Annotated in this window: 105 protein-coding genes, 1 tRNA gene and 4 pseudogenes (2 of these 110 only partly in view); 56 read left to right on the top strand and 54 right to left on the bottom strand. The window is 57.4% G+C overall.

The genetic code is table 11. The features are described from left to right. The 12 genes from ruvB to nadA all read left to right on the top strand — a co-directional run. On the top strand, positions 1-96 hold the 3' portion of the coding sequence (ruvB, locus tag VNV36_RS09120; protein ID WP_325717471.1) for a Holliday junction branch migration DNA helicase RuvB. 966 nt of this gene lie to the left of the window's left edge; 96 of the gene's 1,062 nt are visible here — the last part of the coding sequence; the start codon falls outside the window, past its left edge; its stop codon occupies positions 94-96. 127 nt (positions 97-223) lie between these two features. After that, positions 224-691, top strand: a complete 468-nt coding sequence (gene ybgC, locus VNV36_RS09115; RefSeq protein ID WP_325717470.1) for a tol-pal system-associated acyl-CoA thioesterase — start codon at positions 224-226, stop codon at positions 689-691. Continuing rightward, complete coding sequence (gene tolQ, locus VNV36_RS09110) at positions 681-1,376, top strand: protein TolQ (protein ID WP_008080223.1); 696 nt, start codon at positions 681-683, stop codon at positions 1,374-1,376. The genes ybgC and tolQ overlap by 11 nt, the downstream gene beginning before the upstream one ends. A gap of 23 nt (positions 1,377-1,399) precedes the next feature. After that, positions 1,400-1,852 carry a protein TolR gene (gene tolR, locus VNV36_RS09105; protein WP_160767866.1) on the top strand — a complete coding sequence of 151 codons (453 nt, stop codon included), beginning with the start codon at positions 1,400-1,402 and terminating at the stop codon, positions 1,850-1,852. Further along, positions 1,852-2,928 carry a cell envelope integrity protein TolA gene (gene tolA / locus VNV36_RS09100; RefSeq protein WP_325717469.1) on the top strand — a complete coding sequence of 359 codons (1,077 nt, stop codon included), beginning with the start codon at positions 1,852-1,854 and terminating at the stop codon, positions 2,926-2,928. The genes tolR and tolA overlap by 1 nt, the downstream gene beginning before the upstream one ends. Positions 2,929-2,945: 17 nt before the next feature. After that, positions 2,946-4,226 carry a Tol-Pal system beta propeller repeat protein TolB gene (gene tolB, locus VNV36_RS09095; protein ID WP_325717709.1) on the top strand — a complete coding sequence of 427 codons (1,281 nt, stop codon included), beginning with the start codon at positions 2,946-2,948 and terminating at the stop codon, positions 4,224-4,226. Positions 4,227-4,278: 52 nt separating this feature from the next. Then, positions 4,279-4,776 carry a peptidoglycan-associated lipoprotein Pal gene (gene pal, locus VNV36_RS09090; protein WP_003178634.1) on the top strand — a complete coding sequence of 166 codons (498 nt, stop codon included), beginning with the start codon at positions 4,279-4,281 and terminating at the stop codon, positions 4,774-4,776. Between the two features lie 6 nt (positions 4,777-4,782). Further along, the gene (gene ybgF / locus VNV36_RS09085) at positions 4,783-5,622 is read left to right on the top strand and encodes a tol-pal system protein YbgF (protein ID WP_325717468.1); all 840 of its coding nucleotides are present in this window, start codon (positions 4,783-4,785) and stop codon (positions 5,620-5,622) included. Positions 5,623-5,789: 167 nt separating this feature from the next. Continuing rightward, entirely contained in the window at positions 5,790-6,437 is a 648-nt protein-coding gene (gene queE, locus VNV36_RS09080) for a 7-carboxy-7-deazaguanine synthase QueE (protein ID WP_325717467.1), read from the top strand. A 1-nt stretch (position 6,438) separates the two neighbouring features. Continuing rightward, positions 6,439-7,131: a 7-cyano-7-deazaguanine synthase QueC gene (gene queC / locus VNV36_RS09075; protein ID WP_325717466.1), complete on the top strand. Its 693-nt coding sequence runs from the start codon at positions 6,439-6,441 to the stop codon at positions 7,129-7,131. 63 nt (positions 7,132-7,194) lie between these two features. Further along, positions 7,195-7,270 (top strand) — tRNA-Lys (locus VNV36_RS09070). Positions 7,271-7,542: 272 nt separating this feature from the next. Then, complete coding sequence (nadA, locus tag VNV36_RS09065) at positions 7,543-8,601, top strand: quinolinate synthase NadA (protein WP_212621210.1); 1,059 nt, start codon at positions 7,543-7,545, stop codon at positions 8,599-8,601. A 136-nt stretch (positions 8,602-8,737) separates the two neighbouring features. Here nadA and VNV36_RS09060 read toward each other — a convergent pair whose 3' ends face one another. The 12 genes from VNV36_RS09060 to arcD (VNV36_RS09005) all read right to left on the bottom strand — a co-directional run bounded on the left by VNV36_RS09060 (position 8,738) and on the right by arcD (VNV36_RS09005) (position 23,476). Next, on the bottom strand, positions 8,738-9,226 hold the full coding sequence (locus tag VNV36_RS09060) for an RDD family protein (RefSeq protein WP_325717465.1): 489 nt from the start codon (positions 9,224-9,226) through the stop codon (positions 8,738-8,740). Positions 9,227-9,323: 97 nt separating this feature from the next. Next, entirely contained in the window at positions 9,324-9,536 is a 213-nt protein-coding gene (locus VNV36_RS09055; RefSeq protein WP_003227496.1) for a cold-shock protein, read from the bottom strand. 403 nt (positions 9,537-9,939) lie between these two features. Further along, positions 9,940-11,064, bottom strand: coding sequence for a glycine cleavage system aminomethyltransferase GcvT (gene gcvT, locus VNV36_RS09050; protein ID WP_325717464.1), 1,125 nt, complete (start codon positions 11,062-11,064; stop codon positions 9,940-9,942). Between the two features lie 51 nt (positions 11,065-11,115). Next, positions 11,116-12,492, bottom strand: a complete 1,377-nt coding sequence (locus VNV36_RS09045; RefSeq protein WP_325717463.1) for an L-serine ammonia-lyase — start codon at positions 12,490-12,492, stop codon at positions 11,116-11,118. 205 nt (positions 12,493-12,697) lie between these two features. Beyond that, complete coding sequence (gene gcvP, locus VNV36_RS09040) at positions 12,698-15,550, bottom strand: aminomethyl-transferring glycine dehydrogenase (RefSeq protein WP_325717462.1); 2,853 nt, start codon at positions 15,548-15,550, stop codon at positions 12,698-12,700. 11 nt (positions 15,551-15,561) lie between these two features. Then, positions 15,562-15,945, bottom strand: a complete 384-nt coding sequence (gene gcvH / locus VNV36_RS09035) for a glycine cleavage system protein GcvH (RefSeq protein ID WP_325717461.1) — start codon at positions 15,943-15,945, stop codon at positions 15,562-15,564. A 436-nt stretch (positions 15,946-16,381) separates the two neighbouring features. Continuing rightward, entirely contained in the window at positions 16,382-17,890 is a 1,509-nt protein-coding gene (gene gcsR, locus VNV36_RS09030; RefSeq protein WP_325717460.1) for a transcriptional regulator GcsR, read from the bottom strand. A 154-nt stretch (positions 17,891-18,044) separates the two neighbouring features. Further along, on the bottom strand, positions 18,045-18,407 hold the full coding sequence (locus VNV36_RS09025; protein WP_325717459.1) for a DUF5064 family protein: 363 nt from the start codon (positions 18,405-18,407) through the stop codon (positions 18,045-18,047). Between the two features lie 62 nt (positions 18,408-18,469). Beyond that, a complete protein-coding gene (gene arcC / locus VNV36_RS09020; RefSeq protein ID WP_325717458.1) occupies positions 18,470-19,399 on the bottom strand; it encodes a carbamate kinase in 930 nt (309 codons plus the stop codon). Positions 19,400-19,550: 151 nt separating this feature from the next. After that, positions 19,551-20,561, bottom strand: coding sequence for an ornithine carbamoyltransferase (locus VNV36_RS09015; RefSeq protein WP_325717457.1), 1,011 nt, complete (start codon positions 20,559-20,561; stop codon positions 19,551-19,553). Positions 20,562-20,756: 195 nt separating this feature from the next. Further along, complete coding sequence (arcA, locus tag VNV36_RS09010; RefSeq protein ID WP_325717456.1) at positions 20,757-22,013, bottom strand: arginine deiminase; 1,257 nt, start codon at positions 22,011-22,013, stop codon at positions 20,757-20,759. 35 nt (positions 22,014-22,048) lie between these two features. Further along, complete coding sequence (gene arcD, locus VNV36_RS09005) at positions 22,049-23,476, bottom strand: arginine-ornithine antiporter (protein WP_325717455.1); 1,428 nt, start codon at positions 23,474-23,476, stop codon at positions 22,049-22,051. Positions 23,477-23,914: 438 nt separating this feature from the next. Here arcD (VNV36_RS09005) and arcD (VNV36_RS09000) point away from each other — a divergent pair, with 438 nt between their 5' ends. Then, positions 23,915-25,342 carry an arginine-ornithine antiporter gene (arcD, locus tag VNV36_RS09000; protein ID WP_325717454.1) on the top strand — a complete coding sequence of 476 codons (1,428 nt, stop codon included), beginning with the start codon at positions 23,915-23,917 and terminating at the stop codon, positions 25,340-25,342. 172 nt (positions 25,343-25,514) lie between these two features. Here arcD (VNV36_RS09000) and VNV36_RS25770 read toward each other — a convergent pair whose 3' ends face one another. From VNV36_RS25770 to gap, 8 genes and pseudogenes are all read right to left on the bottom strand, one after another. Beyond that, positions 25,515-26,270, bottom strand: a complete 756-nt coding sequence (locus tag VNV36_RS25770; RefSeq protein ID WP_514132618.1) for a methyl-accepting chemotaxis protein — start codon at positions 26,268-26,270, stop codon at positions 25,515-25,517. A gap of 102 nt (positions 26,271-26,372) precedes the next feature. Continuing rightward, a pseudogene (locus tag VNV36_RS25765) lies at positions 26,373-27,380 on the bottom strand (methyl-accepting chemotaxis protein); the annotation flags it as partial. 496 nt (positions 27,381-27,876) lie between these two features. Next, positions 27,877-28,266, bottom strand: a complete 390-nt coding sequence (locus VNV36_RS08990; protein ID WP_325717452.1) for a YbaN family protein — start codon at positions 28,264-28,266, stop codon at positions 27,877-27,879. Positions 28,267-28,421: 155 nt separating this feature from the next. Beyond that, positions 28,422-29,018 (bottom strand): biliverdin-producing heme oxygenase, encoded by a 597-nt coding sequence (locus VNV36_RS08985; protein WP_325717451.1) that lies wholly within the window; start codon positions 29,016-29,018, stop codon positions 28,422-28,424. Between the two features lie 110 nt (positions 29,019-29,128). Beyond that, positions 29,129-31,714, bottom strand: coding sequence for a TonB-dependent receptor (locus VNV36_RS08980; RefSeq protein ID WP_325717450.1), 2,586 nt, complete (start codon positions 31,712-31,714; stop codon positions 29,129-29,131). Between the two features lie 122 nt (positions 31,715-31,836). Then, a complete protein-coding gene (locus VNV36_RS08975) occupies positions 31,837-32,802 on the bottom strand; it encodes a FecR family protein (protein WP_325717449.1) in 966 nt (321 codons plus the stop codon). A 110-nt stretch (positions 32,803-32,912) separates the two neighbouring features. Further along, a complete protein-coding gene (locus VNV36_RS08970) occupies positions 32,913-33,440 on the bottom strand; it encodes an RNA polymerase sigma factor (protein ID WP_325717448.1) in 528 nt (175 codons plus the stop codon). A 215-nt stretch (positions 33,441-33,655) separates the two neighbouring features. Then, a complete protein-coding gene (gene gap, locus VNV36_RS08965; RefSeq protein WP_016773526.1) occupies positions 33,656-34,657 on the bottom strand; it encodes a type I glyceraldehyde-3-phosphate dehydrogenase in 1,002 nt (333 codons plus the stop codon). Between the two features lie 218 nt (positions 34,658-34,875). Between gap and edd the strand changes: the two genes are divergently transcribed. The 11 genes from edd to VNV36_RS08910 all read left to right on the top strand — a co-directional run bounded on the left by edd (position 34,876) and on the right by VNV36_RS08910 (position 48,522). Beyond that, on the top strand, positions 34,876-36,702 hold the full coding sequence (gene edd / locus VNV36_RS08960) for a phosphogluconate dehydratase (protein WP_325717447.1): 1,827 nt from the start codon (positions 34,876-34,878) through the stop codon (positions 36,700-36,702). Further along, a complete protein-coding gene (locus VNV36_RS08955) occupies positions 36,699-37,658 on the top strand; it encodes a glucokinase (protein ID WP_325717446.1) in 960 nt (319 codons plus the stop codon). Before edd ends, VNV36_RS08955 begins: the two co-directional genes overlap by 4 nt. 178 nt (positions 37,659-37,836) lie before the next feature. Then, positions 37,837-38,568 carry a response regulator gene (locus VNV36_RS08950; protein WP_039758123.1) on the top strand — a complete coding sequence of 244 codons (732 nt, stop codon included), beginning with the start codon at positions 37,837-37,839 and terminating at the stop codon, positions 38,566-38,568. Beyond that, complete coding sequence (locus VNV36_RS08945) at positions 38,558-40,027, top strand: ATP-binding protein (protein WP_325717445.1); 1,470 nt, start codon at positions 38,558-38,560, stop codon at positions 40,025-40,027. Before VNV36_RS08950 ends, VNV36_RS08945 begins: the two co-directional genes overlap by 11 nt. Positions 40,028-40,225: 198 nt before the next feature. Then, positions 40,226-41,485 (top strand): D-mannose isomerase, encoded by a 1,260-nt coding sequence (locus VNV36_RS08940; protein ID WP_325717444.1) that lies wholly within the window; start codon positions 40,226-40,228, stop codon positions 41,483-41,485. 118 nt (positions 41,486-41,603) lie between these two features. After that, a complete protein-coding gene (locus VNV36_RS08935) occupies positions 41,604-42,905 on the top strand; it encodes an ABC transporter substrate-binding protein (RefSeq protein ID WP_325717443.1) in 1,302 nt (433 codons plus the stop codon). A 145-nt stretch (positions 42,906-43,050) separates the two neighbouring features. After that, a complete protein-coding gene (locus VNV36_RS08930) occupies positions 43,051-43,959 on the top strand; it encodes a carbohydrate ABC transporter permease (RefSeq protein WP_016773533.1) in 909 nt (302 codons plus the stop codon). Next, a complete protein-coding gene (locus VNV36_RS08925) occupies positions 43,952-44,797 on the top strand; it encodes a carbohydrate ABC transporter permease (RefSeq protein ID WP_042607262.1) in 846 nt (281 codons plus the stop codon). Before VNV36_RS08930 ends, VNV36_RS08925 begins: the two co-directional genes overlap by 8 nt. 2 nt (positions 44,798-44,799) lie before the next feature. Further along, a complete protein-coding gene (locus tag VNV36_RS08920) occupies positions 44,800-45,960 on the top strand; it encodes an ABC transporter ATP-binding protein (protein WP_325717442.1) in 1,161 nt (386 codons plus the stop codon). 193 nt (positions 45,961-46,153) lie between these two features. Then, complete coding sequence (locus tag VNV36_RS08915; protein ID WP_325717441.1) at positions 46,154-47,503, top strand: carbohydrate porin; 1,350 nt, start codon at positions 46,154-46,156, stop codon at positions 47,501-47,503. A gap of 164 nt (positions 47,504-47,667) precedes the next feature. Next, positions 47,668-48,522 carry a D-hexose-6-phosphate mutarotase gene (locus tag VNV36_RS08910; protein ID WP_325717440.1) on the top strand — a complete coding sequence of 285 codons (855 nt, stop codon included), beginning with the start codon at positions 47,668-47,670 and terminating at the stop codon, positions 48,520-48,522. Between the two features lie 91 nt (positions 48,523-48,613). Here VNV36_RS08910 and VNV36_RS08905 read toward each other — a convergent pair whose 3' ends face one another. Continuing rightward, a complete protein-coding gene (locus tag VNV36_RS08905; protein WP_169842436.1) occupies positions 48,614-49,474 on the bottom strand; it encodes a MurR/RpiR family transcriptional regulator in 861 nt (286 codons plus the stop codon). Positions 49,475-49,700: 226 nt separating this feature from the next. Between VNV36_RS08905 and zwf the strand changes: the two genes are divergently transcribed. From zwf to VNV36_RS08885, 4 genes are all read left to right on the top strand, one after another. Beyond that, entirely contained in the window at positions 49,701-51,167 is a 1,467-nt protein-coding gene (zwf, locus tag VNV36_RS08900) for a glucose-6-phosphate dehydrogenase (protein WP_325717439.1), read from the top strand. Continuing rightward, the gene (pgl, locus tag VNV36_RS08895; RefSeq protein ID WP_325717438.1) at positions 51,154-51,867 is read left to right on the top strand and encodes a 6-phosphogluconolactonase; all 714 of its coding nucleotides are present in this window, start codon (positions 51,154-51,156) and stop codon (positions 51,865-51,867) included. The genes zwf and pgl overlap by 14 nt, the downstream gene beginning before the upstream one ends. 17 nt (positions 51,868-51,884) lie before the next feature. Further along, positions 51,885-52,550, top strand: coding sequence for a bifunctional 4-hydroxy-2-oxoglutarate aldolase/2-dehydro-3-deoxy-phosphogluconate aldolase (locus VNV36_RS08890; protein ID WP_325717437.1), 666 nt, complete (start codon positions 51,885-51,887; stop codon positions 52,548-52,550). A 171-nt stretch (positions 52,551-52,721) separates the two neighbouring features. Next, the gene (locus VNV36_RS08885) at positions 52,722-53,288 is read left to right on the top strand and encodes a peptidase associated/transthyretin-like domain-containing protein (protein WP_325717436.1); all 567 of its coding nucleotides are present in this window, start codon (positions 52,722-52,724) and stop codon (positions 53,286-53,288) included. Here VNV36_RS08885 and VNV36_RS08880 read toward each other — a convergent pair. Together VNV36_RS08880 and VNV36_RS08875 are read right to left on the bottom strand one after the other, a co-directional pair. Further along, complete coding sequence (locus tag VNV36_RS08880; RefSeq protein WP_325717435.1) at positions 53,285-54,466, bottom strand: aminotransferase class V-fold PLP-dependent enzyme; 1,182 nt, start codon at positions 54,464-54,466, stop codon at positions 53,285-53,287. The two genes, VNV36_RS08885 and VNV36_RS08880, sit on opposite strands and share 4 nt — an antisense overlap. A gap of 30 nt (positions 54,467-54,496) precedes the next feature. After that, positions 54,497-54,733 carry a DUF3820 family protein gene (locus tag VNV36_RS08875; RefSeq protein ID WP_003227425.1) on the bottom strand — a complete coding sequence of 79 codons (237 nt, stop codon included), beginning with the start codon at positions 54,731-54,733 and terminating at the stop codon, positions 54,497-54,499. Between the two features lie 205 nt (positions 54,734-54,938). Between VNV36_RS08875 and VNV36_RS08870 the strand changes: the two genes are divergently transcribed. Further along, positions 54,939-55,406, top strand: a complete 468-nt coding sequence (locus VNV36_RS08870) for a ferritin-like domain-containing protein (protein ID WP_325717434.1) — start codon at positions 54,939-54,941, stop codon at positions 55,404-55,406. 123 nt (positions 55,407-55,529) lie between these two features. Here VNV36_RS08870 and VNV36_RS08865 read toward each other — a convergent pair whose 3' ends face one another. Together VNV36_RS08865 and VNV36_RS08860 are read right to left on the bottom strand one after the other, a co-directional pair. After that, entirely contained in the window at positions 55,530-56,000 is a 471-nt protein-coding gene (locus tag VNV36_RS08865) for a MaoC family dehydratase (protein ID WP_003227420.1), read from the bottom strand. A 41-nt stretch (positions 56,001-56,041) separates the two neighbouring features. Then, positions 56,042-56,986, bottom strand: coding sequence for an alpha/beta hydrolase (locus VNV36_RS08860; RefSeq protein ID WP_325717433.1), 945 nt, complete (start codon positions 56,984-56,986; stop codon positions 56,042-56,044). A 225-nt stretch (positions 56,987-57,211) separates the two neighbouring features. Between VNV36_RS08860 and fadD2 the strand changes: the two genes are divergently transcribed. Together fadD2 and fadD1 are read left to right on the top strand one after the other, a co-directional pair. Further along, positions 57,212-58,900: a long-chain-fatty-acid--CoA ligase FadD2 gene (gene fadD2 / locus VNV36_RS08855; protein ID WP_325717432.1), complete on the top strand. Its 1,689-nt coding sequence runs from the start codon at positions 57,212-57,214 to the stop codon at positions 58,898-58,900. 348 nt (positions 58,901-59,248) lie between these two features. Then, a complete protein-coding gene (gene fadD1 / locus VNV36_RS08850) occupies positions 59,249-60,946 on the top strand; it encodes a long-chain-fatty-acid--CoA ligase FadD1 (protein ID WP_325717431.1) in 1,698 nt (565 codons plus the stop codon). Positions 60,947-61,151: 205 nt separating this feature from the next. On the opposite strand, the gene VNV36_RS08845 is transcribed toward fadD1, so the two are convergent. Next, positions 61,152-61,529 carry a hypothetical protein gene (locus VNV36_RS08845; protein WP_325717430.1) on the bottom strand — a complete coding sequence of 126 codons (378 nt, stop codon included), beginning with the start codon at positions 61,527-61,529 and terminating at the stop codon, positions 61,152-61,154. Positions 61,530-61,723: 194 nt separating this feature from the next. Between VNV36_RS08845 and VNV36_RS08840 the strand changes: the two genes are divergently transcribed. From VNV36_RS08840 to def, 3 genes are all read left to right on the top strand, one after another. Further along, positions 61,724-61,915 (top strand): CsbD family protein, encoded by a 192-nt coding sequence (locus VNV36_RS08840; protein WP_325717708.1) that lies wholly within the window; start codon positions 61,724-61,726, stop codon positions 61,913-61,915. Positions 61,916-62,078: 163 nt separating this feature from the next. After that, a complete protein-coding gene (locus VNV36_RS08835) occupies positions 62,079-63,035 on the top strand; it encodes a YihY/virulence factor BrkB family protein (protein WP_137213982.1) in 957 nt (318 codons plus the stop codon). Further along, positions 63,032-63,571: a peptide deformylase gene (def, locus tag VNV36_RS08830; protein ID WP_325717429.1), complete on the top strand. Its 540-nt coding sequence runs from the start codon at positions 63,032-63,034 to the stop codon at positions 63,569-63,571. Before VNV36_RS08835 ends, def begins: the two co-directional genes overlap by 4 nt. Positions 63,572-63,652: 81 nt before the next feature. Here def and VNV36_RS08825 read toward each other — a convergent pair whose 3' ends face one another. Continuing rightward, positions 63,653-64,060: a GNAT family N-acetyltransferase gene (locus tag VNV36_RS08825; protein ID WP_325717428.1), complete on the bottom strand. Its 408-nt coding sequence runs from the start codon at positions 64,058-64,060 to the stop codon at positions 63,653-63,655. Between the two features lie 323 nt (positions 64,061-64,383). On the opposite strand from VNV36_RS08825, the gene VNV36_RS08820 reads away from it, so the two are divergent. The 6 genes and pseudogenes from VNV36_RS08820 (at position 64,384) to VNV36_RS25755 (ending at position 69,873) form a co-directional block, all read left to right on the top strand. Then, positions 64,384-65,325 carry a fatty acid desaturase gene (locus VNV36_RS08820; protein WP_325717427.1) on the top strand — a complete coding sequence of 314 codons (942 nt, stop codon included), beginning with the start codon at positions 64,384-64,386 and terminating at the stop codon, positions 65,323-65,325. A 139-nt stretch (positions 65,326-65,464) separates the two neighbouring features. After that, positions 65,465-66,256 carry a phosphate/phosphite/phosphonate ABC transporter substrate-binding protein gene (locus VNV36_RS08815; protein WP_325717426.1) on the top strand — a complete coding sequence of 264 codons (792 nt, stop codon included), beginning with the start codon at positions 65,465-65,467 and terminating at the stop codon, positions 66,254-66,256. 195 nt (positions 66,257-66,451) lie between these two features. Continuing rightward, positions 66,452-66,979, top strand: a complete 528-nt coding sequence (locus tag VNV36_RS08810; protein ID WP_325717425.1) for a sigma-70 family RNA polymerase sigma factor — start codon at positions 66,452-66,454, stop codon at positions 66,977-66,979. Continuing rightward, entirely contained in the window at positions 66,976-67,989 is a 1,014-nt protein-coding gene (locus VNV36_RS08805) for an ABC transporter substrate-binding protein (protein ID WP_325717424.1), read from the top strand. The genes VNV36_RS08810 and VNV36_RS08805 overlap by 4 nt, the downstream gene beginning before the upstream one ends. Positions 67,990-68,553: 564 nt before the next feature. Next, a pseudogene (locus VNV36_RS25760) lies at positions 68,554-69,324 on the top strand (PAS domain-containing protein); the annotation flags it as partial. A 9-nt stretch (positions 69,325-69,333) separates the two neighbouring features. Then, a complete protein-coding gene (locus tag VNV36_RS25755; RefSeq protein ID WP_414705505.1) occupies positions 69,334-69,873 on the top strand; it encodes a methyl-accepting chemotaxis protein in 540 nt (179 codons plus the stop codon). A 95-nt stretch (positions 69,874-69,968) separates the two neighbouring features. On the opposite strand, the gene VNV36_RS08795 is transcribed toward VNV36_RS25755, so the two are convergent. Together VNV36_RS08795 and VNV36_RS08790 are read right to left on the bottom strand one after the other, a co-directional pair. Then, entirely contained in the window at positions 69,969-70,358 is a 390-nt protein-coding gene (locus tag VNV36_RS08795) for a hypothetical protein (protein WP_325717422.1), read from the bottom strand. Positions 70,359-70,546: 188 nt separating this feature from the next. Further along, entirely contained in the window at positions 70,547-70,984 is a 438-nt protein-coding gene (locus VNV36_RS08790) for a PACE efflux transporter (RefSeq protein WP_325717421.1), read from the bottom strand. A 121-nt stretch (positions 70,985-71,105) separates the two neighbouring features. Here VNV36_RS08790 and VNV36_RS08785 point away from each other — a divergent pair, with 121 nt between their 5' ends. Next, positions 71,106-71,978 (top strand): LysR family transcriptional regulator, encoded by an 873-nt coding sequence (locus tag VNV36_RS08785; protein ID WP_325717420.1) that lies wholly within the window; start codon positions 71,106-71,108, stop codon positions 71,976-71,978. Positions 71,979-72,138: 160 nt separating this feature from the next. Here VNV36_RS08785 and gntR read toward each other — a convergent pair whose 3' ends face one another. After that, the gene (gene gntR, locus VNV36_RS08780; RefSeq protein WP_325717419.1) at positions 72,139-73,170 is read right to left on the bottom strand and encodes an HTH-type transcriptional regulator GntR; all 1,032 of its coding nucleotides are present in this window, start codon (positions 73,168-73,170) and stop codon (positions 72,139-72,141) included. Between the two features lie 216 nt (positions 73,171-73,386). Between gntR and VNV36_RS08775 the strand changes: the two genes are divergently transcribed. Both VNV36_RS08775 and VNV36_RS08770 read left to right on the top strand, forming a co-directional pair. Next, positions 73,387-73,920, top strand: a complete 534-nt coding sequence (locus VNV36_RS08775; RefSeq protein ID WP_325717418.1) for a gluconokinase — start codon at positions 73,387-73,389, stop codon at positions 73,918-73,920. Between the two features lie 82 nt (positions 73,921-74,002). Further along, positions 74,003-75,355 carry a GntP family permease gene (locus VNV36_RS08770; RefSeq protein ID WP_325717417.1) on the top strand — a complete coding sequence of 451 codons (1,353 nt, stop codon included), beginning with the start codon at positions 74,003-74,005 and terminating at the stop codon, positions 75,353-75,355. Between the two features lie 179 nt (positions 75,356-75,534). Here the strand turns inward: VNV36_RS08770 and alaC are convergent, their stop codons facing one another. Further along, positions 75,535-76,743, bottom strand: coding sequence for an alanine transaminase (gene alaC / locus VNV36_RS08765; RefSeq protein WP_325717416.1), 1,209 nt, complete (start codon positions 76,741-76,743; stop codon positions 75,535-75,537). A 138-nt stretch (positions 76,744-76,881) separates the two neighbouring features. Here alaC and VNV36_RS08760 point away from each other — a divergent pair, with 138 nt between their 5' ends. Then, entirely contained in the window at positions 76,882-77,544 is a 663-nt protein-coding gene (locus VNV36_RS08760) for a LysE family translocator (protein ID WP_123418899.1), read from the top strand. Between the two features lie 101 nt (positions 77,545-77,645). Then, positions 77,646-78,134 carry a GNAT family N-acetyltransferase gene (locus VNV36_RS08755; RefSeq protein ID WP_325717415.1) on the top strand — a complete coding sequence of 163 codons (489 nt, stop codon included), beginning with the start codon at positions 77,646-77,648 and terminating at the stop codon, positions 78,132-78,134. A 217-nt stretch (positions 78,135-78,351) separates the two neighbouring features. Here the strand turns inward: VNV36_RS08755 and VNV36_RS08750 are convergent, their stop codons facing one another. The 8 genes from VNV36_RS08750 to VNV36_RS08715 form a co-directional block, all read right to left on the bottom strand. Continuing rightward, entirely contained in the window at positions 78,352-79,038 is a 687-nt protein-coding gene (locus tag VNV36_RS08750; protein ID WP_325717414.1) for a dTMP kinase, read from the bottom strand. Then, the gene (locus tag VNV36_RS08745; protein ID WP_325717413.1) at positions 79,035-80,171 is read right to left on the bottom strand and encodes a radical SAM protein; all 1,137 of its coding nucleotides are present in this window, start codon (positions 80,169-80,171) and stop codon (positions 79,035-79,037) included. Before VNV36_RS08745 ends, VNV36_RS08750 begins: the two co-directional genes overlap by 4 nt. A 22-nt stretch (positions 80,172-80,193) precedes the next feature. Further along, entirely contained in the window at positions 80,194-81,030 is an 837-nt protein-coding gene (locus tag VNV36_RS08740) for an inositol monophosphatase family protein (protein WP_325717412.1), read from the bottom strand. Next, positions 81,027-82,085, bottom strand: a complete 1,059-nt coding sequence (locus tag VNV36_RS08735) for a hypothetical protein (RefSeq protein WP_325717411.1) — start codon at positions 82,083-82,085, stop codon at positions 81,027-81,029. Before VNV36_RS08735 ends, VNV36_RS08740 begins: the two co-directional genes overlap by 4 nt. A 32-nt stretch (positions 82,086-82,117) precedes the next feature. Beyond that, positions 82,118-83,449 carry an MATE family efflux transporter gene (locus VNV36_RS08730; RefSeq protein WP_325717410.1) on the bottom strand — a complete coding sequence of 444 codons (1,332 nt, stop codon included), beginning with the start codon at positions 83,447-83,449 and terminating at the stop codon, positions 82,118-82,120. A gap of 32 nt (positions 83,450-83,481) precedes the next feature. After that, positions 83,482-84,543 (bottom strand): hypothetical protein, encoded by a 1,062-nt coding sequence (locus tag VNV36_RS08725; protein ID WP_325717409.1) that lies wholly within the window; start codon positions 84,541-84,543, stop codon positions 83,482-83,484. Positions 84,544-84,811: 268 nt separating this feature from the next. Beyond that, the gene (locus tag VNV36_RS08720) at positions 84,812-85,417 is read right to left on the bottom strand and encodes a pyridoxamine 5'-phosphate oxidase family protein (protein ID WP_325717408.1); all 606 of its coding nucleotides are present in this window, start codon (positions 85,415-85,417) and stop codon (positions 84,812-84,814) included. An 18-nt stretch (positions 85,418-85,435) separates the two neighbouring features. After that, complete coding sequence (locus tag VNV36_RS08715; protein WP_325717407.1) at positions 85,436-85,921, bottom strand: GNAT family N-acetyltransferase; 486 nt, start codon at positions 85,919-85,921, stop codon at positions 85,436-85,438. Between the two features lie 142 nt (positions 85,922-86,063). Here VNV36_RS08715 and VNV36_RS08710 point away from each other — a divergent pair, with 142 nt between their 5' ends. The 3 genes from VNV36_RS08710 to VNV36_RS08700 are packed head-to-tail and all read left to right on the top strand — an operon-like array spanning position 86,064 to position 88,096. Continuing rightward, a complete protein-coding gene (locus VNV36_RS08710; protein ID WP_325717406.1) occupies positions 86,064-86,489 on the top strand; it encodes a YybH family protein in 426 nt (141 codons plus the stop codon). Positions 86,490-86,529: 40 nt separating this feature from the next. Further along, positions 86,530-86,874 carry a YciI family protein gene (locus VNV36_RS08705; RefSeq protein WP_325717405.1) on the top strand — a complete coding sequence of 115 codons (345 nt, stop codon included), beginning with the start codon at positions 86,530-86,532 and terminating at the stop codon, positions 86,872-86,874. Then, positions 86,867-88,096: an RNA polymerase sigma factor gene (locus VNV36_RS08700; RefSeq protein ID WP_325717404.1), complete on the top strand. Its 1,230-nt coding sequence runs from the start codon at positions 86,867-86,869 to the stop codon at positions 88,094-88,096. The genes VNV36_RS08705 and VNV36_RS08700 overlap by 8 nt, the downstream gene beginning before the upstream one ends. Before the next feature lie 107 nt (positions 88,097-88,203). On the opposite strand, the gene VNV36_RS08695 is transcribed toward VNV36_RS08700, so the two are convergent. After that, entirely contained in the window at positions 88,204-89,058 is an 855-nt protein-coding gene (locus VNV36_RS08695) for a LysR family transcriptional regulator (protein ID WP_325717403.1), read from the bottom strand. A gap of 89 nt (positions 89,059-89,147) precedes the next feature. Here VNV36_RS08695 and VNV36_RS08690 point away from each other — a divergent pair, with 89 nt between their 5' ends. After that, complete coding sequence (locus VNV36_RS08690; protein ID WP_325717402.1) at positions 89,148-89,585, top strand: multidrug/biocide efflux PACE transporter; 438 nt, start codon at positions 89,148-89,150, stop codon at positions 89,583-89,585. Between the two features lie 112 nt (positions 89,586-89,697). Here VNV36_RS08690 and VNV36_RS08685 read toward each other — a convergent pair whose 3' ends face one another. Then, positions 89,698-90,456, bottom strand: coding sequence for an SDR family NAD(P)-dependent oxidoreductase (locus VNV36_RS08685; RefSeq protein WP_325717401.1), 759 nt, complete (start codon positions 90,454-90,456; stop codon positions 89,698-89,700). Between the two features lie 122 nt (positions 90,457-90,578). On the opposite strand from VNV36_RS08685, the gene VNV36_RS08680 reads away from it, so the two are divergent. Beyond that, on the top strand, positions 90,579-91,475 hold the full coding sequence (locus VNV36_RS08680; protein WP_325717400.1) for a LysR family transcriptional regulator: 897 nt from the start codon (positions 90,579-90,581) through the stop codon (positions 91,473-91,475). A 122-nt stretch (positions 91,476-91,597) separates the two neighbouring features. Here VNV36_RS08680 and VNV36_RS08675 read toward each other — a convergent pair whose 3' ends face one another. Together VNV36_RS08675 and VNV36_RS08670 are read right to left on the bottom strand one after the other, a co-directional pair. Next, the gene (locus VNV36_RS08675) at positions 91,598-93,211 is read right to left on the bottom strand and encodes an inorganic phosphate transporter (RefSeq protein ID WP_325717399.1); all 1,614 of its coding nucleotides are present in this window, start codon (positions 93,209-93,211) and stop codon (positions 91,598-91,600) included. Between the two features lie 202 nt (positions 93,212-93,413). Then, the gene (locus VNV36_RS08670; protein ID WP_325717398.1) at positions 93,414-94,436 is read right to left on the bottom strand and encodes a transporter; all 1,023 of its coding nucleotides are present in this window, start codon (positions 94,434-94,436) and stop codon (positions 93,414-93,416) included. 197 nt (positions 94,437-94,633) lie between these two features. On the opposite strand from VNV36_RS08670, the pseudogene VNV36_RS25750 reads away from it, so the two are divergent. Then, positions 94,634-95,449, top strand: a pseudogene (locus tag VNV36_RS25750) (methyl-accepting chemotaxis protein); the annotation flags it as partial. Positions 95,450-95,566: 117 nt separating this feature from the next. Continuing rightward, positions 95,567-96,334, top strand: a complete 768-nt coding sequence (locus VNV36_RS25745; protein WP_414705504.1) for a methyl-accepting chemotaxis protein — start codon at positions 95,567-95,569, stop codon at positions 96,332-96,334. A 187-nt stretch (positions 96,335-96,521) separates the two neighbouring features. Here the strand turns inward: VNV36_RS25745 and VNV36_RS08660 are convergent, their stop codons facing one another. Beyond that, positions 96,522-96,827: a PepSY domain-containing protein gene (locus VNV36_RS08660; RefSeq protein WP_007963131.1), complete on the bottom strand. Its 306-nt coding sequence runs from the start codon at positions 96,825-96,827 to the stop codon at positions 96,522-96,524. A gap of 155 nt (positions 96,828-96,982) precedes the next feature. Beyond that, positions 96,983-98,110: a glycerophosphodiester phosphodiesterase gene (locus VNV36_RS08655; protein ID WP_325717396.1), complete on the bottom strand. Its 1,128-nt coding sequence runs from the start codon at positions 98,108-98,110 to the stop codon at positions 96,983-96,985. Positions 98,111-98,330: 220 nt separating this feature from the next. Here VNV36_RS08655 and VNV36_RS08650 point away from each other — a divergent pair, with 220 nt between their 5' ends. After that, positions 98,331-98,657 (top strand): DUF2025 family protein, encoded by a 327-nt coding sequence (locus tag VNV36_RS08650; protein ID WP_325717395.1) that lies wholly within the window; start codon positions 98,331-98,333, stop codon positions 98,655-98,657. Between the two features lie 152 nt (positions 98,658-98,809). Here VNV36_RS08650 and VNV36_RS08645 read toward each other — a convergent pair whose 3' ends face one another. Together VNV36_RS08645 and VNV36_RS08640 are read right to left on the bottom strand one after the other, a co-directional pair. Next, positions 98,810-100,129 (bottom strand): methyl-accepting chemotaxis protein, encoded by a 1,320-nt coding sequence (locus VNV36_RS08645; protein ID WP_325717394.1) that lies wholly within the window; start codon positions 100,127-100,129, stop codon positions 98,810-98,812. Positions 100,130-100,371: 242 nt separating this feature from the next. Then, on the bottom strand, positions 100,372-100,980 hold the full coding sequence (locus tag VNV36_RS08640) for a TetR/AcrR family transcriptional regulator (protein ID WP_325717393.1): 609 nt from the start codon (positions 100,978-100,980) through the stop codon (positions 100,372-100,374). Between the two features lie 211 nt (positions 100,981-101,191). Here VNV36_RS08640 and VNV36_RS08635 point away from each other — a divergent pair, with 211 nt between their 5' ends. Beyond that, entirely contained in the window at positions 101,192-102,247 is a 1,056-nt protein-coding gene (locus tag VNV36_RS08635; RefSeq protein ID WP_325717392.1) for an MBL fold metallo-hydrolase, read from the top strand. 36 nt (positions 102,248-102,283) lie between these two features. Here the strand turns inward: VNV36_RS08635 and VNV36_RS08630 are convergent, their stop codons facing one another. The 3 genes and pseudogenes from VNV36_RS08630 to VNV36_RS08620 form a co-directional block, all read right to left on the bottom strand. Further along, positions 102,284-102,601, bottom strand: a complete 318-nt coding sequence (locus VNV36_RS08630) for a helix-turn-helix domain-containing protein (RefSeq protein WP_024014027.1) — start codon at positions 102,599-102,601, stop codon at positions 102,284-102,286. 99 nt (positions 102,602-102,700) lie between these two features. Continuing rightward, positions 102,701-102,959, bottom strand: a pseudogene (locus tag VNV36_RS08625) (helix-turn-helix domain-containing protein); the annotation flags it as partial. A 189-nt stretch (positions 102,960-103,148) separates the two neighbouring features. Further along, positions 103,149-104,135, bottom strand: a complete 987-nt coding sequence (locus tag VNV36_RS08620) for a hypothetical protein (RefSeq protein ID WP_325717391.1) — start codon at positions 104,133-104,135, stop codon at positions 103,149-103,151. 158 nt (positions 104,136-104,293) lie between these two features. On the opposite strand from VNV36_RS08620, the gene VNV36_RS08615 reads away from it, so the two are divergent. Then, a complete protein-coding gene (locus tag VNV36_RS08615; protein ID WP_325717390.1) occupies positions 104,294-106,072 on the top strand; it encodes a hypothetical protein in 1,779 nt (592 codons plus the stop codon). A 772-nt stretch (positions 106,073-106,844) separates the two neighbouring features. Here the strand turns inward: VNV36_RS08615 and VNV36_RS08610 are convergent. After that, entirely contained in the window at positions 106,845-107,285 is a 441-nt protein-coding gene (locus VNV36_RS08610; protein WP_325717389.1) for a very short patch repair endonuclease, read from the bottom strand. 28 nt (positions 107,286-107,313) lie between these two features. Here VNV36_RS08610 and VNV36_RS08605 point away from each other — a divergent pair, with 28 nt between their 5' ends. After that, positions 107,314-108,906 (top strand): DNA cytosine methyltransferase, encoded by a 1,593-nt coding sequence (locus tag VNV36_RS08605; RefSeq protein WP_325717388.1) that lies wholly within the window; start codon positions 107,314-107,316, stop codon positions 108,904-108,906. Positions 108,907-108,954: 48 nt separating this feature from the next. Here the strand turns inward: VNV36_RS08605 and VNV36_RS08600 are convergent, their stop codons facing one another. The 3 genes from VNV36_RS08600 to VNV36_RS08590 all read right to left on the bottom strand — a co-directional run. Beyond that, a complete protein-coding gene (locus tag VNV36_RS08600; protein WP_325717387.1) occupies positions 108,955-110,016 on the bottom strand; it encodes a histidine kinase in 1,062 nt (353 codons plus the stop codon). After that, complete coding sequence (locus tag VNV36_RS08595; RefSeq protein ID WP_325717386.1) at positions 110,009-112,195, bottom strand: ATP-binding protein; 2,187 nt, start codon at positions 112,193-112,195, stop codon at positions 110,009-110,011. The genes VNV36_RS08600 and VNV36_RS08595 overlap by 8 nt, the downstream gene beginning before the upstream one ends. A 194-nt stretch (positions 112,196-112,389) precedes the next feature. Next, positions 112,390-113,434: the 3' portion of a ribonucleotide-diphosphate reductase subunit beta gene (locus tag VNV36_RS08590; RefSeq protein WP_016773579.1), read on the bottom strand. 206 nt of this gene lie beyond the right edge of the window; the window shows 1,045 of its 1,251 coding nt (coding positions 207-1,251); its start codon lies off the right edge, out of view — the gene reads right to left on this strand; it ends in the stop codon at positions 112,390-112,392.

Genomic DNA, 113,434 nt, shown 5'->3' with positions numbered 1-113,434 from the left:
ACGCGGCATGCCTATCTGCATTTCGGTTTGAATGTTCCGTCACGCATGGGCGAGATGCCCGTGGCAGACGAGTTTCTCGACGCCGTCGACGATTGATACACATTTGTTGGTGATTTATTCAGGGTTTGTACTGTCAGACGACGGTACTTTTGCGTTAAAGCTTTGAAACCACGAAAAACAGTTGCCTGGGCGGATTGGCAACCTGAGGAGTAAGCACTAGAGTATGCGCGCGCAAAACGGGCTTGGGCCGTTCGCACATCGTTGTCGCGTTTATTACGAGGACACCGATGCGGGCGGCATCGTGTATTACGTTAATTACCTCAAGTTTATGGAACGGGCTCGAACCGAGCGGCTACGGGAACTGGGCTTTGCCCAATCTGCGCTTGCCGGAGAGGACCTGTTGTTCGTCGTGCATTCCAGCGAAGCGCGTTACCACGCGCCGGCGCGACTGGACGACGAACTGCTGGTAAGCGCTGATGTAATCGAATTGAACCGTGCCAGCCTGCGCTTCAGACAGCAGGTCAGGCGGGCCACGGATAATGTGCTGCTCTGCGAAGGGCAGTTTTTGGTGGCCTGCGTGCGCACCGCCAGTTTGAAACCCCGGGCCCTTCCCGAAGACCTGCGTGCGGCCTTCGCCGACGCGGTCGGTCCGGGTACACACTCAAAGCAGGAGATAAAGCGTGGAAGCTAACGTCGTCGACCATTCCTCCATGTGGAGCCTGGTCAGCAATGCCAGCATCGTGGTGCAGTTGGTAATGTTGACCCTGGTGGCCGCATCGGTGACCTCATGGATCATGATCTTTCAGCGCAGCAACTTGCTGCGTGCCGGTCGACGCGCCCTGGAGAGCTTCGAGGAGCGCTTCTGGTCGGGTATCGACCTGTCCAAACTGTACCGTCAGGCCGGCAGCAATCCTGATCCGGATTCGGGCGTGGAGCAGATCTTCCGTGCCGGTTTCAAGGAATTCTCCCGCCTGCGCCAGCAGCCGGGTGTCGATCCTGAAGCCGTGATGGAAGGTGTCGCTCGTGCCATGCGCGTGGCCATCTCCCGTGAAGAAGAGAAGCTCGAACAGAGCCTGCCGTTCCTCGCCACCGTCGGTTCGGTCAGCCCATATATCGGTCTGTTCGGTACTGTCTGGGGGATCATGAACTCCTTCCGCGGTCTGGCCAGCGCTCAGCAAGCCACTCTCGCCACCGTGGCTCCAGGCATCGCCGAGGCCCTGATCGCCACAGCGATCGGCCTGTTCGCTGCGATCCCGGCAGTCATCGCTTACAACCGTTTTGCTGCGCGCAGCGAAACCTTGCTGGGCCGCTACTACACCTTCGCCGATGAATTCCAGGCGATCCTGCACCGCAAAGTGCACACCAGCGAAGAATAAGCAGGTATTTCCCGATGGCTTTAATCGCTCGAGCCCGCAAAAAGCGCAAGCCGGTCGCCGAGATGAACGTGGTGCCCTACATCGACGTGATGTTGGTGTTGCTGGTCATCTTCATGGTGACCGCGCCGATGCTCAATCAGGGCGTGAAAGTTGATCTGCCCAAGGTTTCCAGCGAAGCCTTGCCGCAGGACAACAACACCCAGGTCCTGACCATTTCGATCAAGGCTGACAAGACCTATTACTGGAACCTTGGCAGCGAAGTCGACACCGAGAAGCAACAGGACAGGGCCATGACCCTGCCGCAAATGACCGACGCGGTGACCAAGATCATTCGCGCCGGCACCGAGGGCGGCAAACGCACCCAGGTGTTCATTCGTGGCGACAAGACTGTCGACTACGGCGCCGTCATGGGCGCCATGGGCGGGTTGCAGAAAGCCGGGGTCGGTAACGTTGGTCTGATTACCGAGGCCCCCTGATGCAGCAACAGCGAGAGCCGTCCGCCTCGGAAAGCTATTTCTGGCCTAGTGTTCTGGCGATTGTCCTGCACGTGCTGGTGTTCGGCATGCTGTTCGTCAGTTTTGCCTTCACGCCCGAGCTGCCGCCGGCCAAGCCGATCGTCCAGGCGACTCTGTACCAACTGAAATCGAAAAGTCAGGCGACCACCCAGACCAATCAGAAGATTGCGGGTGAGGCGAAGAAATCCGCCGCGCGCCAGACCGAAGTCGAACAGATGGAACAGAAAAAGATCGAGCAGGAAGCGGTGAAGGCGGCGGAACAAAAGAAAGAGGAAGCCGCTCAAAAGGCTGAAGAAGCCAAGAAGGCCGACGAGGCGAAAAAAGCGGACGAGGCGAAAAAGGCTGATGAAGCCAAGAAAGCCGATGACGCGAAAAAAGCCGAAGCGAAAAAGGCCGAAGAGAAACAATTGGCTGATATAGCCAAGAAGAAGGCCGAAGACGAAGCGAAAAAGGCTGCTGAAGAAGAGGCTAAGAAAGCCGCTGCTGAAGAAGCCAAGAAAAAGATCGTCGAAGACGCGAAGAAGAAAGCCGCCGAAGACGCCAAGAAGAAAGCTGAAGCTGAAGAGGCGAAGAAGAAAATCGCCGACGAAGCGAAGAAGAAAGCTGCTGCCGATGCTGCGAAGAAGAAAGCGCAGGAAGCGGCACGCAAATCCGCCGAAGACAAAAAGGCTCAGGCCCTGGCAGATCTGCTTTCCGACACGCCGCAGCGTCAGCAGGCCTTGGCCGATGAGCAGGGTGACGAAGTCGCTGGCAGTTTCGATGACCTGATTCGCGCTCGCGCTGCAGAAGGCTGGGCTCGTCCTCCTTCGGCGCGTAAGGGCATGACGGTCGTGCTGCAAATCGGCATGTTGCCGGACGGTACGGTGACTTCGGTCAGTGTGGCCAAGTCCAGCGGTGACGGTCCGTTCGATGCTTCGGCAGTGGCGGCAGTGAAGAATATTGGACGTTTGACAGAAATGCAGGGAATGAAGCCGAGCGATTTCGCTCCGTATCGTTCATTCAAGATGACATTCACACCTGAGGATCTAGCCTTGTGAGAAACCTTCTTCGAGGAATGCTGGTCGTGATCTGCTGCATGGCAGGGTTCGCGGCGGCAGATGAAAAGAACATTCTGGTTACCAGCGGCAGCGATCGGGCTACCCCGATCGCCGTCGTACCGTTCGGCATGCAGGGCGGCGCGGTGCTGCCTGACGACATGGCGGAAATCATTGGTAACGATTTGCGCAACTCGGGCTACTACTCGCCGATCCCCAAGCAAAACATGATCAGCCAGCCAAGCCAGCCGAGCGAAATCATCTTCCGCGACTGGAAGGCGGTGGGTGCCCAATACATGATGGTTGGCAGCATCGCCCCGTCGGGCGGCCGTCTGCAGGTGCAGTGGGCACTGTTCAACGTTGCCACCGAACAGAAAGTGGCTGACGGCAGTGTTTCCGGTACTACCGACCAGATTCGTGACATGGCGCACTTCATTTCCGATCAGTCGTTCCAGAAGCTGACCGGTATTGAAGGTGCGTTCTCGACACGTCTGCTGTATGTGACGGCCGAGCGCTTCTCGGAGAAGAACACGCGCTACACTCTGCAACGTTCCGACTATGACGGCGCCCGCGCGGTGACCCTGCTGCAATCGCGCGAGCCGATCCTGTCGCCACGTTTCGCACCGGACGGCAAGCGTATCGCCTACGTGTCGTTCGAGCAGAAGCGTCCGCGCATCTTCATGCAGAACATCGACACCGGTCGCCGTGAGCAGATCACCAACTTCGAAGGCCTCAACGGCGCGCCAGCCTGGTCGCCGGATGGCAATCGCCTGGCGTTCGTGCTGTCGAAAGACGGCAACCCGGACATCTACGTGATGAACCTCGGTTCGCGCCAGATCAGCCGTGTCACCAACGGCCAGGGCATCAATACCGAACCGTTCTGGGGCAAGGATGGCTCGACCATCTATTTCACCTCCGACCGTGGCGGCAAGCCGCAAATCTACAAAACCAGCGTCGGTGGCGGTGGTGCCGAGCGTGTGACGTTTGTGGGCAACTACAACGCCAACCCGAAACTTTCGGCTGATGAAAAGACTTTGGTGATGATTCATCGTCAGGATGGCTTCACCAATTTCAAGGTGGCAGCTCAGGATCTGCAGCGGGGTAGTGTAAAGATCCTCACTGATAGCACTCTGGACGAGTCACCTACTGTTGCGCCCAACGGCACCATGGTAATCTACGCCACCCGCCAACAGGGCCGGGGAGTCTTGATGCTCGTGTCCATTAATGGACGCGTGAGGCTCCCGCTTCCTACCGCTCAAGGCGAAGTCAGAGAACCGTCCTGGTCCCCTTACCTGAAGTGAGCGGGCGCTACACGTTTTACTTAACACACTGGGGTTCATTAGGAGTTTCACGATGGAAATGCTGAAGTTTGGTAAATTTGCTGCGCTGGCTCTGGCCATGGCTGTAGCTGTAGGTTGCTCGTCCAAAGGCGGCGACAACGCCGGTGAAGGCGCTGTTGATCCAAACGCTGGTTACGGCGCAAACACCGGTGCCGTTGACGGCTCCCTGAGCGAAGAAGCTGCTCTGCGCGCAATCACCACCTTCTACTTCGAATACGACAGCTCGGACCTGAAGCCAGAAGCCATGCGCGCTCTGGACGTTCACGCCAAAGACCTGAAAGCAAACGGCGCTCGCGTTGTTCTGGAAGGCAACACCGACGAACGTGGTACTCGTGAGTACAACATGGCACTGGGCGAGCGTCGTGCGAAAGCCGTTCAGCGCTACCTGGTACTGCAAGGTGTTTCCCCAGCTCAGCTGGAACTGGTTTCCTACGGCGAAGAGCGTCCAGTTGCTACCGGCAACGACGAGCAGTCCTGGGCCCAGAACCGTCGCGTCGAACTGCGTAAGTAATTCGATATGCGAACGTGCCGTCGTGCTGTAACTGTTCTGGCTCTCAGCCTCGCGCCGCTTGCGGCGTGGGCTGCGGTTCCTGTGGTCGATGACAACTCCGGTTATAACAATAGCGGGAGCAGTTATCCGCCTGCGGGTTACGGTACGAACGGCGCCTATGCCGGGGGAGCGGCTTCGGCCCCTGCCTCGGCACAAGGCATGCTGTTCAACCAATTGCAACAGATGCAGGATCAGATCTCGCGCCAGCAAGGCGTGATTGAAGAACTGCAGAATCAGGTTGCGCGCATGAAGCAGGAATCCCTGGAGCGATACCAGGATCTTGATCGGCGCATAGGATCCGGCGTTGCACCAGCCGCGAGTCCCGAGAATTCTTCTGCCGGTGGCGATGCAAGTGCTGCTGCCGGTGCCGCCGCAAGCGCGGGTCCCGCTACGGCAGCCCAAGCCCCTGCTGCGGGTAGCGAACCGGCTGATCCGGCCAAGGAAAAGCTGTATTACGATGCCGCTTTCGACCTGATCAAAGCCAAGGATTTCGACAAGGCCAGCCAGGCCTTCGCCGCTTTCCTGCGCAAATACCCCAACAGCCAGTATGCGGGCAACGCCCAGTACTGGTTAGGCGAAGTGAACCTGGCCAAGGGTGATCTGCAAGGCGCAGGTCAGGCTTTCGCCAAGGTTTCGCAGCTCTATCCCAAGCACAACAAGGTGCCGGATTCGCTGTACAAACTGGCTGACGTAGAACGCCGCCTCGGTCACACCGACAAGGTCAAAGGCATTCTGCAGCAGGTGGTGTCCCAATATCCGGGCACGTCCGCCGCGCAATTGGCTCAGCGTGATCTGCAGCGCATGTAAGCCTGTTTATCCGTGTTTTGAAGAAACCCGCGCTTGTCGCGGGTTTTTTCGTTAGAATTCACGCCCTTTTTCTGAAACACGCTTCTTGCGGTCTACGCGTTGGCGGGATTGCCTGAAGTGCCTGACGGAGGCGGACAGCCTGTTTAGCTGTTACGCCCGTGGCGACTATGCAAGACACATTGAGAATCACCGAAGTTTTCTACTCGTTGCAGGGGGAAACTCGGACTGCCGGGCTGCCCACGGTTTTCGTGCGCCTGACCGGTTGCCCGTTGCGTTGCCAATACTGCGACAGCGCTTATGCGTTCAGCGGCGGCACCGTCCGCACCGTTGATGACATCCTCGAGCAAGTGGCCGGATTTCGTCCGCGCTATGTCTGTGTCACCGGCGGTGAGCCGCTGGCCCAGCCGAACGCCATTCCTTTGCTTGAACGGTTGTGTGATGCCGGTTATGAGGTTTCGCTGGAAACCAGCGGCGCCCTCGACGTCTCGGCGGTCGATCCGCGCGTGAGTCGCGTGGTCGATCTGAAGACGCCAGGCTCGAAAGAAGCCCACCGCAACCGCTACGAAAATATCGAATTGCTGACGCGCAACGATCAGGTGAAATTTGTCATCTGTTCGCGGGAGGACTATGACTGGGCCGTCTCCAAGCTGATCCAGTACGGTCTCGACCAGCGTGCTGGCGAGGTGCTGTTTTCGCCCAGTCATCATGACCTGAACGCTCGGGAACTGGCGGACTGGGTGGTAGCGGACAATCTGCCGGTACGTCTGCAATTGCAGCTGCATAAATATCTTTGGAATGACGAGCCGGGGCGCTGAAATGACTGAACAACTGAACACCACCGAAAAACGTGCGGTCATTTTGCTGTCCGGCGGCCTCGATTCGGCCACCGTGGTGGCCATGGCCCGCGCTGAAGGCTATGCCTGCTACACCATGAGCTTCGATTACGGCCAGCGTTCGCACGCTGAATTGCACGCCGCCGCCCGCGTGGCTCGCGGGCTGGGTGTGGTTGAGCACAAGGTCATTGGGCTGAACCTCAATGGCATGGGCGGTTCAGCCCTGACCGATACCAGCATCGACATTCCAGAAGAGCTCGGCGAAGGCATTCCGGTCACTTACGTGCCGGCACGCAATACCGTGTTCCTGTCGCTGGCGCTGGGTTGGGCAGAGGTGCTCGGCGCTCGCGACATCTTCATCGGCGTGAATGCGGTGGATTATTCGGGCTACCCGGATTGCCGTCCCGAGTTCATCGAGTCGTTCGAGCGCATGGCCAATCTGGCAACCAAGGCCGGCGTGGAAGGCAACGGCTTCCGCATTCAGGCGCCGCTGCAGAACCTGAGCAAGGCGCAGATCATCCAGGCTGGCGTGAAGCTTGGCGTGGATTACGGCCTGACCGTTTCCTGCTACCAGGCAGACGACGATGGCCGTGCCTGCGGCAAATGCGACAGCTGCCGCCTGCGCGCAGAAGGCTTTGCGGCGGCGGGTGTGAGCGATCCAACCCCTTATTTTTGATCTTTTTCAAAAAAGGTGTTGAATAGTCCTTAAAAATCAGTATTATACGCGCCACCACACAGCGGGTCGTTAGCTCAGTTGGTAGAGCAGTTGGCTTTTAACCAATTGGTCGTAGGTTCGAATCCCACACGACCCACCATATTTGGCGGTTCAGAAAATCCGGAAGGCCCACGAAAGTGAGGATTTCCGGGTTTTTTTTTGCCTGCAATCCAGGGTTTCAATGTTTCAGCGCGGCCAGGCCTGACGCAGGTCAGAATCATCTTTTGTATCAACGGGATATTCTGTAGCCTTGCGCAGCTTCAACGCTGTCCCGTGCCTGATGAAACTCACTCTCCCGGCGGTACCCTCAAGCGGTCCGGAGCCGGGTGTATACTCGACTTTCGCGCGAATGCGCCTGCAGGTCTTGCGAACATGACGCAGATTTCCGAACGCCTTCTGGTTCAAGCCCACCTCGACGCCAAACAGCCCAAACCGCTGACGGCAGAAGAGGAGGCCTACTACCGTTCCGCCATCGCCGCCGAGCTCAAGGCTCAGGACGCGGTGCTGGTGGCTCACTTCTATTGCGATCCGGTGATTCAGGCCCTGGCCGAAGAAACCGGTGGCTGTGTTTCCGATTCCCTGGAAATGGCCCGCTTCGGCAATGCCCACCCGGCCAAGACCGTAGTGGTCGCCGGCGTGAAGTTCATGGGCGAGACGGCGAAAATTCTCAACCCGGAAAAGCGCGTGCTGATGCCGACCCTGGAGGCGACCTGCTCGCTGGATCTGGGTTGCCCGGTCGACGAGTTCTCGGCGTTCTGCGATCAGCACCCGGAGCGCACCGTAGTGGTTTACGCCAACACCTCTGCAGCGGTGAAGGCTCGGGCTGACTGGGTGGTGACTTCGAGTTGTGCATTGGAAATCGTCGAGAGCCTGATGGACAACGGCGAGACGATCATCTGGGGACCGGACAAGCATCTGGGCACCTACATTCAGCGCAAGACCGGCGCTGACATGCTGCTCTGGGACGGTGCCTGCATCGTTCACGAAGAGTTCAAGTCCAAACAGCTCGAAGACATGAAAGCGCTGTACCCGGACGCCGCGATTCTGGTGCACCCGGAATCGCCGACTTCGGTGATCGAGCTGGCCGACGCGGTCGGTTCCACCAGTCAGTTGATTGCCGCTGCGCAAAGCCTGCCGAACAAGACCCTGATCGTTGCGACCGACCGTGGCATCTTCTACAAGATGCAGCAACTGTGCCCGGACAAGGTCTTCATCGAGGCACCTACCGCCGGTAACGGCGCCGCATGCCGCAGTTGCGCACATTGCCCGTGGATGGCCATGAACACCCTTGAGCGCACGCTCAAGAGCCTGAAGGAAGGCAGCAACGAGATCTTTGTCGATCCGGCGCTGATTCCCCAGGCGATCCGCCCGTTGAAGCGCATGCTGGACTTCACCCAGGCAGCGCGGATGAAATTGGCGGGTAACGCTTAAGCTTTCTCGGAATCACTACAAAACCTGTGGGAGCGAGCCTGCTCGCGAAAGCGGTGTTTCAGTCGACTTGAACATTGACTCATACACCGCTTTCGCGAGCAGGCTCGCTCCCACAGGAGTATTCGGTGTCAGGCAGTTATTTGGTCTTCTTCGGAATCCGCACGACGCGGGTATCCGAATAGATGTCATGCCACGTGCGTTTCTGCTTGTCGAACAGCGACCAGAAGAAGCCCAGCCCGACGCACAGCCAAGATGCAATCGACACCATGAAACGCAGCAGCGCCTGCCACAGGCTGATCGCTGTGCCATCGGCGTTCTGCACGCGAATGCCCCACACCTGCATGCCCAGTGTCTGCCCGCCATGGGTCCAGAACTTGGCGAAGAAGGCAAACAACACCAACAGCAGCACCGTGGAGTACAGTGGATCGCCATCGAGCTGCCCGGCTTCAGTCATTGCCCGCAGACGTTGTTCGCCAATGATCGCGGCCTGAATCATCTTATAGACGAATCCGGTGACGATCAGCAGCGCGGTGCACAGGAGAAAATCGTAGAACATTGCGGCCAGACGACGGCCGAGGCCAACGGCAGGAAAGTCGCCCTGTGGCGTGAGCAAGGTTTTCGACATGGCAGCCTCTGGACGCAAAATGAAGCGCCATTTTACGGAGTCGCGCGCACAAAAAAGCCCCTGATATCAATATCAGGGGCTTTTTTGTATCAGAAAATCAGGCTTCTGCTTGTACTTCGTCAGCCTGCATGCCTTTCTGGCCCTGCACTGCAACGAAGGTCACTTTCTGGCCTTCTTTCAGGCTTTTGAAGCCGTTGCCCTGAATGGCGCGGAAATGCACGAACAGATCCGGACCGCTTTCTGGAGTGATAAAACCAAAACCTTTCTCGTCGTTAAACCACTTGACGGTACCGCTCTGACGTGTGGACATTTCTTATTTCCTTTGACGCAAAAATTGATGACAGTCTCTTTCTCATGAAAGAGTACTGGGGCTGGTTGCAGGAGAGTAAGAAGACGTCGAACGGGATGTAGCTAACTTGTAGGCTACTGCCCAGGTCACGATTCCAAGCTGACCCATGCAAACACAGTGGACAAACTCTACGCCAACTACGGGAGAAAAAACAAGCCCCGTGAAGGCCCCGGTTTTACTGCCCTTGATCAATGTCAGGCAGTTCGCTAGTGCAGCCTTAGACGATTGTCTTGTTCTGTTTTTTTCAAACGTTATAAGCAACGTTCATATTCGAATCGGGTGTTAAAAACGCACTGTTTTATGGCGATTGCGTTACACATTAGTGCACGCATAACGCAATCGCGTTACTTATAGAAACAGTCGATCAACCACGATAGTAGCGTTGTGGAACAAATGGCATTTTGCTTACAACCAACGGCACCTTTTTCCCACGAACAATTGCCCAGACAGGCGTATCGAGTGCGACGTAGGCACTGTCCAGATAACCCATGGCCAACGGCGCGCCAAGTGTCGGGCCGAAGCCGCCGCTGCAGACGCTGCCGATGACCTCGCCAGTCTCGTTGACGATCTCTGCACCTTCACGCACTGGCGTGCGCTCTTGTGGCAGCAGGCCGACGCGTTTACGTGCGACGCCGTTTTGTTGCTGCGCGAAGATCAGCTCTGCGCCCGGGAAACCTCCGGCCCGCGCACCATCAGCGCGGCGTGGTCTGGAGATGGCCCAGAGCAGGCTGGCTTCGATCGGCGTGGTCTCGGTGTTCATGTCGTGGCCGTACAGGCACAGGCCGGCTTCCAGACGCAGTGAATCGCGGGCGCCGAGGCCTATGGCCTGGACTTCCGGTTCGGTGAGCAGGGCGCGGGCGAGTTTTTCCGCGTCGGCCGCCGGCACGGAAATTTCGAAACCGTCTTCACCGGTGTAGCCCGAACGGCTGACAAAGCAATCCACGCCCAACAACGACACACGATTGAATTGCATGAAGGTCATCTTCGCCACGTCTGGTGCCAGGCGAGCGAGTACGGTAACCGCCGCCGGCCCTTGCAGAGCGAGCAGGGCGCGCTCTTCGAACAGCGCCGTAATGGTGCACTGATCGCCGATGTGTTGTTGCAGATGCGCCAGATCCTGATCCTTGCACGCGGCGTTGACCACCAGGAACAGTTCATTGTTGCCGAGGTTGGCAACCATCAGGTCGTCGAGAATGCCGCCGGTCTCGTTGGTAAACATCGCGTAACGCTGCATGCCCACGGGCAGGTCGATGATGTCCACCGGAACCAGGTTTTCCAGCGCCTTGGCAGCGCCAGCGCCGCTCAGGCGGATCTGGCCCATGTGCGAAACGTCAAACAAACCGGCGTGTTCGCGGGTGTGCTGGTGTTCCTTCATCACGCCGAGCGGGTATTGTACGGGCATGTCATAGCCGGCGAACGGCACCATGCGCGCGCCGAGTTCCAGATGCAGTGCGTGCAGCGGGGTTTTCAACAGTGGTTCGGTGGACATGCATAACTCCTTGATTCACGCCAACCCTCTCCCGGAGGCAGAGGGGGCTAATTAGCATTCGATAATGTTGACCGCCAGGCCGCCGCGGGCAGTCTCTTTGTATTTGCTTTTCATGTCGGCGCCGGTCTGGCGCATGGTGCGGATGACCTTGTCGAGGGAGACGAAATGCTGACCGTCGCCACGCATGGCCATGCGCACCGCGTTAATGGCTTTCACCGAGCCCATTGCATTGCGCTCGATGCATGGCACTTGCACCAGGCCGCCGATCGGGTCGCAGGTCAGGCCGAGGTTGTGTTCCATGCCGATTTCCGCGGCATTTTCGACTTGCTGCACGCTGCCGCCGAGCACTTCGCACAAAGCACCGGCCGCCATGGAGCAGGCCACGCCGACCTCGCCCTGGCAGCCGACTTCAGCCCCGGAGATCGAAGCGTTTTCCTTGTAGAGGATGCCGATGGCAGCGGCGGTCAGCAGAAAGCGCACCACGCCGTCATCGTTCGCGCCGGGGATAAAACGCATGTAGTAATGCAGTACCGCCGGGATGATCCCCGCTGCGCCATTGGTTGGCGCGGTGACCACGCGGCCGCCGTTGGCATTTTCTTCGTTGACCGCCAGTGCGTAGAGGTTGACCCAGTCGAGTACCGACAGCGGATCGCGCAATGCCGATTCCGGGTTTTTGCACAGTTGCCGATGCAGCGCTGCGGCGCGGCGCTTGACCTTCAAACCGCCGGGCAGGATGCCTTCGTTACGACACCCGGCGGCGACGCAATCCTGCATCACCTGCCAGATTTTCAGCAGGCCGGCGCGGGTTTCCGCCTCCGGACGCCAGGCACTTTCGTTGGTCAGCATCACCTGACTGATCGACAGGCCATAGGTGCTGCAATGGCCGAGCAAGTCCTTGGCACTTTTGAACGGGAAAGTCAGCGGTGTAGCGTCTTCGACAATGCGGTCGGCGCCGGCGGCATCTTCGTCGACGACAAAACCGCCACCGACCGAGTAGTACTCGCGGCTGCGAATCTGAATTCCGGCTGCGTCGAAGGCGCGGAAGATCATGCCGTTGGGATGGTAAGCCAACGGCTTGCGGATCATCGCCAAGTGTTCTTTCTCGTTGAACGCGATGCTGTGTTCGCCGAGCAGGTTCAACCGGCCATTGCCGCGAATTTCTTGCAGGCGCGCGGCGACGGTTTCGGTGTCGACGGTATCCGGGTGTTCGCCTTCGAGACCGAGCAGCACCGCTTTGTCACTGCCATGGCCTTTGCCGGTGGCGCCGAGCGAACCGTACAGCTCGACGCGTACGCTGGCGGTGGTAGTGAGCAGGTTTTCACGGCGCAGACCTTCGACGAACCGCGCAGCCGCGCGCATCGGGCCGACGGTGTGGGAGCTGGAGGGGCCGATGCCAATCTTGAACAGGTCGAACACGCTTAACGACATGAGTGGTTCTCCGGTTTCTTGTTATAGGAATTGGCGAAAGTCCGAAATCGGTAGCAGATCCCTTGTGGGAGCGAGCCTGCTCGCGAAAGCGCCGGGTCAGACAACCTTTCATTAACTGACACTGCGCTTTCGCGAGCAGGCTCGCTCCCACAGGGGGATCTAGGGTGTTGCTGAAATCGGGGCCGATATTCAGCCCCTCATTCCATTAAGCGTAGCTTTCGATCGACGGGCAGGCGCACACCAGGTTGCGGTCGCCGAACACGTTGTCGACCCGTCCGACCGGCGGCCAGTATTTGCCTTCGATCAACGAAGCCACCGGGTACACGGCTTGCTCGCGGCTATACGGGTGAGTCCACTCGCCGACCAGTTCAGCTGCGGTGTGCGGTGCGTTCTTCAGCGGGTTGTCCTGCTGGTCCAGCGTGCCGTTTTCCACTGCGTGGATTTCTTCGCGGATGCGGATCATGGCGTCGCAGAAGCGGTCGAGTTCTTCCTTCGATTCGCTCTCGGTCGGCTCGATCATCAGCGTGCCGGCGACCGGGAACGACATGGTCGGGGCGTGGAAGCCGAAGTCGATCAGGCGCTTGGCAACGTCATCGACGCTGATCCCGCTGCTGTCTTTCAACGGACGCAGATCCAGAATGCATTCGTGCGCCACCAGACCGTTGCTGCCCGAGTACAGCACCGGGTAGTGCTCTTCGAGGCGACGGGCGATGTAGTTGGCGTTGAGGATTGCCAGTTGCGAAGCCCGCTTCAGACCGGCACCGCCCATCATGCGGATATACATCCAGGTAATCGGCAGAATGCTTGCGCTGCCGAACGGCGCCGCGCAGACCGCGCCTTCTTTGCGTTGCATCTGGCCATGGCCCGGCAGGAACGGAGTCAGGTGCGACTTGACGCCAATCGGGCCGACGCCCGGGCCGCCACCGCCGTGGGGGATGCAGAAGGTTTTGTGCAGGTTCAGGTGCGAAACGTCGCCGCCGAATTTGCCCGGTGCGCAGAGACCGACCATGGCGTTCATGTTGGCGCCGTCGATGTACACCTGGCCGCCGTTGTCATGCACGATTGCGCAGATTTCGCGGATGCCTTCTTCGAACACGCCGTGGGTCGACGGGTAGGTGATCATCAGCGCTGCGAGGTGTTCGCGGTGCTCGATGGCCTTGGCACGCAAGTCTTCGATGTCGACGTTGCCACGGGCATCGCACGCGGTGACCACCACGCGCATGCCAGCCATTTGCGCGGTGGCCGGGTTGGTACCGTGGGCCGACGACGGGATCAGGCAGATGTCGCGGCGCTCATCGCCACGGCTCTGGTGGTAGGCGCGGATTGCCAGGAGACCTGCGTATTCACCCTGCGAACCGGCGTTCGGTTGCAGCGAGATCGAGTCGTAACCGGTGGCGGCGCAGAGCATCGCTTCCAGTTCATCGGTCAGTTGCTGGTAACCGGCGCTTTGTGCGGCCGGGGCGAACGGGTGCAGGGCACCGAATTCAGCCCAGGTCACCGGGATCATTTCGCTGGCGGCGTTGAGTTTCATGGTGCACGAGCCCAGCGGAATCATGGTGCGATCCAGTGCCAGGTCCTTGTCTGCCAGTTTGCGCAGGTAGCGCATCAGCTCGGTTTCCGAGTGATAACGGTTGAACACCGGATGGCTGAGGATCGGCGACTGGCGCACCAGCGCAGCAGGGATGGTGCTCTGCACCGAGGCGGCCAGCGCAGCGAAGTCTGGCAGGGTCTTGCCGTCGGCGAACAGGCCCCACAGGGTTTCGATGTCGGCTTGTGTGGTGGTTTCGTCGACCGACACGCCCAGACGTTCAGCATCGATCACACGCAAGTTGATCTGCGCTGCGTACGCCTTGTCGTGCAGCGCAGCGGTGTGCGCGCCGGTGGCTACGGTCAGGGTGTCGAAGAAGTGCGCCTGTTCGACTTTCGCGCCCAGCGCGGTCAGGCCCTTGGCCAGAATCGCGGTCAGGTGATGCACGCGGTTGGCGATCTGCGTCAGGCCCTTCGGGCCGTGGTAGACGGCGTACATGCTGGCGATGTTGGCCAGCAGCACCTGCGCGGTGCAGATGTTCGACGTGGCCTTCTCGCGGCGGATATGTTGCTCGCGGGTCTGCATCGCCAGACGCAGTGCCGGCTTGCCGAAGCGGTCGACCGAGACGCCGACCAGACGACCCGGCATGTCGCGCTTGAACGCATCTTTGGTGGAGAAGTAAGCAGCATGCGGGCCACCGAAGCCCAGCGGCACGCCGAAGCGTTGCGCCGAACCGATGGCGACGTCGGCGCCGAATTCGCCCGGCGCGGTCAGCAGGGTCAGGGCCAGCAAATCGGCTGCCACGGCGACCAGCGCGTTGGCGGCGTGGAAGCGTTCGGTCAGTTCGCGATAGTCGAACAGGTCACCGTTGCTCGCCGGGTATTGCAGCAGCGCGCCGAAGAATGGCGTCACGTCAGTCAGTTTGAGCTCATCACCGACTACAACTTCGATGCCCAACGGCTCGGCACGGGTGCGCAGCACGTCGAGGGTTTGCGGGTGGCTGTGGATCGAGGCGAAGAATTGGTGGCTGCCCTTGTTCTTGCTCAGGCGTTTGCAGAAGGTCATGGCTTCGGCGGCGGCGGTGGCTTCGTCGAGCAAAGAAGCGTTGGCGATCGGCAGGCCGGTGAGGTCGCTGATCAGGGTCTGGAAATTCAGCAGCGCTTCGAGACGACCCTGGGAAATTTCTGGCTGGTACGGGGTGTAAGCCGTGTACCAGGCCGGGTTTTCCAGGAGGTTGCGCAGGATCGGCGACGGCGTGTGGCAGTTGTAGTAGCCCTGGCCGATGTAAGTCTTGAACAGCTGATTCTTGCGGGCGATGGATTTGATCATTGCCAGGGCGTCGGCCTCGCTGAGGCCGTCGTCCATGCCGAGCACGCTGGTGCCCTTGATGCTTTCCGGGATGACGCTGGCGCTCAGGGCTTCGAGTGAATCGAAACCGAGGCTGTTGAGCATGGCTTGCTCGTCACCGGCGCGCGGGCCGATATGACGGGCAATGAATTCGTTGGCGGTACCGAGGTTGATTGCGGTCATGGCGTTACTCCTCAGGCTTCGGCTTGGGCTTTGATCAGACGGTCATACGCGTCCTGATCGAGCAGTTTGCCGACAGCGGCGGCGTCGCTTGGCTGGAAGCGGAAGAACCAGCCTTCGCCCAGCGGATCTTCGTTGACCAGTTCCGGGGCGTCTTGTAGCGCCGGGTTCACTTCCAGCACCTCACCGTCGAGAGGCATGTACACGCCGCTGGCGGCTTTTACCGATTCGACGGTGGCGGCTTCGGCGCCTTTTTCGTAAGTCTGCAGCTCAGGCAGTTGCACGAACACCACGTCGCCCAAGGCGTTCTGCGCAAAAGCAGTGATGCCGACAGTGACACGGCCGTCGGCTTCGGTGCGCAGCCATTCGTGGTCTTCAGTAAAACGCAACTCGCTCATGGAAACTCCTCAGGGCCAGACTCGTCTGGTGGACGCGATGGAAGGTTGGGGCGGGGAAAGCCCTTAATAGATGAGGAGATGGGTAGCAAGAATGCGGCCAAGGTCGGTTTATTCTTTTAAATCAATGACTTGGATGGTTTGTATGTGTCTTGGGATGTTGCTGTTGTAGCGAAATCGCTACAGCCCGGTGCGGGGTTGAAAGCTGAACAGGATCAAAGCCTTGCGCGGCGGTGATTATAGGAGAGTGTAGCGAAATCGTTCCGCTGTAGCGCTTTCGGTACAGGTGGAGGTCGTTTTCAGCGTGGCGATATCATTCCTGAATTGAAAACCCGGACCGTAGGAGCTGCCGAAGGCTGCGATCTTTTGATCTTGATCTTAAAAAACAAAATCAAAAGATCGCAGCCTTCGGCAGCTCCTACAGGGGATCGGTGGTGAATCAGGGTTTGTTGGGAATGCCGTACTTGCGCAGGCGATGGGCGATGGCGGTATGCGAGGTCTGCAAGCGACTCGCCAGTTGGCGGGTCGAAGGGTAGCTGACATAGAGTTTTTCCAGCAGCTCACGCTCGAACGCTTCGACGGCTTGTTCCAGGCTGTCGACGTCGGTGTCAGCCTGCCGTGCCACCGAGGTGCCGGCGATGTCGAGGTCACCTATATCGACGAGGCTGCTCTCACAAATCGCCGCCGCCCGAAAAATCACGTTCTGCAATTGCCGCACGTTGCCCGGCCAGCGGTTGCCGAGCAGCGCCGGATAGGTTCCCGGGGCGAGACGGCAGACCGGGCGCTGGATCTGCGCGCAGGCCTGCTGCATGAAATAACGCGCCAGCAACAGGATGTCCTGGCCGCGTTCGCGCAGTGGCGGCACTTCTACATTGAGTACGTTGAGGCGATAGAACAGGTCTTCGCGGAACAGGCCTTCGCTGACCATTTTTTCCAGGTCGCGATGGGTCGCGCTGAGAATGCGCACGTTGACCTTGACCTCGCGATCTCCGCCCACGCGGCGGAAGCTGCCGTCGTTGAGAAAGCGCAGCAGTTTGGCCTGCAAGTACGGCGACATTTCGCCGATCTCGTCAAGGAACACCGTGCCCTGGTTGGCCAGTTCCATCAGCCCCGGTTTACCGCCCCGCGCCGCGCCGGTGAACGCGCCGGGGGCGTAGCCGAACAGCTCGCTCTCGGCGAGATTTTCCGGCAGGGCCGCGCAATTGAGGGCGAGAAACGGTGCGCTGTGCCGCGCGCTGATGGCGTGACAGGCACGGGCCACCAGTTCTTTGCCGGTGCCGGTTTCGCCTTGAATCAACAACGGCGCATCGAGGGCTGCGACCCGTTGCGCACGGGCCTTGAGCGTGCGAATCGGCGGGGATTCGCCAAGCAGCGCGTCGAAGCCTTCGGCGTGGTCGTGATGCAGCGCCGAGAGCTGCTCGCCGATGCGGTTCGGTTGATACAGGGTCAGCAGGGCGCCAGCGTCGGTGATCGGCGTGGCATCGAGCAACAGGGTCTGGCCGTTGACAGTGATTTCGCGCAGCGGCAGACGAAAGCCGTGTTCGAGCAAGGTGTCGAGCAGGCCGGGATCGTTGAACAATTCAGAGACGCTTTCACCACCCGGTTCGCGACCGTACAACGCAATCAGCGCCGGGTTGGCCAGCAGCACCTTGCCTGCGCTGTCGAGGGCTAGCACCGGGTCGGTCATCGCCGCGAGCAAGGCGTCGAGCTGCAAGTGCCGACGCTGGCCAGGGAGAATGTCGACCACGGTTACCGCTTCTACGCCGCGTACCCGAAACAGCGCATCCTTGAGTTCTTCGAGCACTTGCGGGCTCAGGGTCGGCGCGTCGATGTAAACGTTCGGCGGGATCATCTCCACCGCATCCAGATTGAGATTGCGCCCACCGAGGATAGCCAGGACTTCCTGGGTGATGCCGACGCGGTCGATGAAGCTGACGTGGATACGCATGGGGGCGGATTTGAGTTCTGGATTGCGGAAGGGGGCAAGTATGCCTTGGGGCGGGGGATTGGTGAAATCAGATCAAAAGATCGCAGCCTTCGGCAGCTCCTGCAGTGGACCCATGCAGGAGCTGCCGAAGGCTGCGATCTTTTGGTCTTGAGGGTTATTCGAAATGCTCGGGATTGACCGGATCCCCCGAATGCATATTCAACTTCTGCCGAATGTCTTCAAACATCAGGTCGTAATGCTTGTGCACCGAGCCGATCTGGCTGTGGGTCTTGGGGATCCCGTACTTTTCGGCAATCCGGGTGACATCGCGGGCGAAGTTGTAGGCCTCTTCCTTGGGCAGGAAAAACGTTTCTTTAACGTCCTTGTCCTGCATGCTGCCATGCAGGGTGAACTGAATGCCTTTGCCTTTCTGCGGGTCGGTGAACACTTCATAGTCGAGGCAGACGTTGTAATTGACGTCATCGTCGGTCAACGCGTGCCGCTCGATGTGCAAATGACCAGGTTCGAATTGAGCCATTGAGCTACTCCTTTCAAGGCATGGGAGCAGGGCAGGCCCTTCGCCTGCCCCGGCGTTTGTTGTTATCGGTAGGTGATACCCGGTTTCGCCGTGCTGACCCGCGTACCTGCCGTACCCTGCACGATCGCTTCGATGTCCGCCAGCGAGCCGATCACTGCAACCTTGCCAGTATGGCGTGCGAACTCGCAGGCTGCCTGCACCTTCGGTCCCATGGAGCCGGCGGCGAAACCGAGGCGTTCGAGTTCGTCCGGGTGGGCTTCGCCGATGGCTTTTTGCGACGGCTTGCCGTAGTCGATGAACGCCGCGTTGACGTCGGTGGCGATCACCAGCAGGTCGGCTTCCAGTTGCTCGGCGAGCAGCGATGAGCACAGATCCTTGTCGATCACCGCCTCGATGCCCTTGAGATTTCGCTGCTCGTCATACAGGGTCGGAATGCCGCCGCCACCGGCGCAAATCACGATGCTGCCCTTGTCCAGCAGCCACTTGATCGGGCGGATTTCGAAGATGCGTTTTGGCCGTGGGCTGGCGACCACACGACGGAATTTGTCACCGTCGGCGGCAATCGCCCAGCCTTTTTCGACGGCGAGTTTTTCCGCTTCGGCCTTGTCGTAGACCGGACCGATCGGTTTGGTCGGATTCTTGAAGGCCGGGTCGTTGGCGTCGACTTCGACCTGGGTGAGCAGGGTGGCGAACGGCACTTCGAAGTCGAGCAGGTTGCCCAGCTCCTGTTCGATGATGTAGCCGATCATGCCTTCGGTTTCGGCGCCGAGCACGTCCAGCGGGTACGGAGTGACAGAAGTGTAGGCCGCCGCCTGCAACGACAGCAGGCCCACTTGCGGGCCATTGCCGTGGGCGATGACCAGTTGATTGCCGGGATGGATCTTGGCGATTTGCTCGGTGGCGATGCGGATGTTGGCGCGCTGATTGTCAGCGGTCATCGGCTCACCACGGCGGAGCAGGGCGTTACCGCCCAGGGCTACGACGATACGCATGGTGCAATCCTTTCAGAGTTCGATGTCCCTGTAGGAGCTGCCGAAGGCTGCGATCTGTTGATCTTGATCTTCATAAAGCAAAGTCAAAAGATCGCAGCCTTCGGCAGCTCCTACAGGTTATCGGGGTGATCAAGAAGATCCGGTCAGCCAGTTAGAGATCAGCCAGGGTCGAGACCAGAATCGCCTTGATCGTGTGCATGCGGTTTTCCGCTTGCTCGAAGGCGATGCAGGCCGGCGACTCGAACACGTCGTCGGTCACTTCGATGCCGTTTTTCAGGTGCGGGTACTGTTCGGCGATCTGTTTGCCGACCTTGGTGTCGCTGTTGTGGAACGCCGGCAGGCAGTGCATGAACTTGGTGCGCGGGTTGCCGGTGGCTTTCATCAGCTCGGCGTTGACCTGATACGGCAGCAGTTGCTGAATGCGCTCGGCCCAGGCTTCCACCGGTTCGCCCATCGAGACCCAGACGTCGGTGTGAATGAAGTCGACGCCTTTGACCGCCGCTTTCGGGTCTTCGGTGAGGGTGATGCGTGCGCCGCTTTCCTCGCCGTACTTTTTGCAGCGCTCGATCAGATCGTCCAGCGGCCACAGGGCTTTCGGTGCGCAGATGCGCACGTCCATGCCGAGTTTGGCGCCGATCAGCAACAGCGAGTTGCCCATGTTGTTGCGCGCATCGCCGAGGTAGGCGTAGCTGATTTCGTGGATTGGCTTGTCGGCGTGCTCACGCATGGTCAGTACGTCGGCGATCATCTGGGTCGGGTGATATTCATCGGTCAGGCCGTTGAACACCGGCACACCGGCGAACTTGGCCAGCTCTTCGACGATTTCCTGTTTGAAACCACGGTACTCGATGGCGTCGTACATGCGCCCGAGCACACGGGCGGTGTCCTTCATGCTTTCCTTGTGGCCGATCTGCGAAGAGTTCGGGTCGATGTAGGTGACATTGGCGCCCTGGTCGTAGGCCGCCACTTCGAAGGCGCAACGGGTGCGGGTTGAAGTTTTTTCGAAGATCAGGGCGATGTTGTTGCCCTTGAGATGTTGTTGCTCGGTGCCGGTGTATTTCGCGCGTTTGAGGTCGCGGGACAGGTCCAGCAGGTAACGCAGTTCGCGCGGGGTGTGGTGTTCCAGGCTGAGCAGATTACGGTTGTGGATGTTGAACGCCATGATGATTCTCCTTGCCCGACACTGTGAAAGCTACTGCAGGCTGTGCGCCTTCGGCGCTACGCACGAAATACTGCGTTAAAAACAGGCTCGGAATGCTCATTTACAACCAGTAAACTCCGCTTCCTCGCCTGTTTTTGCCTTGTCTTTCCTTCGCTCGCTACGCTTTCACAGCGCCGGGTCGTGTTAAGAAAAAAATTAGTAATCGATCGGGTCGCGGATGATCGGGCAGGTCATGCAGTGGCCGCCGCCACGGCCGCGACCTAGTTCGCCGGCGCTGATGGTGATGACTTCCACGCCGGCCTTGCGCAGCAGGGTGTTGGTGTAGGTGTTGCGGTCGTAGCCGATGACCACGCCCGGTTCCATCGCCACCACGTTGTTGCCGTCGTCCCATTGCTCGCGTTCGGCGGCGAAGCTGTTGCCGCCGGTTTCCACCACGCGCAGCTTGGGCAGGTTGAGTGCGGCGGCCACGGTGTCGAGGAAGTTGCCTTCTTCGCGGCGGATATCGATGCCACCCTGTTTGCTTTCGTCAGGGCGCAGGGTGAAGGCGACGATCTGGTTCACCACTTCCGGGAAGATCGTCACCAGGTCGCGGTCGCAGAAGCTGAACACGGTGTCCAGGTGCATCGCCGCGCGGGACTTCGGCAGGCCGGCGACGATGACTTTTTCCACGGCTTTGTTCTTGAACAGGTTCAGCGCCAGTTGGCCGATGGCCTGACGCGATGTGCGTTCGCCCATACCGATCAGCACCACGCCGTTGCCGATCGGCATGACGTCGCCGCCCTCGAGGGTGGAGTTGCCGTGATCCTGATCCGGATCGCCATACCAGATCTGGAATTCGGCGTTGGTGAATTGCGGATGGAATTTGTAGATGGCGGTGGTCAGCAGGGTTTCCTGACGGCGCGCCGGCCAGTACATCGGGTTCAGCGTCACGCCACCGTAGATCCAGCAAGTGGTGTCACGGGTGAACTGGGTGTTGGGCAGCGGCGGCAGGATGAAGCTGGAGTGGCCGAGGAAGTCGCGGAACATCTGGATGGTCTTGCCGCCGAAACTGTCCGGAAGATCATCGGCGGACACGCCGCCAATCAAAAATTCGGCGATGCGCCGCGGTTCCAGGCTGCTCAGCCAGGACTTCACTTCGCTGATCAGGCCCAGCCCCACCGAGTCGGCGGTGACCTTGCGCTCGAGAATCCAGTCCAGCGCCTCGGGAATGGCGACGATGTCGGTCAGCAGGTTGTGCATTTCCAGCACGTCGATGCCGCGCTCGCGCATTTTGGTGACGAAGTCGAAGTGGTCACGCTTGGCCTGCGCCACCCACAGTACGTCGTCGAACAGCAGCTCATCGCAGTTGTTCGGGGTCAGCCGCTGATGGGCCAGACCTGGAGAGCAAACCATGACTTTACGCAGTTTCCCGGCTTCGGAGTGGACGCCGTACTTCACTTTTTCCGTGGTCATTTCTGTGTTCCTCCAGATGACAGATCAATCAGGGGTTACAGCGTCAGGAAGCCATCGTAGAGACCGTAGGCCGCCACCACGGCGCCTATGATCACTGCGGCGAAAATCAGCTTCTCGACGTTGGTGAAAACCGGTTGTTTGAGTTCCAGCCTGGCCTTGGCGAACAGGATCGCGCCGGGCGCATAGAGCAGGGCCGACAACAGCAGGTACTTGACCCCGCCGGCGTACAACAACCACACCGCATAGATCAGGGCGATACCGCCGATGATCAGATCCTTGCGTCGCTCGGCGGCGAAGCCTTCGTAGCTCTCGCCGCGCACCGCCAGCAACAGGGCATAGGCCGCCGACCACAGGTAGGGCACCAGAATCATTGAAGTGGCGAGGTAGATCAGCGACAGGTAAGTGCTGGCCGAAAACAGGGTGATGATCAGGAAAATCTGGATCATCGCGTTGGTCAGCCACAGGGCGTTGACGGGTACGTGATTGGCGTTTTCCTTGCGCAGAAACGCCGGCATGGTGTGGTCTTTGGCGGCGGCGAACATGATCTCCGCACACAGCAGCACCCACGACAGCAGCGCCCCCAGCAACGAAATGATCAGGCCGACGCTGATCAGCACCGCGCCCCAGTGCCCGACCACATGCTCGAGCACGGCGGCCATCGACGGGTTCTGCAGTTTCGCCAGTTCCGGCTGGGTCATGATGCCCAGCGACAGCACGTTCACCAGCACCAGAAACAACAGCACGGTGATGAAGCCGATCACGGTGGCCTTGCCGACGTCCGAGCGCTTCTCGGCGCGGGCGGAGAAAATGCTCGCGCCCTCGATGCCGATGAACACCCAGACGGTGACCAGCATCATGTTGCGCACCTGATTCATCACACTGCCCAGGTCAGGGTTTTTCACTCCCCAGATGTCGGCGGTGAAGATGTCCAGTTTGAAGGCGAAGATCGCGATCAGCACGAACAGCAGCAGCGGCACGACCTTGGCTATCGTGGTGACGAGGTTGATGAACGCCGCTTCCTTGATCCCGCGCAGTACCAAAAAATGCACGCCCCACAGCAGCAACGACGCGCCGATCACCGCCGCAGGAGTGTTCCCCTCCCCAAATAGCGGGAAGAAATAGCCGAGGGTGCTGAACAAGAGTACGAAGTACCCCACGTTGCCCAGCCAGGCGCTGATCCAGTAGCCCCAGGCGGACGAAAAACCCATGTAATCGCCGAATCCGGCCTTGGCGTAGGCGTAGACACCGCCGTCCAGGTCAGGCTTGCGGTTGGCGAGTGTCTGAAAGACGAAAGCGAGGGTGAGCATGCCCACGGCAGTGATGGCCCAGCCGATCAGCACGGCACCGACATCGGCGCTGGCGGCCATGTTTTGTGGCAACGAAAATATCCCGCCACCAATCATTGAACCGACTACCAGTGCAACCAGTGCACCGAGTCTTAGTTTTCCGGGCGCTTCAGACATTTGCATGACTCCATTGCAGGAAAGGAGAGCTCACAGCCTAGTACCGTTGTCTGTTGAAACAGCTGATCTGGATCAGTGCATGGTCACATTCCATTGTTAATGAATGACTTATCCACCCGTTGCGGGCATAACGCTGTCGTCTGAAAGGCCCGTGCCAGAGGCCTTGAGCCAACGCAATTGTGAATAGCTATTAATGCTTTCGATCTATGACGCTAGTTGCTTTTCTCCTTTTGGCAAATGTCGGCCATCTGTTTTCAGTACAGAATTGATTAATCAGGATCAGCGCACAAAAGCGTCTTAACGTGCTACGCGTTATCGTCCTCGGCTATATATAAAGGTGCGGGACTTGGCATTACCTGATAAACGTCATCTACCCTTAAGCTTTTAGTCAGCTGTTGTTACAGATAGAACTTCAGTGACTCTTTCAAGGAGATTTGCATGTCGCAACCAACGCAAAAGCTGCGCCTTGGTGCGTTGATCGCGCTGGTGGTGGGGTCGATGATCGGCGGAGGGATTTTCTCCCTGCCGCAGAACATGGCGGCGCGCGCCGATGCCGGGGCAATCCTCATCGGTTGGGGCATCACTGCGATAGGCATGCTGACGCTGGCATTCGTGTTCCAGACCCTGGCCAATCGCAAGCCGGAGCTCGATTCAGGCGTCTATGCCTACGCCAAGGCCGGGTTTGGCGACTACATGGGCTTTTCATCGGCGTGGGGTTACTGGATCAGCGCTTGGCTGGGCAACGTTGGTTATTTCGTCTTGCTGTTCAGCACCCTCGGCTATTTCTTTCCGGTGTTTGGCCAGGGCAACACGCCGATCGCCATCGGCTGCGCCTCGGTGTTGTTGTGGGCGGTGCATTTTCTGGTGATGCGCGGGATCAAGGAGGCGGCGCTGATCAACCAGTTGACCACCGTGGCCAAGGTCGTCCCGCTGATCATGTTCATCGTCATCGCCGCCGTAGCGTTCAAGGCAGACATCTTCACCCGCGACATCTGGGGCCGCAGCAACCCGAACTTCGGCGGTGTGATGGATCAGGTGCGCAACATGATGCTGGTCACCGTGTTCGTGTTCATCGGCATCGAAGGCGCCAGCGTGTACTCGGCCCGCGCGGAGAAACGCAGCGACGTCGGCCGCGCCACGGTGATCGGTTTTCTCGGCGTGCTGGCGCTGCTGGTGCTGGTCAATGTGCTGTCGCTGGGCATCATGAGCCAGCCGGAACTGGCCAATCTGCAAAACCCTTCACTGGCGGCCGTGCTGGAGCACATTGTCGGGCCGTGGGGCGCGTTGCTGATCAGCATCGGGCTGGCGATTTCGTTGTTGGGAGCGTTGTTGTCGTGGGCGTTGCTGTGCGCGGAAATTCTGTTTGCCACCGCCAGGGACAAGACCATGCCTGCGTTCCTGAAGAAGGAAAACGAGAACCATGTGCCGGTCAACGCGCTGTGGCTGACCAACGTGATGATCCAGATTTTCCTGTTGATCACGCTGTTTTCGGCGGGGACTTACACCAGCCTGATCTATCTCGCGTCGTCGATGATTCTGGTGCCGTACCTGTGGTCGGCGGCTTACGCGGTGCTGCTCAGCGGGCGCGGCGAAACCTATGAACACGCCTCGGCCGAGCGCACCAAGGATCTGCTGATTGGCGGCATCGCGCTGGTCTACGCGATATGGCTGTTGTATGCCGGCGGGGTGAAATACCTGCTGCTGTCAGCGTTGTTGTATGCGCCGGGGGTGATTCTATTTGCCAAGGCCAAGCATGAACAGGGCCAACCGGTTTTCACTACGGTGGAGAAGGGGATTTTTGCCTGCGTGGTGATTGGCGCGGGGCTGGCGGCGTATGGGTTGTATAGCGGGGTGTTGAGTTTGTAGGCGGGTTTGCTCCGGCAGATCCGGCCCCTTCGCGAGCAGGGTACTGTCTCATGCACAAACCCATGTGGGAGCGAGCTTGCTCGCGAAGAGGCCAGCACATCCAACATCATCACTGACTGGACGACCGCTTTCGCGAGCAAGCTCGCTCCCACAGGGTGTCGAGGTGTGGCCGTTACACGCGAAATTGATCCATCAACTTCATCTGTTGACTGGCCAAGGCATTGAGCTGGCTGCTGATCGCCGCCGATTCCGTAGCTTGTCCGGTCAGGGTTTCGGTCACGGTACGAATGGCCGAGACGTTGCGGTTGACCTCTTCGGCCACCGCGCTCTGCTCTTCGGCGGCGCTGGCGATCTGCAGGTTCATGTCGCTGATCACCGTGACCGCGTCGCTGATCTTGCCCAGCGCATCCACTGCCTGACGGATCTGCCCGGCATTGTTGTGCGCCTGGGTCTGGCTCGAATGCATGGTCGCGACCACGCCACGGGTGCCGGTCTGGATGCGTTCGATGACGACGCGGATTTCCTCCACCGAATCCTGCGTGCGTTTGGCCAGGTTGCGCACTTCATCGGCGACCACGGCAAAACCGCGACCGCTCTCACCGGCGCGGGCGGCTTCGATGGCGGCGTTGAGGGCCAGCAGGTTGGTCTGTTCGGCGATGCTGCGGATCACTTCCAGCACCGAACCGATCTGCTCACTGTTGACCGCCAGTGCTTCGACTTCGGTCACTGCTTTGCTGACTTCATCGGCAAGTTGATTGATGTCGCGGGTGCTGCGCTCGATGATCGCCATGCCGTCCTTCGCCGATTGATCGGCCCCCTTGGCGGCGTTGGCGGCGTTCGAGGCGCTGTTGGCGACATCATGGGCGGTAGCGCTCATCTCGTTGGACGCGGTGGCGACCTGATCGATTTCACGGAACTGCACCTGCATGCCTTCGCTGGTCTGGCGGGCGATCTCGGACGACTGGTCGGCGGTGCCGCGCGCGTCGCTGATGCTCTGTTTGATCTGCGCGATGGTCGGTTGCAGCTTGTCGAGGAAGCGATTGAACCAGTTCACCAGTTCGCCCAGTTCGTCTTTCTTGCTGTAGTTCAGGCGCTGGGTCAGATCGCCCTCGCCACTGGCGATGTTCTTCAGCATTTCAGCCACGCTGTTGATCGGACGGGTGACGCCGGAGGCAGTGAGCCAGATCAGCAGCAGGCCGACAACCCCGGCCGCGATCGCCACCAGCAGGGCAGTGATCACGCCGGTTTCCTGCGCCTCGTCGAGCACTGCTTGCAGCTTGACCGAATCCGCCAGCAAGACTTGCTTGGGCAGGTCGATGACCACGCCCCAGGCACGCGAGTTGCCGATCGGATCGACCGGGTACACAGCGCGAATCAGTTCGCCCTGTTCAAGGATTTTCGCGGTGCCGCTGGCGACCAGTTGCAGAACGTCCTTGCCGTCGGCGCCGAGGGTATCGCTGATTTTTTTGCCGACCCGCGTCGCGTCGGCACTGTCGGCGGCAAGCACGCCGCTGCCCGAGACGATCAGCATGTGCCCGGCGTTGTTGAACAGATTGCGCTGCGAATCGACGGCGGCGGCCTGCAGGGCGTCGAGGGCGATGTCGACACCGACCACGCCGATCGCTTTGCCATCGACCAGCAGAGGTACGGAAATGGTGGTCATGAGCATTTCCTTGCCGCCGACGGTATCGGCATACGGGTCGAGCAGGCAGGTGCGCTTGTTGTCACGAGGGCAGGTGTACCAACTGTTGTACGGCGTGCCGCTGACGCTGAGGGTGGTCTTGGTCAGGTCGTCTTCGACCATGATCGTATTCAGCGCGGTGCCGCCGGCACGGCTCCAGTACGAGGCGAAGCGTCCGGCTTCGTTGGACTGACGCGCGGCATCGTTGGCGAACTCGCTGTCCTTGCCATCCAGAGCATCGGGTTCAAAGGCGAGCCAGATGCCCAGCACTTTATCGTTGCGCACGAACGCGGTTTTCAGACTCTGGTTCAACTCCTCACGCACGGCGCCGGCATCCAGCGAACGCTTGGCCGCCATCGTCCGCAGATCCTTGATCTGGTCGGCGAGGGCGGTGACCACCAACAGACTTTCACCAAAGGTTTTCTGCACCCGCACCGCTTGTTCGGCAGCCTTGGCCTGCAGCAGATTCTGCACGCTGGCGGTGAGCAACTGGTTGCTGGATTGACTGACCAGTTCGTCGTTCTGGTTGGTCTGGTAAATGTTCATGCTGACAATCAGCGCCACTACACCGAGCAGACACAGGCCGGAGAGCAGGACGATTTTCAGGCGAATGGAAAGAGAGTCGAACATGGGGCGATCTCGCGAATGGAATAAACAGTTGGCCTGGGCCTGGAGCCCGGTTTGCCAAATCCATTCAGCGCCATTCAATGCTCATCGGCGTCGGGCGAGCAGGCATGAGGCGCTTGCCGACGGACGGTCGGCGCTAAACGTTTGCGCGGGAGAAAAGGTAAAAATTTCCGGGATGTTTCAGTTCGGTCTTTCAGCTCGAATACCGATTTGTGGCGAGGGTGAACTAGACGGAGATGGATTCCGGGCGCGACCAGATCCACAGATTGCCCAGGCCCATGCCGACCATTGCCAGATAGATCGGCCAGCCGTGATCGAGTAGCACCAGCATCAACGTCGCACACAGCAGCATGCTCACGGTGGCGCTGACCTTGGCCTTGCGCGCGATGATCTTGCCGTTGCGCCAGTTGCTGAGGGTCGGTCCGAACAAACGATGATGTTCCAGCCAGGCACTCAGACGCGGCGAACTGCGGGTCGCGGCCCAGGCGGCGAGCAAGATGAACTCGGTGGTCGGCAGGCCGGGCACGACAATGGCGATCAGGCCAACGCCGAGGCTGACGTAGGCCAGCAAGCCGAACAGCAGACGGGCGAGTTTCGAGGAGGCGGGTACGGGCATGGGCTCAGCGGCGGCTTCTGAAGCGGAACGGAGATCTTACAGACTTTACGCGGTCCCCCTGTAGGAGCTGCCGAAGGCTGCGATCTTTTGATCTTCAAAGCAAAATCAAAAGATCGCAGCCTTCGGCAGCTCCTACACCGGGGATTTATGTCGCTTCAGGCCACTTCGGCTTCGGCGGCATAAGCCCGTTCCAGCAGTACAGTGAAGCGGTTGAACGCATCCAGCGCCCCTTGCTCCACTTCAGCTTCTTCCTCAGCCGTGAACTGCAATGCATCCAGGGTACGCACAAAGCTCTTCCAGCCCTCAGCACGGCCACCTTGCGGCTCAGCCAAATGACGCGCGCCAAACGTTTCGCTCAGCTCCAGCGCCACTGCACGCTTGATCAGAAACGCCGCGCCGAGCTTGGAACCTTCCGATACAAAGAGCCAACCCAGCGCCCGCGCCTTGCTCGGGTTTTTCACCGCGCCGGCCACGGGGGCCGGAACTTCTGTGTCGAGATCGGCGAGGTCAGCCCTGGCCGCCTCGGTGCGGCAGCGCGCCGGCAAGTCGGGGATGATCGCCGTCAGTTCAGCATCGTTGTACAGCTCGACCAGCTCCGACTGGAACAGGTACTGCGCAACGACGAAACGGGCAAAGCTGACGCGGCTTTCGAATGGCGCGTGGGCTTTGACCAGCGCATCGAGTCTGCTGTGCGGCTCATGGGTGATCTGGTTCAGGCGTTGCGAACGCAGGGCTTTTTCCGGGGCATTCATGGGGGTGTCCTTGATAAATGAGGCGCTTGATAACAAGACGTACGGGCAGGCGCCGGACAGTAAAAAAACCTCACTGCGCGGCGATAACACGCGCAGTGAGGCCGGGCTTATCAGATGTCCCAGATCAGATTGATCGCGAAGTTGCGTCCCGGTTGGGTCAGCCGATCGAGGTTGGCTGGCTGCGTCACCGAGGCTTCGCCGACGCTGTCATAACCGCGTACGTCATCCCACCGCCAGTATTTCTTGTCGGTCAGGTTGTAGACGCCGCCGCTGACGGTGATGTCGTTGGTGACTTTGTAATACCCGGCCAGATCGAGAATGCCGAAGCCTGGGGTCTTGAACTGGCTGCTGGCGCCGTCCGGCGACTTGAAGTTGCTGTCGTCGACACGGTCCTTTTTCTTCACCACGGTCCAGCTCAGCAGACCACCGTAATTGTCTTGGTCGTAACCGAGACCGAACACGCCGGTGAGCGGGTTGACGCTGTTGATCGGCTCGCCGTTGTCGTTGTTGCGACCGTAGGCGTAGGCGATCGAGCCTTGGGTGAACAGGCCTTGCGGCGCACCGAAGGCATCCAGGTTCAAGCGGCCTTTGACTTCCGCACCCTTGATGGTGGCGCGCTTGATGTTGTTGCTCTGGAAGGTCAGCTGATCGTCGCCCGGCTTCACCGCGTCCTCGTTGATGAAGTCGCGGTACTTGTTATAGAACACTGCCACGTCGAACGAGCCCTGCTCGAAGTTACCGCGCAGGCCGGTTTCGAAGCCTTTGCTCTTTTCCGGCTCCAGATCCGAATTCGGCGCGACGGTGTAGCCGGTGGTGTTGTTCTCAAAACGTCCGTACAACGCTTTCGCCGTCGGGGTGCGGAAGCCTTCGGCGTACTGGCCGTACCAGGTGTAGTGTTCCGTCAAGGCGTAGGTCAGGCCGAATTTGGGCGAGACTTTGTGCCAGGTCTTGTTCTTGTCGCTGACCGTGCCTTGGCCATCGGCGTTCACGGTGTTGAGGAATTCCTCGGTGATATGCGGCTTGAGCTGGGTGTAGTCGTAGCGCAGACCGGGAAGGAAGGTCCAGTCGTTCCAGCTGATCTGGTCCTGGGCGAACAGGCTGTAGGTGTTGATGGTCGGATCGGGGAAGTCGCTGGCCTTCGCCAGCACGTCCGCCGCGCTGGTCGCGCCTATCGCGGTGCAGCCGCGACCGACCGCCAGGCATTTGCCGTCGCCGCTGCGCGAACCGGTGACTTTCTGTTGCTTGATCGTGGTGCCGTAAGTCAGCAGGTGATCGGTGTCGCCGATGGCGAAGGCCTTGTCCAGTTGCGCGTCGAACACCCACTGCTTTTCCTCGTAGATCGTGTCGCGTGTACGCAGCACTTTACGAGTGATCGGGTAGTAGAACTCTTCGGTACTCTGGTCAGTTTTGGCGATCTGGTGGTTGAGGCTCCACTTGACGTTATCGACCAGCAGGCTGTCGAGGGCGAAGCGGTGTTCGAGGCCGAAACGCTCGCGGGTGATGGTGTCGTTGCCGGTGCGCCACTGGTACATGCCGCCGGGCAGTACGCTGTTGGGAATGGTCGGGGCGCCGTTGAAGTACGGGCCGCCGTAGGCACTTTTCTGATCGGTGTCGCGGTCGTCCTTGTACTTTTCGTAGGTCAGGCCCAGGCGCGAATCGTCGTTGTAGTTCCAGCCGAGCTTGGCCAGCACGTTGCTTGCGCGCACGTCTTCCGGGTTGGCGGCAGTGCGCGCAAGGCCGGTGCCGTTGTGGCTGCCGAAGGATTCGGTTTCGTGACCGTCGCGCTGACTGTAATGCAGCAAACCGTCGAACTCACCGCTGCGCCCGGCGACGGTGGCGGATTTCAGCCAGCTGTCGTCGGCGGAGCTGTAACCGCTTTTCAGACGCGCGCCGACATCCTTGCCCGGTTTGACGATGTCGTCGGTATCCAGCGTGTAGTAGCTGACCGCGCCGCCAATGGCGTTGCTGCCGTACAGCACCGAGGCCGGGCCACGGAGGATTTCCACGCGCTTGACGATTTCCGGGTCGACGTAGTTGCGCTGGCTCTTGGCGTACGGGCCGTTGAAGAAACCGTTGGGGATCTCCACACCATCGACTTGAGTCAGGATACGGTCACCGTCGATACCACGGATGTTGAAACCGCTGATGCCGCCACGCTGGCCGGCACCGCCGACGGAAACACCCGGCTCGTAGCGCACCAGATCCTTGATGTTATTGACGTTGTTGCGGTCGAGCTGGTCGCGGGTCTGTACGGTGACGGTGGCGGGCACGCTGCTGACCGATTGTTCCTGGCGGGTGGCGCTGATGGTCACCTGATCGAGATTCAGCGTGCCGCTGCTGTTGCGTTTTTCCAGCACGACATTGTTGTTGCTCAGCTTGCGGAAGCTCAGGTTGGTCCCCACCAACAGGCGCTCGAGGGCTTTCTCCGGCGGCAGCGAACCGCGCACACCCGGCGACGATACGCCCTGACCCAGCTCTGCCGGCAAACCGACCTGCCAACCGGTCACGGCGGTAAACGCATTGAGTGCCGAGACCAGTGGTTGCTGGCCGATGGCGAACGCGTAGCCGCCCATGCTGCGTGGCACTTGCTCGGGGGCCGCCAGCAGCGGCGCGGTGCCGGCCATGAGAATGGCCGCCGTCAGCAGCGGCAGTATGCGGGAAGGAGAAGCGGTCTGGCGGGTAAGGCGTGAGGACATCGATAGCGCTCCGTGTCGCACGAATCTTTATAGGTGCTGATCGGCATGGTTAGATGCGAATCAATTGCATTGGCTATAACGAGACGTACTAACGTTGGCTATCGAGTAAAAATAATTCTCATTTAGTTGAGGATCACTAACGCGGGGAATTCCTGCAGGCGCGCCGAAGTGATCTGCGCCAGGGAGCGAACTACGTCCAGTGGCTGGTCGAGACGGTAATTGCCGGTGACGGCGACATCGGCCAGTTGCTCGTTGGCGTTAATGATCCAGCCCGGATAGTAGCGGCGCAGCTCGGCCAGCACCTGATTCAGCGGGCAGTTCTCGAACACCAGACGGCCTTCAACCCAAGCCAGATCCGCACTGGCGTCGAGCCTGGCTGGGCGATCAAATCCGTTGGGGCCGATGCGGATGCTTTCCCCGGCACTCAGACGCACGCGCGCATCGTTGTGGGTCGCGCGCAGATCGACATCGCCACGCTGCACATTCACTTGGGCGACGCCGTCGAGATAACGCACGGCGAATGCGGTGTCGTGCACGCTGGCCGTTACCGGGCCGGCGTCGATCTCCAGCGGTTGACTGCGGCCGCTGGCAATCTCGAAAAACGCCTCACCCTGGAACAGTCGGGCCACGCGGTGCTGAGCGTCGATGGTGCTGGAAAACGCCGAGTTGGTGTTCAGCAGAACCTTCGAGCCGTCCTTCAGTTGCAGGCGCTGGCGCTCGCCGACCACGGTCAGATGATCGGCCTGCAGGCGCATCGGCAGGTTGCTGAAACTGAACAGACCGAGAATCAGCACCGCAGCGGTGGCCAGCGGTTTCCAGTGCGGACGTAGACGTTTCAGGAAAGTGACTTTCGCCGGTTTCGCCGCCAGGGCCTCGGCGCACAGCGCGACTTGCGGGCCGTCCCAGATGGCCTGGGCCTTGGCGAACGCCTCGGCATTCAACGGGTCAGCCGCCAGCCAGGCATGAAACTGCCGGGTCTGTTCCTCGTCCGGGCTGCCGAGCACGATGAGCCAGTCCAGCGCCTGGTCCATTGCAACTGCAGCGTCCCGCGCCGAATCGGGCGAGGGCGAGCGGTGGGTGTCCGTCACGGTGGTTCCTCAAGGCTTCTGGCGAGAAGCAGTTTCTAGCTTCAAGCTGCAAGCTGCAAGCCGGATGGGTTACTGCATTTCGTTTTTGCTTGCTGCTTGCCGCTTGCGGCTCAAAGCTTGCCGCTGCCGTTATGTCGTTCAGCGACGCCGATGCAGATCGACATAATCAGTTTCAGTTCTTTCTGCACGGTGCTCAGTGACACATGCAGTTGATCGGCGATTTCCTGATAGCTGTGCCCGTGCAGGCGGCTGAGGATGAAAATCCGTTGCTGGCGCGGGCTGAGTTGACTGAGGCTCACGTTCAAGCGCTCCAGTAATTGCTCGGCATGGGCGGCGTCTTCGGCGCTGCTGGCCGGCGCGGCGATGCTCTGCACGACCTCCTGGGGCACGTCGTCGACCATGGTTCGCGCGTGAATCCTGCGCGCACGCAAATGGTCCAGCGCCAGATTGCGCGCGGTCTGGAAAACAAAGGGTTCAAGGTGATCAATGGCCCGCTCGCCGAGCGCCCGGGTCACGCGCAGGTAGGTCTCCTGCAACAGGTCTTCAGCGGTGCTGTGATTGTTGACCATCCGTTCCAGCGTGCGCAGCAGGGAAGTGCGCTGGGCAAGGAACACGTGGTTGAAGCGCGATTGACTCACGGGAGAACCTGATCCATTTCGAGCGAATGATAATGCTTATCATCTCGCTGAATGGTCAAGCGTTGAATTGTCATTGAACGGTAAAGGCAAGGCTGAAACCGGAGCCCTGTAGGAGCTGTCGAAGGCTGCGATCTTTTGATTTTGCTTTCAAGATCAAAAGATCGCAGCCTTCGGCAGCTCCTACAGGTATTTGCATCAAATCAGGGCGCGCCGGGTTATTCGGCGTTACATAGCGCCAGGCAGTTATCCAGCATGCGGTTGGAGAAGCCCCATTCGTTGTCGTACCAGGCCAGAACCTTCAGCAATTTGCCGCTGACTTTGGTGTGGTTGGCGTCGAAAATCGACGACAGCGGGTTGTGGTTGAAGTCGCTGGAAACCAGCGGCAAGGTGTTGTAGCCGAGAATTTTCGAATGCTGGCTGGCCGCTTTCAGCAGGGCGTTAACTTCGTCGGCGCTGGCTTCTTTCTTCAACTGCACGGTGAGGTCGACCAGCGACACGTTGATCACCGGAACGCGCACGGCCATGCCGGTCAGTTTGCCTGCCAGCTCCGGCAGCACCAGGCCTACCGCTTCGGCAGCGCCGGTCTTGCTCGGGATCATGTTCTGCGTGGCCGAACGGGCGCGGTACGGGTCGCTGTGATAGACGTCGGTGAGGTTCTGGTCGTTGGTGTAGGCATGAATGGTGGTCATCAGACCGCTTTCGATGCCCAGCTCGCGATGCAGCACCTGCGCTACCGGCGCCAGGCAGTTGGTGGTGCACGAAGCGTTGGAAATGATCTGGTGCGACTGGCGCAGAATGTCGTGGTTGACACCGTAGACCACGGTGGCGTCGGCACCTTTGGCCGGGGCCGAGATGATCACCTTGCGCGCACCGGCGCTGATGTGCGCGGCGGCTTTGGCGCGGTCGGTAAACAGACCGGTGCATTCGAACACCACGTCGATCTTTTCTGCGGCCCATGGCAGGTCGGCCGGGTTGCGAATGGCGCTCACCGCAATGCGGTCGCCATTGACCGTCAGACTTTCGTTATCGTGGGCCACTTCGGCATCGAAAGTACCGTGGACGGTGTCGTATTTGAGCAGATGGGCATTGATCGAACTGTCGCCCAGATCGTTGATCGCGACGATCTGCAGGTCTTGACGATAGCCTTGGGTATACAGTGCGCGCAGGACATTACGGCCGATGCGGCCAAAACCATTGATTGCGATTCGAAGAGTCATGGAACAGCGCCGCCGTCGTTTTGTTGTTGGAATTACAAGATTATTCGCATAAAAATAGAAAACAAGCCTTTTTAGTGGCAATATTTTGTTTTATCTACAACGAGTGACCTGAATCAACTGGTCCGAATGGTCAAAAACCGTCTGTCATTCCAACAACAACGGCGTTTGACCAGCATAGACAATCAGGTCGCCACATCCGTTAGCCTGGAGTTCTACACATGCATCCCCGCGTTCTTGAGGTCACCGAACGGCTTATCGCCCGCAGCCGCGCCACGCGTCAGGCTTACCTTGCATTGATTCGCGGCGCCGCCACCGACGGCCCGATGCGCGGCAAGCTGCAGTGCGCCAACTTCGCCCACGGTGTGGCCGGTTGCGGCAGTGAAGACAAGCACAGCTTGCGGATGATGAACTCGGCGAACATCGCCATTGTTTCTTCGTATAACGACATGCTGTCGGCGCACCAGCCGTACGAAGTCTTTCCACAACAGATCAAGAACGCCCTGCGCGAAATCGGCTCGGTCGGCCAGTTCGCCGGCGGTACTCCGGCGATGTGCGATGGCGTGACCCAGGGCGAGCCGGGCATGGAACTGAGCCTGCCGAGCCGCGAAGTGATTGCCATGTCCACCGCTGTGGCGCTGTCGCACAACATGTTCGACGGCGCGCTGATGCTCGGCATCTGCGACAAGATCGTCCCGGGACTGATGATGGGCTCGCTGCGCTTCGGTCATCTGCCGACGATCTTCGTGCCGGGCGGGCCGATGGTTTCGGGGATCTCCAACAAGGAAAAAGCCGACGTCCGCCAGAAATACGCCGAAGGCAAGGCCACCCGCGAAGAGCTGCTGGAATCGGAGATGAAGTCCTACCACAGCCCGGGCACCTGTACCTTCTACGGCACCGCCAATACCAACCAGTTGCTGATGGAAGTCATGGGCCTGCATTTGCCGGGCGCGTCGTTCGTCAACCCGAACACGCCGTTGCGTGACGCGCTGACTCGCGAAGCCGCGCATCAGGTCACGCGCCTGACCAGGCAGAACGGCAACTTCATGCCGATCGGCGAAATCGTCGACGAGAAGGCGCTGGTCAACTCCATCGTTGCCCTGCACGCCACTGGCGGCTCGACCAACCACACCTTGCACATGCCGGCCATCGCCATGGCGGCGGGCATTCAACTGACCTGGCAAGACATGGCCGACCTCTCCGAAGTCGTGCCGACCCTGAGCCACGTCTACCCCAATGGTAAAGCCGACATCAATCACTTCCAGGCGGCGGGAGGCATGTCGTTTCTGATCCGCGAGCTGCTCGGTGCCGGTCTGCTCCACGAAGACGTCAACACCGTGCTCGGCCACGGCCTTAGCCAGTACACCAAGGAGCCGTTCCTCGATAACGGCCAACTGGTCTGGCGCGAAGGCCCGACCGACAGCCTCGACGAAAACATCCTGCGTCCGGTGTCCCGAGCGTTCTCGCAAGAGGGCGGCTTGCGGGTGATGGAAGGCAACCTGGGTCGCGGCGTGATGAAGGTTTCCGCGGTCGCGCTGGAAAACCAGATCGTCGAAGCACCGGCGATGGTGTTCCAGGATCAGCAAGACCTTGCCGATGCGTTCAAGGCCGGTCTGCTGGAGAAGGATTTCGTTGCGGTGATGCGCTTCCAGGGCCCGCGTTCCAACGGCATGCCGGAGCTGCACAAGATGACGCCATTCCTCGGCGTGTTGCAGGATCGCGGCTTCAAAGTGGCGCTGGTTACCGACGGGCGCATGTCCGGCGCTTCGGGAAAAATCCCTGCGGCGATTCACGTCAGCCCCGAAGCTTATGTCGGTGGTGCTTTGGCGCGGGTGCAAGAGGGCGATATCATCCGCGTCGATGGCGTCAAAGGCACTTTGGAACTGAAGGTCGACGCCGCCGAATTTGCAGCGCGCGAACCGGCCAAGGGCCTGTTGGGCAACAACATTGGCAGCGGTCGCGAGCTGTTTGGCTTCATGCGCATGGCCTTCAGCTCGGCGGAGCAGGGCGCCAGCGCCTTCACTTCTGCCCTGGAGACGCTTAATTGAAACTGGCTTTGGTCGGTGACATCGGAGGCACCAACGCGCGGTTCGCGTTGTGGCAAAACCAGCAACTGCACTCGGTTCAGGTGTTGGCCACGGCCGACTTCGCCACCCCGGAAGAGGCGATCGGCCTGTATCTGAGTGGGCTCGGTCTGGCGCCGGGTTCGATCGGTTCGGTGTGTCTGTCGGTGGCAGGGCCGGTCAGTGGCGATGAATTCAAGTTCACCAACAATCACTGGCGGCTCAGTCGCAGCGCGTTCTGCAAAACCTTGCAGGTCGAGCAATTGCTGCTGACCAACGACTTCTCGGCGATGGCGCTGGGCATGACCCGTTTGCAACCGGGCGAATTCCGCGTGGTTTGCGAAGGTACGCCGGAGCCGTTGCGCCCGGCGGTGGTCATCGGCCCGGGCACTGGCCTGGGCGTCGGCACGTTGCTCGATCTCGGCGAGGGCCGTTTCGCGGCGTTGCCGGGCGAGGGTGGCCACGTCGATCTGCCGCTGAGCAGCCCGCGTGAAACGCAACTGTGGCAGCACATCTACAACGAGATCGGCCATGTCAGCGCGGAAACCGCATTGAGCGGCGGCGGCCTGCCTCGGCTGTACCGGGCAATCTGTGCGGTGGATGGCCATGAGCCGACCCTCGACACGCCGGAAGCCATCACTGCCGCCGGCCTTGCCGGTGACCCGATCGCCCTGGAAGTGCTTGAGCAGTTCTGCTGCTGGCTCGGCCGTGTGGCCGGCAACAACGTGCTGACCACTGGCGCGCGTGGCGGGGTATTTATCGTGGGTGGGGTGATTCCGCGGTTCGCCGATTTCTTCCTCGAAAGCGGCTTCGCCCGCTGCTTCGCCGACAAGGGCTGCATGAGCGATTACTTCAAAGGCATCCCGGTGTGGCTGGTCACGGCACCGTATTCCGGCCTGGTTGGCGCTGGCGTGGCCTTGGACCAGGCAACCCGAACCTGAAATGCAATCACCCCTGTGGGAGCGAGCCTGCTCGCGAAAGCGGTGTATCAGTCAACAGATGTGTTGAAGGTAAAACCGATTCGCGAGCAGGTCGCTCCCACAGTGGTTTTGTGGTGTTTGTAAAATCAGCGCTTAAGGCATAATCCGCCCCAACTCCAACAACAAGGATGCCTTCGAAGTGAGCTCAGTCAACAAGTCGATATTGTTGGTCGATGACGACCAGGAAATACGCGAGTTGCTGGAAACCTACCTGACCCGCGCCGGGTTCCAGGTGCGGGCCACCGCCGATGGTGCCGGTTTTCGCCAGGCGCTCAACGAGGCGCCGAGCGATCTGGTGATCCTCGATGTCATGCTGCCCGACGAAGACGGTTTCAGTCTGTGTCGTTGGGTGCGCCAGCATCCGCGTCAGGCGCAGGTGCCGATCATCATGCTGACGGCCAGCTCCGACGAGGCCGACCGCGTGATCGGCCTGGAGCTCGGCGCCGATGATTACCTCGGCAAGCCGTTCAGCCCGCGCGAACTGCAAGCGCGGATCAAGGCCCTGCTGCGCCGCGCGCAATTCGCCCACGAACGCAGCGGCAGCGAAGTGCTGGCCTTTGACGACTGGCGGCTGGACACGGTCAGCCATCGGCTGTTCCACACTGACGGTGAAGAGGTGATTCTCTCTGGCGCCGATTTCGCCTTGCTGAAACTGTTCCTCGACCACCCGCAGCAAATTCTCGACCGCGACACCATCGGCAACGCCACCCGTGGTCGCGATCTGATGCCGCTCGATCGCATCGTCGACATGGCCGTCAGCCGTTTGCGCCAACGCCTGCGCGACACCGAAAAACCGCCACGGCTGATCCGCACTGTGCGCGGCAGCGGTTACCAGTTGGCAGCCAATGTGGTTGCCGGCAATGCTCACTGAGTCGCTGCGCAAATTCGCCAGCCGCGTTCCGGTGCCGCGTTCGCTGCTCGGACGGATGTTGCTGCTGACCCTGCTGGCGGTACTGTTTGCGCAGACGCTTTCAAGCGTGATCTGGGTCTCGCAACTGCGCGCCACCCAGCTCGAAGGTCTGGTCACCAGCGCCCGCAGCCTGGCGCATTCGATGACCGCCAGCGTCAGCTATTTCCGTTCCTTGCCGGTAGCCTATCGGCCCTTGGTGCTCGACCAATTGCGCAGCATGGGCGGCACCCGGTTTGTGGTGACCCTCAATGACAAACCGCTGGGCATGGACGTGCTGCCAGTCACGCCGCGCAAGGCGGCGGTGATGCAAGCGGTGGACGAAGTGCTGCGCCAGTCCCTGGGCCATGACACCGATATCTCGGTGACTTTCGTCAGCCCGGAAGATCTGCGCATTTTCAACGCCGGGCTGAAGCTCGATGAGTTGCCGCGTTCCTGGGCGCATTACGCGTTGACCCTGGAACCGGTGAATCCGCCGGTGCTGGTCACGCAAATTCAAATGGCTCCGGGTGAGTGGCTGTACATCGCCTCTTTGCTGCCCGAGCCCTACACCAGTCTGGAAGAGCAGGGCCTGCCGGCGCAGCAGGTGTGGTTCATTGTCCTCACCAGCGGCTTTCTGTTGTTGTTCATCGGCCTGCTGGTGCACTGGCAGAGCCGGCCGCTCAAGCGGCTGGCGCGGGCGGCGCGGGATTTGTCGCTGGGCGCCGATGTCGAGCCGGTTTCCGAGGGCGGTGGCAGTGAAGTGGTCGAAGTGGGTCGCGCGTTCAACACCATGCGCGAACGCATCAGCCGCTACCTGACCGAGCGCAGCCAGTTGTTCAGCGCGATTTCCCACGACCTGCGCACGCCGATCACGCGCCTGCGCTTGCGCGTTGAACTGCTCGAAGACGAAAAACTGCAAGCCAAGTTCGGCCGCGATCTGGATGAGCTGGAGCTGCTGGTCAAGGGCGCGCTGCAATGCGTGAAAGACACCGACATCCACGAGAATATCGAACCGGTGGATCTCAATCATGTGCTCGACTGCCTGGTCGAACCGTACCTGGCACCGAACGGCAATGGTCGCGTCACTCAGCATGGGCGCGCGTTGTCGGCGTATCCGGGCAAACCGCTGGCGCTCAAGCGCTGCATCGGCAACCTGATCGACAACGCTTTGAAATACGGGCAGAACGCGCATCTGCACATCGATGATGATGACAGCGCGTTTGTCCTGCATGTCGACGACGAAGGCCCGGGCGTTCCGCAGCAGCGCCTGGAGCAGGTGTTCGAGCCGCACTTCAGGCTGGCGGGGCAGCAGCAGGGCTACGGACTCGGTCTGGGTATTGCGCGCAACATTGCCCATAGCCACGGCGGCGAGGTGACGTTGCAGAACCTGCGTGAGGGCGGGTTGCGGGTGACCTTGCAGTTGCCACGTTCGGTTGATTGAAGATCAAAAGATCGCAGCCTTCGGCAGCTCCTACATTTGGAATGCGTTTCCATGTAGGAGCTGCCGAAGGCTGCGATCTTTTGACTTTGCTTTGCTAATGTCACAAGCCAGTGACAAACCCCGTCCCCTTCGTTACAAGCCAACCCCGGCCCGTTGTTTAGACTGCCCGCAGTCCTGACAACAAAAAAGGGTCACTCCATGGACACCTTTCACCCGGATTTCAGCAGTTGGCTGAATGCCCCTGCCCACCAGCAATGGCTCGCCGCCGAAGGCCTGCGTCTGCTGGATTTTGCCAAGGCTGCGAAGCTGCCCGAAGGTTTCGGCAACCTTGACGAGCGCGGCCGTCTGCCGGCGCACGCGCAAGCCGAGACCATGAACACCGCGCGCATGACCCACAGTTTCGCCATGGCCCACATTCAGGGCCTGCCGGGGTTTGCCGAACTGATCGATCACGGCATCGCCGCCCTGCGCGGGCCGTTGCGCGATGCGCTGCATGGCGGCTGGTTCGCGGTAGCCGGACATCGCGACCACAACACCGGCAAGAACGCCTACCTGCACGCCTTTGTCGCGCTCGCCGCCAGTTCCGCCGTGGTTGCGCAACGACCCGGTGCCCAGGCCTTGCTCGATGATGCGATCGACATCATCGACACCTGCTTCTGGAGCGAAGAAGAGGGCGCCATGCGCGAATTCTTCAATCGCGACTGGAGCGAAGAAGAAGCCTATCGCGGCGCCAATAGCAACATGCACGCGACCGAAGCCTTCCTCGCCCTGGCCGATGTCACGCAAGACCCGCGCTGGCTGGTACGCGCCCAGCGCATCGCCGAGCGGGTCATTCACGGTCACGCTGCGGCCAACGATTACATGGTCATCGAGCACTTCGATCGTGACTGGCAGCCGCTGCGCGAATACAACCATGACAATCCTGCTGACGGTTTCCGCCCTTACGGCACCACCCCCGGCCACGGTTTCGAGTGGGCGCGCTTGCTGCTGCACCTTGAGGCGGCGCGAGTCCAGGCCGGCATGCTCACGCCGGGCTGGCTGGCTACCGATGCGCAAAAACTGTTCGAAAACAATTGCCGTCACGGCTGGAATGTCGATGGTGCGCCGGGCATCGTCTACACCCTCGACTGGGACAACAAAGCCGTGGTTCGCCATCGCCTGCACTGGACACACGCCGAAGCCAGCGCCGCCGCCAGTGCCTTGCTAAAACGCACGGGTGAGGCGCAGTACGAAAGCTGGTACCGACTTTTCTGGGAGTTCTGTGAGACCCGTTTCATCGATCGTTGCAACGGCAGCTGGCACCACGAACTCGATCCGCAGAATGTGCCGAGTGCCGATATCTGGCCGGGCAAGCCCGATCTGTATCACGCCTGGCAGGCTGTGCTGATTCCGCGTTTGCCGCTGGCGCCGAGCATGGCTACGGCTTTGGCGCAGCTGTCCCGGCCTGTTCCTGTGTAACCATATCGTGACATTTACGCGTCCCTTCGTTACCTGCGAAGCGAAACGCTCTGTTTAAACTCCGTGCAGCGCAAGCACCAGACTTGCAATGCATAACAACAAGAAAGGTACATCTCGAATGAATGCGATTTCTCGCCTCGCTACTGTCATTTCTGTCGCCTCCCTGTTCCCGCTCGCAATCCTGCCGCTCAGTGTCTCCGCTGCCGAATCCAAAGGTTCGGTCGAAGTCGTGCACTGGTGGACCTCCGGTGGCGAAAAAGCCGCTGTCGATGTGCTCAAGGCCCAAGTCGAAAAAGACGGTTTCACCTGGAAAGACGGCGCTGTAGCCGGTGGTGGCGGTGCGACTGCCATGACTGTACTGAAAAGCCGTGCCGTCGCTGGCAATCCGCCGGGCGTCGCGCAAATCAAAGGCCCGGACATCCAGGAATGGGCGTCGACCGGTCTGCTCGACACCGACGTGCTGAAAGACGTTGCCAAGTCGGAGAAGTGGGACAGTCTGCTCGACAAGAAAGTCTCCGATACCGTGAAGTACGACGGTGATTACGTGGCCGTGCCGGTGAACATTCACCGTGTGAACTGGCTGTGGATCAACCCGGAAGTCTTCAAGAAAGCCGGCATCACCAAGAATCCGACCACCCTCGAAGAGTTCTACGCCGCCGGCGACAAACTCAAAGCCGCAGGCTTCATCCCGCTGGCCCACGGCGGTCAGCCTTGGCAGGACAGCACCGTGTTCGAAGCCGTGGTGCTTTCGGTCATGGGCGTGGATGGCTACAAGAAAGCCCTGGTCGACCTGGACAACAAGGCGCTGACTGGCCCGGAAATGATCAAGGCCCTGACCGAGCTGAAGAAAGTCGCGACCTACATGGACGCTGACGGCAAAGGCCAGGACTGGAACCTCGAAGCGGCCAAGGTCATCAACGGCAAGGCCGGCATGCAGATCATGGGTGACTGGGCCAAGTCCGAATGGACCGCCGCCAAGAAAGTCGCCGGCAAGGACTACGAGTGCGTGGCGTTCCCGGGCACCGACAAGGCGTTCACCTACAACATCGACTCGCTGGCCGTGTTCAAGCAGAAGGACGCAGGCACTGCGGCCGGTCAGCAGGACATCGCCAAAGTCGTGCTGGGCGAGAACTTCCAGAAAGTCTTCAGCATCAACAAAGGCTCGATCCCGGTGCGCAACGACATGTTGAACAACATGGACAAGCTGGGCTTCGACTCCTGCGCACAGACCGCTGCCAAGGACTTCCTCGCGGACGCCAAGTCCGGTGGCCTGCAACCGAGCATGGCGCACAACATGGCGACCACGCTGGCGGTACAGGGTGCGTTCTTTGATGTCGTGACCAACTACATCAACGACCCGAAAGCCGACCCGGCCGATGCCGCGAAGAAACTTGGCGCCGCGGTGCAGTCGGCTAAATAACCGAAAGCAGGTTCGACCCTGTAGGAGCGAGCCTGCTCGCGAAGGCGTCGTGTCAGTTGCTACATCCGTCGACTGACACAACGCTTTCGCGAGCAGGCTCGCTCCCACAAGGGAAGGTGTTTGTAATCTTATTGTGGATTTCCCCATGAGTTCTGTTGCTGTATTCAGCAAGGCCTCGCCGTTCGATGCATTGCAACGCTGGCTACCAAAACTGGTGCTGGCGCCGAGCATGTTCATCGTACTGGTGGGCTTCTATGGCTACATCCTGTGGACGTTCATTCTGTCGTTCACCACCTCGACGTTCCTGCCCAACTACAAGTGGGCGGGCCTGGCGCAATACGCGCGGCTGTTCGATAACGACCGATGGTGGGTGGCGAGCAAGAACCTCGCCGTGTTCGGCGGTATGTTCATCGGCATCACTCTGGTGATCGGCGTATTGCTGGCGGTGTTCCTCGACCAGCGCATCCGTCGCGAAGGCTTTATCCGCACCATTTACCTGTACCCGATGGCGCTGTCGATGATCGTCACCGGTACCGCATGGAAATGGCTGCTCAACCCGGGCATGGGCCTGGACAAATTGTTGCGTGACTGGGGCTGGGAAGGCTTCCGTCTGGATTGGCTGATCGACCCGGATCGCGTGGTTTATTGCCTGGTGATCGCCGCTGTGTGGCAAGCCTCGGGCTTCATCATGGCGATGTTCCTCGCCGGCCTGCGCGGTGTCGATCAGTCGATCATCCGTGCTGCACAGATCGACGGTGCAAGCATGCCGCGCATCTACTGGAAAGTCGTGCTGCCAAGCCTGCGGCCGGTGTTCTTCAGTGCAGTGATGATCCTTGCGCACATCGCGATCAAGAGCTTCGACCTGGTTGCGGCGATGACTGCCGGCGGCCCGGGTTATTCCTCCGACCTGCCCGCGATGTTCATGTATTCCTTCACCTTCAGTCGCGGCCAGATGGGCATGGGCTCGGCCAGTGCGATTCTGATGCTCGGTGCGATCCTCGCGATCATCGTGCCTTACCTGTACTCCGAGCTGAGGACCAAGCGTCATGACTAGTCTCGCTGCCAAACCTGCCATCAGCTTGAGCCGAATCGCGATCTACGCGGTGCTGATCTTCGCGGTGTTCCTCTATCTGGTGCCGCTGGTGGTCATGCTGCTGACCAGCTTCAAGACCCCGGAAGACATCAGCACCGGCAACCTGCTGAGCTGGCCGACCGTGGTCAGCGGCATCGGCTGGGTCAAAGCCTGGGCCACGGTTGACGGTTATTTCTGGAATTCGATCAAGATCACCGTACCGGCCGTGATCATCTCCACCGCCATCGGCGCGTTGAACGGTTACGTGCTGTCGATGTGGCGCTTCCGGGGTTCGCAGTTGTTCTTCGGTCTGCTGCTGTTCGGCTGCTTCCTGCCGTTCCAGACCGTGCTGCTGCCAGCCTCTTTCACCCTCGGCAAGATGGGCCTGGCGAGCACCACCACCGGCCTGGTGTTCGTGCATGTGGTCTACGGTCTGGCGTTCACCACACTGTTCTTTCGCAACTACTACGTGAGCATTCCCGATGCGCTGGTCAAGGCCGCGCGTCTGGACGGCGCCGGTTTCTTCACGATTTTCCGCCGCATCATCCTGCCGATGTCGACGCCGATCATCATGGTCTGCCTGATCTGGCAGTTCACCCAGATCTGGAACGACTTCCTGTTCGGGGTGGTGTTCTCCAGCGGTGATTCGCAACCGATCACCGTGGCGCTGAACAACCTGGTCAACACCAGCACCGGCGCCAAGGAATACAACGTGGATATGGCAGCGGCGATGATCGCCGGCCTGCCGACCCTGCTGGTCTATGTGGTCGCAGGCAAGTATTTCGTGCGCGGGCTGACGGCCGGCGCGGTCAAGGGGTAATCATGGCTACGCTTGAACTTCGCAACGTAAACAAGACCTACGGGGCCGGCCTGCCGGACACCCTGAAGAACATCGAACTGTCGATCAAGGACGGTGAATTCCTGATCCTCGTCGGCCCGTCGGGCTGCGGCAAATCGACCTTGATGAACTGCATCGCCGGCCTGGAAACCATCACCGGCGGCGCGATCATGATCGGCGATCAGGACGTCAGCGGCATGAGCCCCAAGGATCGTGACATCGCCATGGTGTTTCAGTCCTACGCGCTGTACCCGACCATGAGCGTGCGCGAGAACATCGAGTTCGGCCTGAAGATCCGCAAGATGCCGCAGTCAGCGATCGACGAAGAAGTCGCCCGCGTGGCCAAGCTGCTGCAGATCGAACACCTGCTCAACCGCAAACCGGGCCAGCTCTCCGGTGGTCAGCAACAGCGTGTGGCGATGGGCCGGGCCCTGGCGCGGCGGCCGAAGATCTACCTGTTCGACGAACCGCTGTCCAACCTCGACGCCAAACTGCGCGTCGAGATGCGCACCGAAATGAAACTGATGCACCAGCGCCTGAAAACCACCACGGTCTACGTGACCCACGACCAGATCGAAGCAATGACCCTGGGCGATAAAGTGGCGGTGATGAAGGACGGCATCATCCAGCAGTTCGGCACGCCGAAAGACATCTACAACGACCCGGCCAACCTGTTCGTGGCGAGCTTCATCGGTTCGCCGCCGATGAACTTCATCCCCCTGCGCTTGCAGCGCAAGGACGGCCGTCTGCTGGCGCTGCTCGACAGCGGTCAGGCTCGTTGCGAATTGCCGATGAGCATGCAGGACGCCGGTCTCGAAGACCGCGAAGTGATCCTCGGCCTGCGTCCGGAGCAGATCGTCCTGGCGAGCGGCGAGGGCAATGGCTTGCCAAGCATTCGTGCCGAAGTGCAGGTCACCGAACCTACCGGTCCGGACACCCTGGTGTTCGTCAACCTCAATGACACCAAGGTCTGCTGCCGACTGGCGCCGGACGTGGCACCGCAGGTGGGCGAGAGCCTGACGCTGCAGTTCGATCCAGCGAAAGTGTTGCTGTTCGATGCTAATACCGGCGAGCGTCTGGGCACTGCCGGCCAGCCACAGACCGATGCGCGGTCTGCGAACGTCGCCCAATTCAAAGGGCGCTGAGAAACAAATGTAGGAGCGAGCCTGCTCGCGAAAGCGGTCTGACATTCAACATCAATGTCGCCTGATACACCGCATTCGCGAGCAGGCTCGCTCCCACAAAGGAGCAAGCGCTGCCCGGCCTGTCGAGCATCGCACTTTATGTAAACCGCGTTAGATAAAAACAGTTAATAACAATAAAGACGAGGATGTAGGGATGAAAAAGAAACACGTCAATGCCCGGTTGATCTGCCAGGTTTCAGCGGCGGCTGCACTGGTGCTGGCCGGTAACGCAATGGCGGCGGATGCCTTCAGCTCCGACTCCAAATGGATGACCGGCGACTGGGGCGGTGAGCGCACCAGGCTGATCGAGCAGGGTATCGACATCAAGGCTGACTACGTTGGCGAGATGGGTGCCAACCTGCACGGCGGCTATGACGACGACAAGACCGGCCGCTACAGCGACCAGTTCGGCCTCGGCGTTGCCCTCGACCTGCAGAAGCTGTGGGGCTGGGACAACACGCAAGCGAAGATCCAGCTGACCAACCGTAACGGCTACAACATCTCCAATGACCGCGTTGGCGACCCGCGTGCCGGCACCCTCAGCTCCTCGCAGGAAGTCTACGGCCGTGGCCACATGGTGCGTCTGACCCAGTTGTGGATTCAGCACCAGTTCTTCGACAACAAGCTGGACGTCAAGGCCGGTTACTTCGGCGAAGGCGAAGACTTCAACACCTTCCCGTGCGACTTCCAGAACCTCGCGTTCTGCGGTTCGCAAGTGGGTAACTGGGCGACCAACATCTGGTACAACTGGCCAGTCAGCCAGGCCGCGATCCGCGTGAAGTACAACATCAACGACGAGCTCTACGCGCAGATCGGTGCGTACAACCAGAACCCGTCGCAGCTGGAACACGGCAACGGCTTCAAGCTCAGCGGCAGTGGCACCAAGGGTACCGTTCTGCCGGTTGAATTGGTCTGGTCGCCGAAGGTCAACAGCCTGCCGGGCGAATACCGCGTCGGTTACTACAAGAGCACGGCCGATGCCGACGACGTTCGCGAAGACGTCAACGGTCTCGATGCGGCAACCACCGGTGATGACTACAAGTCGCACAACAGCAAAAGCGGTTACTGGTTCGTTGCGCAACAGCAACTCACCAGCCACAACGGTGATGCGACTCGCGGTCTGAACATCGCTGCCAACGCGACTTTCCACGACAAGGACACCAACTTCATCGACAACTACCAGTCGGTGATGTTTGTCTACAAAGGCCCGTTCGATGCGCGTCCGAAGGATGACATCGGTATTGGCGCTGCGCGTATCCACGTCAACAAGGACGTCAAGCGCAACGCTGAACTGCTGAACGATGCCAACGGTGTGTCCGACTACGACAACGCCGCGTTCTCGCCGATTCGTGAGACCGAGTACAACTACGAACTCAACTACGGCATCCATGTCACCAACTGGCTGACCGTGCGTCCCAACCTGCAATACATCACCCATCCGGGCGGTGTGGATGAAGTCGATAACGCTTTGGTCGCTGGCCTGAAAATTCAGTCAACGTTCTGACGCGTCTGCGATAAGCTCCTCTCCATGTGCGCATATTTGCGGACAGCCCAGGCTGTCCGCTTTTTTTTGCGATAGCAATCCGATGACGTCTGTGGCGAGCAAGCTCCCTCGCCACAAATGCGATGTGGAATTTGAGTACTCGATGATTTTCAGGACCGTGGCAAATGCATGAGCATCCGCTGCAACGCTTCTTCAAGTCCCTGCGCGAGCGACCGGTGTTCGCCTGGGAGCGCTATCAGATGCGCGATGTGTTGGTGATCGATCATCCGCTCTGTCAGGCGGTGTTCAGTCGTCAGGGCGCGCAATTGCTGCACTTTCAACCGCGCGGGCAGAAACCCTGGTTGTGGTGTGCGGCGAAGTGGCCGCATGTCGGTGCGATTCGTGGTGGGGTGCCGGTGTGCTGGCCGTGGTATGGCCGTCATCCGAGCGAAAATGCCTGGCCGTCGCACGGCTGGGCACGCCTGCTCGACTGGAAACTGCTCGACAGCAGCAGCGCTGAGGACGGCGTGCGCCTGCACTGGCAATTGCAGCTGTGCGACTGGCAGGTCGACTTGCACGCGCACTTGGGCGAACGCATGGAATTACGCCTGAGTACCGAACATCAGGACGACATGCCCTGCCAGTTGAGCCAGGCTTTGCACGCTTACTGGCGTATTGGCGATGTCGGCGAGATAGCGCTGTCTGGCCTCGAAGGTGCGCAGGGTTATGACCAATTGAACCGTCAGGTTTGCCAGCAGCAAGGCGAATTGCGGGTTGATGGCGGCTGCCAGCGGGTGTTCCAGCATGACGGTGAATTGCAGCTCAAAGACCACGCCTGGCAGCGTGAGCTGTGCATCGATACCGGCGACAATGGCGACACCGTGGTGTGGCACCCGGGAGCGCGGCCGTTGCTTGGAGTGAGCTGGGACGAGGTATCGGAATTCGTTTGCGTCGAAGCCGCGGCGGGTGGCACGGACAGTCTGCACCTGGCACCGGGGGAGAAGGCGCATTTGAGTTTGCAGGCGTGGGCGGCGGCCTGAAAATCAAAAGATCGCAGCCTTCGGCAGCTCCTACCTTGGAATGCGTTCCTGTAGGAGCTGCCGAAGGCTGCGATCTTTTACGCAAAGCGTCCTAATTGAATTCATCACCCACCGGATACCGGCTGGCATTCAGGCTCTCTTTGATCTTGCGCAGATGCGGCTGGAAATCCACGCCACGGCGCAAGGTCATCCCGGTCGCCAGCACATCCAGCACCGTCAACTGAATGATCCGCGAGGTCATCGGCATATAGATGTCGGTGTCTTCCGGCAGCGGAATGTTCAGGCTCAGCGTGCTGGCCTTGGCCAGCGGCGAATTCTCCGCCGTCAGGCCCAGCACGGACGCACCGTTCTCCCGGGCAATCCGCGCCACTTCCACCAACTCGCGCGTACGGCCGGTGTAGGAAATGATCACGAACAGCTCACCGGTGTGCGCCACGGAAGCAATCATCCGCTGCATCAGCACATCGGCATGCGCGGTGACGGCCAGATTGAAGCGGAAGAATTTATGCTGCGCATCCAGCGCCACCGGAGCCGAAGCGCCGAGGCCGAAAAAGTGGATCTGCCGGGCCTGAATCAACAGGTCGACGGCGCGGCTGATCAGGTTCGGGTCCAGCGCTTGGCAGGCACTGTCCAGCGATGCGATGGCGCTGCCGAAAATCTTCTGCGTGTAAGCCTCGGGATTGTCATCGGCCTCGACCGCGCGGCTGACATACGCCGCGCCACTGGCCAGGCTCTGCGCCAATTGCAACTTGAGTTCGGGATAGCCGCTGACACCGAACGAGCGGCAGAAACGGTTGACCGTCGGTTCGCTCACCGAGGCGGCCTGGGCGAGGGCGGCGATGCTGAAGCGGGTGGCCTGCTGCGGGTTGAGCAGAATCACCTCGGCGACCTTACGTTCGGCCTTGTTCAGCTCTTCAAGGCGACTCTGGATCTGTTCCAGTAAATTTCGCACGCGGTCCATATGGAATTCCTGATTCACCGACGCGAAGGTGCGCCGGGCTATGCAAATTGGGCCTTTGATATGGCCCGTGACGGTGGCCTATCCTACTGATGCGTCCGAGCGACCACCACTCGGATTGTGTATTCTGCGAAAATGTTGTGGTTATTACTACATTTTCCCTTGAGTGATGCCTTGAAAAAAGGTATTTGTAGCTTAACTTGATAAAAGAACAAACATCATGCCCTCCATAACGGTTGAACCGTGCACCTTTGCCTTGTTCGGCGCGCTTGGCGATCTGGCCCTGCGCAAGCTGTTTCCTGCCCTTTATCACCTTGACGGTGCCGACCTGCTGCATGAGGACACGCGGATCATCGCGCTGGCCCGTGAGCCCGGCAGCGAGCAGCAGCACATGGCGTTCATCGCCGCCGAATTGCGCCGGTACGTCGGCAAAGAGCTGAACGAAACCGTGGCCGAGCGCTTTCTCGCGCGCCTGACCTACCTGCACGTCGACTTCCTCAAGGCTGAAGACTACGTGGCGCTGGCCGAACTGGCCGGCAGCAGCCAGCGCATGATCGCCTACTTCGCCACCCCGGCGGCGGTATACGGCGCGATCTGCGAGAACCTGGCGAAAGTCGGTCTGGCGGAAAACACCCGGGTGGTGCTGGAAAAACCGATCGGCTCGGATCTGGAGTCCTCGCGCAAGGTCAACGACGCGGTCGCGCAGTTCTTCCCGGAAAACCGCACCTACCGCATCGACCATTACTTGGGCAAAGAGACCGTTCAGAACCTGATCGCCCTGCGTTTCGCCAACAGCCTGTTCGAAACCCAGTGGAATCAGAATTACATCTCCCACGTGGAAATCACCGTGGCCGAGAAGGTTGGCATCGAAGGCCGCTGGGGTTACTTCGATAAGGCCGGCCAACTGCGCGACATGATCCAGAATCACCTGTTGCAGCTGCTCTGCCTGATTGCCATGGACCCGCCGGCCGATCTGTCCGCCGACAGCATCCGCGATGAAAAGGTAAAAGTGCTCAAGGCACTGGCACCGATCAGCCCGGAAGGCCTGACCACACAAGTGGTGCGCGGTCAGTACATCGCCGGCCACAGCGAAGGCAAATCGGTACCCGGTTACCTCGAAGAACCGAATTCCAATACGCAAAGCGACACCGAAACCTTCGTTGCCCTGCGTGCCGACATCCGCAACTGGCGCTGGGCCGGCGTGCCGTTCTACCTGCGTACCGGTAAACGCATGCCGCAGAAGCTGTCGCAGATCGTCATCCACTTCAAGGAACCGTCGCACTACATCTTCGCCCCGGAGCAGCGCCTGCAGATCAGCAACAAACTGATCATCCGCCTGCAACCGGACGAAGGCATTTCCTTGCGCGTGATGACCAAAGAGCAGGGCCTGGACAAAGGCATGCAACTGCGTAGCGGGCCGCTGCAACTGAATTTCTCCGACACCTGGCGTAGCGCGCGGATCCCCGATGCCTACGAGCGGTTGTTGCTGGAAGTGATGAACGGCAATCAGAACCTGTTTGTCCGTAAAGATGAAATCGAAGCCGCGTGGAAGTGGTGTGACCAGCTGATCGCCGGATGGAAAAAATCCGGCGACGCGCCCAAGCCGTATGCGGCCGGGTCGTGGGGGCCGATGAGCTCCATTGCATTGATTACGCGGGACGGGAGGTCGTGGTATGGCGATATCTGATGTGCAACTGCCGGCGGGCGTGACTGCCCACCCATTCAACAGCCCGGTGCTGCTCGCCGAAGGCCTGGCGCTGAATGTTGCCAAGCAACTGAGCGATGCCATTGCGGCGCGCGGCAACGCGGTGCTGGTGGTGTCTGGCGGGCGCAGCCCGGTGGCGTTTTTCCAGCACCTGGCCAAGCAGGAACTGGACTGGTCGAAAGTGGTGATCACCCTCGCCGACGAGCGCTGGGTGCCGGTCGAACACGCCGACAGCAATGCCGGTCTGCTCAAGCAATATCTGCTCAAAGGCCCGGCGGCCAAGGCTCAGTTCCTCAGCCTCTACAGCGCGGCGGCCAATGTCGAGCAGGCTGCCGAACAAGCCGACCGTCTGCTTGCCGAATTGCCACCGATCGACGTGCTGGTGCTGGGCATGGGCGATGACGGTCATACCGCGTCGCTGTTCCCGGACAGTCCGAACCTCGCTGAAGCATTGCAGCAGGACGGCACGCGCCGTTGCTGGCCGATGCTGGCACCCAGCGTACCGCGTCAGCGCCTGACCATGAGCCGCGCGCTGCTGGCTTCGGCCAGGCACAAGATCCTGTCGATTTCCGGTCAATCGAAACTGACCACCCTGAATGCCGCGCTGGCATCCGATGACGTTGCGGCCATGCCGGTGCGCGCGTTTCTGCAACCTACGTTAGAGATTTACTGGTGCCCATGAGCCAAGGAACAGCCGCTATGACAACCCCATCCCCGACCGTTTCCATGGCGGACAAAGTTGCCCTGATCGACAGTCTCTGCGCCAAGGCGCGGATTTTGCCGGTGATCACCATTGCGCGCGAACAGGACGTGCTGCCCCTGGCCGACGCCCTCGCCGCCGGTGGCCTGACCGCGCTGGAAGTGACCCTGCGATCGCAGTTCGGCCTCAAAGCGATTCAGATTCTGCGCGAACAGCGTCCGGAGCTGATGACCGGCGCCGGCACCGTGCTCGACCGCAACATGCTCGCGGCGGCCGAAGCGGCGGGTTCGCAATTCATCGTCACCCCGGGGATCACCCGTGACCTGCTCGAAGCCAGTGTCGACAGCCCGATTCCGCTGTTGCCGGGCATCAGCAACGCCTCGGGCATCATGGAAGGCTACGGTCTGGGCTATCGTCGCTTCAAGCTGTTCCCGGCGGAAGTCAGCGGCGGCGTGGCGGCAATCAAGGCCCTTGGCGGCCCGTTCGGCGAAGTGAAATTCTGCCCGACTGGCGGCGTCGGCCCGGCCAATATCAAGAGCTACATGGCGCTGAAAAACGTCATGTGCGTGGGCGGTAGCTGGATGCTCGATCCGGAGTGGATCAAGAACGGCGACTGGGCCCGCATTCAGGAATGCACCGCCCAAGCCCTGGCGCTGCTGGACTGATCGTTACCCGACACTTCGTTGTGTGTTCTACGGCTTTTCGGTGCGCTTGGTCGGCGCACCGTTTTTTTTGCGCCGAAAAAAGTGCCGATACACGCCCCGATACATAGTTACCGCACGCTGGCTTTTTCCCAGGGTTAACCTGCGTTCATCTTATGGAAGAGAGAACGCCTCATGGACGACCTTCAGTCTCTGACCCACACGCCACAATCCCCATTTCAACCGAAGCGGCCCGTTTTGGGCACAGCTGAACCCGAGGTGCGCAACATCAGCCGAGGCGTCGAAGGCCTGCCGCTGATCCTGCGTCTGGCGCTGGTCGATGCGATGACCGGCGAACCGGTCAGCGGCGCACTGGTGCGCATTCTACAGACCGTCGATAACGGCATCTGCCTGCGCGGCGGTCAATCGACCGACAGCCATGGCGTCGTCCGTTTTACCAGCGTCTATCCGGATCGCTCGGCCCCCGGCGCTGCGTGCCTCACCCTGAACATATCCATCCCGAGCGACGTCGCAGGCGTGCAGGCTCACCACGAGGCCTGGGCTGGAACCTTGCACCTGCCCGGCCGTTGCGGCTGTGCATCCGTCTCCGAGGATGCCTTGCGGTTGGTGCTGCGACCGATTGCCGGAGAGGATCTCGAGGATGGCGCCTTCGCTTGCCAGACGCTCGGAATCGACACCTTCGCCGTGTCGTCGCAGATCGGCCTCGAAGGCTACGAAAAAAGTTGCGGCGTGCCTTTCTAGCGCAACTGGTTCAGCGCACGCACCAGCAGCGCCATCTCGGCCGCCGTGGTGGTCAGCCCCGGCGTAATGCGAATGCACGGCCCGCACGTGGCGCCAGTGCGTACCACGGTGAACAGGTTGAACTCGCTGAGCAGGCGCTCGGCCATGAGCTGTTGATCGTCATGACGAGTAAAACGCATCGAGGTGATCCCGCAATACAGTTGCGGGTCATCCGGGGTCATCACCTCGATGCCCGGCAAGTGCCGCACGGCGCTGACCCACAGGTTGCGCAGGTATTTCAGGCGTGCGCTCTTGGCAGCGGCGCCGCCGAGCGCATTGTGCTCTTCGAACACCAGCGGCAAGGTCATCAGCGCCGGGATGTTCGGCGTGCTGTACGAAGTGCGGGCGCGAATATCGGACGCCGGATAATGCATCTCGCCCATGTCCGGATCGATATCGGCCAGACGCTGCGGGGCGATGTAAATGAAGCCGAGAGTGAGCGGCGCGCCGATCCATTTGTGCAGGTTGTAACCGGCGAAGGCGATGCCCAGTGCTTGCAGATCGAATTCGATCTGGCCGAGGGCGTGGGCACCATCAAGGATAATATCGACGCCGTGCTCGGTGGCCAGTGCGGCGATGGCTTGCACCGGCATGACCAGGCCGGTGCGATGGGTGACGTGGGTCAGAGCCATCAACTTGATTTTCGGATGGCGGATGAAGGCCTCGCGATAGCTTTCGAGCAAGCTATCGAGGCTGGCCGGGTGGGCGTGGGCAATTTCGATAATCTCGACGCCTCGGTGCCTGGCCAGCCAACGCATGGCGCCTTTGACCGTGTCGTATTCGAGGTCGCAGATCAGCACCTGATCGCCCGGTTGCAGGCGGTTGTAATTGCGGATCAGCGATTGCAGGCCTTCGGTGGCATTGCGCGTGAGGGCGACGCTTTGCGCACGCACGCCAATCAGTTCGGCCAGTTGCGCGCGGATGTCGAGGTTGTCGTGCTGCTCGAAGCGCTGGCGTACATAGACCGAGTTGCTGGTATTGATCAGCTCGATGTTGCGCTGATACTCCTCGATCACCGTGCGCGACATGCGCCCGAAGTAACCATTCTCCAGATTGACGGGGCCGGGCCGGGTATCGTAACGGTCAGCGAAGGTCTGCCAGAAGGCTTCGTCACGGGCGCGGCGGGTGTTGTCAGGCATGGTCGGCAAGGCTCGGTAGAGGAGGGCGCTTCAGTGGCGCGGGGCGGGTTTGCCATGTTTGGCACGCAGCGGTTCCAGCAGGTCCGACAGGCCGTTGTGGTCGATCTCCTGCATCAGCGCCAGCAAGCCGCCGAGTTCGCCGTGGGGAAAGCCTTCACGGGCGAACCAATTCAGATACGGCCCGGGCAAGTCAGCAATGATCCGCCCTTTGTACTTGCCGAAGGGCATCTCGCGAGTGATCAGCAGTTCGAGTTTTTCCGGATTCATCAGCACGCTTCATCGTTTTCAAAACAGTGGGGAAAATACAGGCATTCTGCATGCAGGCCAAATGACAGATCATGCAAAAAACCAGCATACAGATGGTTCAATCTTTTATAACCCATTGAAAAACAAGAATTTATTATCGAAAGCGAAGCTGGCACGCACGCTGCAATATCCCTTGCATCTTCAACCAACCGCAAGGAATTGGAAAATGACTGACGTAAACAAAGAATCCATCTCGGTACTTAATGACCTGATCGAAACCTGCAAGGACGGCCAGGAAGGGTTCAAGACTTGCGCCGAAGACATCAAGCACCCAGAACTGAAATCGCTTTTTGTGACTCGCTCCGCTGATTGCGCTAGCGCAGCTGCCGAACTGCAGGCTTTGGTGCGTTCGCTGGGTGGCGATCCGGAAACCTCTACCAGTGTTGCCGGTGATCTGCACCGTCGCTGGGTCGACGTGAAATCCATGTTCACCGGCAAAGATGAAGAGGCTGTGCTGAACGAAGCCGAGCGCGGTGAAGACCATGCGCTGAAGGCTTACAAGGAAGCGCTGGAAAAAATCAACAAGCACAACCTGGTCGGTATTCGTGATGTGGTTGAACGTCAGTATCACGGCGTACAACGCAACCACGACCAGGTGAAAGCCCTGCGTAACCAGGCTCGCGCTCGTTCGTAAGCGGCACTGAAACAACTGTGGGAGCGAGCCTGCTCGCGAATTCGGTGTGTCATGCAATGTTGCCTTTGCTGACACGACCACTTCGCGAGCAGGCTCGCTCCCACTTTTATTTTGTGCGACTGATCAACCAATACTGATCGCCGGCAAAGTCGGCAACGTCACCGTCTGCTGCTTGCGCGGCGCGAGAATCTCCGCCTCGCCATCCACTACCAACTCATCTCGCTGGTTGAACACGCGAGTAGCAATACGCACGCGAAATTTCGGCAGTTTCTCCAGAATTTCCAGACGCACCGTCAGTGTGTCGCCGATCTTCACCGGCTTCTGAAAACTCATCTGCTGACCGATATAAATAGTGCCCGGCCCGGGCAATTCGCAAGCCACCGCCGCGCTGATCAGCGCACCGCTGAACATGCCGTGGGCAATGCGCTCCTTGAACATGCTGGCGGCGGCAAACTCGGCGTCCAGGTGCACCGGGTTGTGGTCGCCCGACATCGCGGCGAACAACTGAATGTCACGCTCTTCGACGGTCTTGCTGTAGCTGGCGGTCTGGCCGACTTCAAGGGCTTCGTAAGGGATGTTGGTAACCTGGGTCATCGGTGTCGATTCCTGTGGCGGATTCAGTGAATCCGGAAAAATTATTCGCTGCGTTGCGGGCGCGGATGGCTCAGGGCCTGGTCGATCCAGGCCAGCACATCGGCGGTCACTTCGTCGCGATTGCTGTCGTTGAACAATTCGTGCCGGGCCTGCGGGTAGATCTTCAATTGCAGGTGCTGGCTGCCAGCCCTGCGCAGTGCATTGGCCAGATCTGTCAGACGCTTGCCCTCGCTCACCGGATCACATTCGCCGCCGATCACCAGCAGCGGCAGTCCCGGATCGATCTGCGCGAGATTGGACGCTTTGCTGATTTGCTGCAAGCCGCCGAGTAGGTCGATCCAGAACTGATTGGTACAGCGAAAGCCGCACAACGGGTCGGCGGCATACTTGTCGACTTCGGCCGGATCGCGGCTCAGCCAATCGAAACGCGTGCGCACCGGTTCGAATTTATTGTTGAATGAGCCGAACGACAGCCACTCGATCAGCGCACTGCGGCCCTTGCCGCCCTGGCGCAGTTTTTCCAGACGGGCGATTTGCCGGGCGGCGCGATACAGGGCCACCGGCTGGAAATTCGAGCCGCTGAGAATCGCCCCTTGCAGACTGGCGCTGTGGTGCAACAGATAGGCTTGCGCCAGGTAACTGCCCATGCTGTGCCCGAGCAGAATGATCGGCACGCCTGGATGTTGCTGGCCGATGTGCTGATTGAGGCTGGCCAGATCGCCGAGCACTTTGCACCAGCCATCGTCATCGGCGAAATGACCAAGGGTGCCGTTGTCGGCGGTGCGGCCATGACCACGCAGGTCCGGGGCGTACACGCCGTAGTTTTTGTCGCAAAAAATGTCGGCGAGTCGGGCGTAACGAGCGCTGTGTTCGGCCATGCCATGGGCCAGCAAAATGACCGCCTTCAACGGCGCGGCCGGCAGCCAGCGGTTGACGTACAGGCGGCTGCGGTCACTCGTGTCCAGCCAGAAGGTGTCGTGGTTCATGGCGATCCCTTTGCTCAGCAATGCCACAGTGTATAGCGCGTCTGATCAGCCCACGCCACGGCAGGAAGATTCACGCGATCAATGACGGCTTGGGCCATATTTGCCTCTATGGCTATAGCTGCTAGTGTCCGTGAAGCTCCGCTTTGTGCTTTTCGTCTTCAATGGACGAAGCAGAAACGACAGAAAGCGGCTCCCGGATCGGCTCAGGTAAAGAGGACAAGAACAATGCAACCTGATTTCTGGAATGACAAACGCCCGGCCGGCGTACCGCTGGACATCGACATGGGCGAGTTCAAGTCGGTGATCGAAGTGTTTGAGCGTTCCTGCAAGAAGTTCGCCGATCGTCCGGCGTTCAGCAGCATGGGTATCACCCTGACCTACGCCGAACTCGAGCGCCAGAGCGCCGCGTTCGCCGGTTACCTGCAAGCGCATACCGATCTGGCACCGGGGGATCGCATCGCGGTGCAGATGCCCAACGTCCTGCATTATCCGATTGCTGTGTTCGGCGCTTTGCGCGCCGGACTGATCGTGGTCAATACCAACCCGCTGTACACCCCGCGGGAAATGCGTCACCAGTTCAAGGATTCCGGAGCGCGCGCGCTGGTCTACCTGAACCTGTTCGGGCAGAAAGTCCAGGAAGTGCTGGCCGACACCGACATTCAATACTTGATCGAAGCGAAGATGGGCGACCTGATGCCCACCGCCAAGGGCTGGCTGGTCAACACCGTCGTCAGCAAAGTCAAAAAGCTGGTTCCCGAATATTCGCTGGCCCAGGCGATTTCTTTCAAAAGTGCGCTGCGCATGGGCCGGGGCCTGGGCATCAAGCCGCTGAAGGTCGGCCTCAATGACATCGCCGTGCTGCAATACACCGGCGGCACCACCGGCCTGGCCAAGGGCGCGATGCTCACCCACGGCAATCTGGTGGCGAACATGCAGCAGGTGCGCGCCTGTCTCGCCCAGCTTGGCCCGGACGGCCAGCCGCTGTTGCGCGAGGGCCAGGAAGTGATGATCGCGCCGCTGCCGCTGTACCACATCTATGCTTTCACCGCGAATTGCATGTGCATGATGGTCTCGGGCAACCACAACGTGCTGATCTCCAATCCGCGCGACATCGCCGGGTTCATCAAGGAACTGAAGAACTGGCGCTTCTCGGCGCTGCTGGGCTTGAACACTCTATTCGTCGCGTTGATGGACCATCCCGATTTCAAGACCCTGGATTTCTCCAGCCTGAAGTTGACCAACTCCGGCGGCACTGCGCTGGTCAAAGCCACCGCCGAGCGCTGGGAGCAGCTGACCGGTTGCCGCATCACCGAGGGTTACGGCCTGACCGAAACCTCGCCCGTGGCCTGCACCAACCCCTACGGCGACCAGTCGCGCCTGGGCACCGTCGGCCTGCCGGTGCCGGGCACGCTGCTCAAGATCATCAACGATGACGGCGTCGAACAGCCTCTGGGCGAGCGTGGCGAGCTGTGCATCAAAGGCCCGCAGATCATGAAAGGCTATTGGAACAAACCCGAGGCCACCGCCGAAGTGCTGGATGCCCAGGGCTGGTTCAAGTCCGGCGATATCGCGGTGATCGACCCCGACGGTTTCGTGCGCATTGTCGATCGCAAGAAGGACATGATCATCGTCTCCGGTTTCAACGTGTATCCCAACGAAATCGAAGACGTGGTCATGGCACACCCGAAAGTTGCCAACTGCGCGGTCATCGGTGTGCCGGACGAGCGTTCGGGGGAGGCGGTGAAGCTGTTTGTCGTGGCGCGGGAAACCGGGGTCAGCCTGGAAGAGCTGAAGGCCTACTGCAAAGAGAATTTCACCGCCTACAAAGTGCCAAAACACATCGTGCTGCGTGATTCGTTGCCGATGACGCCTGTGGGGAAAATTCTGCGGCGCGAGTTGCGGGATATCGCATAAAGGTTATAAGCGAAAAGATCGCAGCCTTCGGCAGCTCCTACAGGGAGCGCATTCCAAATGTAGGAGCTGCCGAAGGCTGCGATCTTTTGCTTTTAAACCCCATAACCACGGGGCTTTCGGTGATTTATAGGATTTTTGCTCTAAAATGACCGCTTGCAAGTCTTGAGTCATCAATATGACTGTAGGGCCCACGTTTGGCTCTGGTCGACCCTCGGCAAAGCTGCTACTCTCGGCGCGCTTTGTGACTTCTCGGCCTGTTGAACGCCGGATTCACCAATACAAAACACACACCAATAATAATCGCATCAAATGCGGTGAAGAATTCGCGTTGCTGAGGAGTGGGCTTCCATGATCGAAGACTTTTGGAAGGATAAGTACCCGGCTGGAATCGCAGCCGAGATCAATCCAGACGAGTATCCGAACATTCAGGCAGTGTTGAAGCAATCCTGCCAACGCTTCGCCAACAAACCGGCTTTCAGCAACCTGGGCAAGACAATCACCTACGGTGAACTGTACGAACTGTCCGGTGCCTTTGCCGCGTACCTGCAACAGCATACCGACTTGCAGCCCGGCGATCGAATCGCCGTGCAACTGCCCAACGTCCTGCAGTACCCGGTCGCAGTCTTCGGTGCCATCCGCGCCGGGCTGATCGTGGTCAACACCAACCCGCTGTACACCGCGCGGGAAATGGAGCACCAATTCAATGACTCCGGCGCCAAGGCACTGGTGTGCCTGGCGAACATGGCGCATCTGGCCGAGGCGGTGGTGCCGAAGACCGGCGTCAAACACGTCATCGTCACCGAAGTCGCCGACCTCCTGCCGCCGATCAAGCGCCTGCTGATCAACAGCGTCATCAAGTACGTGAAGAAGATGGTGCCGGCCTATCACTTGCCCAAAGCCATCAAGTTCAACGACGTCCTGAGCAAGGGCCACGGTCAGCCTGTGGCGGAAGCGAATCCGGACAGTGGCGATGTCGCGGTGCTGCAATACACCGGCGGCACCACCGGCGTGGCCAAGGGCGCGATGCTGACCCACCGCAACCTCGTCGCCAACATGCTGCAGTGCAAGGCGCTGATGGGCTCCAACCTCAACGAAGGCTGCGAGATCCTGATCACGCCGCTGCCGCTGTATCACATCTACGCGTTCACCTTTCACTGCATGGCGATGATGCTGATCGGCAACCACAATATCCTGATCAGCAACCCGCGCGACCTGCCGGCAATGGTCAAGGAACTGTCGAAGTGGAAGTTCAGCGGTTTTGTCGGTCTGAACACGCTGTTCGTCGCGCTGTGCAACAACGAAGGTTTCCGCAAGCTGGATTTCTCCGCGCTGAAAGTCACCCTGTCCGGCGGCATGGCCCTGCAACTGGCTGCGGCCGAGCGCTGGAAAGCCGTGACCGGTTGCCCCATCTGCGAAGGCTACGGCATGACCGAAACCAGCCCGGTGGCCACGGTCAACCCGATCCAGCACATCCAGATCGGCACGATCGGCATTCCGGTGCCGTCGACCCTGTGCAAAGTCATCGACGATGCCGGTGTCGAGCAGCCGCTGGGCGAAATCGGCGAGTTGTGCGTCAAAGGCCCGCAAGTCATGAAAGGCTACTGGCAGCGTCAGGAAGCCACCGATGAAATGCTCGACAGCGACGGCTGGCTGAAAACCGGCGACATCGCACTGATCCAGCCGGACGGCTACATGCGCATTGTCGATCGCAAGAAAGACATGATTCTGGTCTCCGGTTTCAACGTTTACCCGAACGAACTGGAAGACGTACTGGCGACTCTGCCGGGCGTGTTGCAGTGTGCGGCGATTGGCGTGCCGGACGAAAAGTCGGGCGAAGCGATCAAGATTTTCATCGTCGCCAAACCGGGTGTGACCCTGACCAAAGAGCAGGTCATGGATCATATGCGCGCCAACGTCACTGGCTACAAGGTGCCGCGTTCGGTGGAATTCCGCGACGCGCTGCCGACCACTAACGTCGGCAAGATCCTGCGCCGCGAATTGCGCGATGAAGAGCTGAAGAAACTCAAGGCGAAAAGCGCTGCTTAAACGAAAAGCCCCGCAGATGCGGGGCTTCTTTTTTTTTGCGCTGCCTTTGGGGCGAGGGAGCTTGCTCCCGTTCGGCTGCGCAGCAGTCGTAAAACCGCTTGGCGTGGTCTGTCTGAAATTTCCGGTTGGCATGTTTCAGGGCCGCTTCGCAGCCCACGGGAGCAAGCTCCCTCGCCACAGATATCAGACGCGCCGTGATAAACGGCTACTGACGAAACGGCGCAAAATTCACGTTGGTCCCCGCCGGCCGCATGTCCTGCAGATAGGAATCCTTGTCCGCACTCAATTCCAGGCTCAGCGCTGCCTTGCGTTTGCCTTCATTGCGAATCACCAGCCCTTCGAGCTTTTCACGCAGGAACACCGTCGGCACTTTCAGGTGCAGCAGTTCATCGGTGGCCGGGGTGTGCATCAACAAATGAATCCACTCGTACTGACCGATGGCCAGGCGCGACACCGGGAGGTCGAACCACCAGATGTTGCGGTTGCGGTTCAGTTCGGCAAAGTGGCAGTTATTGGTGCCGAGCACGGCGCCGCCCAGTTCCTGGTTGCGACGGGCGATGGCCTGGGTTTTATTGAGTTTCATGACATTCCTGCGAATCGGTGTGCGGGGCGCAAGGCCCATAGGCTGAGCATTCTCGGGGCAATGCCGGCAAACATAAAGCGCAACCTGCACGCAGCGACGAAATGTCGGCAAAAAAAATGAAACTTGGCGCAAACGACGCCAGTCAATCGTTACGTAATGACTTTTCTACCTTTTATGCTTTACGGAGAAAAACCATGAGTAGCACAGGCGATAAAGTTAAGGGCATGGCCAACGAAGCTGCTGGTAACGTCAAGCAAGGCGTCGGCAAGGCGACTGACAATGACAAGCTGCGCGCAGAAGGCAAAGTCCAAGAGAAAAAAGGCGAAGCCCAGCAAGCTGTCGGCAAAGCCAAGGATGCCGTGAAAAAAGGCGTCGACAAGGCCTGATCCAGCCTTGAATGAACACTTCAGCGGCCATCCACGGATGGCCGTTTTTGTATCGCAACCCTGCGGTGATCCGCCAAAGGGTCGCCAATTAGGCTACCGTGAGGTAAAAAACGGCCCCTGAGTCGCCACGACTTCCACCTTTTTGCGGCGCAAGGAGACGCGAATGATATTTCCGGACATGAAAGGTCTGCCCCTGCACCGGGTGATGGTGCGCACGGTCACTGAATTCGTCGACGACGAAATGTCGACCTACGCCTCGGCGCTGGCTTACCAGATGCTGTTTTCGCTGTTTCCGTTCATTCTGTTTCTGATTGCCTTGATCGGTTTTCTGCATTTGCCGGACTTCTTTTCCTGGCTGCGCCTGCAATCGGAACTGGTGCTGCCGCCGCAAGCGCTGGAACAGGTCAACCCGGTGATCGACCAGTTGCAGCAATCCAAGGGTGGCCTGCTTTCCATCGGTATTGTCATCGCCCTGTACACCGCGTCGGCCGGCGTGCGCCTGATGATGAGCGCGATGAACGCTGCGTATGACGTGGTCGAAGGCCGCCCGGTGTGGAAGCGTTTTCCCTTGTCGATCGTCTACACCGTCGGCATTGCCGGCATGTTGCTGATTGCTGCTGCTTTGATGGTGCTCGGGCCACAGGTGATGGGCTGGATTGCCGCACAAGTGGGGCTGGAAGACTTCATCGTCACGGTGTGGACCATCGCGCGCTGGCCGGTCATCGTGATTCTGATGATGGTCGCGGTGGCGCTGATCTATTACGTCATGCCTGACGTCAAACAGGATTTCCGTTTCATCACCCCCGGCTCGGTGCTCGCGGTAGTGGTGTGGATCCTCGCCTCGCTGGGCTTTGCCTTCTACGTAAAAACCTTCGCCAACTACAACGCGATGTACGGCAGCATCGGGGCGATCATCGTGCTCTTGCTGTATTTCTATATTTCCGCAGCGGTGCTGCTGCTCGGGGCGGAAATGAACGCGGTGATCGAGCACATGTCCGCCGAAGGCAAGGACAAGGGCGAGAAAGCCCCCGGCGAACCGGATGAATCCACCAAACAACACGTCTCTGGCCTGGGCCGCGATCATTCGCTCAAGCCGGACACAGATGAAGCCCGACCATGATTCGTGAAATCCTGAAAATGGGTGATGAGCGCCTGCTGCGCATTGCCCCGCCCGTACCGCCGGAGATGTTCGACAGCGCCGAGTTGTGGCAACTGATCGACGACATGTTCCAGACCATGGAAAGCGTTGGCGGGGTCGGCCTGGCCGCGCCGCAGATCGGTGTCGATCTGCAACTGGTGATCTTCGGTTTCGAGCACAGCGAGCGTTACCCGGACGCCGAAGCGGTGCCGCAGACCATCCTGATCAATCCGCTGATTACGCCATTGAATCCGCTGATGGAAGAGGGTTTCGAAGGCTGTCTGTCAGTGCCGGGCCTGCGCGGGGCGGTGGATCGCTATCAGCAGATTCGCTACGAAGGGTTTGATCCGAAGGGCGAGCCGATTGTGCGCGTGGCCTCGGGGTTTCATGCGCGGGTGGTGCAGCATGAATGCGATCACCTGATCGGCCGGCTGTATCCTTCGCGGATTACCGATTTCAGCAAGTTCGGCTTTACCGAAGTGCTGTTCCCTGATCTCGACCCCATGGCTGACGATTAACCAGAATCAAAAGATCGCAGCCTTCGGCAGCTCCTACAGGGATCGGTGTAGGAGCTGCCGAAGGCTGCGATCTTTTGATCTTTAAACTAGTCCCATCGCGATCATCGGCTTGCTCCGCGCATACCGGCTCAGCCGCTCGGCCATCGCCTGCGGCAGTGCCGGATCAAAGCTGAACCCGCGCCGCTCATAAAACCCGCGCAAATCCGGATGGCAGAACAGCCACACCGGCTCGTGCACCTCCCTGACCGCCGCAACGATAAGTTGCCCGGCAATTCCTTGTTCGCGCCACTGCGGATCAACAAAAAGCCCCGTCAGCCAGTGCCCGCCCGACACCGGCCGCAGGCACAGCGCCGCCACGATCTCGCCGCGTCGCGCGACCCACAACTGGGCCTCGCGCACGGCTTTCATCGAGGACTGGTGGCTGCGGTAGAACTTGTTCATCAGCGGCCACAACGATTCGTCGAGCTGGCTGTAATGGATGTCGGACATGAGTTCGGCTGTCGGTGCGAAAAGCGCCGATTATAAAAGAACGCGCACCTCGGGATAGGTGTATACCTGATCTCACATCCCCTGAGTGGAGTATTGATCATGTCCAAAGGTATGGATTCAAAGAAAGCCGCAAAGAAGAAACCCGCGAAGACTGCGGTTGAAAAACGCGCCGAAAAGAAAGCCAAGAAAGTCGACATTTTCGGCCATTGAACAAACCATTCGGAAGCCCGGTTCACGGGCTTCCACTTTGCCCGAAAAAATAATCTGCAAGATTGCCAGCCGTCGTTGCACACAAGGGAATGATCCCGGTTCCGAGCAACGCCATGGCCTTTTACTTCGATGCCGAGCATCGCCAGCAAATCGAAACCCTGCGCCGGCGCTTCACCGCCCGCAGCGAGTGGCCGACCTGGCTGTTGCTGTTCGCTGTGTACGCAGGCTGGTTCGCCATCATCCTTGGCAGCGATGCGCTCGGACGCGGCGGGAGCACGTTGTTGCTGATCCCGCTGCTGGTGCTGTGGTTGTCATTGCAGCATGAACTGCTCCATGGCCATCCGACCCGCTGGACCCTCGTCAATAAAGTGCTTGGCTACGCGCCGTTTGCCGTGTGGTATCCGTACACGCTGTATCGCGACAGCCACTTGCGCCATCACCGTGATGAAGATCTGACGGTGCCTGGCGTCGATCCGGAAAGCCGCTATCTGGCATCCGCCGACTGGCAGGGCGGATCTGTGTTCGAGCGCGGCCTGCATTGGCTGAACAAGACCGTGCTCGGCCGCTTTGTGATTGGCGCGCCGCTGGCGTTGATCGAGCTGGCGCGTGAGGAACTGCGGCGCTTGAAAAACGCCGATTACCAAGCCTGGCTGATGTGGCTGACCCACGGCTTCGTAACGCTGCTGATGCTCTGGTTCATTGCGCGGTACAGCGTCCTGCCGGTGTGGCATTACCTGTTGTTGATCAGCGTCCCTGCGCTGTCGATTGCCATGATCCGTTCGTTTCACGAGCATCGGCCCCATGCACAAGCCGAGCAGCGCACCGTGCTCAACGAGGCCGGCTGGCCGTGGCGCTGGCTGTTTCTCAATCTGAATTTCCATCTGGTGCATCACGACTTGCCGAGGCTGGCGTGGTACGACTTGCCGAAGGTTTACCGCATGCACCGTGAACGATGGATCGCCCGCAGCGGCGGGTTCGTGGTGCGGGGGTATGGGCAGCTGTGGCGACAACATGGTTTCAAACCGATTGATAGCCCGGAGCATCCGTTTCACTGACTATCAGGCCGCCCCAAAACCCTGTGGGAGCGAGCCTGCTCGCGAAAGCGGTTTATCAGTCAAACATGTTCTGAATGTGACGAAACCTTCGCGAGCAGGCTCGCTCCCACAGCGTATTACACCGAATGGAAAAGCTTCGATGAGCCAACACCACGCCGAACTGTTGATGTACCCAGCTCCCGAGCCCATCCGCGAGGCCAATGAACAATGGTTGACGCGCATCCTCGAACATCTGGGCCACAGCCGCCTCGATGCAGGAAATCTCTCCCTGCCCGAGCTGTGGTTATCACCGCATCTGCTGCTCACCCAAACCTGCGGCTACCCGCTGATGACCGCACTGCGTGGCCAAGTGCGCGTGGTCGGCCGGCCTCGTTACGAATTGCCCGACGCTAGCGCTGGCCAGCATTGCAGCCTGATCCTCAGCCGCTCGGATGACCCGCGCGACACGCTTTCGGACTTCCGCCGCAGCCGTGGGGTGATCAACAGCGAAGACTCCAACAGCGGCATGAACCTGCTGCGCCAGCGTCTGGCACCTTTGCAGGAAGACGGCGAGTTTTTTGCCAGCGTCGGCGCCAGTGGCGGGCATCGCGAGAGCCTGCGCTGGCTGCGGGAAAATCGCGCCGATCTGGCCGCCATCGACAGCGTCACGTTCGCTTATATCGCGCAGCATGCGCCTGAAGAAGTCAGCGGCTTGCGAGTTGTAGCGCGCAGTGCGTTGAGTCCGACCTTGCCGTTCATCACCGTCGGCAGCGCTGCGCAGGAACAAGTCGAGACGTTGCGGCAGGTGATGAACGAAACGCTGAGCGAGCTCCCTGAAGTCGCGCAGACGTTGGGATTGCCCGAGGTACTTGCGGCCAGCGAAAGCGATTATCAGATCCTGCTCGACTATCGGCGCGAGGCTGAAGAGTCGGGTTATGGCCGCCTACGCTAGAAGGTCGCAGCCTTCCGCAGCTCTGGGGTTGGATGCATACCGCTGTAGGAGCTGCCGAAGGCTGCGATCTTTTGCTCTTTATTCGTAAAATGCATATAAAAATGAAATTTAAATATTATTAAAGAATAAGGCGCCTTGCTACGATCGCGCCACCGGACGACCGGACATTCAGCGACCCCTAACCCAGGAACCCCTATGTCCGGTGCCGACGCAGCCCATCGCATTCATCTGGACGCTTTGTTCCGCGCTCACTACCAGTGGCTTTGCACGCACCTGCGCCGTCATCTGCATGACGCGGCGAGCGTGGAAGACATTGCCGCTGAAACCTTCGCGCAACTGCTCGAAGCCGCAGCGCTGACGGCCATTCGCGAGCCTCGCGCTCTGCTGACGACCATCGCTCAGCGTCAGCTTTATCAGCATTGGCGACGGGCGGATCTGCAACGCCGTCATCTTCAGCAGGCGGATGTCGATTACGCGGTCTCGCCAGAAGATCTGGTGCAGCTTGCGCAAACCCTCGATCGCCTCGACCACAGCCTGCATCGTTTGCCGGCCAAAGTCCGCTCGACCTTTCTGCTGGCGCGCATCGATGGCCTGACCTACCCGCAAATCGCTGCCGAACTGGGCATCTCGCAACGTTCGGTCAGTGTGTACATGGCCCGTTCCCAAGCGCTGTGCGACCGGCACAGCGCCAATCAATTCCTGGAAGAAAAGAGGTCCGCATGAGATCGATCAAAACCCTGCTGGGGCGCACGCTGCTGGCGCTGAGCCTGAGCGTCGGCGCTGTTTCAGCCGCCGATAAAACCGCGCCCATTCACTTCGGCGACATCACTTGGGAGAGCGGCAGTTTCATCACCGAAGTGCTGCGCCTGATTGTCGAAAAAGGCTACGGCTACCCGACCGATACGCTGCCCGGCAGCACCGTCAGCCTCGAGGCGGCACTGGCGAAAAACGATATTCAGGTGATCGGCGAAGAGTGGGCCGGGCGCAGTCCGGCGTGGGTCAAGGCTGCCGCCGAGGGCAAGGTATTCGGCCTCGGCGACACGGTCAAAGGCGCCACCGAAGGCTGGTGGGTGCCGGAATACGTGATCAAGGGCGATCCCGAGCGCGGCATCAAAGCGCTGGCGCCGGAGCTGAAATCGGTCGCCGACCTGCCGCGCTACAAGGACGTGTTCCGCGACCCGGAAGACCCGGGCCGTGGGCGCTTTCTCAACAGCCCGACCGGCTGGACTTCGGAAATCGTCAACAGCCAGAAGCTCAAGGCGTATGGGCTGAGCGACAGCTTCGTCAACTTCCGCACCGGCTCCGGCGCGGCGCTGGATGCCGAGGTGGCGTCGTCGATCAAACGCGGTAAACCGGTGCTGTTCTACTACTGGTCACCGACGCCTCTGCTCGGTCGCTTCAAACTGGTGAAACTGGAAGAACCGCCATTCGACGCCGAGGCATGGAAAACCCTGGCCGACGCCAACAACCCGAATCCACGAGGCACGCGGTCGATGCCGGCGAGTCTGGCGATTGGCGTGTCGGCGCCGTTCAAGGCGCAGTATCCGGAGTTGGTCGCGTTTTTTGAAAAAGTCGATCTGCCGATCGATCTGCTCAACCAGACCCTGGCCGGCATGAGTGAGAAACGCCTGCAACCGCGAGCCGTGGCCGAGACGTTCCTGCGTGATCAGCCGCAGGTCTGGACTGCCTGGGTGCCGGGGGAGGTGGCGGCCAAGGTGAATGGGGGGTTGTAGGTTTTTTCTGGTGTTTTTGTAGTGCTTCTCATGGCGCCTTCACGAGCAGGCTCGCTTCTACAGGGGAATGGATCCCCATGTGGGAGCGAGCCTGCTCGCGAATAGCGCCTGTCCTGGTGACCAATCTCCCCGCGCTGAACCGTTTCTTGTGCGAAAAGTGCCAGATACTGGCCGACTAGTGGCCTTGCGCCCCACGTTGTGCTGGCTATGCTTGCAACTAACTAACCATGTCGACCGTCATGCCATGCATGTCGCCTGTACAGGTTGGTCCGTGATTCATGCTGCCAGAGTGCGCAATTCAAGGCACCGACACTGAACCAACAAGGAGCGTCACCTACATGGAAGTTCTTCAACGCGTTAGGGCTGGCCCGCGTGCGGGCTATCAAGAAAAGGATGTCTTGATCAGGGCGTCGCTGCACGACGCATCCGATTGATCATCATTTATCACCTGACAACTTCCTCCTGTGGAGGAAGGCGTGTGCCTGTTCTGTGGAACGTAGTGGTGGATCTTGAAGCACCTGAACTTTCATCAAATCAAAAGAACGCGCGGAAGGTGATACAACCATGTTCAACCTACATCACAAGGCTGACCTGCGGGAAATCGAGCGCTTCAGCGGCGCGTTGACCGAGGCCAACGCGAAAATCGAGGCGATCAGCCGCTCGATGGCCATGATCGAGTTCACCCCGGAAGGCATCGTCCTCGACGCCAACGAGAATTTCTGCAAGACCATGGGTTACCGCGCCGAGGAAGTACGCGGCAAACACCACCGGATCTTCTGCGAAGAAAGCTTTTATCGCAGCGAGGAATACGCAAAGTTGTGGCGCGACCTCGCGCGGGGTGAACCACTCAGTGGGACTTTCCTGCGCTTGAACAAGAGTGGCCGGGAAATCTGGCTTGAAGCCAGTTACATGCCGGTGTTCGGTCCCGACAGACAAGTCAGAAGTGTCATCAAGGTTGCTGCGGACATCACCGCGCGCATCAACAAAGAGCATGAAGAAGAAGCCATGCTGGCGGCGATCAGTCGGTCCATGGCGGTGATCGAATTTACCCCGCAAGGCAATGTCATCAGCGCCAACGACAATTTTCTGCAAACCATGCAGTACTCGCTCAATGAAATCGTCGGCCAGCACCACAGCCTGTTCTGTCATCGCGCCGAAGCCGAATCGGCGCAGTACAAGGCGTTCTGGGCTTCGCTCAATCGCGGTGAATATCACTCGCACCGTTTCGAGCGTAAGAACAAGTCCGGGCAGATGGTGTATCTGGAAGCCTCTTACAACCCGCTGTTCGACACCAAGGGCCGCCTGTACAAAGTGGTCAAGTTCGCCAGCGACATCACTCGGCAAATGACCACCCTGCAGAGCGCCGCGGAATCGGCCCACAGCACCTCGGTACAAAACGATGCCTGTGCGCAAAAAGGCTCACAGGTCGTGCAGCAAACCGTGCAGATCATTCAGGACATTTCCCGCGACCTGAATGAGGCCGCGGTGAGCATCGATGCGGTGAGCAAACAGTCGGACATCATCGGCACCATCGTCCAGACCATTCGCGGCATCGCCGATCAGACCAACCTGCTGGCACTCAACGCTGCCATCGAAGCCGCGCGCGCCGGTGAGCATGGCCGGGGTTTTGCGGTGGTGGCCGATGAGGTGCGCAGCCTCGCGGCGCGGACCAGTCAGGCGACTGTGGAAATCGTCGACGTGGTGCGCAAGAACCATGACTTGTCGCTGAGCGCAGTATCGAGCATGCAGTCGAGTTTGAGCCGAACCGGGCTGGGTGTGGAACTGGCTAACGAGGCGGGCGAAGTAATTCTGGAGATTCAGCAGGGCTCGCGGCATGTGGTGGATGCGATCAGTCAGTTCAATGAGACGTTGCAGTTGAATTGATCTATCTGGGGCAACGCTCATTTCTAGCGACTAACGTCGCAAACAAATGAGCGTTGTTACATCAACGTCAAAACGTTTTATCGCCCATTCGTTGTTTATTTTTGGGGGATAACTTTAATGTCAAAGTTACTGTCGACGGTCCATTGCCTGCCAAACCTATCTGTCCACGTCGCCGTAAAGTTACCTTTATAAGTCCCCGCCAAGCTATCGATTTCGATATTTCCGGATGAGATCCCGGGAAAAATGGTCTCCGAGTTGATTGAATAAATGACACTTGTGTTATCGTCAGTCAGGACATGCGAGCCGCTGTCTAGACCATCGTTTTTGAAACTAAGGCCCAAGTGTCTATTCTCGTCATTATTAGATTGAATAACCTGGGTGAGAAGAGGCGGCGCGTTGGGTACGACATTTATTACGGTGGCGCTGTACGTTGGTACATCTGGGGCGCCAGGCGAAGTCATTTCAGCGGTGAAGGTGCTGGTCATGGGATATCTCCATATATCTGAATGAAAGCGGAAACCAATCGTTGCCGCTTGCGCATCATTCATCCGTCGTCCTTTCTCGTCTACTGTCAGAAATTACAGGTCGGCGCTGAAATGGACGTGATTCAGACAGACGGTCAGCATCACGATCAGCATACTGCTGGCGCTGGGCCCTGGGAGCTGGGTTACCGTTACGCTGTTGCAGAATTCGGCAGCGCCGAGCTCGGCAGGCCGAAGATCCGGTCGAACAGCCAGTTGAACGCGAATGTGTAGCACGGGATGAAAATGATCAGCGCCAGATCCAGGAGGAATGCCTGCACCAGACTGATGTTCATCCACCATGCAATCAACGGAATCAGGAACACGATCAACGTCAGTTGAAAGCCGACCGCGTGGGCGATGCGCCGTTTCACCGTGCGGGTGCGCGAGACCTGGCGACTTTCCCAGTGCTCGAACAATGAGGTGTAGATGAAATTCCAGGTCACGGCGATGGTGGTGATGATCACCGCCAGTGGTCCGGTGCTGCCCGGCGACGTGCCGGATAACAAAGCCAGGCCGAGGGCGGAGAAAGTCATGCCGATGACTTCGTAGAGCGACACGTAAACCAGTTTGCGTTTGACGCCTTGCATGGGGAATTGCCTCTTTCTTGCCGAGTGTTGGCCAGGGGGCTGGCGAAGGCGGCGAAAGATAGCTTCAATAGGGCTGACAGAAAAAGTTGGTAGCTTTCAGTTTTATTGATAGGCGGTGAAGGTGGTTTTCAGCAGCGACAGCATCGAAGTGTTTCTCGCCGTGATCGAGCGTGGCTCGTTTTCCGCTGCTGCGCGGCAGCTGGGCAAGGTGCCGTCAGCGGTGAGTATGGGCATTGCCAATCTTGAGGCCGAACTCGGTTATGCGTTGTTCGACCGCAGTCATCGCGAACCGCAACCCACCGCCATGGCGCAGTCACTGGTGCCGCACGCACGCTTGATCGCCGAGCAGCTCAAGCAATTGCAAGTGCATGCGGTGGAGTTATCGCTGGGCCTGGAAAGCAAGTTGTCGATTGGCGTGGTTGCGGACATTGATCGGCGGCGCCTGCTGGCGGCGATCAAAGTGATTGCCGAGCGTCACCCGCTGCTCGACATCGAAGTGCTGACCGCGCCGCAGGATGATGTGCTGGCCATGTTGCACAACGGTCGGGTCAGCGTGTGTCTGGCGTTCGCCGGGTTGAGCGTGAACGCTCTGGAACGATTTCAGTTCGTCGGCAGCGAACGGATGATTGCCACGCTGGCGGCGGACAGCCCGCTGTTGCAGGGGCGCGATGTGTTTCTGGAGGACCTGGTGCAAGTACGGCAGATCATCGTCGCCAGCCGCGACTTGCCGATCAGCGAGACGCGGCCGTTGGTGGCGCAGTCTTACTGGCGCACGGACACGCTCGAGACGGCGATGGAAATGGTCGAGGCCGGACTGGGCTGGGGCAATTTTCCGCTGTCGGTGGTGCAGCCGTGGCTGGACGCGGGAAGATTGAAACAGCTGAATTTTCGCAACATCGAAAATGGTCTGGTGCTGCCGGTGCACGCGGTGTGGCTCAAGAGCCAGCCATTGCAGAAGGGGGCGCAGGCTTTGGTGGATCTGCTCGGCCATTGAACATTGCGCAGATCCCAGTGTGGGAGCGAGCTTGCTCGCGAAAGCGGTGGATCAGCAAACAAAAGTGTCGGCTGAAATGACGCCTTCGCGAGCAAGCTCGCTCCCACAGGGAATGCGGTTAAATCTTGAGTTTGTGAGTACCACAAAAAACCGTGGGAGGTCAGGTACTCTCGCGAACCTTCAGCTCAAACCCCATGTCCTCCACCGGCCGTGCCACTTTGTTGCCCGCCATCAAGGTCAGCATCTGCTCCGCCGCGCGCCGGCCAATCGCTTCGCGCGGCGTGTTGATGCTGCTCAGGCGCGGCACCATGTGTTCAGACATCGGCAAATCATTGAAGCCGAGAATCGCCACCTGCTCGGGAATCCTGATGCCGTTGCGTAGCGCTTCGAGCAGTGCGCCTTGGGCCAGGTCATCGTTGCCAAAGAAAATTGCATCGACATCTGGATGCGCTGCCAGCAATTGCACAAACAACTCGCCGCCCAAGCCCACTGACGACGCACGTGGCGTCAGCACTTCCAGATCCGGGTCATAGCGGCCAGCCTTCTGCAGTGCCTTACGGAAACCCTCGCCGCGCAACAAGGTGCGCTGATCCAGCTGCGCGCCGATGTACGCCAGACGCTTGCGCCCGCGCGAGAGCAGATGTTCGGCGGCAGTTTCCCCGGCGCTTAGCTGCGAAAACCCCACGCAATTGACCCCGGCGGCGCTGTCGAGCTCCATCATGTAGACGCAGGGAATATTGCTCACCTCAATCATCCGCCGCGAACTTTCCGTGCGATCGAACCCGGTCAGCAGGAACCCGCGCGGCTGATAAGCCATGTAGTTGCGCAGCAGGTTTTCTTCTTCATCGCGCGAGTAGTGGAAGTTGCCAATCAGCACTTCAAAGCCTTTGGGCGTCAGCACCCGATGAATGGCTTCCAGCGTGTCGATGAACAGCAGGTTGGACAAAGACGGTACCAACACGACAACAGAATGGCTCTGCGCCGAGGCCAGCGCGCGGGCGGCAGGGTTGACCACGTAGTTGAGCTCCAGCGCGGCTTTCTGCACTTTTTCCACCAGTTCGGTGGCCACCGTGCTGACGCCGCGCAAGGCACGCGAGGCGGTAATCGGGCTGACACCGGCCAGGCGCGCTACTTCGTTGAGGGTCGGACGGCCGGTGGTGCGGGTATTTTTATCGTTCTTGGGGGAGGTCATCGGGCAGCTTGCCAAACAAAAATCAAGGCACTAAGGTAGCGCTGTCCTGATGCAGCTGCAAATGCGTGAGCGCGGTCCTGCCTGATCTGCGCTTTTTGGCGTCGGGAACAAACCTGCTGCAACCCAAAAAAACGACAAGAAGGCGTCGGCAACTTCTGCCTGTGCACTAGAGTCATAGCTAGCAAAGGTAGCGCTGTCTGCGCGCTGAGGTGTTATATGAGTCATCCCATCACCGCCCTGGTCATCATGGGCGTTGCCGGTTGCGGCAAGACGTGCGTCAGCCAGGCCCTGTGCCATTTGAGCGGCGCCACTGCCATTGAAGGCGATACTTTCCATCCGGCCGCGAACATCGAAAAGATGAGCGCGGGGATCCCCCTGAACGACGACGACCGCGCCGGCTGGCTCGACAGCCTGTGCGATGAGTTGCGTCGCGTCGATGCACAAGGCCAACGCCCGGTGCTGACCTGCTCGGCCCTCAAACACAGTTACCGCGAAGTCTTGCGCAGTGCCTTGCCGGGCCTGGGCTTCGTGTTTCTTGAATTGACTCCGGAAGTCGCCGCCGAGCGCGTGTCGCACCGCCCGGGCCACTTCATGCCGGCAACGTTGATCGAAAGCCAGTTCGCCACCCTCGAATCGCCCGTGGGCGAGCCGCTGACCCTGGCGCTCAATGCCTCTGTACACAGCGTTGAAGAGCTGGCCCTGCAGGCTCACGTCTGGTGGCAGGCCAACGGCCTGAAACAGGCGGTATGAGTATGTTGAAAGAGACAGCGCTGTCCTCCCGACTTCTGTTCAACCCGCTTTAATAACAACAACAATCCAGGAGACACCCCCCATGTTTGGCATGTCCCACGAGACGTTCCTGCTGCTCGATGCGGTGGTCACGGTAATCGGTCTGATTATCCTGATCACCAAATTCAAGATTCACCCTTTCATCGCCCTGACCATCGCCGCCGCATTCCTCGGCCTGACCTCGGGCATGCCGATCAACACCATCATCAAAGCGTTCCAGGACGGCTTCGGTGGCGTGCTCGGTTTCGTCGGCATCATCCTCGCCCTGGGCACCATGCTCGGCAAAATGATGGCCGAATCGGGCGGGGCCGATCAGATCGCCCAGACCCTGATCCGCGCCTTCGGCAAGGACAAGGTGCAGTGGGCGATGATGTTCGCCGCGTTCCTGGTGGGCATTCCGCTGTTCTTCGAAATCGGCTTCGTGCTGCTGATTCCGCTGGTGTTCATCGTCGCCCGTCGCACCGGCGTGTCGATCATCAAAATCGGTATCCCGCTGCTCGCCGGTCTGTCCGCCGTGCACGGTCTGGTGCCGCCGCACCCGGGGCCGCTGCTGGCCATCGGCGTGTTCGGCGCTGACATCGGCAAGACCATTTTGTACGGTCTGATCGTCGCACTGCCGACCGCCATCATTGCCGGTCCGATCTTTGGTACGTTCATCGCCAAGCACATTCCCGGTCACCCGAATCAGGAACTGGTCGATCAACTGGCGCGCGAAAACGATTCGGCCAACCTGCCGAGCTTTGGCATCACCCTGGTCACCGTGCTGCTGCCGGTGTTCCTGATGCTGCTGAAAACCTTCGCTGACGTGGCGTTGCCGGACGGCAATTTCTTCCGCCTCTGGATGGACATGATCGGTCACCCGATCTCCGCACTGCTGCTGGCCTTGCTGCTGTCGCTCTACACCTTCGGCTACAAGCAGGGCATCGGTTCCAACCAGATGCTCAAATGGCTGGACGCCAGTCTGGCGCCAACCGCTGCGATCATCCTGATCATCGGTGCCGGCGGCGGCTTCAAGCAGATGCTGGTCACCAGCGGCGTCGGTGATGTGATCGGCCACATGGCGGTCAGCGCGCAGATTTCGCCGATCCTGCTGGCATGGCTGGTGGCGGCGGTCATCCGTATCGCAACCGGTTCGGCCACTGTGGCGACCATCACTGGTGCCGGGATCGTCGTGCCGGTGGTGGGCATGATCCCGGGCGTCAACCGCGAGCTGCTGGTGCTGGCCACCGGTGCCGGTTCGCTGATTCTGTCCCACGTCAACGACGCCGGTTTCTGGCTGGTCAAGCAGTACTTCAACATGACCGTGGCCGAAACCTTCAAGACCTGGACCGCGATGGAAACCATTCTGTCGGTGGTGGGCCTGGGCTTTATCCTGCTGTTGTCGCTGTTCGTTTAAGCGGCAGTTTGCAGGCACAAAAAAACCGCAGTGATGCGGTTTTTTTGTGGGCGATGATCTTTGTAAACACGGCACCTGTAGGAACTGTCGAGTGAAACGAGGCAGCGATCTTTTGATTGTAAAAAAACAAGATCAAAAGATCGCAGCCTTCGGCAGCTCCTACAGGGGCTGTGTGTCAGTTATTTGGTAACTAAGCCATCCGCCCTGAACATCCCGCGAATCCCGCGCACGGCCTGGCGAATCCGGTCCTGGTTTTCGATCAGTGCAAAGCGCACGTGGTCGTCGCCATACTCGCCAAAGCCTACGCCAGGCGAAACGCAGACCTTGGCTTCGGCCAGCAGTTTCTTGGCAAACTCCAGCGAACCCAGATGCGCATACGCCTCAGGGATCTTCGCCCAGACATACATCGACGCCTTCGGATTCTCGACCATCCAGCCCAATTCATGCAGGCCTTTGACCAGCACGTTGCGCCGCTGGCGGTATTGCTCGGCGATGTCGCGCACGCACTGTTGATCGCCTTCCAGCGCGGCAATCGCGGCCACTTGCAACGGGGTGAAGGTGCCGTAGTCGTGGTAGCTCTTGATCCGCGCCAGCGCGTTGACCAGTTCCGGATTGCCGACCATGAAACCGATGCGCCAGCCGGCCATGTTGTAGCTCTTGGACAGGGTAAAAAATTCCACCGCGATGTCCTTGGCGCCGGGCACCTGCATGATCGACGGGGCTTTCCAGCCGTCGTAGACGATGTCGGCGTAAGCCAGATCGTGCACCACCAGGACGTCGTACTGCTTGGCGAGGGCGATCACCCGCTCGAAGAAATCCAGCTCCACGCACTGCGCGGTCGGGTTCGACGGGAAGCCGAGGATCATCATTTTCGGCTTGGGAATCGAGCCGCGAATGGCGCGCTCCAGCTCGTCAAAGAAATCCACACCGGGCACCAGCGGCACCGAACGCACCTGAGCGCCAGCGATCACCGCGCCGTAAATGTGAATCGGGTAGCTCGGGTTCGGTACCAGCACCGTGTCGCCCTGATCCAGAGTGGCCAGCATCAAATGCGCCAGGCCTTCCTTGGAGCCGATGGTGACGATGGCTTCGCTTTCCGGGTCGATGTCGACTTCGTAGCGCTGCTTGTACCAGTTGGAAATCGCCCGACGCAGGCGCGGAATGCCCTTGGACGTCGAGTAACCGTGCGTGTCTTCACGCTGGGCGACTTGTACGAGTTTTTCGACAATGTGCGGCGGCGTGGCGCCGTCGGGATTGCCCATGCTCAGGTCGATGATGTCTTCACCACGACGGCGAGCGGCCATCTTCAGCTCGGCGGTGATATTGAAAACGTAAGGGGGGAGTCGATCGATGCGCGCAAAGCGGCGCGGCGAACCTTGTTCGGCCATTGTTGCCTCGGATAACGTAAGCGCCCGGAACCGTCCGAGCGACGCTGGTCACTGCGGTGACCTGTTGGCGAAGATAAGGGCAGTGATGGCAGACTGTCCAGCGCGGTTGTAAACATTTTTTTCAAGGAAAATCGGTCAATGGAATTCACCAGCGGCTTCTTGCTGAGCCTTTCGCTGTGCCTGGACATCGGCGTGGCCAACATCGCCATGATTACGCTGGCGATGCAGCGCGGCTACTTTCAGGGCTTTGCTCTGGGCCTGGGCACCTGCGTGGGCGACCTGATTTACGCGGTGCTGGCCTTGGCCGGCATGACCGTTTTGCTGCAATACGAAAGCGTGCGCTGGGTGCTGTGGATCGGCGGTTCGGCGTTGCTGATCTACTTCGCCGCCAAGATGATTTATTCGGCGATCCACCACGAAGCGTTGCTGGCCGAGACGGCAGAGGTGGGGCAGAACTCCCATCGCAAGGAATTCTTTCGCGGCATATTTCTCGCCATGTCGTCGCCAAGCGCGATTCTCTGGTTTGCTGCGGTCGGCGGCACGTTGATTGCCCGATCCGGTGGCGGTGGTCCGTTGAGCTCGGCGCTGTTTCTCGGCGGTTTCCTCTGCGCCGGGCTGCTGTGGTCGGCCGGTTTGTGCTTCGCCGCCAGCCACGGTGGCAAGCTGCTGGGCGACAAGTTGTTGCGTTATTCCTACCTGGCCTCGGCGGCGATCTTCTGCTATTTCGCGGTCTACGTGATTGTTTCCGGGTACAACGAGTTTGTCGGCTCGGGTGCCGTCGAGCAGTTGCATGCGCTGTGAGCATGCGAAACGCAATGAGCTTTCCATACTCCCGGCCGAATCCACTTTTCTGTCCCGAGGCTTTATGCTTGCGGGCTTGATTCCGACTTTTCCGAGCCGCCATGAACACCGTTATCCGCAACGTCAGCCCCGCTGACCTGGACCGCTGCTACGCCATCGAAACCGTCGCCTACGAAGGTGACGAAGCTGCCACCCGCGAGAAAATCGCCACGCGCATCGCCACCTGGCCGGACGGCTTCATCGTCGCCGAGGTGGATGGCGTGGTGGCTGGTTTTATCAATTCAGGCGCGGCGTTTGATGTGCAGATGTCCGACGAGGCATTCAAGGAACTGATCGGCCACGACGCGAAAGGGCCGAACGTGGTGATCATGTCGGTAGTGGTGCACCCGGATTATCAGGGGCTGGGCCTGGCCAAGCGCCTGCTGGGCGAGTTCATCGAGCGTATGCGCGCAATGGACAAGGCGACGATTCATCTGATGTGCAAGGAACAGCACATTGCGTTGTACGCCGGTTTCGGCTTCGCCTACATCAAACCGTCCGAGTCCGACCACGGCGGCATGGCGTGGCACGAGATGATCCTGACGCTCTGATCCATCCATAACGCCGCTTAACCTGAAGGAGTGAGCCTGCTCGCGATAGCGGAGTGCCAGACAACATCGATTTAACTGACACACCGCTATCGCGAGCAGGCTCACTCTTACAGGAGACCGTGTTGAGTCAGTAAAGCGTGTCGCTCACACATTTTGGCGCGTCGCGCTCGTAGCTGTCGGCGTCAATCACCTCGTCGTTAGCAACGTTCGTTGATTTCTATTCCCCACTAAGAATGCTCTGGGCTGCAGTCACCGCCTTATCGAGGACGGCCTCCTCACTTAGGTCGGTTGTATCGATTCTTATCCAGTTCTCCAGACCGCAGCGCTCATAACTGGATCTAACTCGATTTTGATAGTCAATGAAGCCCTTCTGCGGATCTGCATTAGCGCCGTCATAGGCTCCACTCTCGCTAAGGCGAAATGATCCTTTTCTCTGTGCTGCCAGTGCCGGATCAACATCTAAAAAAATTACGAAGTCAGGTTTTCTAATTGTTGAGAACATTGTCAACGCATCCTCAGCCAAATCAGTACTCTTGAGCAAGAAGCGCGCCAAGTATTTGTAGTGCCAACCATCGGCAATGCAACTTGTACCAGAATTGATTAAAGGCGTTATAGCCGCATGATCTGTGGCGTGAAACCACGCAGTTATAAGGCTCATCCAGTGTTTGTCACCTAATTGTTCCAGGGGAGCGTTGTCCGGATAATCCCACAAGACTTCACGTAGCCGAGACATATGAAACTCTGTATAGCCTGTAGGCACCGGAGGACGATTTTTGTCTATATAGTGCAATGCAGAACGGGATTGATGAATTCTGTCATACGTCGCTCGCGCAACCGTTGATTTTCCTGCACCATCGGTACCTTCGAATACAATAAATACTCCCTTATCCAAAGAATAATTCATGCGAAACCTCCTAAGTACGCTTCAGTATCTAAAGAGTTTCTTCCACTACCTTCTATTAGCGGTCTAAAGCCTTCTCGTTGATAAATCTCTGACATTTTTTTACCGACTGTATTTAGAAAATCGACGGAAGGGCGCGCTTTTGTAGAGTAGTGTGAGCCGGCGTCGGGGTGAAATGCTGCAACCGCGGGCACCACTCCCATATTTCCGAAATATTCGATGCCTTCAATGATTGACTCTAAAGGTTCCATCCCCGCCACAAAGCCTGCGTATACTTTTCCATGACCAAGAACCTCGACAGCGGCTTCAAACGCAGAGAGGAAGCGTGCTCTTGTGTAATCCTGTGATTTTCCAGGGCAAACTTCAGCAAACAAATCTGCATTGAACACTTCCAGGCTCATGGATAAATTATTGCCCAGTCCTTTGAATCGTTCGAATAGCCGGAAATCTTTGGGTGGCATCGAAATTAAGTGATATTCGAGTTTGCTTGCGGTGTTTCTCTCTTTGACACGCTCCATTAAGTCTAAATGCATTGAGTAGCCTTTATCATAGTTCCGGATCGTGCCGCCATTAAACAGTACTCTCTTGTAACGACCACTCTCGACCTCGGTGGCTAACTCTACTGCTTCTCCTGCTAAATCACCTTTGATACGCATTTTGTGATCGGAAAGGTTTTCTCTGGCAGCACCCAGAGAGCAGAATTTACACTCTCGGCCACTATTAAAGTAGTAACAGTGGCCAGGTGAGAATACACCGAGGGTGGAATTACCATAGACGGTCAAATGTGTTTCGAATAACTCGCCGTTGCTTAAATATTTTCCATAAGCTGTCGGTCTAGTGGGGAACGTGATTTTGATAATTTTACTTCCATGCCTTAATGCAGGATGTCCTTCTGCTAAGACGACTCGGTATGCTGAATCAGGATTGTAATTAGCGGCTGTGATGATTTGTCCATCTAAAATTATTTCCTGCGGTGTGTGAGTGTTTGATTCAAGTATTACACTGTCACCTGTACCATATGCTCGTCTTTTTTCAATGTGAGTCGATTGATTCTGAAAGTAATCAAGGAATTCTTTAGAGAAATTAACACCATTGGACAATAGTCCGAGTTTTAGGGCGACTGTTTCGAATAGCATGATTCGTCTCCAGTTCAGTGCGTTATAAGAGTAATCGTATAAGTTCTTTCGTGGATAGGGCTATCAACGTTCCGTTGTCCGAAAGCGATGTTTTTGAAGGGGGGAGACTGCTTCTGATAGCACCTTTGTCGTCGAACAATGCGCCGCCCGCCTCTCTGAGTATCAACTCTGCTGCGGCAATATCACAACTCCGTTCGTGCCCGGGTGCGCCTACGTCAATAAAAGCATCAAGAACTCCGGCAGCAATAAGGCAGATTTCCAATGAGGAACAGGAGTAAATACGAATTTTCGCCGCGGACCATAGTATTTTTTCAATTCTGGATCTTTCCTGAACGTCTTTGGGGCGATGTAAAGAAACTCTCATGTCTGTTAGAGAGTGGGTGGTGCGTGTCTTAAGTCTTTTAACAATTATCGAGGATTGCAGATACGCTCCCTCTTTTAATGCTGCCGTGTACACCAAATCTCTTGATATGTCATATACCCAACCAAATATATATGCGCTTTTGTGATAAAGTGCCACGCTTGATGTGTAGCAAGGGAATCCAAGGACTGCGTTGTGCGTAGCGTCTAATGGGTCAATAAGAAGTGAGAATTCTTCGCTTTCATCAGGGGTGCTGAAATTGTCAGTTTCTTCCGAGTATATTGTGAGCTTGAAACTGATATTGGAAAGGCATTCAAATAATATAGATTGGCAAGCTAAGTCTGATTGTGTTTGGACGTTTATCCACTTGTCTTGTGGTATGTCGTAGTCAGGTAAGCATGCGAGCGTTCCAGCCCAATAACGACGTAGTTGCTTCCTGGCCTTGTAGAGACATTCTTCAAGTTCAGAAACGTGTTCATCTCTGAATAAAGCTCTCATGCTGGTTGCTCAGATATGAGTTGTGTGTGCCAGTTTTCTCTGTTTAGACGTGATGCGTAGAGTCTCACTTCAAATAGTTTTCCTGCGTAAACGGCGTAATCCGAGCTCATGAATGCGCTGAAAGTTTTTGGGAACAATGCGAGAGTTTTAACCTCGGTCTTATAACCGAGTCTTTTTCTAATCATATTACCAGCTTGCCTAAGGCTACCGCCTGTATATGACTTGTCTATAATCAACCAAGGCTCATTTGTTATTTCTTCGTGAGGGAAAATATCCAAAAACTCACTATCGCGCGTCAGTAAATTTGCATCGTTTTGTCGATGAATTTCTGTAAAGAATATCTTTTCATCTCCAGTTGTCGCGAGATACCCTAGAGCAATAGGTAGTCCGGCTGATAATAAAAATAGTTTGTTCTTGGATAGTTTTTTTATTTTATGCCAGATTGGATGGTCTTCGTAAATATATCGGGTGTTCAACGTAATGCAACTGTCCCAATGCTCATGTGATATGTAGGCACTGTAAAATGCGCAGAAGCGGTTGTGAAAGTTAATGGTGTCATTATTGGTATCTGTGAGTAATCTGTTTTTCGATATGCCACGCTTCGTTGATTGGGTGTGTGAGGATTGTTTCTGTTTTATCAATTTTGGTAGGATTTTTGCGATTAGCTCATTTTTAAAATCGAGGAGCTTTTGCTTACTTGGCCCAGAAATAGCTATTTCCGGTGATAGGCCATCGCCTAATATTTTGCGCATGCCTTCAAGTTTTGATTGGTTAATGGCTGAGTTTATTTGATGCCAGGCTTTTACTATTCCTAAATCAGACATGTAATTAAAAATCGGCTCAAGATTGCTCAAGTCACAAATCATTACCTCGGGGTGGCGTAGTTCGAATAAGGCACGTTGAAGATGACACCCATCAAGTAATGCGGTGCGGTATGCGTAATAGTCGGCCGTTTGCAATCCACTCAATGTTCGCCAAGCATGATGCTCGCTAATTATCGTTGTCAAAGTCGACTGCTGATTTTTTGTGTTGATAAACGAAGGGATTTGTCTCATTGGTCGATCCTCGCAAAACTAATTTTGAAAGGTCAGCGCTGTTTTGGTCGGCATTGGTTTTCTTCAATGCAGAGGTTTTTTGATGCGTATTTTAATGCGCGCCTTAATCTCCAGAGTAAAAGCAACATTAAAGTAAATGAACATAATACTAATGCGAGAAATATTGAGTGCACGTTGTGTTCGTAGAGTAATAATAGGGTTGCTGAAGAAAGCAGGCCAAAAATGTTTAGAGTCAGTATTGTCATTATTGTAGGTATCCAAAAGTCGTTCATGCTTCTCAAAGTCAATCTGGCGACAACGAAGATAAACTCAAATACTAAAAAGGGTATTGAGATAATAATGTTGTTTTCTATGAGGATCCTCGTTGCTGTGTCGGATGTGTAGATTAGAGCGATATTTTCATTAAACAAAAAAAACGACACTAGGATGGGTGTCAGTACGAGTAATCCAAGCCCGATAGACAGTAGGAATGTTTCTGAAATTGCCTGGATATCCTTTGTGGCGTAATGGCGTGCTATGATTATGCCTGCGGAATTTCCTATTCCTATAGAAATCATATATATGATGCTGGCTGCATGGATAGAAGCTTGGTATGCAGAAAGGCTGATGTCATTTATATGTTTCGATATTAGAGAAAGTAAAAAGAAAAGGAGGCTTTCGCTGCCAAAGCACAGTGCCATAGGGATACCGTTAATCGTGTATTTTAAATAATCACCTCTTGAGATTTTGTGGGGTAAGGAGCTTTTAAAGTGCCTGTTCATTGTGATTCTGAAAAAGACCAGCGCTGCGCATGAAAATACGTAACGCAGGCCAACGTATGTGATGATGAAATCGGATAAGTTTATTCTTGGCTCTATGTTTGTGAGTGCGATGCATGTCAATGCGAGTGCGCTATTCAATAGCCATGTGTAATTGAGTTCGTATTGCGTTTTTCTCATGCCGTTATAGATGTTGAAGATGGTGATCTGTAAAAATACGGCAGGAAGCGAAATCGAAAGTGTTAAAAGTACTTTGAAGTCTTCTAGGTTGCTGAATTTGGTGTCCAGTTCTAAAAATATTTTACCCGCTAGAAATATCGTGGCTGGAATTGATAGTCCATAAATAATTGCAAGATTAAATGATGTGATTATTTCTGACTTTATGCTGGTCGTATTTAAACTTTGAGCGCCTGCCACGATTACTAATGTTTTTGAAAAAAATCCGATGCCGACAACTGTCATAAAAGAAATTGAAGCCAAAGCGAATGATGCGGTACTCAGAGAGTCGACAATGTAATGGCCTATAAAGGAGAAGAAAATCAGTGATCCTGTCATATCTCCCAATCTGGAAAGCACCAGCGGTACAGATAATTTAAGTAACTCCATAACAGAGGTCGCCTGTGGCGTTGCGGGAGGGGTCAGTCCCACTCTTTTAGTAATGTCGTTAGCGGAGGAGTCTGGGAAGCAGCAAAGTATTTTTTCCTAAAGTAGTACTCGCACAAAGACGTTTTGTGTGTGGTTTGTTTGCGTTCATTGAATTCTTTGTCAAGTGCAGCAAGGGAGGTTCTTGTCGTTGGATAGATATCTGTTGTTTTTAGAAGGCCTTCAATTGCCATGAATACCAAGTCCATGTATTCCAAAATCTCTTGGATGTAGGATCTGCATTCTGTTTCTGTAGTTGCTCCTTGCCTGGCCAAATCGAAAAACTTATTTTTGATGGAGTCGAATCCTTCAACTCGATACATATTTGAGTATATCCACTTGTAATGCTTGTTCGACGTGCCAGTGAGGTAGGTGAAACTCATTGATGTTTTTAGCATCATGTCCCTGGCTATCTCGCAGCCCATCCATAGATTTCCAGACTGCCAACAGCCTTGAATATCCTGAAATGCGTAAAAGACTGGAAGTTTTTCGCGATGGGCTATGTAAATATGTTTTTCTAGAGGAATTTGCGACCTCAATGAGTCAAATTTTTCTTCATTGGTAATTGCATGCCCAATCATAGAACGGTGAATGATGTTGTTCTCTGTATTTGTGAGTACAGGGTTGTATAGAAAGCGCTGATCGGAAATTACTTCTTCAAATGCTCTGTTGATTTTGTTAAATATGTCTTCAATTTCTGAGAAGGTGATGTAGTCGGCGTCGATGTGGATGCTCGTATCGCCGTAGAAGTCGGTTGTGTTGTGAACTTTTTCGTTTTTTGTGATGTGACGATAATGCTCGTCAGTGACAAATGCGTGTTCGATGTCTTTAATGTTGCAAGCTTTGGGACGTTCGTCGCAGAGTATAATGCAGTCGATGTCGGAGTGAATCGTTCCGATGCCCTCTATTAAAGAGCCCGAAATAATCAGGATGCTTGTCGGTGCTAAAGATGCTTTCTCTCGGAGATAGCTTTTCGGGATTGAAATTTTTCCATCCAGTATAATTATCTCATTGTCTGTAATTTGTGACTTTGAGGTCTTTATTAGAGTTCTTGTCATGTCGTCCTCTCGTTGAAATTGAGTGGTACAGTGCTTTAAGTATTCGTTTCCGTGTCGGGAGTCAATGTTCGAATAGATGTAAGTTCTTGGCTATTTAATAAATTTGCTCACGGCTAGAACCTAGAGTGATTGACAGTGAAACGTCAATATCAAGGATGAAAATCAGAATTAACTTACAGGGGTTTATCTGGTTTAAATGATTTTGAATTTACTTGTGGGATATCTCTTACAGGATGAGGGTCTAGCCCTGTAAGAGATAAGATCTTTTTCAGTAGAGGCTGTTACGCACCCGTTTCGGCGCTTCCCGATCGTAAGTGTCGGCGTCGAACTGATCATCATTCAAGCGCTTGTGAAATGCGCCGGTAGATGGCAGGGCCGAGCGCGGCAGATGGGTTTCAGGGTTCCATGCGTCGGAACGGACGAAAGCTTTCGAACAATGGAAAAACGCCGCTTCCACCGTCACCAGCAACACGGTTTTCGCCGGTTTGCCGTTCACTGCAAAACTCTCCAGCAACGCGGGATCAGCACTGATTGATGCCGTGCCATTGATCCGTAACGTCTCGCCGATTCCCGGAATGATGAATAGCAGCGATACCCGTGGATCGTGCAACACATTAAGTAAAGTGTCGATGCGGTTATTACCCGGGCGATCTGGCAGCGCCAGCGTGTTTTGATCGATGATCCGCACAAACCCTGGTGCATCACCGCGTGGCGAATTGTCGAGGCCGTCGGCGCCTACCGAGCTGACAATCACCAGCGGCGAGACGCGCACCATCGCCTGATAGTCTTCGTTGAGAAATCCGATCTGCTTGCGTATCGCGCGTTCGTGGGGCAACCCGTAAATAGCTTCCAGCGCTTCGATTGAATCGATCACCGTGCATCTCTCCATGAATTAGAAAAACAACCCCATCCGCCGCTCGTACCCAATCCGGCCCTTGTACGCTTCGCCGCTGTCGACATAGCCGTGCCTGGCGTACAGCGCAATCGCCGCTTCGTTGTCGGCGTCCACCGACAATTCCAGACCCTTGATCTCCGGCCACGCTTCACGCGCCACGGCGGGCAGCGCCTGCAGGCAGGCCTTGCCGTAACCCTTGCCCTGTGCGCGGCGATCAACCTGCAACGCATGCAGTGTGGCGCTGTGTTCGTTGGCCCAATCCGGCAATACCGGCGGGCGCTTGAGCAGCAGAAACGCCACCGGCACCTCGTCCGCCAGCAGGACAAAACCCTTCACCCCGGGGCCGGGTTTCGACAGCAGGGTGTGCAAGGCACCGTGGATGTCGCCGGAGAATCTGATCTGCTCGGGGTGGATTTCAATTGTCTCGACCTGCTGGCGCTGCAAAGGGTTGAGGCTGTCGTATGGCACGAGTCGGGCTGACACGGGAATTTCCTTTTTCCTACAAAGAGTGACCCTCGGATTCTAGCGATATTGTCGTCTGCGAAATTTTTTTGTTTGGCCTGTCGATCCGCGCCAGGGGCAAACGACTAAGGGTGTCTTCACAACAAAAAACACGGAGAACACCATGAGCGCACAAGCTGAAATCCAGAGCCTGATCAACACCTACCGCGAAGCGGTGATGGCCAAGGACGTCGAAAAAGTCATGGCGTTGTACGCCGACGACATCGTCTCGTTCGATGCGATCAAGGCCCTGCAATTCAAGGGCAAGCCGGCCTACCGCGCGCACTGGGTCGAGTGCATGGAAATGTGCCCCGGCCCGCACGTTTTCGAGTTTCACGAAATCGCCATCGAAAGCGCCGGTAACATCGCTTTCGCCCACTGGGTAGCCAACTGCGGCGGCACCAATGACAAAGGCGAAACCCAGAGCTGCTGGATGCGCGTCACCGCCTGTTACCGCCAGGTCAGCGGGGCGTGGAAGATTGCCCACGAGCACTGGTCGGCACCGTTCGATCCGATGAGCGGCGCGACGCTGTTCGATGTGCAACCCTGATCTTCAGCCATAGTTGATCCGTTCGCATCAGGAGAACGCCATGAAATATTTATGCCTGGTCTACAGCGATGAACGCCTGCTGCACACCTCGCCCGACAGCCCGGAAGATTCCGAGTGCTGGGCCTACGCCGAATCGGTGCAGGGCAGCGGACGGATGATCGCCGCTGAGGCGCTGGAGTCGGTGCAGACCGCGACCACCGTGCGCATGCGCAACGGCAAGATGTCGATCACCGACGGGCCTTTCGCTGAAACCAAGGAGCAACTGGCCGGCTTCTACCTGATCGACGCCAGGGATCTCAACGAAGCGATTCAGGTGGCGGGCAATATCCCGGCGGCCCGGGTCGGCAGCGTTGAAGTGCGCCCGGTGCGGCAGTTGAATGTCTGACGTCAGGGCGCGGGTCGAACAGGTCTACCGCGAAGATTCGCGGCGGATCCTGGCGACGCTGATTCGTTTGCTCGGCGGTTTCGACCTTGCCGAAGAGGCCTTGCACGAGGCGTTCTTCGTCGCGGTCGAGCGCTGGCAGCGCGATGGCGTGCCGGACAACCCGCGCACCTGGCTGGTGTCCACCGGGCGCTTCAAAGCCATTGATGTGTTGCGTCGGCGAGCACGGTTCAAGGCGTCGCAGCCGTTGCTGCTGGCGCAACTCGACGAACTGGAACAGGCCGACTGGAGTGGCGAAGACGTGGAAGACGATCGCTTGCGGCTGATCTTCACCTGCTGCCACCCGGCGCTGGCGGCGGATGCGCAAGTGCCGCTGACCTTGCGTGAAGTCTGCGATCTGACCACCGAAGAAATCGCCCGCGCCTTTCTATCGGCACCGGCGGCGATTGCCCAGCGCATCGTGCGGGCAAAAGCCAAGATTCGTGACGCGAAAATCCCTTATCAAGTGCCGTCGCTGCATGAACTGCCGGAGCGCCTCGACAGTGTCTTGCGGGTGATTTATCTGGTGTTCAACGAAGGCTATTCGGCTTCGGCCGGCACTGAGCTGACTCGCGAGGATCTGACCCACGAAGCGATTCGGCTGGGACGTTTGCTCATGGAGTTGCTGCCGGAACCAGAAGTCATGGGCCTGTTGGCGCTGATGCTGTTGCACGAATCGCGCAGGCCGGCGCGTACCTCGCCGAGCGGTGAACTGGTGCTGCTCGACGATCAGGATCGCTCGGTGTGGGACGCCGGTTTGATGGCCGAAGGCTGCGCGCTGGTTGAGCGGGCGCTGAGCACGCGACGGTTTGGCCCGTATTGCTTGCAGGCGGCGATCGCGGCGGTGCATGCCGAAGCGGCGTCGGCGGCGGACACGGACTGGCAGCAGATCGTCGGGCTTTATGATGTGCTGCTGCGCGCGGTGCCGTCGCCGGTGATCGAGCTGAATCGGGCGGTGGCGATGGCCAAGCGTGACGGCGCGTCGGCGGGGTTGTTGTTGATTGAAGGGATTCTCGATCGGGGCGAGTTGCGGGACTACCACTTGGCGCATTCGGCGCGGGCGGAGTTTTGTCGGCAGTTGGGGCGGGTGGAGGACGCGCGTTCGGCGTATCTGCGCGCGTTGGAGTTGACACGGCAGGAGCCGGAGCGGCGGTTTATCGAGGGGCGACTGAAGGAACTGGATTGATCTGCAATCTGCGTCGGTGGTGCTGACCCTTTCGCGAGCAGGCTCGCTCCCACAGATGATCGCATTTCAATTGTGCGAGCGAGCCTGCTCGCGAATGGCAGCACCGCTTATTCGAGCATCTTGCTCAACAACCAGCTCCCCGCCGGCCCTGGCGGATACAGTCGCGACCACAAGGCGTCGACAAACACCGGTTTCGGCCAGCCGCGCATTTTGAGCTCAACCAGCAAATCATTGGCATAACGCTGCACCAGCCACCTCGGCAGCGGCGCCCAGCCAAAGCCTTTCTCCGCCATTTCCAGCAGCATCAGATAACTCGGTGCCGACCATACCCGGCCCTTGCCGCGACTGTCATACGGATTGACGATGGTCGCCAGCCGCAGCTCGCGGTGCTGCTCGAGGATTTGCTGATCGACATTCTCAAGCTCCGCCAACGGATGCTCGCGACTGACGTAGAGGGCAATTTCCGTGCGCTCGGCCACGGTCGAGGTCACCAGATCCGGCGGATAGGTCTCGCGCATTTCGGCAAAGCCCAAATGCGCCCGGCCGCGTTGAACCAGTTCAATCAGGTCATCACATTCGGCAATCAGGCATTCCAGCTCAAGTTCCGGATAACGCTGCTCGAAGCCCACCAGTGCGGCCTCAAAACGATACGACTGATAGGTGTCGGAAATCGCCACGGTCAGCTTCGGTTCAACGCCTTGGGACAACTGCCGCGCGCTCATTTCCAAGCGGCTGGTCGCGGCCAGGATCGCCTCGGCTTTTTGCAGCATCACGTGGCCGGCAGGAGTGAGGGTCGGTTTGCGGCTGCTGCGGTCGAACAGCTGCACATCCAGATCGATCTCCAGACTGGCCACCGCTGCGCTGATGGTCGACTGGCTGCGCCCCAACTTGCGCGCCGCCGCTGAAAACGAGCCCTGCGTGGCCGCCTGCACGAACGCCAGCAACACTTCCTGAGAAGCCATGAACTATCGCTCCGATCGATGGTTAATGGTTAGGAAGTATCGGTACCAGAATGGATCATGGCAACCATCGTTAAACAAGGAGTCCAGCCATGACCACTCAAAAATCCCTCGCTGAACGTGTTTTCCAGGCAATTGGTTTTGAGTTTCTCGCGATCCTGATCTGCACGCCGACGCTCGCATGGATCATGCAGAAACCGTTGCTCGACATGGGCGCAGTCACCGTGTTGATCGCCATGCTGGCACTGGCCTGGAATGTAGTGTTCAACCGCTTTTTCGACCATGCGCTGGTACGCCTGAACACGGCGCACACCGCTTGGGTGCGTGTGGTGCACGCGTTGCTGTTCGAAGGCGGATTGATCGTGATGGGCGTGCCGCTGATTGCCTGGTGGCTGTCGGTCAGTCTGTGGCAGGCGCTGTTGCTCGACATCGGTGTGCTGCTGTTTTTCCTGCCGTACACCTATGTCTACCACTGGGGCTATGACGTGCTGCGTGAGCGCTTCATGGCGCGCCGCGCTTGTGAAAGCTGACGCGATCCCCCTGTAGGAGCTGCCGAAGGCTGCGATCTTTTGATCTTGTTTTTGAAAATCCAAGTCAAAAGATCGCAGCCTTCGGCGGCTCCTACAGGTCTGGTGTTAACCGTTAGAGGAACATTCCGCCCGATGCTTCCACTCGCTGCCCATTGATCCACTGTCCACCCGGCGACAGCAGCAGCGCCAGGGCACCGCCGATATCATCCGGCAGACCGACGCGACCCAAGGCGGTATTGCTGGCGACCATCGCATTGACGGCGCTGTTGTCGCGCACGGTGCCGCCGCCGAAGTCGGTTTCAATCGCGCCTGGCGCAAGGGTGTTCACGCTGATTTGCCGCGCGCCCAGCTCTTTGGCCTGATAACGGGTCAGCACTTCCATTGCGCCCTTCATCGCCGCATAGGCGCCGTACCCCGGCAGGGTGAAACGGGTCAGGCCGCTGGAGATATTGACGATTCGGCCACCGTCATTGATCAGCGGCAGCAGTTGCTGAGTCAGGAAAAACGGCCCTTTCAACTGCACGTTCATCAGCAGATCGAACTGCTCCGGGGTGGTTTCGCTGAACAGCGCATGCACGCCAACTCCGGCGTTGTTGATCAGGAAATCAAAGCGCTGACGCTGAAAAGTTTGTTCCAGTGCTTGTTTAACCTGCGCGGCAAACGCGGCGAAGTTTTCGCTGCGGCCGACGTCCAGTTGCAGCATCGCCGCGTTCGCGCCGAGTGCCTGTAATTCGCCGACCAGAGTTTGCGCCTCGTCGGCGCGGCTGTTGTAGGTGCCGATGATGTCGATGCCTTGGGCGGCGAGGTGCAGGGCGGCGCTTCGGCCCAAGCCACGACTGGCGCCCGTGATCAGTGCGATTTTGCGATTCATGCTGCCTTCCTCGATTGCGTTTGAGTGGGAATGGAAGAAGTTTATTTATCCGCCCTGAGGTGATAAACACGGTGAAAGCGGAATCACTGATCGGCTCAGTCGAACAATCCTTGGGTATATCGATGAACAAACTGGAATTGCTGCGCACCTTCGTAAGGGTCAGCGAACTGTCGAGTTTTACCCTCGCCGGTGAAAGCCTCGGGCTGCCGCGCTCCACGGTGTCCGAGCAGGTGCAGGCCCTTGAAGCCTTGCTCGGCACGCGCCTGTTGCAGCGCACCACGCGCAAGGTGCAGGCGACGCAGGACGGACTGGTGTTGTATGAGCGCAGCAAGGATCTGCTCTCGCACATGGACGAGATCGAAGGGCTGTTTCGTCAGGATGAGGCTTCGCTCGCCGGGCGTATTCGTGTCGACATGCCGAACATTCTCGCGCGACGGCTGATCATGCCGCGTCTGCCTGAGTTCATGGATCGCCACCCGAATCTGCAACTGGAAATCAGCAGCACCGATCGCCGCGTCGATCTGCTCGGCGAAGGCTTCGACTGTGTATTGCGCATCGGCGCGCAGCCTGACCAGTCGGTGGTCGTCCGGCATCTCGGCAACTTTGCGATGGTCAACTGCGCCAGCCCGGCCTACCTCGAACGCTATGGCGTGCCGCAGACCCTGGAAGATCTGGCGCAGCATCGTCTGGTGCATTACGTCGGCGTGCTGGGCTCGCGCTCGGAAGGGTTTGTCTACGAGGAGGGCGGCGAAGTGCGGCGCGTGCCGATGGCCGGCAGTATTACGGTCAACAGCACCGATGCCTACGAGGCTGCGTGCCTGGGTGGTTTCGGCCTGACACAGGTACCGCGCACCGGCATGCAACCACATCTGGAAAACGGCGAACTGGTCACGGTGCTGGCGCAGTACACCGCGCCGGCGATGGCGATATCGTTGTTGTATGCGCGGCAACGGCATCTGCCGTTGCGGGTGCGGGTGTTCATGGATTGGCTGAGCGGTGTGATTCGCTCAACGCTCTGACTGATCACCACACATCCCCATGTAGGAGCTGCCGAAGGCTGCGATCTTTTGATCTTGTTGTTAGAAAATCAAAGTCAAAAGATCGCAGCCTTCGGCAGCTCCTACAGGGGCTATTGTGTGGCTCAGAAGATTTGCGTGAACAGCCAGTAGAGGCTGCCTGACAGCAGGATGGCCGCCGGCAGCGTCAACACCCACGCCATCAGCAGATTGCGGATCGTGCGCATCTGCAATCCGCCACCGTTGGCCACCATGGTCCCGGCCACACCTGACGACAGCACATGGGTCGTCGACACCGGCAAACCGAATACGTCCGCCGCGCCGATGGTCAGCATCGCCACGGTTTCCGCCGAGGCGCCCTGGGCGTAGGTCAGGTGAGTCTTGCCGATCTTCTCGCCGACCGTCACCACAATGCGCTTCCAGCCGACCATGGTGCCGAGTCCCAGCGCGATGGCCACGGCGATCTTCACCCACAGCGGGATGAACCGCGTGGCGTTGTCGATCTGTTGTTTGAACAGTTGCAGCTTGTTGGCGGTGTCAGCATCGAAATTGCCGGCCTTGTTCTTGTCCATCAAACGGATGCTTTCGCTGGCCAGGTACATGTCGTTGCGCACGTTGCCCATGGCTTCGGCCGGGACTTTTGCCAGCGAGCCGTAGCTTTTGACTTCCTCGCCGATGTGCCCGGTCAGGGCGGCGAGGGCAGGGATCAACTGCGGCGTGGGCTCCTTGCTGCGCACGTAGTCCGAGAGGACCGGACGCGGATCCGCAGGCGCTGGCAGCGGCGCGCTTTTAACCAGCGCTTGTTGAGTGACTTGCGCCACGGCGGCAAATTGCAGTGATTGTTCTTCGGGCATGGTGCGGTTCAGCGCGTAGGCCATCGGCAGCGTACCGACCAGAATCAGCATGATCAGGCCCATGCCTTTCTGACCGTCGTTGGAACCGTGGGCAAACGACACACCGGTGCAAGTGGCGATCAGCAAACCGCGAATCCACCACGGCGGCGGTGTGTTGCCTTCGGGCGCCTTGTACAGCGCACGGTTCTTGACGAACGCACGCAACGCCAGCAGTAACAGTGCCGCGCAACCGAAACCTACCAGCGGCGACAGCAGCAGGGCGTAACCGATTTTGGTCGCCTGCGCCCAGTCGACGCCGCTGGTGCCGTCGCGACCATGCATCAAGGCATTCGCCACGCCGACGCCGATGATCGAGCCGATCAAGGTGTGTGAAGAAGACGCCGGCAAGCCCAGCCACCAAGTGCCGAGGTTCCACAGAATCGCCGCGATCAACAGGGCGAAGATCATCGCAAACCCGGCGGACGAACCGACCTGCAGAATCAGCTCCACCGGCAGCAGCGCGATGATGCCGAACGCGACCGCGCCGCTCGACAGCAGCACGCCGAGGAAATTGAAGAACCCGGACCAGACCACCGCGACATTCGGCGGCAGCGAGTGGGTGTAGATCACCGTCGCGACGGCGTTGGCGGTGTCATGGAAACCGTTGACGAACTCGAAACCCAGCGCAATCAACAGCGCCACGCCGAGCAGCAGGAACGGCGTCCAGGTGGTGACTACCGTGCCGAGCTCGTGCATGTCGTGCATCAGGCTGTAAGCGGTGAACAGCATGCCCATGGCGAGCACGGCGAAGAAAATCACGTAAGTGAACGGGCCGGGTTTCTTGTCTAGCGCCGGCCGGCCACTGGCGGCGGATGCGGAGCTGGCGGTCAGTGAGGGTGTAGCCATGGCGGACAATCCTGGGCGAGGGAAGGAATGTCACCCATGATCGTTGCAGAATGTTACAGAGAGACTGCGTCAGGTCAGTGTTTGCTTGATTAGTCTGACCATTGGTCTGGGGGAGAAAATCAAAAGATCGCAGCCTTCGGCAGCTCCTACAGTTGGAATGCGTACTCTCGTAGGAGCTGCCGAAGGCTGCGATCTCTTGATCTTAATAATCCCCACGCTTGCGAAACGCCCAGCGCCCGGCAATCAGCGTGAACGTCGCCACCAAAGCGACCAGCACCCAAAACCCGTGGGGATCCTGCGACAACGGCACGCCACCCACATTCATCCCGAAAAAACCGGCAATGATGTTGATCGGCAGCGCCAGCACCGTCACCACCGTCAGGGTGAACAGCGTGCGGTTGCTCTGTTCGTTGAGGTTGGCGGCGATTTCTTCCTGGAGCAATTTGATCCGCTCGCCGAGGGCGGTGAGGTCGTTGATGATCAGCGCAAACTCCTCGGTGGATTTGCGCAGTTCCTTGACGTCCTCCTTCTGCAACCAGGGTGGCGGGCGGTTGAGCAGGCGCAGCAACGACCCCGGTTCCAGTGCCAGCAGCCGCTGCAAGCGCACCAGCACGCGACGGTTGGCGCCGAGTTCGGCGCGGTTGGTCGACAGGCGCGAAGAGAGTAATTCGTCCTCAACCTGATCGACGCTCAGGCTGGTCTTGCGCACGATCTGCGTCAGCACTTCGCCCTGATCGCGCAGCAGGTGCACGAGCAGTTCCGACGGCGAACGAAAACACTCACCGGCCTTCACCGACGAGCGCAATTTGTCCACCGAGTGCAGCGGTTGCAGGCGTGCGCTGACGATCAGTTTGCTGCGCACACAGACCCACAGCGTCGACACTTCCGACGAAACCATGCTGCTGAGGTTGAACACCACATCGTTGACCACCGCCAGCAGCGCCGAGTCGACATGTTCGATGCGCGTCGAACGCGAGCCTTCATGCAGAGCCTCGAAAAACTCATCGGGCAATTGCAGATGACTCTTCATCCAGCGCTCGCACGCGGCATGCGCCAGATTCAGGTGCAGCCAGAGGAATTCGTCGCTGCCGCTGTCGTCCTGCAAACAGCGCAACGCGGTCGCCGAATCGATTTCCCGGCCGCGCTCACCGGGCAGGAAACGAAAGCCGTAGAGCAAGCCAAACAGATCCGGGTCGCGATGGCTGATATCGAGGCTGTGGTTCATGGTGGCTCGCTGCGAGGAGGGTGTCAGGCGGAGGATTTTCAGGCTCACTTGAGCGGCATCATCGCAATCGAACATGACCGTTTTGTGACAATAAAGTGGCGTCAAATCAAAGCGTTACCGACTGTCGGAAGTTTCTCAAGAAGCGCTCTGGCGCGCCGATCTCCGGTGGGTCAGGTTGCGCACCGTTGGTGACTGCCATGGTGCTTCGACAGGGAGGTCCAGCCATTTTTCACGCCCGCTCGGGCGTGCCTCATCCTTGTTTCGAGTACCTCGCAATGCTGCAAAAATCCCTGAGAGCGCAAATTCTCGCCCTGCTGAGCGGCAGTCTGCTGGCGATGCTGTTGATCGCGCTGGCCTGCTTTCATTTCCTCTCCAACGGCGTGCAAAGCTACAGCCAGTTGATCGCCGGCCCATTGCACACTTCGCAACTGATTGACGAAGCCAACCTGCAGTTCAAGGTGCAGGTGCAGGAATGGAAAAACGTCTTGCTGCGCGGCAAACAACCGGCGGACCTGGGCAAGTATTGGGGCCAGTTCGAAGATCGTCAGCGCGATGTGCAAAGCATCCTCGGCGAACTGGCCGGCCAGAAAGGCATAGAGCCAAATCTGAAATCGCGCATCGAACGTTTGCGCGAAGAGCATCGTCAGTTGGGTTCGGCCTACCAGAAGGGTCGCGATGCCTATGTGGCCGCCGGTGCTGATCCGAGCGCCGGCGACGCGGCGGTCAAAGGCGTCGACCGCGCTGCCAGTGAACAGATGAGTGCCCTGGTCGCCGAGTTGCGCGAGCAGGGCACCGAGCAATCAGCTCTGATCCGAGCAGCCGCCGATCGTACGGTGTGGCTGGGTCTGTTGGTGATGCTCGCATCAGGCTTGTTGATCGGTCTGCTGAGCCTGTGGCTGGTCAGCCGTAACCTGATCGAGCCGATCCGCAAACTGATCGATTACGTCACACGTTTGAGCCATGGCCAACTGGCCGAGCGCGTGGTCAGCGAGCGCCGCGATGAGCTGGGTAACCTCGCCGCCGCCGCGAATACCTTGCGCGATTTCCTTGCCGACACCTTCACCCGGCTGCAGCGCAGCGCCAGTGATCTGGACAGCGCCAGCGGCGAGTTGAATGCCATTGCCACGACCATGGCCGGCGGTACCAGCGAGCAATTCAATCGCACCGATCAGGTGGCCACGGCGATGAACGAAATGTCCGCCACGGCCCAGGAAGTCGCTCGTCATGCCGCTGATGCGGCGCGTGCCGCCGACGATGCTGATCAGTCCTCGCAGCAGGGTGAAAAAGTCATGCAGACCACCATTCACTCGATCACGCAGATGCGCGGCGAAATCGCCAACACGGCCACGGTGATCCGTCGCCTTGAAACCGACAGCGGTCGCATCGGCAAGGTGCTGGAAGTGATTCGCGGCATCGCCGAACAGACCAACCTGCTGGCGCTCAACGCGGCCATCGAAGCAGCACGGGCCGGTGAGGCCGGGCGCGGTTTTGCGGTGGTTGCCGATGAAGTGCGCAACCTTGCCCAGCGCACGGCGGAGTCGATTATCGAGATCAACCAGATCATTCAAAACGTGCAGACCGGTGCTGTCGACGCAGCGCACGCTATTGAGAGCGGCCAGGCGCGCAGTGATGAAAGTGTCGAGCAGGTGACCCAGGCCGGTGCAATGCTGGAACGCATCACCCTGGCGGTTGAGGCGATCCGCGACATGAACCGTCAGATCGCCACGGCGGCTGAGGAGCAGACGTCGGTGGCGGAGGATATCTCGCGCAACCTGACGGAAATTACCGCGATCGCCAGCACCAATCTGGATAACGTGCAGCGCACCGAAAGTGCCAGTCAGAACTTGCATGGGCTATCGGGGCAATTGAATGAAGTGACGGCGCGGTTGAGTGCTTGATCGCGAGTTAAGCGTCTGCGCAACCCTTGTAGGCCTTCGCCTGCTCGCGATGGCGATGGGACAGTCTACATTGATGTCGCTGACACTCCGCTTTCGCGAGCAGGCTCGCTCCCACACATGATTTACGGCAGGCATGAAAAAGCCGCACGATCTTTCAATCGTGCGGCTTATTAACAACAGCGGTCTATCAAGTATCTTGCTTGTTGCTCAGCACTTTACCGGTGGTGGCATCGAAGTCCACGTCGAATTCTTTGCCGTCAGCAGTTTTCAATTCAACTTCGTACTCGTAACCGTTGAAGTGATTATCCAGGTCGGTGTCGGTAATCGTGGCGCCCGGGTGCAGTTTCAGCGCTTCGGCGTTCATCGATTCCAGCGACTTGATCTTGCCTTCTTTCACCAGTTGCGGGATCTGGTCGACGCGTACATCAGCCTGAGCCAGGCCAGCGGTGAGGGTCAGGGCAGCGGCGGTAAACAGGGCAGTCAAAGTTTTCATCGGTTCATTCCTTGCTTGTTCGTTGAAGTGGTTGATCTGTGTAAGTGAGTTCAGATTAACCAGCGCAACTTAACTCACCCTTAAATCTGCGCATCGCGAGAAAGTCGCTCTTGTGGGAGCGAGCCTGCTCGCGAAGCAGCCAACTCGAAAACAAGTTAGAAACCGTTCTTTTTCAAAACCTCATCAATACTGCCAGCCGCCGGACGCTTATAAAACTTGAGCAGTTCACTGGCGCGGTTGGTAAAGATGCCATCGACACCCGCAGCCATTACCTTTTCGTAATCCACTGGCTCGTCAACCGTATAAACATGCACCAGCATGCCCTGATCGTGGGTGTACTGGTTCATCCACGGCTGCACCAGATCGGAATAACTCTGATCACCGCCATGGGTCAGCTTCGCCGAAGGACCGGTGCCGATGGCGCCCTGGGCCTTGGCGTAATCGACCCATTGCTTGAATTCAGCGTCCGACTTTGGTTCTTGCTTGCCGTAAAAAACGTTTTTGTCCTTCTCACCGGAGGCCGCGAACGTCACGTCGGATTTCGGCTCGATGCTGCCTTCACCGACCCACAACAGCAGGATCTTCGGCACTTGCGGCATTTCCTTTTCCAGCAGTTGCAGACTGTTTTTATCGAAGGTCTGCAGGATCACTTTGCCTTTGCCCTGACCGACGCCCAGCGCACTCTTGGCCAGTTTCGAACCGGCGGGACTCAGCCAGCCGCGATCCTGAAGCTTTTCCTTCAGGTCATGTTCGATGCCCGGAAACAGCTGCGGCTCCTTGGTCTCGATGTACAGGCCCGGTTTGTGTTGCGGGTTGGCGCGGGCGATGTCGATGATTTCATCAAGGGTGAGAATCTTCAGCCCGGCGTAGGACGGGCGTGCGCGATCCGGGTACTTGGCGTTGAACCAACTGCCGGCATCGAGGGTTTTCAGTTCGGCCATGGTGAACGCGGTGGCCGGGCTGTCCTTGCGCTCGGGGAATTTGCTGGCGACGTCGGTGGTACGTTGCAGGTTGTCGTCGTGCAGGGCAAAGAGCACGCCGTCCTTGCTGCGCTGCAGGTCCATCTCCAGGTAATCGGCGCCAAGGTCGCGGGCCAGTTTGTAGGCGGCGGCAGTGGATTCGGGGGCATCGAACGAAGCGCCGCGGTGGGCGATCACCGCCGGGTGCGGAATGCCATGGGCGGCGGCGATTGCCTTGGGCTCGGGGTGGCTGTCGGCGTGCGCCTGACCGAGGCCGAACAACAGACTCAGCACCAGAGCGTTTCGGGTAAAAGTAGCAGGCATCGTCGAGTTCCTTTCGCAGGTTTTTTTCGAGACGTACCTTTTAACAACTGAAGCGCCGCAGGGCTATCGCCAGACCGACATAAAGCGAGCAAAACGGAAATTTCCTGCACTTTTGTGGCGCTGTTTGCAGTACGCTTGCCCTCGGCAGCCGCCCCGGCAGAGAGCGCGCCTTTACGTTGCCCTGCGTGTAAACCATCGATCAACTTTCGTGAGGTTTACCATGCGCATCACCTCCCAACTCATCTGCCAGGCCGCCGACGACCTCAAGGGCTTTGTCGGCCTCAACCGCAAAACCGGCCAATACATCCTGCGCTTCAGCGAAGATTCCTTCGGCATGGACGTGGCCAATGACGGCATCATTCCGGCCAGTGAGTTCGTCTGGGCGCCGCTGACGGACACCACCATGACGTTAAAGCGCGAGTCGATCCAGTTGCTGCTCGATCAACACATAGACGAGCGGATCAACATCACCGAGCCGTTGCGGGTTTACATGAGCAGGGTTGAAGTGCCGGAGATTGTTGCGGTGCGCAGTCTTTTGCGCGGCTGAGGTTTTGTAGTGTGATTGCGGGCCTATTCGCGAGCAGGCTCGCTCCCACACTGGATCTTTGGAGATCACAAATAACTGTGGGAGCGAGCCTGCTCGCGAAAACGGCACCCCGGTCTATTTCGGTTCTATCCTGGAGCCCGGGCCAACCTTCATCACCCCGGCACCCGCTCATTGGCAAACATGCTCACCGCATCCACCGCTTCACTGGCACCATCGCGAATCTGCAGAATCACCGTTCCCGCCTGATTGGCCAATTCCACGCCTTCCGCCGCGCGGTCACGCGTTCCTTGCATGCTCTTGATCGCTTGCCGGGTCTCGCTCTGGATCAATCCGATCATGTTGGAAATTTCCGCCGTGGAGCCGCTGGTGCGTGCCGCCAATTGCCGCACTTCATCGGCCACCACGGCAAAGCCGCGTCCTTGTTCACCGGCGCGTGCCGCTTCGATGGCGGCGTTGAGGGCGAGCAGATTGGTCTGGTCGGCGATCGCACGGATGGTGTTGACGATGGCGGTGATCTGCTCGGAGCGGTCGCCCAGTTGCGCGATCAGGGTTGATGACTGGCTGATGTCCTCGGCGATTTCACGCATTTCGCTCGCGGCTTGCTGAATGACTTGCGTACCGTGCTCGGCGACTTTTCGCGTCGCCACCGAGATGTGATACGCGGTGCTGGCACTGCGCGCGTCCTGCTCGTGTTGCTCGACGCGAGCGGTGACGTCGGAGGCGAATTTCACCACTTTGTACAAACGCCCCGAGGCGTCGTAGACCGGGTTGTAGTTGGCCTCCAGCCACACCGTCTGGCCGCGTTTGTCGACCCGTTCGAATTGCCCGTGGAAGAATTCGCCCTGATTCAGCCGCCGCCAGAAATCCTGATAGGCACCGCTGTTGACCAGCGCCGGTGTGCAGAACAAGCGGTGATGCTGGCCCTTGAGCTCGGCAAGGGTGTAACCCATGCGCGTCAGAAAGTTCTGATTGGCGGTAAGCACATTGCCGTCGAGATCGAATTCAATCACCGCCATCGCTCGATCGATGGCCTGCAATTTGGCGTTGGCCTCGTTTTCCTGCTGGACTTTGGCGGTGACGTCCATCGCGTACTTGACCACTTTGATCACCCGTCCCGACTCATCCTTGATAGGGTTGTAACTGGCCTCCAGCCAGATCGGCTGGCCTTTGCTGTCGACGCGCTCAAAGGTGCCGGACTGGAACTGACCGTTTTTCAGGCGCGACCACAATTCAGTGTATTGGGCACTGCGGCCGAACTGCGGGGTACAAAAGTGCCGGTGCGGCTGGCCGATCGCCTGGGCCGCTGTATAACCCATGGTCTTGAGGAAGTTGTCATTGGCACGTAACACCACGCCATGAAGATCGAATTCGATGACCGCCATCGAGCGGTTGATCGCTTCGAGCATCGCAGCTTGGTCAAACACGGTGTGTTGCAGGTCTTGGAGGGCGGCTTTGTGGCGATTGAAAAACATGCTTGCGATACTCGGGAAGTGGGGAAAATCAACAGGATTCAGTCCCTATTCCTACGCCGGCAGACCGAAATGCACAGGCGGCATTCGGCGGTGACTGCTCAATGCCAGCGTTCCGTTACTGGCAGATGGCTACTTATACAAAACTTCATAAAGTTGTACAAGAAAGGAATTTTTCGCGAGTTTGTATAACTTTTTGCTGAATTAGTTGTACGCGTCTGCACGCTTCCTTAGGCTGCAGTGAATCAGCACTGATATCGCGCCAGGAACATGTCCAGTGCCGACTCCGCGACCGCGTTCTGCATGTCTGGATCGAGGGCTGCACGGCCGAGGGAGATCTGCGGCCAGAAGGCGAACGCCTTGAGCAAACCTTGCACCTGATGCGCGGCAAACTCCGGGTCCACCTGGTTCAGCCGTCCGTCGGCTTGTGCGGCGCGAATCCAGACCGTCAGACCTTCCTCGCGCTCGCCCATGCGCTCGATCATGTTCTGCGCACGCTCGGGAGAATGAATGGTCGCGGCAATCGCTACCCGAGCCAGGGTCAGAAAATTCTCGTCGGCCATCATCTGCACCTTCTCCAGCAGTATCTGCCGCAGCTGCTCGCTCAACGGTTGATCGCGGTTATAGCTCACCGATGGCTCAGCAATGATCCGCTCCCACAATTGATTGAGTATCTCGGCAAACAGCTCTTCCTTGCTGGGAAAGTGGTTGTACACCGTGCGCTTCGAAACGCCGGCCGTAGCAGCGATCTTGTCCATGCTGGTGATTTCGAAACCGTGAGCGCGGAATTCGGCGATGGCCGCCTGGATGATGGCTTCGCGTTTTCGATCGGTGAGACGTTGTGGAGCGGTCATGAGCGGACTTCGGCAGAAGAGGGAGGAAATTACACTTGGCAGTTTACTTGGCGCCTGCATTGATGCAACCTAGAAACTACACCGCTCGGTGTAATGTTGCGTTAATCCTCGCACCCTACAAACCAGAGCGTCTGGCCTTCGCGTGCAGCCTGGCCATTTTCATTTCCCGTGGAACACCGTGCAGCACACGGTTTTTCGGAGTCGTTCAGTCATGGCCAATCCAGTCTCTCTCCCGGATAACACTCCCACGCCTGAAGCCTCTCGACAGGATCAAGGGCTGTTTCGCAACCATGCACCCGTACAGCGCGAGGGCTTGCGCAAAATGCTGCGGATCATGTGGAACATGCTTTTCCATAAACCGCGCAACACCCGTCCGCGCGGCGCCATCCCCGTGCAGCCGCTGACTCGCGAAGATCTGCTCGCAGCGCCCAATCACAGCGTTTACCGATTAGGGCATTCGACGCTGTTGCTGAAGATGCGCGACAAGTTCTGGATCACCGACCCGGTATTCGCCGAGCGCGCATCACCGGTGCAATGGGCTGGCCCAAAACGTTTCCACCAGCCACCGATCAGCATTGACCAGTTACCGCCAATCGAAGCGGTGATCCTCTCGCACAATCATTACGACCATCTCGACTACAAGGCGGTACTCAAACTCGCCGCCAAAACCACGTACTTCCTGACCCCGCTGGGCGTAGGCGACACCCTGATCAAATGGGGGATCGACGCCAGCAAGGTGCGCCAATACGACTGGTGGCAGGGCACCGAAATCGCCGGTATCCGTTTCATCGCCACGCCGTCGCAGCATTTCTCCGGGCGGGGCCTGTTCGATGGCAACAGCACCTTGTGGGCGTCATGGGTGATGATCGATGGCGACACGCGCATATTCTTCAGCGGCGACAGCGGCTACTTCGATGGCTTTAAACGCATCGGCGAACAATACGGCCCGTTCGATCTGACCCTGATGGAAACCGGCGCCTACAACGTCGAATGGCCCCACGTGCACATGCAGCCGGAAGAAACCCTGCAAGCCCACATCGACCTCAAGGGCCGCTGGCTCTTCCCGATCCACAACGGCACCTTCGACCTGTCCATGCACGCCTGGCACGAACCCTTCGACCGCATCCTCGCCCTCGCCTGGGAACGCAGTATTGCGATTACCACACCGCGAATGGGTGAAGCGTTCAACATTGCGCAACCAGAACGGGGGAGCGCTTGGTGGATGGCGGTGGAGGAGGAGAGTGATGCAGTGGTACAGAGCGCGTGATTTGTTCAGTTGGTGAGGGGCATCCCCCTCGCCAGCTTACTCAGCCATCGCAAAATCCCCACGCCCCACCGATTCCCCCGACATACCCTGCGCCCTGACACTGCGTCCTGGTGCAAACCCCGGGAAGAACACCAACCCTTGCGCCTCGAACCGATAAGCCAGTGCCAGCCTTGCGGCATCCGCCACGTCCTGCTGCGCTTCGAACCGCTGGATATCCGCAACTGCAACCTCGGCCTCGCGTGACAGTTGTTCAACGCTCCAGCCCAGCATGGCGCGTGCCTGGACGCAGTGGGTCGGGGTGAACTGGAAAAGGGCAATGCGTTCGAGGACGTGGTTCATCGCAAGAGAGGCCATGGTGTGCTCCGGGCTCAAAAGTGCTGATTGAAAATGTACTGTGTTTTTGTACAGTTGTTTTTGGCCGGGATCAAATGCAATTTTCGAATTTCCCTGGTTCGCCGGCTGCAACCAGACGGACGGTGCCTGACCCAGTCCTCGCCTAAACATGGTCGAAAATGCCGCCGGGCTCTCGTAGCCGAATTCCAGGGCTCTGCCACTGGCGAAAACTGAGTCCGGTCTGTCGCCGAAACAATCTGTTAAAGGTACGTAAGCTTATGTGTAACTGGTCGGCCCAATGCTTCGGGGATTGATGGGCGTCGGGCATGTTCAGAAAGGTCTGACACAGACTGAGGAGCTTTCCTTCGGTGGGCATCGGATGGCACCACCCAGTTCTACACGAGTGCTGAGCTGCACCCCACTGGCCGCGCCATGGTTCGGGCGGATACCGGATAGCATGCGTGCCAGGATCCGTGCTGGATTGCGCGTTCAGGCTGCACTTGAGCGACGTAAGGAAGCTGAGCGAGAAATCCGTGCGTTTGAGGAAGGGCTACACATCAACTGATCATTATTCCAGCCCCGGTGCTTCCCGAATAATGAAGTGATCCAGGTTCTCGATATTGGCATTGAAGACCTCGAACGGCTTTTCGGGGTTCTTCTTGCCCGGCACCTGCTTCAACTCCGGCGTCACCCCATAGAAGAAACAGAACAACGCCTTGTCGCTATCCACCGCATGCTTGATCTCTTCCAGAAACGCCTTGCGCTTGCGGTAGTTGTCGATCAGCTTCTTGTTCAGATAAACGCTGACCGGATACGGCTTCTTCTTACTGTCTTCAGGCTTCTTGAACCAGACCTTGTCCTCGAAATCGACACGAAAACTGGCGCTGTGGAAGTCCTCGATCTTCTTGATCCGCCCCCAGTAAATCAGCCCCTTGTTGTCCGTCAGATACTCGATCTTCTTGAAGAACGAACTGTACGACGCCGTATGCTCGCCAATCTTCAATGGCATCCGCTTGAGCAAATCCTTGTCGGCGAAGTTGGAAACAAAACACTCCACCGGATGCGCAAACACACTGGTCTTGTCCGGCGCCGACTCACGACCCGCCGACTCTTTAACACTGTCCACCGCCACCCGCACCGGATCATTGCGCAACACATCCGCCGCCCCCGCCGGCGCGACAGGCTTGCGCACATACTCACGCCGGGTCAGCAACAGCTGTGACGGGAAGTGCTCCTCACGAGCGTCATCCACCTCGCCATCCGCCGTCTCAACGTCAGAAGCCGACGCCTTCAAACTCACATACGGACAACCCGCCACATGCTGCGTAGTCGGCAGATTCTTGAAGTGCGGCGTGCGCACGTAGTTCACGTTCTTGGCGTTGAACGTACCCAACTCATTGGAAGCCTCGAACGCCGACCGACAGGCATCGTTGGGGCACTGGAAGTGTTCCTTCGCCGAGTCAAACGCCACCGTCTCATCGAAATTAAGATCGCGAACGTCATAGATCGACAACTTGTCGTCGAGGCTGAGGCAGTAGGCGAGATCGAATTTCATGGTGGGGCTCGGATCCTTGAGTGGGGGATTCCGTTATACCTTCTGCTGACGCCTCTTACGAGAGTGGTATAGTAATGAGGCTGGTTTATTTAGCTTGGGAAGCGTTTTTTGTTGTAATTAAGATCTGGTAAGTGATTGTTTTTTGGGGGGGCGGTGAAATGAAAGAGTTTATATTGGATATCGCTGACAAGGAGCTTGCCGAGGTTCTTAATGTTACTCCTCTAGACCCTATAGCGAAGCATCTGTTCTTTTTAGAGATGACACGTGTTTTAGGGTATTGGTCTACTTTTAACTCAAGTTTGTCTAAAGAGTCGCAGTTGCCTGGGCCGATATTTACGATGATAGGATGGGGGTGGAATCTAGCCGCTGAGTATTATTTTTCAAAGTTGTCAGCACCTGGTTTTCCTATGTTTGAAAGTACCAGTAAAACAAGGGCTAATGCATTGAATGTCTTGCACAGGTTTGGGCGGTGTATACTCCTTCGGCGGGTAGCTGATATGTTGGATTCGGGAATGTTAGAAGGGGAAATTGTAGATGGAAAGTATGTGTTTCGAAGGCTCGGCGTATCTGATTCTCAAGTTTTAGATAATCTAGAGTATGAGTTTCTTAATGAGCTTGCTTTGAGTTTGGAGGGGAAGTTTGGTGAGGTCTATAATGGATGGAGTCTCACGGAATTTACCGATGTGGATATTATGCCGGAAAAGCTCGGGGCATTTCATGGTAAGGTCGTTATACCCGAGTTAAGGGCAATGCGATCAGAGAATATAAGAGAGTTAATGTCTCCGCTAGTAAAACCTTGGAACTCTGGTTTTGGAATAATGATGGCCTATGATGCGATTCCGGAAACGGACGCTCATTTTTTTTCTATTGCATTAGAGATGGTTATAGCATGGCGCGATGAAGCCGGAATACATCCTGCTGTTGAATTGGATGCTGGCACCGGATTCGAATTAAGTATTGTTGTTGCAGCTGTCCTAAGTTTGCATTTGAAGCACTTAGCTTTTCTGGGGATTTCAGTGGAGAAATATCCAGAAATATTAATTGAGCAAAGCTTAACTATATGGAAGTCAAGGGTTGAGCTGATAGAAACCGTTAAGATTTTGTCTAGGCTTGACAGGGATGCCGTGGCTAGAATGGTCGATGGTATTACGTTCTTTCCTGAGGATATTGGCTGTATTAAAGGTAATACAACACCTTTTTCGCCTCTGCTTATTGGGTTGGGGAATGAACAGATAATAATGCCGGTTTGGTGCGTTAACAGTAATCCTTTCGCATCGTTGATAAAGCTTTTTCAATGGCGAAACTCTAGAATTGAGAATGCTTTGGCTAAATACCGCGAAAATTGGCAGAGGTCAAATCTTTACGGTATTTTTGGAGGCAATAGATATGAACTTGTCAAAGGGAATGTAAATTTACGTATCGATGGTGTTTTTTTAACTGATATTGATGGAGCTATATTTGATTCGGTGACCGGAGAGTTGGCTTTATTTCAATTAAAATGGCAAGATTATTTTACGAATGATGTTAGAAGTCTAAGAAGTAAAGCTAGTAATCTCGCTAAGGAGTTGGAAGGGTGGGGGAGTAAGGTTTCGAACTGGATAGACCGATACGGGGATGAAGGTGTTGCTAAGAGTTTGCGATTGAAACTGAAAGGGGATCAAGGTATTGCTGGGATTTACTTGTTTGCGATATCTCAGTCGGTCGCGCGTACTGGTGCTTATGGATTTAAAATGAAAGACAGTCGTGTTGCGGTAGCGACATGGCCGCAATTTATGAGGTTGAGGACTGAGGTTGGGCCAGCTTGTAGTGTCTTTAGGGAGCTTCATTCTCGCATTAAAGATGAGGTTGAAATGACCTATCCATTTGTCGCCATACCCTATACTTTTAGATATTCTTCTGTGGAGATAAGTTTTGAAGATGTCTGGCGTGGGTACTAATTTAATTAATGTTTAAGTGTTAGGGTTGTTTGCTTGGTAAAGTCATTTCTTCTCAGATCTTACGCGGATATGAAGTAAATATATTACTGACTAACGAGCTTGCTATTTTCAAGGTAGTGTTACTCGGATTTGGACTCACTGCAAAAACAGCCGCCTTGAAACTCATACAGAGGGCTTAGAAACAATTGGAGTGCACGTAGCGATCGTGATGACTACACTAACAGAATTCGCGCCGATTCAATGTATCGAGCGCCATCAAACCAAGCATATCCCGCAATCGAATCCTCGGCTCATCTTGGCAGCTCAATATTGTGAATGAAATCTGCGGCCCTTTCAGAACGCTCGATGTCGGACGTTCGATCGAGCGCAACGTGCAGGCTTCACGCTTTGCAGGTACGCCCTAATGTGTCAGCCATTCGCGAAGCTGTCGATATCAGGGCGGTGTTATGGACGAGAAACGCGTACACGCCCGAATTCACTTACCATTTAGCGGTCTTCGGTAAGCCGTCGATTTGTACGTAACATCATGTACCGATCACCGGCATAGAGTTTGCGTGACATGCGCTCACAAAGGATATCTGCTCATCAAAAGGTTTGGCATCATGGACGCGGAGTACGCGTGATTTTCCACCAGAAGGGTATGCATGCAAGTAAATCGAGTTTGTAAAAAAAGGCTCAGACGTGTCGGGCATGCGCAACCAGAGTTCTCCTTTTAAGTCTTGTATTTGCTCCCCCTCACGTAGCCGGATTGTTCGCAGTGTACAGAAGCACCTTAAGAAATTGAATCCGAACGAGACGCCCGCTTTATAGAGTTGAGTACCGTTAGGAGGCTGTCAAGTACGAGAGAGCCTTTGTCAAGGTCACATTCCCAAATGGTAAGTACGGTCCACCCCGCCTGCTGCAATCGACTCTCGTTTTTTGAATCACGCTCGGTATTCTTTGTAAGTTTTTCTAGCCAGTATTCTGGACGGGTTTTAGGTAGGGTTGAGAATTTGCAGTTTTTGTGAAGGTGCCAAAAGCAACCATGGACAAATATACAGACCCTCAATTTCGGAAGTACAATGTCAGGATTCCCAGGAAGATCTTTCCGATGGAGCCTGAATCGATAGCCATTTGCATGGAGAAATTTTCTGACGATCATCTCTGGACGAGTATTCTTTCCTTTGATTTTGCTCATGATTTTAGATCGCGTTGCTTTGTCGACGACGTCCATTCCCCACATCCTGAAGTAGAAATACCCGATGAGTAAACGTGAACCTTGGCAAATAGTAGACCTATTCGCCGGCCCCGGAGGACTGGGAGAAGGTTTCTCCTCCGTGAACAATGGGGAAGCTTTTAAAACAGTAGTTTCCGCAGAAATTGATCCTGCAGCGCACGCTACTTTGAGGCTTAGAGCATACTATAGAAAGATAAAAAATCACTGCCAAGAGGCGTTGGCTGACTATTATAAGTTTTGCGAGAGAGGCGAAGTAACAAAGCCTTGGACGGATAAAACGAAGAAGTACTGGGATGCCGCAGAGAGCGAGGCCAGACTAATCAGACTTGGTAGTCCGGAAGGTAATGAGGAACTAGATAGCGTTTTAGATTCCGAACTTAAAAGTGATAAAAGATGGGTTTTGATTGGAGGGCCTCCATGCCAAGCATACTCACTCGTAGGACGCTCAAGAAATCGTGGAAAAGCTGAGTATAGACCAGAAGAGGATCATCGGCATTTTTTATACCTAGAATATTTGAGGATTATTCAACGCAAACGGCCTGCGGTTTTTGTGATGGAGAATGTTAAGGGGATATTGTCGTCCAAAGTGAATGGTGAATTCATCTTTCCGAAAATACTCCAAGATCTTTCTGATCCGGACGCTGCGTTAGGTGTTCCAGATACAGGTAGGACAAAATATAAAATCTGTTCATTGGTCACTGACGAAGTGTTTGAAAGTGGAGACGATCCGCGTGGCGTGAACTACAAAAACTACGTAATTAAGGCGGAGGAATATGGGATTCCGCAAGGGCGGCATAGAGTTATTCTAGTAGGAGTTTCGGATGATTTTCCGAAGGGGTTAAACAATATTTTTTTGAAGCCGGAGAAAGGTGCAACTGTGGAGGATTTGATTGGGAATCTTCCGAAATTGAGAAGTACGCTTACCAAAACGAAGGATACACCATATGCTTGGTGTGCCGAAGTATTGAAGCATATTGAAGATCTGTATAATTCCTGTTTAAAGAAGATGCCTAGGGATCCAGCTTTGGAAAGCAGATTGAGTATTGCGCTTGCATCTTTCCGGGGAGGGCATCTTGAAACAGGGTTGCAACAGCAGAAAATTACTACGGGGTGCAGCGGAAGTACCGGTCGCGCAAATCTAGACGCATGGTTTAGGGATGAGCGTTTAAGTGTTTGGTTGAATCACCAAGCACGTGGTCACATGACATCTGATTTGAAACGTTATGCATTTGCAGCTGCATTCGCACAAGCACATGATAGATCGCCAAAGGGTCATTCTGATTTTGATCTGCCTGGTCTGGCGCCGGATCATAAAAATTGGAAAACTGGAAAGTTTTGTGATCGATTTAAAGTGCAAATAAAGAGCTCGCCATCGTCAACAATAACTAGTCATATCTCTAAGGACGGTCATTATTTCATTCATTACGACGTAAATCAATGTCGTAGCTTGACAGTAAGGGAAGCGGCTAGGCTTCAGACTTTTCCTGATAATTATCTTTTTTTAGGAAACAGAACTCAGCAGTTCCATCAGGTAGGGAATGCGGTTCCACCGCTATTGGCGAAAAAAATAGCAGAAATAATACATGCGCTTTTATTGAGCGTGGAAGTTGCTCGCTAGCGTAAACGGACGAAAAAATCCCCGCATCCAAAGATGCGGGGAAGAAACTCAGCTAGAAAATCCGGGTGTTCCAATTCTACTAAAATAACTCCCAAAACGCTCAACGAGAGATGGAACAAAAAGTGGTGACAATGATGCGAATCGTTGGCTAGGTAACTTCTCCATCGCTTCGGCAGTTGGAAGTGATTTTATATTGTGAAACTGGACCATCCAAGGACCATGGGCGACGCCATCATTGTCCCTTAGCGGGAAGAGGAAGTGCTGTTTAGGGGATGATTCGTGTTGAATTATTCTATTTTTTTGATTGTCTTTTGTGGCTGCGTTCCACGCTTCAGAATGTTCGATGCATCTTGCTAACAATATGGTGTCAACTTTCGTCGGGTTGGCGAGGTCGCACCTAGGGCTGACGACGATCCATTTCTCATCATCAATAGTTACGATGTCCCCTGTATCTAGTCTTAGTTTGAGCGGTGGGAGAAAATAAGCCTCCTCAGGGTGTGTTTTATCCTCGTCTGCGCTTAACAGCACATCATGTACATGTGCAAGAATATGACGTGCGACGGAATTAGAGATTTTAGTCCCAGACGCTTTAGCACCGTCTGTCCAAAACTTCCAACGTTGCCATACTTGGCTAAAGAAAACGCGTGCGGTTTCACTTCTGAACGCCACCTCAGTATCTCTAATACCGAGGAATACTTCCTTGTTTTCTGCTATCCATTCTAGAACCTTGTGCTGCCCTTCGCTTTTGTCAATAACTCTTACGAAATACTTGGAGAAGTCTTCTGCGTCTTGAGTTTGTCCTGTGTAAATTATTACGCCAGCGGGCTGAGTAGAAATTATAGATTTAACAATCTTATTTCCTTCCGAGTTTATTTCAGCAGCTGCTCCCTCACCTCTTAGACCAAGATCCACGATAACCGCATCGAAGCGGCGGGACTCAAGTAGCATTTCTGCTTCCGAGATCGTAGCTGCCGCAGTGAAAGTGATACTAAATCCATGAGCTTTAATGTCTTGGTTGTGGCGATTAAAAACTCTCATCCATGACTCAATCATGGTTTTCTCGTCTTCGATCACCAAAATATACAAAGTTGGAAGAGGGAGTTCAGTCATTTTTTGATGCAACCATTTCAATGATAAAAGTAGTGTTCTCAGCAGAGTCGTCAAATGCAAGATCAGCTTTGCTTGCTCTTAGCGCTTCTCGCGCGATTGCGAGCCCTATTCCGGAGCCTTCTGGTTTTAAAGAAAAACCGGCATTGAAGAGCTTGGGTATATATCGTTCATCAATGATTGGTCCGTTGTTTGAAACGATTATTTGATGATATTTTTCCTGCTCTCGAGTTTGTATAGTTATATTCCGATTGTCTGAAGGGGAAGTTGATAGCCAGTGCGTTGCGTTATCTAACAAGTTTAGTAGCGCTGCCATCAAGTCGCCGTCGTGGCCCAAAAAATAAATATTCTTATTGGGTGGGTCAAAATCAACATTGATTTTTTCGGTTTTAAAATCTTTAGCGAATAGCTTTAAGCATCTATTGATTGTTCCTACAATATCTTGCTTATTCGGTGCGCCTCTTTTTTTTCCCGAAACTGGATTTAGTGATCTGAATAACGAGCTGAGCCCGCCAGCCGAACTTAGGATGTTTTTAGCGTTCTCTGGGAGGTTGGTGCGTATATAATTGCCAAAATCACTTTCTTCTAGTAGGCGTGGAGAGTCATTAACTATCTCCTCAGATCTAGTGGAAATATCAGAAAGATATCTTCTTCCGTCGTGCAGAACTTGAGTTATTACAAGGCCAAGAGACGAATGAGAAATCAGAGCCTGCTGGTAAGTCTCTAAGTCTTCAATTGCAGTTTTTAATGCGGTGGTTTCTCTAATGAACGCTTTTTCGACTTTGTCTCTGTAAATTGTTGGAAGTTCGGCAATGGCCTTTGCCGTGGCCTCCATTGTTGATGTGTGATGTACATCAGATGTGCTTCCACTAGGCTTCCGACTCAAACCCGCTCTTTCACGAAAATCTTGCCGTATGGACTCTACATGAGACAGAAGTTCCGCTATTTGTCGCTTCAGCCTGGCGAAAGATCCGTTGTGCTCCAAACCTTCCCGGCTACTGCGCTCTATTAGGCCTGAGATCCTCTCGTCGTCAATTGTGACGATTCCTGCCAGCTGATTAAGACCCAGTTTTTTGGACGGGTTCTGTACCCTCATGCGTTCTAATTCGAGCCAGTCTGTTTCCGCATCCCCATATGGCCTGATGCGGAAACCGTCTCGATAAATACCAACTCCAATATTTTCATTTAGAAGTTTTCTTGATTCTACTCGACCTAATGCTCCAAATCCTAAACCTTGGAATAAGCTCTGAATAGCATCGCTTTCTCGATCATAAATATTTAACCTGACTTTAACGGGGCCGCAATTGTCTTCCTCCGGAAATAGTTTACTTGCCGGTAAGTGCAGCGTGTGTTTTACTTTGTCGCCTCGGTCATTTAAAAATGTTCCTGTAAACGCGCCGTCGGAGCCGAATTCACCTTCCAGCATGTAGTGAAATAAATTTTCGATTGAAAGAGGTCTGATTACTTGTTCAGCTTCGGTCGAAGGATTTTCGTCAAAGGGGTTGATCAGAAGGTCAAGGCCATTAAATTTGTGAGCGTTCTTTTCGAACTTACTGATGTCAAGATGGATTTTGAAATCGGACTCTTGCGAAGAAAGCGGTGAAGCCAGTCTTCTAAGCTCCTTAATTAGATTTACTAGTTTTCTTTCTGACCATGTATCCTTTAGATCGCTTATGCGTAGCGTTACCCCTGGCTTATCTGCGGGTGCAATAGTATTTATTTCAATGTCTACTTCATCGAGGTATTTTGCTTGTTCGAAGTGTTGCCAGTCGACTTTCATGAGTGATGTTTCGAAATTCGATTCACTCGTAGCGGTAGTGCTTTCTAATTCAAGTTTATTTCCAAGTCTAGCAGTGGCGAAACGACCTACGCCCTTTGCGCCTAACATTCTTCTATTTTTTGTTGGGCTGGTTTTTCTTGTGACTTTGTCGTTTGTTGCTGGTTCCAGCCATTTTTCTAATAAATCATTAGCAGACATCCCATGCCCAGCATCCGAAACGGTAATGCTGCTCGAGCCGCTTTCCCAATCACCATTTTCTGGAGGGGTGATTTTAATTTTTACGTAGGGTGAGTCAGCATCATAGGCATTCTTAACCAACTCAATTAAAGCTGCTTCGGGCCCGCTAATTAACTGGTCTCCAATAGTTCTAACTATCCGGGCCCTTGGTCGTAACTTTGCCATCGGAAACCTCTCCTTGTTTGAAAACGATCTGTTAGGTTTGCAGAATTTGCAAAGCTACTATTATGACATTACGTTGTCTAGTAGGACCTTCGGAATGGTGTGGTAATTGTCTGTTAGGGAGGGGGGGCGTATTAAATTGAAGACCAAAAAAAAGCTGCCGATGGCAGCTTTTTAGCTAAGGAGGTATTTGGGAGTCAATCCCAGCTCAACGCACCACCAGTCTGATACTCAATAACCCGAGTCTCAAAGAAATTCTTCTCTTTCTTCAAGTCCATAATCTCGCTCATCCAAGGGAACGGGTTAGTCGTCCCTGGATACTCTTCCTTCAAACCAATCTGCGACAACCGACGGTTAGCGATGAACTTCAGGTAGTCCTCCATCATCGCCGCGTTCATGCCCAACACGCCGCGAGGCATGGTGTCGCGAGCGTATTCGATCTCCAGCTGCGTACCCTGCAGAATCATCTGGGTCGCTTCTTCTTTCATCTCGGCATCCCACAAATGTGGGTTTTCGATTTTGATCTGGTTGATCACGTCGATGCCGAAGTTCAGGTGCATGGATTCGTCGCGCAGGATGTATTGGAACTGCTCGGCGACGCCGGTCATTTTGTTGCGGCGGCCCATGGAGAGGATTTGGGTGAAGCCGCAGTAGAAGAAGATGCCTTCCAGAACGCAGTAGTAGGCGATCAGGTTGCGCAGCAACTCTTTGTCGGTTTCCGGGGTGCCGGTCTCGAACTTTGGATCGGAGATCGAACGGGTGTACTTCAGGCCCCAGGCTGCCTTCTTAGCGACCGATGGGATCTCGTGGTACATGTTGAAGATTTCGCCTTCATCCATGGCCAGCGATTCGATGCAGTACTGGTAGGCGTGGGTGTGGATCGCTTCTTCGAAGGCCTGGCGCAGGATGTACTGGCGGCATTCCGGGTTGGTGATCAGGCGGTACACGGCCAGCACCAGATTGTTGGCAACCAGGGAGTCGGCGGTGGAGAAGAAGCCGAGGTTGCGCATGACGATGCGGCGCTCGTCGTCGGTCAGGCCTTCCGGGTTTTTCCAGAGGGCGATGTCGGCGGTCATGTTGACTTCTTGCGGCATCCAGTGGTTTGCGCAACCGTCCAGATATTTCTGCCAAGCCCAGTCGTACTTGAATGGCACGAGTTGGTTGAGGTCGGCGCGGCAGTTGATCATGCGCTTTTCGTCAACGGCGACACGGGCGGAGGCGCCTTCGAGTTCGGCGAGGCCT

Source organism: Pseudomonas sp. (assembly GCF_035554175.1).
Lineage (GTDB): Bacteria > Pseudomonadota > Gammaproteobacteria > Pseudomonadales > Pseudomonadaceae > Aquipseudomonas.
Note: the sequence above shows the minus strand (reverse complement) of the source record. Positions and strands in the feature narration are given on the sequence as shown.

Bases quoted from the DNA above. Each gene is read 5' to 3' on its own strand.
- VNV36_RS08685 (WP_325717401.1), bottom strand. From the start codon at position 90,456: ATGAATCGCAAAATCGCACTGATCACGGGCGCCAGTCGTGGCTTGGGC.
- VNV36_RS09045 (WP_325717463.1), bottom strand. From the start codon at position 12,492: ATGTCGTTAAGCGTGTTCGACCTGTTCAAGATTGGCATCGGCCCCTCC.
- VNV36_RS08655 (WP_325717396.1), bottom strand. From the start codon at position 98,110: ATGCCTGCTACTTTTACCCGAAACGCTCTGGTGCTGAGTCTGTTGTTC.
- queE (WP_325717467.1), top strand. From the start codon at position 5,790: ATGCAAGACACATTGAGAATCACCGAAGTTTTCTACTCGTTGCAGGGG.
- VNV36_RS08925 (WP_042607262.1), top strand. From the start codon at position 43,952: ATGACTAGTCTCGCTGCCAAACCTGCCATCAGCTTGAGCCGAATCGCG.
- ybgC (WP_325717470.1), top strand. From the start codon at position 224: ATGCGCGCGCAAAACGGGCTTGGGCCGTTCGCACATCGTTGTCGCGTT.
- gntR (WP_325717419.1), bottom strand. From the start codon at position 73,170: ATGACCTCCCCCAAGAACGATAAAAATACCCGCACCACCGGCCGTCCG.
- VNV36_RS08635 (WP_325717392.1), top strand. From the start codon at position 101,192: ATGGCCAATCCAGTCTCTCTCCCGGATAACACTCCCACGCCTGAAGCC.
- VNV36_RS09060 (WP_325717465.1), bottom strand. From the start codon at position 9,226: ATGTCGAAAACCTTGCTCACGCCACAGGGCGACTTTCCTGCCGTTGGC.
- VNV36_RS08980 (WP_325717450.1), bottom strand. From the start codon at position 31,714: ATGTCCTCACGCCTTACCCGCCAGACCGCTTCTCCTTCCCGCATACTG.
- VNV36_RS09015 (WP_325717457.1), bottom strand. From the start codon at position 20,561: ATGGCGTTCAACATCCACAACCGTAATCTGCTCAGCCTGGAACACCAC.
- VNV36_RS08885 (WP_325717436.1), top strand. From the start codon at position 52,722: ATGGACGACCTTCAGTCTCTGACCCACACGCCACAATCCCCATTTCAA.
- VNV36_RS08735 (WP_325717411.1), bottom strand. From the start codon at position 82,085: ATGAGACAAATCCCTTCGTTTATCAACACAAAAAATCAGCAGTCGACT.
- VNV36_RS08990 (WP_325717452.1), bottom strand. From the start codon at position 28,266: ATGCCCGTACCCGCCTCCTCGAAACTCGCCCGTCTGCTGTTCGGCTTG.
- VNV36_RS08845 (WP_325717430.1), bottom strand. From the start codon at position 61,529: ATGAAACTCAATAAAACCCAGGCCATCGCCCGTCGCAACCAGGAACTG.
- VNV36_RS08640 (WP_325717393.1), bottom strand. From the start codon at position 100,980: ATGACCGCTCCACAACGTCTCACCGATCGAAAACGCGAAGCCATCATC.
- def (WP_325717429.1), top strand. From the start codon at position 63,032: ATGATTCGTGAAATCCTGAAAATGGGTGATGAGCGCCTGCTGCGCATT.
- VNV36_RS08805 (WP_325717424.1), top strand. From the start codon at position 66,976: ATGAGATCGATCAAAACCCTGCTGGGGCGCACGCTGCTGGCGCTGAGC.
- VNV36_RS08660 (WP_007963131.1), bottom strand. From the start codon at position 96,827: ATGAAAACTTTGACTGCCCTGTTTACCGCCGCTGCCCTGACCCTCACC.
- VNV36_RS08690 (WP_325717402.1), top strand. From the start codon at position 89,148: ATGACCACTCAAAAATCCCTCGCTGAACGTGTTTTCCAGGCAATTGGT.
- alaC (WP_325717416.1), bottom strand. From the start codon at position 76,743: ATGGCCGAACAAGGTTCGCCGCGCCGCTTTGCGCGCATCGATCGACTC.
- VNV36_RS08985 (WP_325717451.1), bottom strand. From the start codon at position 29,018: ATGAATGCCCCGGAAAAAGCCCTGCGTTCGCAACGCCTGAACCAGATC.
- VNV36_RS09025 (WP_325717459.1), bottom strand. From the start codon at position 18,407: ATGGCTCAATTCGAACCTGGTCATTTGCACATCGAGCGGCACGCGTTG.
- VNV36_RS08740 (WP_325717412.1), bottom strand. From the start codon at position 81,030: ATGAGAGCTTTATTCAGAGATGAACACGTTTCTGAACTTGAAGAATGT.
- VNV36_RS08770 (WP_325717417.1), top strand. From the start codon at position 74,003: ATGTTTGGCATGTCCCACGAGACGTTCCTGCTGCTCGATGCGGTGGTC.
- VNV36_RS08710 (WP_325717406.1), top strand. From the start codon at position 86,064: ATGAGCGCACAAGCTGAAATCCAGAGCCTGATCAACACCTACCGCGAA.
- gcvT (WP_325717464.1), bottom strand. From the start codon at position 11,064: ATGTCCACCGAACCACTGTTGAAAACCCCGCTGCACGCACTGCATCTG.
- VNV36_RS08795 (WP_325717422.1), bottom strand. From the start codon at position 70,358: ATGACCAGCACCTTCACCGCTGAAATGACTTCGCCTGGCGCCCCAGAT.
- arcD (WP_325717455.1), bottom strand. From the start codon at position 23,476: ATGTCTGAAGCGCCCGGAAAACTAAGACTCGGTGCACTGGTTGCACTG.
- VNV36_RS08605 (WP_325717388.1), top strand. From the start codon at position 107,314: ATGAGTAAACGTGAACCTTGGCAAATAGTAGACCTATTCGCCGGCCCC.
- arcC (WP_325717458.1), bottom strand. From the start codon at position 19,399: ATGCGTATCGTCGTAGCCCTGGGCGGTAACGCCCTGCTCCGCCGTGGT.
- VNV36_RS08725 (WP_325717409.1), bottom strand. From the start codon at position 84,543: ATGACAAGAACTCTAATAAAGACCTCAAAGTCACAAATTACAGACAAT.
- VNV36_RS08650 (WP_325717395.1), top strand. From the start codon at position 98,331: ATGCGCATCACCTCCCAACTCATCTGCCAGGCCGCCGACGACCTCAAG.
- VNV36_RS08675 (WP_325717399.1), bottom strand. From the start codon at position 93,211: ATGGCTACACCCTCACTGACCGCCAGCTCCGCATCCGCCGCCAGTGGC.
- VNV36_RS08930 (WP_016773533.1), top strand. From the start codon at position 43,051: ATGAGTTCTGTTGCTGTATTCAGCAAGGCCTCGCCGTTCGATGCATTG.
- VNV36_RS08790 (WP_325717421.1), bottom strand. From the start codon at position 70,984: ATGCAAGGCGTCAAACGCAAACTGGTTTACGTGTCGCTCTACGAAGTC.
- VNV36_RS08670 (WP_325717398.1), bottom strand. From the start codon at position 94,436: ATGAACCACAGCCTCGATATCAGCCATCGCGACCCGGATCTGTTTGGC.
- VNV36_RS08840 (WP_325717708.1), top strand. From the start codon at position 61,724: ATGAGTAGCACAGGCGATAAAGTTAAGGGCATGGCCAACGAAGCTGCT.
- nadA (WP_212621210.1), top strand. From the start codon at position 7,543: ATGACGCAGATTTCCGAACGCCTTCTGGTTCAAGCCCACCTCGACGCC.
- VNV36_RS08835 (WP_137213982.1), top strand. From the start codon at position 62,079: ATGATATTTCCGGACATGAAAGGTCTGCCCCTGCACCGGGTGATGGTG.
- VNV36_RS08645 (WP_325717394.1), bottom strand. From the start codon at position 100,129: ATGTTTTTCAATCGCCACAAAGCCGCCCTCCAAGACCTGCAACACACC.
- VNV36_RS08915 (WP_325717441.1), top strand. From the start codon at position 46,154: ATGAAAAAGAAACACGTCAATGCCCGGTTGATCTGCCAGGTTTCAGCG.
- VNV36_RS08865 (WP_003227420.1), bottom strand. From the start codon at position 56,000: ATGACCCAGGTTACCAACATCCCTTACGAAGCCCTTGAAGTCGGCCAG.
- VNV36_RS08695 (WP_325717403.1), bottom strand. From the start codon at position 89,058: ATGGCTTCTCAGGAAGTGTTGCTGGCGTTCGTGCAGGCGGCCACGCAG.
- fadD1 (WP_325717431.1), top strand. From the start codon at position 59,249: ATGATCGAAGACTTTTGGAAGGATAAGTACCCGGCTGGAATCGCAGCC.
- VNV36_RS08880 (WP_325717435.1), bottom strand. From the start codon at position 54,466: ATGCCTGACAACACCCGCCGCGCCCGTGACGAAGCCTTCTGGCAGACC.
- VNV36_RS08750 (WP_325717414.1), bottom strand. From the start codon at position 79,038: ATGAATTATTCTTTGGATAAGGGAGTATTTATTGTATTCGAAGGTACC.
- VNV36_RS08705 (WP_325717405.1), top strand. From the start codon at position 86,530: ATGAAATATTTATGCCTGGTCTACAGCGATGAACGCCTGCTGCACACC.
- VNV36_RS08875 (WP_003227425.1), bottom strand. From the start codon at position 54,733: ATGAATCCGGAAAAACTCGAACTGCTGATCACTCGCGAGATGCCCTTC.
- VNV36_RS08755 (WP_325717415.1), top strand. From the start codon at position 77,646: ATGAACACCGTTATCCGCAACGTCAGCCCCGCTGACCTGGACCGCTGC.
- VNV36_RS08945 (WP_325717445.1), top strand. From the start codon at position 38,558: ATGCTCACTGAGTCGCTGCGCAAATTCGCCAGCCGCGTTCCGGTGCCG.
- VNV36_RS08940 (WP_325717444.1), top strand. From the start codon at position 40,226: ATGGACACCTTTCACCCGGATTTCAGCAGTTGGCTGAATGCCCCTGCC.
- edd (WP_325717447.1), top strand. From the start codon at position 34,876: ATGCATCCCCGCGTTCTTGAGGTCACCGAACGGCTTATCGCCCGCAGC.
- VNV36_RS08810 (WP_325717425.1), top strand. From the start codon at position 66,452: ATGTCCGGTGCCGACGCAGCCCATCGCATTCATCTGGACGCTTTGTTC.
- VNV36_RS08910 (WP_325717440.1), top strand. From the start codon at position 47,668: ATGCATGAGCATCCGCTGCAACGCTTCTTCAAGTCCCTGCGCGAGCGA.
- arcA (WP_325717456.1), bottom strand. From the start codon at position 22,013: ATGACCACGGAAAAAGTGAAGTACGGCGTCCACTCCGAAGCCGGGAAA.
- tolB (WP_325717709.1), top strand. From the start codon at position 2,946: ATGCTGGTCGTGATCTGCTGCATGGCAGGGTTCGCGGCGGCAGATGAA.
- pgl (WP_325717438.1), top strand. From the start codon at position 51,154: ATGGCGATATCTGATGTGCAACTGCCGGCGGGCGTGACTGCCCACCCA.
- VNV36_RS25770 (WP_514132618.1), bottom strand. From the start codon at position 26,270: ATGCAGGTGCAGTTCCGTGAAATCGATCAGGTCGCCACCGCGTCCAAC.
- VNV36_RS08595 (WP_325717386.1), bottom strand. From the start codon at position 112,195: ATGGCAAAGTTACGACCAAGGGCCCGGATAGTTAGAACTATTGGAGAC.
- VNV36_RS25755 (WP_414705505.1), top strand. From the start codon at position 69,334: ATGACCACCCTGCAGAGCGCCGCGGAATCGGCCCACAGCACCTCGGTA.
- VNV36_RS08760 (WP_123418899.1), top strand. From the start codon at position 76,882: ATGGAATTCACCAGCGGCTTCTTGCTGAGCCTTTCGCTGTGCCTGGAC.
- VNV36_RS08935 (WP_325717443.1), top strand. From the start codon at position 41,604: ATGAATGCGATTTCTCGCCTCGCTACTGTCATTTCTGTCGCCTCCCTG.
- VNV36_RS08815 (WP_325717426.1), top strand. From the start codon at position 65,465: ATGAGCCAACACCACGCCGAACTGTTGATGTACCCAGCTCCCGAGCCC.
- VNV36_RS08615 (WP_325717390.1), top strand. From the start codon at position 104,294: ATGAAAGAGTTTATATTGGATATCGCTGACAAGGAGCTTGCCGAGGTT.
- zwf (WP_325717439.1), top strand. From the start codon at position 49,701: ATGCCCTCCATAACGGTTGAACCGTGCACCTTTGCCTTGTTCGGCGCG.
- fadD2 (WP_325717432.1), top strand. From the start codon at position 57,212: ATGCAACCTGATTTCTGGAATGACAAACGCCCGGCCGGCGTACCGCTG.
- ybgF (WP_325717468.1), top strand. From the start codon at position 4,783: ATGCGAACGTGCCGTCGTGCTGTAACTGTTCTGGCTCTCAGCCTCGCG.
- VNV36_RS08825 (WP_325717428.1), bottom strand. From the start codon at position 64,060: ATGTCCGACATCCATTACAGCCAGCTCGACGAATCGTTGTGGCCGCTG.
- gap (WP_016773526.1), bottom strand. From the start codon at position 34,657: ATGACTCTTCGAATCGCAATCAATGGTTTTGGCCGCATCGGCCGTAAT.
- VNV36_RS08680 (WP_325717400.1), top strand. From the start codon at position 90,579: ATGAACAAACTGGAATTGCTGCGCACCTTCGTAAGGGTCAGCGAACTG.
- VNV36_RS08775 (WP_325717418.1), top strand. From the start codon at position 73,387: ATGAGTCATCCCATCACCGCCCTGGTCATCATGGGCGTTGCCGGTTGC.
- tolA (WP_325717469.1), top strand. From the start codon at position 1,852: ATGCAGCAACAGCGAGAGCCGTCCGCCTCGGAAAGCTATTTCTGGCCT.
- VNV36_RS08630 (WP_024014027.1), bottom strand. From the start codon at position 102,601: ATGGCCTCTCTTGCGATGAACCACGTCCTCGAACGCATTGCCCTTTTC.
- VNV36_RS08610 (WP_325717389.1), bottom strand. From the start codon at position 107,285: ATGGACGTCGTCGACAAAGCAACGCGATCTAAAATCATGAGCAAAATC.
- VNV36_RS08745 (WP_325717413.1), bottom strand. From the start codon at position 80,171: ATGCTATTCGAAACAGTCGCCCTAAAACTCGGACTATTGTCCAATGGT.
- VNV36_RS09055 (WP_003227496.1), bottom strand. From the start codon at position 9,536: ATGTCCACACGTCAGAGCGGTACCGTCAAGTGGTTTAACGACGAGAAA.
- arcD (WP_325717454.1), top strand. From the start codon at position 23,915: ATGTCGCAACCAACGCAAAAGCTGCGCCTTGGTGCGTTGATCGCGCTG.
- VNV36_RS08620 (WP_325717391.1), bottom strand. From the start codon at position 104,135: ATGAAATTCGATCTCGCCTACTGCCTCAGCCTCGACGACAAGTTGTCG.
- gcvH (WP_325717461.1), bottom strand. From the start codon at position 15,945: ATGAGCGAGTTGCGTTTTACTGAAGACCACGAATGGCTGCGCACCGAA.
- gcvP (WP_325717462.1), bottom strand. From the start codon at position 15,550: ATGACCGCAATCAACCTCGGTACCGCCAACGAATTCATTGCCCGTCAT.
- VNV36_RS25745 (WP_414705504.1), top strand. From the start codon at position 95,567: ATGGCCGGCGGTACCAGCGAGCAATTCAATCGCACCGATCAGGTGGCC.
- VNV36_RS08730 (WP_325717410.1), bottom strand. From the start codon at position 83,449: ATGGAGTTACTTAAATTATCTGTACCGCTGGTGCTTTCCAGATTGGGA.
- VNV36_RS08860 (WP_325717433.1), bottom strand. From the start codon at position 56,986: ATGAACCACGACACCTTCTGGCTGGACACGAGTGACCGCAGCCGCCTG.
- gcsR (WP_325717460.1), bottom strand. From the start codon at position 17,890: ATGCGTATCCACGTCAGCTTCATCGACCGCGTCGGCATCACCCAGGAA.
- VNV36_RS08890 (WP_325717437.1), top strand. From the start codon at position 51,885: ATGACAACCCCATCCCCGACCGTTTCCATGGCGGACAAAGTTGCCCTG.
- VNV36_RS08870 (WP_325717434.1), top strand. From the start codon at position 54,939: ATGACTGACGTAAACAAAGAATCCATCTCGGTACTTAATGACCTGATC.
- VNV36_RS08820 (WP_325717427.1), top strand. From the start codon at position 64,384: ATGGCCTTTTACTTCGATGCCGAGCATCGCCAGCAAATCGAAACCCTG.
- pal (WP_003178634.1), top strand. From the start codon at position 4,279: ATGGAAATGCTGAAGTTTGGTAAATTTGCTGCGCTGGCTCTGGCCATG.
- VNV36_RS08700 (WP_325717404.1), top strand. From the start codon at position 86,867: ATGTCTGACGTCAGGGCGCGGGTCGAACAGGTCTACCGCGAAGATTCG.
- VNV36_RS08600 (WP_325717387.1), bottom strand. From the start codon at position 110,016: ATGACTGAACTCCCTCTTCCAACTTTGTATATTTTGGTGATCGAAGAC.
- queC (WP_325717466.1), top strand. From the start codon at position 6,439: ATGACTGAACAACTGAACACCACCGAAAAACGTGCGGTCATTTTGCTG.
- VNV36_RS08920 (WP_325717442.1), top strand. From the start codon at position 44,800: ATGGCTACGCTTGAACTTCGCAACGTAAACAAGACCTACGGGGCCGGC.